100 protein-coding genes and 1 tRNA gene (1 of these 101 cut by a window edge) are annotated in these 112,609 nt (G+C 62.6%); 45 read left to right on the top strand and 56 right to left on the bottom strand.

Features of this window, described 5'->3' with window-relative positions; translation table 11 throughout:
* The 5 genes from atpA to AC07UR_RS14170 all read left to right on the top strand — a co-directional run.
* Positions 1-1,222, top strand: partial view of a F0F1 ATP synthase subunit alpha gene (gene atpA / locus AC07UR_RS14190; protein WP_057255020.1) — the 3' portion only. 308 nt of this gene lie to the left of the window's left edge; the window shows 1,222 of its 1,530 coding nt (coding positions 309-1,530); its start codon lies off the left edge, out of view; it ends in the stop codon at positions 1,220-1,222.
* 27 nt (positions 1,223-1,249) lie between these two features.
* Positions 1,250-2,131 carry a F0F1 ATP synthase subunit gamma gene (locus AC07UR_RS14185; RefSeq protein WP_173418248.1) on the top strand — a complete coding sequence of 294 codons (882 nt, stop codon included), beginning with the start codon at positions 1,250-1,252 and terminating at the stop codon, positions 2,129-2,131.
* A gap of 24 nt (positions 2,132-2,155) precedes the next feature.
* Complete coding sequence (atpD, locus tag AC07UR_RS14180; protein WP_173418247.1) at positions 2,156-3,670, top strand: F0F1 ATP synthase subunit beta; 1,515 nt, start codon at positions 2,156-2,158, stop codon at positions 3,668-3,670.
* Positions 3,671-3,796: 126 nt separating this feature from the next.
* Complete coding sequence (locus AC07UR_RS14175; protein WP_173418246.1) at positions 3,797-4,201, top strand: F0F1 ATP synthase subunit epsilon; 405 nt, start codon at positions 3,797-3,799, stop codon at positions 4,199-4,201.
* 269 nt (positions 4,202-4,470) lie between these two features.
* A complete protein-coding gene (locus AC07UR_RS14170; RefSeq protein ID WP_209790476.1) occupies positions 4,471-5,898 on the top strand; it encodes a mannose-1-phosphate guanylyltransferase/mannose-6-phosphate isomerase in 1,428 nt (475 codons plus the stop codon).
* A gap of 166 nt (positions 5,899-6,064) precedes the next feature.
* Here the strand turns inward: AC07UR_RS14170 and AC07UR_RS14165 are convergent, their stop codons facing one another.
* Complete coding sequence (locus AC07UR_RS14165) at positions 6,065-7,168, bottom strand: saccharopine dehydrogenase family protein (protein WP_209790477.1); 1,104 nt, start codon at positions 7,166-7,168, stop codon at positions 6,065-6,067.
* Positions 7,169-7,294: 126 nt separating this feature from the next.
* Between AC07UR_RS14165 and AC07UR_RS14160 the strand changes: the two genes are divergently transcribed.
* A complete protein-coding gene (locus AC07UR_RS14160) occupies positions 7,295-7,726 on the top strand; it encodes an Lrp/AsnC family transcriptional regulator (RefSeq protein ID WP_209790478.1) in 432 nt (143 codons plus the stop codon).
* Positions 7,727-7,733: 7 nt separating this feature from the next.
* Here AC07UR_RS14160 and AC07UR_RS14155 read toward each other — a convergent pair whose 3' ends face one another.
* Entirely contained in the window at positions 7,734-8,666 is a 933-nt protein-coding gene (locus AC07UR_RS14155; RefSeq protein WP_234941822.1) for a DUF6030 family protein, read from the bottom strand.
* Positions 8,663-9,574 (bottom strand): LysR substrate-binding domain-containing protein, encoded by a 912-nt coding sequence (locus AC07UR_RS14150; protein WP_234941823.1) that lies wholly within the window; start codon positions 9,572-9,574, stop codon positions 8,663-8,665. Before AC07UR_RS14150 ends, AC07UR_RS14155 begins: the two co-directional genes overlap by 4 nt.
* A gap of 100 nt (positions 9,575-9,674) precedes the next feature.
* On the opposite strand from AC07UR_RS14150, the gene AC07UR_RS14145 reads away from it, so the two are divergent.
* The 5 genes from AC07UR_RS14145 to AC07UR_RS14125 all read left to right on the top strand — a co-directional run bounded on the left by AC07UR_RS14145 (position 9,675) and on the right by AC07UR_RS14125 (position 15,588).
* The gene (locus AC07UR_RS14145; RefSeq protein ID WP_209790479.1) at positions 9,675-10,817 is read left to right on the top strand and encodes an iron-containing alcohol dehydrogenase; all 1,143 of its coding nucleotides are present in this window, start codon (positions 9,675-9,677) and stop codon (positions 10,815-10,817) included.
* Positions 10,818-10,834: 17 nt separating this feature from the next.
* Positions 10,835-12,334 carry an aldehyde dehydrogenase gene (locus AC07UR_RS14140; protein ID WP_209790480.1) on the top strand — a complete coding sequence of 500 codons (1,500 nt, stop codon included), beginning with the start codon at positions 10,835-10,837 and terminating at the stop codon, positions 12,332-12,334.
* 18 nt (positions 12,335-12,352) lie between these two features.
* Positions 12,353-13,477 (top strand): mandelate racemase/muconate lactonizing enzyme family protein, encoded by a 1,125-nt coding sequence (locus AC07UR_RS14135; protein WP_209790481.1) that lies wholly within the window; start codon positions 12,353-12,355, stop codon positions 13,475-13,477.
* A 91-nt stretch (positions 13,478-13,568) separates the two neighbouring features.
* The gene (locus tag AC07UR_RS14130) at positions 13,569-14,474 is read left to right on the top strand and encodes an aminoglycoside phosphotransferase family protein (RefSeq protein ID WP_209790482.1); all 906 of its coding nucleotides are present in this window, start codon (positions 13,569-13,571) and stop codon (positions 14,472-14,474) included.
* Positions 14,475-14,838: 364 nt separating this feature from the next.
* The gene (locus AC07UR_RS14125; protein WP_209790483.1) at positions 14,839-15,588 is read left to right on the top strand and encodes a F0F1 ATP synthase subunit A; all 750 of its coding nucleotides are present in this window, start codon (positions 14,839-14,841) and stop codon (positions 15,586-15,588) included.
* Positions 15,589-15,633: 45 nt separating this feature from the next.
* On the opposite strand, the gene AC07UR_RS14120 is transcribed toward AC07UR_RS14125, so the two are convergent.
* Genes AC07UR_RS14120 through AC07UR_RS14105 form a run of 4 tightly spaced genes read right to left on the bottom strand, consistent with a single transcriptional unit; the run spans position 15,634 to position 19,176 of the window.
* On the bottom strand, positions 15,634-16,485 hold the full coding sequence (locus tag AC07UR_RS14120) for a metal ABC transporter permease (RefSeq protein ID WP_209790484.1): 852 nt from the start codon (positions 16,483-16,485) through the stop codon (positions 15,634-15,636).
* The gene (locus tag AC07UR_RS14115; RefSeq protein ID WP_209790485.1) at positions 16,482-17,342 is read right to left on the bottom strand and encodes a metal ABC transporter permease; all 861 of its coding nucleotides are present in this window, start codon (positions 17,340-17,342) and stop codon (positions 16,482-16,484) included. The genes AC07UR_RS14120 and AC07UR_RS14115 overlap by 4 nt, the downstream gene beginning before the upstream one ends.
* Positions 17,339-18,274 carry a manganese/iron ABC transporter ATP-binding protein gene (locus AC07UR_RS14110; RefSeq protein WP_210264327.1) on the bottom strand — a complete coding sequence of 312 codons (936 nt, stop codon included), beginning with the start codon at positions 18,272-18,274 and terminating at the stop codon, positions 17,339-17,341. The genes AC07UR_RS14115 and AC07UR_RS14110 overlap by 4 nt, the downstream gene beginning before the upstream one ends.
* Positions 18,271-19,176, bottom strand: a complete 906-nt coding sequence (locus AC07UR_RS14105; RefSeq protein WP_173418235.1) for a metal ABC transporter substrate-binding protein — start codon at positions 19,174-19,176, stop codon at positions 18,271-18,273. The genes AC07UR_RS14110 and AC07UR_RS14105 overlap by 4 nt, the downstream gene beginning before the upstream one ends.
* A gap of 121 nt (positions 19,177-19,297) precedes the next feature.
* Here AC07UR_RS14105 and AC07UR_RS14100 point away from each other — a divergent pair, with 121 nt between their 5' ends.
* Positions 19,298-19,726: a Fur family transcriptional regulator gene (locus tag AC07UR_RS14100; RefSeq protein ID WP_173418234.1), complete on the top strand. Its 429-nt coding sequence runs from the start codon at positions 19,298-19,300 to the stop codon at positions 19,724-19,726.
* Positions 19,727-19,802: 76 nt separating this feature from the next.
* Here the strand turns inward: AC07UR_RS14100 and AC07UR_RS14095 are convergent, their stop codons facing one another.
* Complete coding sequence (locus tag AC07UR_RS14095; protein ID WP_209790598.1) at positions 19,803-20,714, bottom strand: DMT family transporter; 912 nt, start codon at positions 20,712-20,714, stop codon at positions 19,803-19,805.
* Positions 20,715-20,872: 158 nt separating this feature from the next.
* Positions 20,873-22,357, bottom strand: coding sequence for a nucleobase:cation symporter-2 family protein (locus AC07UR_RS14090; RefSeq protein WP_209790486.1), 1,485 nt, complete (start codon positions 22,355-22,357; stop codon positions 20,873-20,875).
* A gap of 205 nt (positions 22,358-22,562) precedes the next feature.
* Between AC07UR_RS14090 and AC07UR_RS14085 the strand changes: the two genes are divergently transcribed.
* A complete protein-coding gene (locus tag AC07UR_RS14085; protein ID WP_173418232.1) occupies positions 22,563-23,111 on the top strand; it encodes a hypothetical protein in 549 nt (182 codons plus the stop codon).
* 13 nt (positions 23,112-23,124) lie between these two features.
* Here AC07UR_RS14085 and AC07UR_RS14080 read toward each other — a convergent pair whose 3' ends face one another.
* Positions 23,125-24,036: a LysR family transcriptional regulator gene (locus AC07UR_RS14080; RefSeq protein WP_209790487.1), complete on the bottom strand. Its 912-nt coding sequence runs from the start codon at positions 24,034-24,036 to the stop codon at positions 23,125-23,127.
* Between the two features lie 159 nt (positions 24,037-24,195).
* Here AC07UR_RS14080 and AC07UR_RS14075 point away from each other — a divergent pair, with 159 nt between their 5' ends.
* Complete coding sequence (locus tag AC07UR_RS14075) at positions 24,196-24,561, top strand: antibiotic biosynthesis monooxygenase (protein WP_209790488.1); 366 nt, start codon at positions 24,196-24,198, stop codon at positions 24,559-24,561.
* A 104-nt stretch (positions 24,562-24,665) separates the two neighbouring features.
* A complete protein-coding gene (locus tag AC07UR_RS14070; protein ID WP_209790489.1) occupies positions 24,666-25,880 on the top strand; it encodes an MFS transporter in 1,215 nt (404 codons plus the stop codon).
* A gap of 104 nt (positions 25,881-25,984) precedes the next feature.
* On the opposite strand, the gene AC07UR_RS14065 is transcribed toward AC07UR_RS14070, so the two are convergent.
* From AC07UR_RS14065 to AC07UR_RS14030, 8 genes are all read right to left on the bottom strand, one after another.
* Positions 25,985-27,706, bottom strand: coding sequence for an ABC transporter substrate-binding protein (locus tag AC07UR_RS14065; protein WP_209790490.1), 1,722 nt, complete (start codon positions 27,704-27,706; stop codon positions 25,985-25,987).
* Between the two features lie 77 nt (positions 27,707-27,783).
* Entirely contained in the window at positions 27,784-28,065 is a 282-nt protein-coding gene (locus AC07UR_RS14060; protein ID WP_112805408.1) for a DUF2160 domain-containing protein, read from the bottom strand.
* A 12-nt stretch (positions 28,066-28,077) separates the two neighbouring features.
* On the bottom strand, positions 28,078-28,902 hold the full coding sequence (locus tag AC07UR_RS14055) for a carbohydrate ABC transporter permease (protein ID WP_173418227.1): 825 nt from the start codon (positions 28,900-28,902) through the stop codon (positions 28,078-28,080).
* 21 nt (positions 28,903-28,923) lie between these two features.
* Positions 28,924-29,790 carry a carbohydrate ABC transporter permease gene (locus AC07UR_RS14050; RefSeq protein ID WP_065780770.1) on the bottom strand — a complete coding sequence of 289 codons (867 nt, stop codon included), beginning with the start codon at positions 29,788-29,790 and terminating at the stop codon, positions 28,924-28,926.
* A 2-nt stretch (positions 29,791-29,792) separates the two neighbouring features.
* Positions 29,793-30,863 (bottom strand): ABC transporter ATP-binding protein, encoded by a 1,071-nt coding sequence (locus AC07UR_RS14045; RefSeq protein WP_173418226.1) that lies wholly within the window; start codon positions 30,861-30,863, stop codon positions 29,793-29,795.
* A gap of 22 nt (positions 30,864-30,885) precedes the next feature.
* Positions 30,886-31,956, bottom strand: a complete 1,071-nt coding sequence (locus tag AC07UR_RS14040; RefSeq protein ID WP_209790491.1) for an ABC transporter ATP-binding protein — start codon at positions 31,954-31,956, stop codon at positions 30,886-30,888.
* Positions 31,957-32,008: 52 nt separating this feature from the next.
* Positions 32,009-33,526 carry a glycerol-3-phosphate dehydrogenase gene (gene glpD / locus AC07UR_RS14035; protein ID WP_209790492.1) on the bottom strand — a complete coding sequence of 506 codons (1,518 nt, stop codon included), beginning with the start codon at positions 33,524-33,526 and terminating at the stop codon, positions 32,009-32,011.
* Between the two features lie 131 nt (positions 33,527-33,657).
* Positions 33,658-34,422, bottom strand: coding sequence for a DeoR/GlpR family DNA-binding transcription regulator (locus tag AC07UR_RS14030; protein WP_173418223.1), 765 nt, complete (start codon positions 34,420-34,422; stop codon positions 33,658-33,660).
* Positions 34,423-34,595: 173 nt separating this feature from the next.
* Between AC07UR_RS14030 and AC07UR_RS14025 the strand changes: the two genes are divergently transcribed.
* From AC07UR_RS14025 to AC07UR_RS13995, 7 genes are all read left to right on the top strand, one after another.
* Positions 34,596-35,363, top strand: a complete 768-nt coding sequence (locus AC07UR_RS14025) for an SDR family NAD(P)-dependent oxidoreductase (protein ID WP_209790493.1) — start codon at positions 34,596-34,598, stop codon at positions 35,361-35,363.
* A 256-nt stretch (positions 35,364-35,619) separates the two neighbouring features.
* Positions 35,620-36,516, top strand: a complete 897-nt coding sequence (locus AC07UR_RS14020; RefSeq protein WP_209790494.1) for a LysR family transcriptional regulator — start codon at positions 35,620-35,622, stop codon at positions 36,514-36,516.
* 173 nt (positions 36,517-36,689) lie between these two features.
* Positions 36,690-37,169, top strand: coding sequence for a formate dehydrogenase subunit gamma (locus AC07UR_RS14015; RefSeq protein ID WP_173418220.1), 480 nt, complete (start codon positions 36,690-36,692; stop codon positions 37,167-37,169).
* Positions 37,166-38,722: a formate dehydrogenase beta subunit gene (locus AC07UR_RS14010; RefSeq protein ID WP_209790495.1), complete on the top strand. Its 1,557-nt coding sequence runs from the start codon at positions 37,166-37,168 to the stop codon at positions 38,720-38,722. The genes AC07UR_RS14015 and AC07UR_RS14010 overlap by 4 nt, the downstream gene beginning before the upstream one ends.
* An 11-nt stretch (positions 38,723-38,733) precedes the next feature.
* The gene (gene fdhF, locus AC07UR_RS14005) at positions 38,734-41,613 is read left to right on the top strand and encodes a formate dehydrogenase subunit alpha (RefSeq protein ID WP_173418218.1); all 2,880 of its coding nucleotides are present in this window, start codon (positions 38,734-38,736) and stop codon (positions 41,611-41,613) included.
* A gap of 5 nt (positions 41,614-41,618) precedes the next feature.
* Complete coding sequence (gene fdhD, locus AC07UR_RS14000) at positions 41,619-42,473, top strand: formate dehydrogenase accessory sulfurtransferase FdhD (RefSeq protein WP_234902747.1); 855 nt, start codon at positions 41,619-41,621, stop codon at positions 42,471-42,473.
* Positions 42,463-42,693, top strand: coding sequence for a formate dehydrogenase subunit delta (locus tag AC07UR_RS13995; RefSeq protein ID WP_112805380.1), 231 nt, complete (start codon positions 42,463-42,465; stop codon positions 42,691-42,693). The genes fdhD and AC07UR_RS13995 overlap by 11 nt, the downstream gene beginning before the upstream one ends.
* A gap of 111 nt (positions 42,694-42,804) precedes the next feature.
* Here the strand turns inward: AC07UR_RS13995 and AC07UR_RS13990 are convergent, their stop codons facing one another.
* From AC07UR_RS13990 to rocF, 4 genes are all read right to left on the bottom strand, one after another.
* Complete coding sequence (locus tag AC07UR_RS13990; RefSeq protein ID WP_209790496.1) at positions 42,805-44,583, bottom strand: methyl-accepting chemotaxis protein; 1,779 nt, start codon at positions 44,581-44,583, stop codon at positions 42,805-42,807.
* A 446-nt stretch (positions 44,584-45,029) separates the two neighbouring features.
* Positions 45,030-45,509: a chemotaxis protein CheW gene (locus AC07UR_RS13985; RefSeq protein ID WP_025425030.1), complete on the bottom strand. Its 480-nt coding sequence runs from the start codon at positions 45,507-45,509 to the stop codon at positions 45,030-45,032.
* Positions 45,510-45,806: 297 nt separating this feature from the next.
* Positions 45,807-47,012 (bottom strand): ornithine--oxo-acid transaminase, encoded by a 1,206-nt coding sequence (gene rocD, locus AC07UR_RS13980; protein ID WP_209790497.1) that lies wholly within the window; start codon positions 47,010-47,012, stop codon positions 45,807-45,809.
* A gap of 128 nt (positions 47,013-47,140) precedes the next feature.
* Positions 47,141-48,064, bottom strand: coding sequence for an arginase (gene rocF / locus AC07UR_RS13975; RefSeq protein ID WP_173418215.1), 924 nt, complete (start codon positions 48,062-48,064; stop codon positions 47,141-47,143).
* 139 nt (positions 48,065-48,203) lie between these two features.
* Here rocF and AC07UR_RS13970 point away from each other — a divergent pair, with 139 nt between their 5' ends.
* Together AC07UR_RS13970 and AC07UR_RS13965 are read left to right on the top strand one after the other, a co-directional pair.
* Positions 48,204-48,638 (top strand): Lrp/AsnC family transcriptional regulator, encoded by a 435-nt coding sequence (locus AC07UR_RS13970; protein WP_065780784.1) that lies wholly within the window; start codon positions 48,204-48,206, stop codon positions 48,636-48,638.
* A gap of 112 nt (positions 48,639-48,750) precedes the next feature.
* On the top strand, positions 48,751-49,248 hold the full coding sequence (locus AC07UR_RS13965) for a VOC family protein (protein ID WP_173418214.1): 498 nt from the start codon (positions 48,751-48,753) through the stop codon (positions 49,246-49,248).
* A 36-nt stretch (positions 49,249-49,284) separates the two neighbouring features.
* On the opposite strand, the gene AC07UR_RS13960 is transcribed toward AC07UR_RS13965, so the two are convergent.
* Positions 49,285-50,076, bottom strand: a complete 792-nt coding sequence (locus AC07UR_RS13960) for an APH(3') family aminoglycoside O-phosphotransferase (protein ID WP_173418213.1) — start codon at positions 50,074-50,076, stop codon at positions 49,285-49,287.
* A 305-nt stretch (positions 50,077-50,381) separates the two neighbouring features.
* On the opposite strand from AC07UR_RS13960, the gene AC07UR_RS13955 reads away from it, so the two are divergent.
* Positions 50,382-51,467, top strand: coding sequence for a MerR family transcriptional regulator (locus tag AC07UR_RS13955; protein WP_209790498.1), 1,086 nt, complete (start codon positions 50,382-50,384; stop codon positions 51,465-51,467).
* 140 nt (positions 51,468-51,607) lie between these two features.
* Here AC07UR_RS13955 and AC07UR_RS13950 read toward each other — a convergent pair whose 3' ends face one another.
* The 4 genes from AC07UR_RS13950 to AC07UR_RS13935 form a co-directional block, all read right to left on the bottom strand.
* Entirely contained in the window at positions 51,608-55,783 is a 4,176-nt protein-coding gene (locus tag AC07UR_RS13950) for a translocation/assembly module TamB domain-containing protein (RefSeq protein ID WP_209790499.1), read from the bottom strand.
* 112 nt (positions 55,784-55,895) lie between these two features.
* Positions 55,896-57,809 (bottom strand): autotransporter assembly complex protein TamA, encoded by a 1,914-nt coding sequence (locus tag AC07UR_RS13945; RefSeq protein ID WP_209790500.1) that lies wholly within the window; start codon positions 57,807-57,809, stop codon positions 55,896-55,898.
* A gap of 279 nt (positions 57,810-58,088) precedes the next feature.
* Positions 58,089-59,318 (bottom strand): MFS transporter, encoded by a 1,230-nt coding sequence (locus AC07UR_RS13940; protein ID WP_209790501.1) that lies wholly within the window; start codon positions 59,316-59,318, stop codon positions 58,089-58,091.
* Between the two features lie 240 nt (positions 59,319-59,558).
* Positions 59,559-59,816 (bottom strand): YMGG-like glycine zipper-containing protein, encoded by a 258-nt coding sequence (locus AC07UR_RS13935; RefSeq protein ID WP_065780791.1) that lies wholly within the window; start codon positions 59,814-59,816, stop codon positions 59,559-59,561.
* 429 nt (positions 59,817-60,245) lie between these two features.
* Between AC07UR_RS13935 and AC07UR_RS13930 the strand changes: the two genes are divergently transcribed.
* The 4 genes from AC07UR_RS13930 to hemA all read left to right on the top strand — a co-directional run bounded on the left by AC07UR_RS13930 (position 60,246) and on the right by hemA (position 65,419).
* Positions 60,246-60,734 (top strand): (2Fe-2S)-binding protein, encoded by a 489-nt coding sequence (locus AC07UR_RS13930; RefSeq protein WP_209790502.1) that lies wholly within the window; start codon positions 60,246-60,248, stop codon positions 60,732-60,734.
* 83 nt (positions 60,735-60,817) lie between these two features.
* The gene (locus tag AC07UR_RS13925) at positions 60,818-63,166 is read left to right on the top strand and encodes a xanthine dehydrogenase family protein molybdopterin-binding subunit (RefSeq protein WP_209790503.1); all 2,349 of its coding nucleotides are present in this window, start codon (positions 60,818-60,820) and stop codon (positions 63,164-63,166) included.
* A gap of 15 nt (positions 63,167-63,181) precedes the next feature.
* Positions 63,182-63,979 carry an FAD binding domain-containing protein gene (locus AC07UR_RS13920; RefSeq protein ID WP_209790504.1) on the top strand — a complete coding sequence of 266 codons (798 nt, stop codon included), beginning with the start codon at positions 63,182-63,184 and terminating at the stop codon, positions 63,977-63,979.
* Positions 63,980-64,204: 225 nt separating this feature from the next.
* Positions 64,205-65,419, top strand: a complete 1,215-nt coding sequence (hemA, locus tag AC07UR_RS13915; RefSeq protein WP_173418205.1) for a 5-aminolevulinate synthase — start codon at positions 64,205-64,207, stop codon at positions 65,417-65,419.
* A gap of 280 nt (positions 65,420-65,699) precedes the next feature.
* Here the strand turns inward: hemA and dxr are convergent, their stop codons facing one another.
* The gene (gene dxr, locus AC07UR_RS13910; RefSeq protein ID WP_209790505.1) at positions 65,700-66,884 is read right to left on the bottom strand and encodes a 1-deoxy-D-xylulose-5-phosphate reductoisomerase; all 1,185 of its coding nucleotides are present in this window, start codon (positions 66,882-66,884) and stop codon (positions 65,700-65,702) included.
* A gap of 248 nt (positions 66,885-67,132) precedes the next feature.
* Here dxr and AC07UR_RS13905 point away from each other — a divergent pair, with 248 nt between their 5' ends.
* From AC07UR_RS13905 to AC07UR_RS13895, 3 genes are all read left to right on the top strand, one after another.
* Positions 67,133-67,858 (top strand): META domain-containing protein, encoded by a 726-nt coding sequence (locus tag AC07UR_RS13905; RefSeq protein WP_173418203.1) that lies wholly within the window; start codon positions 67,133-67,135, stop codon positions 67,856-67,858.
* 234 nt (positions 67,859-68,092) lie between these two features.
* Entirely contained in the window at positions 68,093-68,254 is a 162-nt protein-coding gene (locus AC07UR_RS13900; protein WP_112805350.1) for a Thivi_2564 family membrane protein, read from the top strand.
* A gap of 158 nt (positions 68,255-68,412) precedes the next feature.
* Positions 68,413-68,781 carry a VOC family protein gene (locus AC07UR_RS13895; protein WP_209790506.1) on the top strand — a complete coding sequence of 123 codons (369 nt, stop codon included), beginning with the start codon at positions 68,413-68,415 and terminating at the stop codon, positions 68,779-68,781.
* Between the two features lie 21 nt (positions 68,782-68,802).
* Here the strand turns inward: AC07UR_RS13895 and AC07UR_RS13890 are convergent, their stop codons facing one another.
* Both AC07UR_RS13890 and AC07UR_RS13885 read right to left on the bottom strand, forming a co-directional pair.
* The gene (locus tag AC07UR_RS13890; RefSeq protein WP_209790507.1) at positions 68,803-70,635 is read right to left on the bottom strand and encodes an ABC transporter ATP-binding protein; all 1,833 of its coding nucleotides are present in this window, start codon (positions 70,633-70,635) and stop codon (positions 68,803-68,805) included.
* Positions 70,636-70,679: 44 nt separating this feature from the next.
* Positions 70,680-71,879 carry an aminotransferase class V-fold PLP-dependent enzyme gene (locus AC07UR_RS13885; RefSeq protein ID WP_209790508.1) on the bottom strand — a complete coding sequence of 400 codons (1,200 nt, stop codon included), beginning with the start codon at positions 71,877-71,879 and terminating at the stop codon, positions 70,680-70,682.
* A 229-nt stretch (positions 71,880-72,108) separates the two neighbouring features.
* On the opposite strand from AC07UR_RS13885, the gene AC07UR_RS13880 reads away from it, so the two are divergent.
* Complete coding sequence (locus AC07UR_RS13880) at positions 72,109-72,888, top strand: IclR family transcriptional regulator (RefSeq protein WP_173420906.1); 780 nt, start codon at positions 72,109-72,111, stop codon at positions 72,886-72,888.
* Positions 72,889-72,907: 19 nt separating this feature from the next.
* Here the strand turns inward: AC07UR_RS13880 and AC07UR_RS13875 are convergent, their stop codons facing one another.
* From AC07UR_RS13875 to AC07UR_RS13860, 4 genes are read right to left on the bottom strand one after another with little or no spacing between them, the layout of a single operon-like run.
* Positions 72,908-73,399, bottom strand: a complete 492-nt coding sequence (locus AC07UR_RS13875) for a RidA family protein (protein WP_234902830.1) — start codon at positions 73,397-73,399, stop codon at positions 72,908-72,910.
* A 44-nt stretch (positions 73,400-73,443) separates the two neighbouring features.
* Positions 73,444-74,655 (bottom strand): amidohydrolase/deacetylase family metallohydrolase, encoded by a 1,212-nt coding sequence (locus AC07UR_RS13870; protein WP_209790509.1) that lies wholly within the window; start codon positions 74,653-74,655, stop codon positions 73,444-73,446.
* Positions 74,656-74,658: 3 nt separating this feature from the next.
* Entirely contained in the window at positions 74,659-75,528 is an 870-nt protein-coding gene (locus tag AC07UR_RS13865; RefSeq protein ID WP_412728363.1) for an ABC transporter permease, read from the bottom strand.
* Positions 75,528-76,469: an ABC transporter permease gene (locus AC07UR_RS13860; RefSeq protein ID WP_209790510.1), complete on the bottom strand. Its 942-nt coding sequence runs from the start codon at positions 76,467-76,469 to the stop codon at positions 75,528-75,530. Before AC07UR_RS13860 ends, AC07UR_RS13865 begins: the two co-directional genes overlap by 1 nt.
* On the opposite strand from AC07UR_RS13860, the gene AC07UR_RS13855 reads away from it, so the two are divergent.
* Entirely contained in the window at positions 76,468-76,614 is a 147-nt protein-coding gene (locus AC07UR_RS13855; protein WP_494700481.1) for a hypothetical protein, read from the top strand. The two genes, AC07UR_RS13860 and AC07UR_RS13855, sit on opposite strands and share 2 nt — an antisense overlap.
* Here AC07UR_RS13855 and AC07UR_RS13850 read toward each other — a convergent pair.
* From AC07UR_RS13850 to AC07UR_RS13835, 4 genes are all read right to left on the bottom strand, one after another.
* Entirely contained in the window at positions 76,584-78,113 is a 1,530-nt protein-coding gene (locus AC07UR_RS13850) for an ABC transporter substrate-binding protein (RefSeq protein ID WP_209790511.1), read from the bottom strand. The genes AC07UR_RS13855 and AC07UR_RS13850 overlap by 31 nt on opposite strands.
* A 329-nt stretch (positions 78,114-78,442) precedes the next feature.
* Positions 78,443-78,862, bottom strand: coding sequence for a BA14K family protein (locus AC07UR_RS13845; RefSeq protein WP_173418195.1), 420 nt, complete (start codon positions 78,860-78,862; stop codon positions 78,443-78,445).
* A gap of 102 nt (positions 78,863-78,964) precedes the next feature.
* Positions 78,965-79,465, bottom strand: coding sequence for a GNAT family N-acetyltransferase (locus AC07UR_RS13840; protein ID WP_209790512.1), 501 nt, complete (start codon positions 79,463-79,465; stop codon positions 78,965-78,967).
* 80 nt (positions 79,466-79,545) lie between these two features.
* Positions 79,546-79,622 (bottom strand) — tRNA-Arg (locus AC07UR_RS13835).
* 263 nt (positions 79,623-79,885) lie between these two features.
* On the opposite strand from AC07UR_RS13835, the gene AC07UR_RS13830 reads away from it, so the two are divergent.
* From AC07UR_RS13830 to AC07UR_RS13795, 8 genes are all read left to right on the top strand, one after another.
* Positions 79,886-80,782, top strand: a complete 897-nt coding sequence (locus AC07UR_RS13830) for an ROK family protein (protein ID WP_209790571.1) — start codon at positions 79,886-79,888, stop codon at positions 80,780-80,782.
* Positions 80,783-80,793: 11 nt separating this feature from the next.
* Positions 80,794-81,288 carry a heme-degrading domain-containing protein gene (locus tag AC07UR_RS13825; protein WP_173418192.1) on the top strand — a complete coding sequence of 165 codons (495 nt, stop codon included), beginning with the start codon at positions 80,794-80,796 and terminating at the stop codon, positions 81,286-81,288.
* A 4-nt stretch (positions 81,289-81,292) separates the two neighbouring features.
* Positions 81,293-82,456 carry an AGE family epimerase/isomerase gene (locus AC07UR_RS13820; protein WP_209790572.1) on the top strand — a complete coding sequence of 388 codons (1,164 nt, stop codon included), beginning with the start codon at positions 81,293-81,295 and terminating at the stop codon, positions 82,454-82,456.
* A 248-nt stretch (positions 82,457-82,704) separates the two neighbouring features.
* Positions 82,705-86,478: a methionine synthase gene (gene metH, locus AC07UR_RS13815; protein ID WP_209790573.1), complete on the top strand. Its 3,774-nt coding sequence runs from the start codon at positions 82,705-82,707 to the stop codon at positions 86,476-86,478.
* Positions 86,479-86,994: 516 nt separating this feature from the next.
* Entirely contained in the window at positions 86,995-87,204 is a 210-nt protein-coding gene (locus tag AC07UR_RS13810) for a cold-shock protein (RefSeq protein WP_025424998.1), read from the top strand.
* A gap of 123 nt (positions 87,205-87,327) precedes the next feature.
* Positions 87,328-87,612, top strand: a complete 285-nt coding sequence (locus tag AC07UR_RS13805; protein ID WP_025424997.1) for a hypothetical protein — start codon at positions 87,328-87,330, stop codon at positions 87,610-87,612.
* A 57-nt stretch (positions 87,613-87,669) separates the two neighbouring features.
* The gene (gene rpsU / locus AC07UR_RS13800) at positions 87,670-87,906 is read left to right on the top strand and encodes a 30S ribosomal protein S21 (RefSeq protein ID WP_025424996.1); all 237 of its coding nucleotides are present in this window, start codon (positions 87,670-87,672) and stop codon (positions 87,904-87,906) included.
* A 57-nt stretch (positions 87,907-87,963) separates the two neighbouring features.
* Positions 87,964-88,188 carry a hypothetical protein gene (locus AC07UR_RS13795; RefSeq protein ID WP_173418189.1) on the top strand — a complete coding sequence of 75 codons (225 nt, stop codon included), beginning with the start codon at positions 87,964-87,966 and terminating at the stop codon, positions 88,186-88,188.
* 251 nt (positions 88,189-88,439) lie between these two features.
* Here the strand turns inward: AC07UR_RS13795 and AC07UR_RS13790 are convergent, their stop codons facing one another.
* Together AC07UR_RS13790 and AC07UR_RS13785 are read right to left on the bottom strand one after the other, a co-directional pair.
* On the bottom strand, positions 88,440-89,465 hold the full coding sequence (locus AC07UR_RS13790; RefSeq protein ID WP_209790574.1) for a DUF1254 domain-containing protein: 1,026 nt from the start codon (positions 89,463-89,465) through the stop codon (positions 88,440-88,442).
* Between the two features lie 17 nt (positions 89,466-89,482).
* The gene (locus tag AC07UR_RS13785) at positions 89,483-90,901 is read right to left on the bottom strand and encodes a DUF1254 domain-containing protein (RefSeq protein ID WP_209790575.1); all 1,419 of its coding nucleotides are present in this window, start codon (positions 90,899-90,901) and stop codon (positions 89,483-89,485) included.
* Between the two features lie 218 nt (positions 90,902-91,119).
* Between AC07UR_RS13785 and AC07UR_RS13780 the strand changes: the two genes are divergently transcribed.
* Complete coding sequence (locus tag AC07UR_RS13780; protein WP_209790576.1) at positions 91,120-93,336, top strand: adenylate/guanylate cyclase domain-containing protein; 2,217 nt, start codon at positions 91,120-91,122, stop codon at positions 93,334-93,336.
* Positions 93,337-93,358: 22 nt separating this feature from the next.
* Here the strand turns inward: AC07UR_RS13780 and AC07UR_RS13775 are convergent, their stop codons facing one another.
* From AC07UR_RS13775 to AC07UR_RS13735, 9 genes are all read right to left on the bottom strand, one after another.
* Entirely contained in the window at positions 93,359-93,862 is a 504-nt protein-coding gene (locus AC07UR_RS13775) for a YHS domain-containing (seleno)protein (protein ID WP_412728366.1), read from the bottom strand.
* Positions 93,863-93,906: 44 nt separating this feature from the next.
* Positions 93,907-94,497, bottom strand: coding sequence for an ankyrin repeat domain-containing protein (locus tag AC07UR_RS13770; RefSeq protein ID WP_173418185.1), 591 nt, complete (start codon positions 94,495-94,497; stop codon positions 93,907-93,909).
* Positions 94,498-94,662: 165 nt separating this feature from the next.
* Positions 94,663-95,322: an aspartate/glutamate racemase family protein gene (locus AC07UR_RS13765; protein ID WP_209790577.1), complete on the bottom strand. Its 660-nt coding sequence runs from the start codon at positions 95,320-95,322 to the stop codon at positions 94,663-94,665.
* Complete coding sequence (locus tag AC07UR_RS13760) at positions 95,319-96,782, bottom strand: MFS transporter (protein WP_209790578.1); 1,464 nt, start codon at positions 96,780-96,782, stop codon at positions 95,319-95,321. The genes AC07UR_RS13765 and AC07UR_RS13760 overlap by 4 nt, the downstream gene beginning before the upstream one ends.
* Before the next feature lie 327 nt (positions 96,783-97,109).
* Positions 97,110-97,952 carry a MurR/RpiR family transcriptional regulator gene (locus tag AC07UR_RS13755; protein ID WP_173418182.1) on the bottom strand — a complete coding sequence of 281 codons (843 nt, stop codon included), beginning with the start codon at positions 97,950-97,952 and terminating at the stop codon, positions 97,110-97,112.
* 112 nt (positions 97,953-98,064) lie between these two features.
* A complete protein-coding gene (gene ppk2 / locus AC07UR_RS13750; RefSeq protein WP_053249327.1) occupies positions 98,065-98,985 on the bottom strand; it encodes a polyphosphate kinase 2 in 921 nt (306 codons plus the stop codon).
* A gap of 136 nt (positions 98,986-99,121) precedes the next feature.
* Positions 99,122-100,600 carry an aldehyde dehydrogenase family protein gene (locus AC07UR_RS13745; protein ID WP_209790579.1) on the bottom strand — a complete coding sequence of 493 codons (1,479 nt, stop codon included), beginning with the start codon at positions 100,598-100,600 and terminating at the stop codon, positions 99,122-99,124.
* A gap of 36 nt (positions 100,601-100,636) precedes the next feature.
* A complete protein-coding gene (locus AC07UR_RS13740) occupies positions 100,637-101,923 on the bottom strand; it encodes an MFS transporter (RefSeq protein WP_209790580.1) in 1,287 nt (428 codons plus the stop codon).
* 258 nt (positions 101,924-102,181) lie between these two features.
* The gene (locus AC07UR_RS13735) at positions 102,182-102,670 is read right to left on the bottom strand and encodes a DMT family transporter (RefSeq protein WP_209790581.1); all 489 of its coding nucleotides are present in this window, start codon (positions 102,668-102,670) and stop codon (positions 102,182-102,184) included.
* Positions 102,671-102,759: 89 nt separating this feature from the next.
* Between AC07UR_RS13735 and AC07UR_RS13730 the strand changes: the two genes are divergently transcribed.
* Positions 102,760-103,680, top strand: a complete 921-nt coding sequence (locus tag AC07UR_RS13730; RefSeq protein WP_209790582.1) for a LysR family transcriptional regulator — start codon at positions 102,760-102,762, stop codon at positions 103,678-103,680.
* 139 nt (positions 103,681-103,819) lie between these two features.
* On the opposite strand, the gene AC07UR_RS13725 is transcribed toward AC07UR_RS13730, so the two are convergent.
* The 7 genes from AC07UR_RS13725 to AC07UR_RS13695 form a co-directional block, all read right to left on the bottom strand.
* Positions 103,820-104,848, bottom strand: coding sequence for a Tim44 domain-containing protein (locus tag AC07UR_RS13725; protein ID WP_412728367.1), 1,029 nt, complete (start codon positions 104,846-104,848; stop codon positions 103,820-103,822).
* Between the two features lie 140 nt (positions 104,849-104,988).
* A complete protein-coding gene (locus tag AC07UR_RS13720) occupies positions 104,989-106,584 on the bottom strand; it encodes a GMC family oxidoreductase (protein WP_209790583.1) in 1,596 nt (531 codons plus the stop codon).
* Positions 106,585-106,662: 78 nt separating this feature from the next.
* Positions 106,663-107,658: a branched-chain amino acid ABC transporter permease gene (locus AC07UR_RS13715; RefSeq protein WP_209790584.1), complete on the bottom strand. Its 996-nt coding sequence runs from the start codon at positions 107,656-107,658 to the stop codon at positions 106,663-106,665.
* The gene (locus tag AC07UR_RS13710; RefSeq protein ID WP_209790585.1) at positions 107,651-108,538 is read right to left on the bottom strand and encodes a branched-chain amino acid ABC transporter permease; all 888 of its coding nucleotides are present in this window, start codon (positions 108,536-108,538) and stop codon (positions 107,651-107,653) included. The genes AC07UR_RS13715 and AC07UR_RS13710 overlap by 8 nt, the downstream gene beginning before the upstream one ends.
* A gap of 3 nt (positions 108,539-108,541) precedes the next feature.
* Entirely contained in the window at positions 108,542-109,243 is a 702-nt protein-coding gene (locus tag AC07UR_RS13705) for an ABC transporter ATP-binding protein (protein ID WP_209790586.1), read from the bottom strand.
* 1 nt (position 109,244) lies between these two features.
* Positions 109,245-110,027, bottom strand: a complete 783-nt coding sequence (locus AC07UR_RS13700) for an ABC transporter ATP-binding protein (RefSeq protein ID WP_209790607.1) — start codon at positions 110,025-110,027, stop codon at positions 109,245-109,247.
* 14 nt (positions 110,028-110,041) lie between these two features.
* Positions 110,042-111,247: an ABC transporter substrate-binding protein gene (locus tag AC07UR_RS13695; RefSeq protein WP_173418171.1), complete on the bottom strand. Its 1,206-nt coding sequence runs from the start codon at positions 111,245-111,247 to the stop codon at positions 110,042-110,044.
* A gap of 237 nt (positions 111,248-111,484) precedes the next feature.
* On the opposite strand from AC07UR_RS13695, the gene AC07UR_RS13690 reads away from it, so the two are divergent.
* On the top strand, positions 111,485-112,432 hold the full coding sequence (locus AC07UR_RS13690; RefSeq protein ID WP_173418170.1) for a LysR family transcriptional regulator: 948 nt from the start codon (positions 111,485-111,487) through the stop codon (positions 112,430-112,432).
* The last annotated feature ends 177 nt before the right edge of the window (positions 112,433-112,609 follow it).

The raw sequence follows: 112,609 nt of genomic DNA, 5'->3' as shown, positions 1-112,609 counted from the left end.
GCTCGGCCGCGTCGTCGACGCGCTCGGCAACCCGATCGACGGCAAGGGCCCGATCAACGCCAAGCAGCGCTCGCGCGTTGACGTCAAGGCTCCTGGTATCATTCCGCGCAAGTCGGTTCATGAGCCGATGTCGACCGGCCTCAAGGCCATCGATGCCCTCATCCCGGTTGGCCGTGGCCAGCGCGAACTCGTCATCGGCGACCGCCAGACCGGCAAGACCGCGATCATCCTCGACACGATCCTCAACCAGAAGGCCATTCACGACAATGGTCCGGAAGGTGACAAGCTGTATTGCGTCTACGTCGCAATCGGCCAGAAGCGTTCGACGGTTGCCCAGTTCGTGAAGGTTCTGGAAGAGCGTGGCGCTCTGCAGTACTCGATCATCGTTGCTGCCACCGCATCCGACCCGGCTCCGATGCAGTACCTCGCACCGTTCGCCGGTTGCGCGATGGGCGAATACTTCCGTGACAACGGCAAGCATGCCCTCATCGGCTACGACGACCTGTCGAAGCAGGCTGTTTCCTACCGTCAGATGTCGCTCCTGCTGCGCCGCCCGCCGGGCCGCGAAGCTTACCCGGGCGACGTTTTCTACCTGCACTCCCGCCTGCTCGAGCGCGCTGCAAAGCTCTCGGACGACAATGGCGCCGGTTCGCTGACGGCTCTGCCGGTCATCGAAACGCAGGGCAACGACGTTTCCGCGTTCATTCCGACCAACGTGATCTCGATCACCGACGGCCAGATCTTCCTTGAAACCGACCTGTTCTACCAGGGCATCCGTCCGGCCGTTAACGTCGGTCTGTCGGTTTCGCGCGTCGGTTCCGCTGCGCAGATCAAGGCGATGAAGCAGGTTGCCGGCTCGATCAAGGGTGAACTCGCTCAGTACCGCGAAATGGCGGCCTTTGCGCAGTTCGGCTCGGACCTCGATGCCGCTACCCAGCGTCTGTTGAACCGCGGTGCACGCCTGACCGAACTCCTGAAGCAGCCGCAGTTCTCGCCGCTGAAGACGGAAGAGCAGGTCGCTGTGATCTTCGCTGGCGTCAACGGTTACCTCGACAAGCTGCCGGTCAACCAGGTTGGCAAGTTCGAGCAGGGCCTGCTTTCGTACATGCGTTCGGAAGGCAAGGACATCCTGGAAACCATCCGCAAGGACAAGGCGATCTCCGACGACGTCAAGGGCAAGCTGAAGGCTGCAATCGACAGCTTCGCCAAGTCTTTCGCCTGAGCGGATTTCATTTAGGACGGATAACGGATGCCTTCACTTAAGGATCTGAAGAACCGGATCGCCTCCGTCAAGGCGACGCAGAAGATTACCAAGGCGATGAAAATGGTCGCCGCGGCGAAGCTTCGGCGTGCGCAGGAGGCGGCCGAGGCCGCCCGGCCTTACTCGCAGCGCATGGCTGCCGTTCTCGCCAACATCGCTCAGGCGGTTGGCGCGGACGACGGTGCACCTGCTCTTATGACGGGCACCGGCAAGGACGACACGCACCTGCTGGTCGTCTGCACGGCTGAACGCGGCCTTTGCGGCGGCTTCAACTCGCAGATCGCCCGCCACGCTCGCGACCACGTTCGCAAGCTGCTTGCCGCTGGCAAGACGGTGAAGATCATCTGCGTCGGCAAGAAGGGCTTCGATATTCTGCGTCGCGAATACGCGTCGCTGATCATCGACCGTGTCGACCTGCGTGAGGTCAAGAAGATCGGCTTCCAGAACGCCGACCAGATTGGCCACAAGGTCATCGCGCTCTTTGAAAAGGGCGAGTTCGATGTCTGCACGCTGTTCTATTCTGAGTTCAAGTCCGTTATCGCCCAGATTCCGACGGCACAGCAGCTGATACCCGCTTCGGCCGGCCCGGTCGCAGTGGAAGCATCGGATGCTTCGGCCGTCTACGAATATGAGCCGGACGCGGGCGCGATCCTGAGCGATCTCATTCCGCGCAACATTTCCGTGCAGATCTTCCGGGCCCTGCTCGAGAACGTCGCCGGCGAAATGGGCGCAAAGATGAGCGCGATGGACAATGCAACGCGCAATGCTGGTGACATGATCAACAAGCTGACGCTGAGCTACAACCGTCAGCGCCAGGCTCAGATCACCAAGGAACTCATTGAAATCATCTCGGGCGCGGAAGCGCTCTAAGGTTACGAGAAGAGGGTAAGGATTATGGCTAAGGCAGCTACCCCGAAAGAAACCGCAGCGGCGAAGAAGCCGGCTGCACCGAGGAAGGCAGCTTCCGCCAAGACCGCAGTTGCGGCAGCTGGCGCTGTCGGTCGCGTAACGCAGGTCATCGGCGCCGTCGTCGACGTTGCGTTCGAAGAAGGCCAGCTTCCGCTGATCCTGAACGCACTGGAAACCGACAACAACGGTAACCGCCTCGTTCTCGAAGTCGCGCAGCACCTCGGCGAAAACTCCGTCCGCACGATCGCCATGGACTCGACCGAAGGTCTCGTCCGCGGTCAGCCGGTCACCGACACCGGTGCACCGATCACGGTTCCGGTTGGCGACGAAACGCTCGGCCGCATCATGAACGTCATCGGCGAGCCGGTCGACGAAGCTGGCCCGCTGGTTACGTCGGGCAAGCGCGCCATCCACCAGGACGCGCCGTCCTACGTCGAGCAGTCGACGGAAGCGCAGATCCTCGTCACCGGCATCAAGGTCGTCGACCTGCTCGCGCCTTACGCAAAGGGCGGCAAGATCGGCCTGTTCGGCGGCGCAGGCGTCGGCAAGACCGTTCTCATCATGGAACTGATCAACAACGTCGCCAAGGCGCACGGTGGTTACTCGGTCTTCGCAGGCGTGGGTGAACGTACCCGCGAAGGCAACGACCTCTACCACGAAATGATCGAGTCCGGCGTTAACAAGCATGGCGGCGGCGAAGGCTCCAAGGCTGCGCTGGTATACGGCCAGATGAACGAACCGCCGGGCGCCCGCGCTCGCGTCGCTCTGACCGGCCTGACGATCGCTGAAGACTTCCGCGACAAGGGCCAGGACGTTCTGTTCTTCGTCGACAACATCTTCCGCTTCACCCAGGCAGGTTCCGAAGTGTCGGCTCTGCTCGGCCGTATTCCTTCGGCCGTGGGTTACCAGCCGACGCTGGCGACCGACATGGGTCAGATGCAGGAACGCATCACCACGACGACCAAGGGTTCGATCACCTCGGTTCAGGCCATCTACGTTCCGGCCGACGACTTGACCGACCCGGCGCCGGCTACCTCGTTCGCCCACCTGGACGCAACGACGGTTCTGTCGCGCTCGATCGCCGAAAAGGGCATCTACCCGGCCGTTGACCCGCTCGACTCCACGTCGCGCATGCTGGACCCGATGATCGTCGGCGAAGAGCACTACGAGATTTCGCGTAAGGTCCAGACGACCCTGCAGCGTTACAAGGCTCTCCAGGACATCATCGCCATCCTCGGCATGGACGAACTGTCGGAAGAGGACAAGCTGGCGGTTGCCCGCGCTCGTAAGATCGAACGCTTCCTGTCGCAGCCGTTCTTCGTGGCCGAAGTCTTCACCGGTTCGCCGGGCAAGCTGGTCGCTCTCGAAGACACGATCAAGGGCTTCAAGGGCCTCGTCAACGGCGACTACGACCATCTTCCGGAAGCCGCCTTCTACATGGTCGGCTCGATCGAAGAAGCGGTCGAAAAGGCCAAGAAGCTGGCTGCTGAAGCCGCTTGATAGCACTGTTAAGCCTCGGCGCAGCGATGCGCCGAGGCTTTCATCCTGCGTTCCGCCCGGTGCGGAGCAGGGAAGACATGCACAGCCTGCCACCTCAGGTGGCGCGCCCACGAGAAGTGAATGGTCATGGCCAACAGTTTCAATTTTGAGCTTGTTTCCCCCGAGCGCCTGCTCCTCTCCGAGCAGGTGACGGAAGTCGTCATTCCGGCGACCGAGGGCGAGATGACCGTGATGGCCAATCATGCCCCGACAATGACGACGATCAAGCCTGGCATCGTTACCGTGAAGACGGCCGACGGTAAGGCCGATCGCTTTGTCGTGTTCGGTGGCTTCGCCGATATCCTGCCGACCGGCTGCACGCTGCTGGCTGAATCCGCCGTGCACGTCGACGAACTCGACCGCACTGCGCTTGAAAAGCGCATCGATGCTGCCCGTGCGGAGCTCGACGGTGCCGGCGACGAGAAGAAGACGCGCGTCGATCAGTTCATCGCTGAACTGACGAAGCTCGGGGAAATCGTGATCCCGGCCTGAAAGGGACATCCCGACGGGATAAACCAATGAAAAAGCCCCGCCTTCGAGCGGGGTTTTTTGTGATCGGTCGTCGGCTGCCACAAGGCTGCTCGATCTTTGTGACAGCGCGAATTGATACGACGTAAAGGTGGCGGGGCCGGCTCAGCCTTATCCTAAGTGTGGGGCATACCTCGCCTTTGGTGCGGTTTGTTTGGATCGCCGGCTTCAGGCATTCTTTAGCATCGGTCCTGTATGGATGGACTATCGCTTGATGCACGCAGAGGCTTGGCATGACGTCTAAGATCGTCCCCGTAATCATGGCGGGTGGAAAGGGTACGCGCCTCTGGCCGCTGTCGCGCTCTGGTGCGCCGAAGCAATTCCTGCAGATCCTCTCCGATCGGTCGCTGTTCCAGCAGACGCTGGAGCGCGTCAGCGACAACAGGCTTTACGAGCCGGCGATCATCGTCACCAACAGTGACTTCCGTTTCATCGTCGCCGAACAGGCGCGCGCCGTCCATGCCCCGCTCAGCGATATCCTGCTCGAGCCCGTTGCCCGCAACACGGCGCCCGCATTGGCGGCCGCGGCCTTCGTTGTCCTCGCCAGGTTCGGTGAGACGGCGATCATGCAGGTGCTGGCCTCCGATCACGAGATCGATGCCGGAGCGGTCTACATCGATTGCATGCTGCGCGCGCAGCAGGCCGCCGAGGCCGGTGAACTGGTCACCTTCGGCATCACGCCGACGGAACCGGCGACCGGCTATGGCTACATCGAGCTCGGCGAGGCGCTTGCGGCAGGGGCAAACAGGGTCGCCCGCTTCGTCGAAAAGCCGGATCGCGCCAAGGCGGAAGCGATGCTTTCGACCGAGCGTTACCTCTGGAACTCCGGCATGTTCATGCTGCCGGTCAAGGCGTTCCTCGACGAAATGCAGCTTTATGCGCCCGAGGTTCATGCCCGCACGAAAGCGGCCGTCGAGGGTGCCAGCAAGGATCTCGATTTCAGCCGGCTGGAGGCGAAGGCCTTTGCCGCAGCACCTGACATTTCTGTCGACTACGCCGTTTTCGAAAAGACGGCGCGGGCCGCCGTCGTCCCCTCCTCCTTTGCCTGGTCGGATCTTGGCAGCTGGGATGCCGTGTGGAAGACCGGCCGCAAGGATGCCGACGGCAATGTCGTCACCGACAGGGCGACGGTGTCGAATACCCGCAACTCGCTGGTGCTCTCGCGCGATATCCACCTTGCGGTGCAGGGCCTTGACGATATCGCGGTGATTGCCAGCGAAGACGCCGTCTATGTCGGGCGTCTGGAAGATAGCCAGAGCGTCGGCAACATCGTCAAGCTCCTCGCCCGCGCGCCGGCAACGGCGGAGCTGACGAAGGAGCACCCGACGTCCTACCGGCCCTGGGGAGCCGTTTCCTCGGTTTCCAGTGGCGAGCGCTACGAGGTGAAGCGGCTGAAGGTCAGCCCCGGCAAAAAGATCTCGCTGCAGAAGCATCATCACCGCGCCGAGCACTGGATCGTGGTGCGGGGCACGGCCGAGATCACCATGGCCGGCGAAACCCGGCTGCTGCATGAAAACGAGTCCGTCTATATCCCGCAAGGAACGGTCCACCGGCTGCACAATCCCGGCAAGATCCCGCTGGAACTGATCGAGGTGCAGACCGGGTCCTATCTCGGCGAAGACGACATCATCCGCATCGAGGATGAGTTCGGCCGGACATAGCTCCCCATAATCGATTTCTGTGAGGCGGAGCGCTCAAGGGGTTATCGTACCCTCTCGCCGGGGTTGCGACGCGTGCCGCGGCCGATTCAGAATATCCTGCAGCCAGCATAAAAAAATGCCCGGGAAAACCCGGGCATTAAAGTCAGCGCAATCGAGCCGAGTGGTCTCAGCCGGCGACGCGCTCTGCCTCGCCCTTCTGGGCGTAGTAGTGGCCAAAGCGGTTTGCGAGGAAGGTATCGAGAGAGATGTCTTCCTGGCGAACGAAGCCCTTGGATGCGATCTTGCCATTGGCCAGCAGATCGAGCACGGCGCAGATGCTGCCGGCGGTGGTGATCTGGATGCCGCTCTGCATGCGACCGGCGACGACGCCGCTATAGACCTTGTTGGCGTAGGTTTCCTGGATCAGGCGACCTTCGCGGAAGCCCGAAACCGTCACGAAGATGACGACGACGTCCTGGGTGGTGGTCGGCAACGCGTTTTCGAAGATGTCCTTCAGGACCTCGCGGCGGTGACGCAGGCCGAGGTCGTTGAGGAGCGCCTTCATGATCGCGGCGTGGCCGGGGTAGCGGATCGTCTTGTAGTTCAGGGTGCGGACCTTGCCCTTCAGCGACTCGCAGAGCGTGCCGAGGCCGCCCGAGGTGTTGAAGGCTTCGTAGGTGACGCCGTCCAGCGAGAATTCTTCGCGCTCTTCCATCGCGGGAACTTCGATCAGGCTGCCTTCGACGATCGCTTCGCAGGGCTCGATGTATTCGTTGATGACGCCGTCCGTGCTCCAGGTGAGGTTGTAGTTGAGAGCATTTGACGGGTACTGCGGCAGGGCGCCAACGCGCATGCGCACGTTTTCGAGCGTCTCGAAGCGGCTTGCGAGATCATTGGCGACGATCGAGATGAAACCCGGCGCAAGGCCGCATTGGGGAATGAAGGCGGTGTTGGCCTTGGCGGCGATCGCCTTGACCTGGCGGGTGGATTCGACGTCTTCGGTGAGGTCGAGGTAGTGGATGCCGGCTTCTGCGGCGGCTTCAGCGATGGCGACCGTCAGGTGGAACGGTGCGGCGCTGAGAACGGCGAACTTGCCCGAGAGTAGGGCGACCAGCGCCTTGTTGTCACCGATGTCGACGGCGGCCGTGGTGATGGCGTCGTGCTTCTCGATCTGGCTCAACTGTTCGGCGCTGCGGTCGGCAACGCAGACGCTGTAGTCACCGGTGTGCGCGAGCATGCGCGCAATGGTGGAGCCGATCTTGCCTGCTCCGATGACGACGATGTTTTTCATGAGTTTCCCCCAGGGTATGAAATTCGTTTCGGTCCTTATTGTCAGGTGGGAAGTTGTTGATTTGAAGCGCTGATATGACTAAATCGCCTGTAGATATTCGGCAGATTGCCTAGATGGACCGACGAAATGCAGATCACCGACAAGGATCGCGAACTTCTCGCCGTGCTCAGCGAAAACGCCCGCATGCCGACGGCGACGATTGCCCGCAGACTCGGCCTGTCGCGAACGACCGTGCAGGCGCGGATCGAGCGGCTTGAGCGCGAGGGGGTCATCGCTGGCTACGGTGTCCGTCTGTCGGAGAGCTATGAAAAGGGTCTCGTCAGGGCGCATGTGCTGATCACCATCGCGCCGCGGGCGCTCAGCCGCGTGACGCCGGAGCTTGCCGCCATCCGCGAGATCCGCATGCTCCACTCCGTCAGCGGCAGCTTCGACCTGATCGCGGTCGTTGCTGCGGCCTCAATCAACGAACTCGACCTGCTGATCGATCGCATCGGCGAAATCGACGGCGTCGACCGGACGCTGTCGTCGATCATTCTCTCGACGCGGATCGATCGCTGAGCTCAGGTCAGGGTTTTGTGTTGAGGTCGGTCTTTTCCGGCCCGGCATTCTCGGCCGAGCCCGTTTCCGTTTCGCCGCTCGCCGGCACCTTGGCCGGCCCGTTCCACGCCGTCGGACCGAGAACGAAGCTGCGGGCTTCGTCCGTGCCATAGGGGAGCCACTTCTCCCGGTCGAAGTAGACTTCGGCAATGGTCTTCGGGCGGGCACGCGCCGGCTGGTTGGCGAGGAAATTGTAGCGTGCCGTCGCCTCGTCCGTTTCGCGCTTGAACTGCACGCGGCTGCCGAAGCGCTTGACGTCGAACTCCTTCAGCGCCTGGATCTGCAGCGCGATACCGCCGCCATCGGCCCAGCGGACATGATCGAGGAAGACCGATGCCGCACGTGCGGCACTTGTTGTCACCACCTGCGCATCCTCCGGACGCTCGATGTTGAGCTTGACGCGAAACGAGGTGATCTCTTCCTCGCCGCTGCCCTTGATGAAAATGAAGATCGACGAGGTCTTGTCGACCCCTGGTCGCGGGAAGGACACCAGCGACGAGCATTCCCATTGGCCCCGTTCGCCGGCACTCGACTTCCATTCGAGTTCGCGGAACCCTGCCTCGCGCAGTTCGTCGCAGAGCGCGCGCGGATCGCTGCGCAGCACGCGCAGAAACTGCTGCTCCGGCGTGTGCAGATCCTGGAAGGTCCAGACCGGCAAGGCGATGCGTGGTGGCTTTCGCTTGACTTGTGCCGGCGGCTCCGGGCGCTTCGCCTTTTCGAGAAATGTGGTTGGAAGGTCGAGCGCCCTGAGCAACCGTTTCAGGTTTCGCTGTTCGTTGGCAAGCAGGACCGTCGCCGCTATTGCCGTGACGATCACCGCCAAGGCAAAGAGGAAGAAGGCCACGCCGGTGCGGCTTGGCTGTTTCGGCGGTGGCATCGCCTTGGCGCGTCCGCTGCTCATGTCGACTTTGCGAGTGCGGCGTGTAGGCGCAGCACCTCGTCCCTCGATGGCCGATTGCGGGGCAGGCCGAGATAGTAGCCATAGCCGGTGGCGAGCGTCTTGCCGCCGAGAACGATGAGCCTGCCGTCGTCGATATGTTCGCTGAGCAGCCCAAGGCTGCCGAGCGCGACGCCATCGCCGCGAAGGGCGGCATCGACGGCCATGACATAAGTCGAGAACGTGTATCGGGGCCGCAGCCTGTATCCGCGCGTGCCCGCACCGGTGCGCTCGAACCATTGCTGGAAGGAGATCCAGTTGGCGTTGAAGCGGTCATAGTCGATGAGATCGAGCGCAGCGAGCGCCTGCGGCGTCAGCATCGCCGCATCGAGCCCGCGCGAGGCGAGGTAATCAGGCGATGCGACCGGCGCCAGTTCTTCCGCCATCAGCGGCGTCAGGTGCCAGCGGGGATGATCGCCGGTCGAATAGAGGATGACGAGGTCGTTGTTTTCGGATGCCAGCTCCGAGGGACTGTCGGAGGTCAGCAGCCGGATGGAAATGCCGGGGTTCTCCTTGCCGAATTCGCGCAGCCTGGTGCCGAGCCAGAGGTGGGAGACCGAGCCGCTGGCCGCAATCGAGATCGCCTGGCCGGTCGCGCCACGGAAGGGTTCCAGGCTTTCCTCGAGATAGTCGAGCGAGGCCCGCACGCGCTGGGACAGCCGTTCGCCCTGTGGCGTCAGTTCCAGGTTCTTGCCGCGACGGCTGAAAAGCGGGCTGCCGAGATGATCCTCGAGCGTCTTGATGCGCCGGCTGACGGCGGCCTGGGTGATGTTGAGCTCGCGACCGGCACGGGAAAAATTCATATGCCGGCTGGCGGCGTCGAACACGCGAAAAGCCTCCAGCGGGATACGGTCGAGCAGCCGGTGTTCCATGATCTCAGGTTATCAAAAAGGCCGAAAATTGCATGGATTTGAAAATATCAGATTGTGATGCAGGGTAAAGCGATCATCCCGCGGCGACAGGAAGACGACCTTGTCCTTCTCCACTTCCTTCATTCCCGAAATCCGCCTGGCAGACAATATCCATACGACCATCGGCACGGCCGCAAAAGCGCAGGGCGCTGCCGCGGCAACGATCGTCATCGACGGTTTCCTCGCCCAGTCCGGTCTTGCCGGCCGCATCGTCGACAGCCTCGACCATGAGGGTGTTGCAACGCGGGTGTTTTCCGATTTTGCCGGCGAGCCGAAACTCGCGCATGTGCGCGCAGCCACGAAATCCGCCGTCGGCTCAGACCTCGTGATCGGCATCGGCGGCGGTTCGGCGCTGGATATCGCCAAGATCGCCGCCTGCTGCGCTGCCTCCGGCGAAGATCCGATGTTTTATGCGCTTGCCGCCAATGCGCTGCCGAAGACACCCCTGAAGAAGATCATGGTGCCGACGACGGCCGGAACCGGCTCCGAGACGTCGGCGACTAACATCTTTGCCGGGCCCGAGGGCAAGAAGCTCTGGATCTGGGGGGCGGAAACCAAGGCCGATCTGGTGCTGCTCGATCCGGTGCTGACGACGACGCTGCCGGCACATCTGACCGCCTGGTGCGGCCTCGACGCCTTCATCCATGCCTTCGAGGCGGCGACGAACCGCAACACGCACCGCGGCGCGCAGTTCTATGCACATGAGGCCCTGCGCCTGCTGACGGCATCGCTGGAGACGGCGGTGCGCGAGCCCGGCAATCTGCAAGCCCGCGCCGACGTTTTGCTCGGCTCCTGTTATGCCGGCATCGCCATCGACAATTGCGGCACTGCCGTCGCCCACAATATCAGCCATGCGCTCGCGGGATTGGCGCCAGTTCACCATGGCCTTGCGACAGCGCTCGGTTTCGAGGCGACGCTCGATTGGCTTGTCGATGCCGACACAGTCGAGCTTGAGGCCGCTGCGAGAGCTTGCGGCTTTTCCCGTGCCAGCGACCTTCCGGACTTCGTTTCGCGCCTCATGGACCGCTGCGGCCTTGTGAGGGCGCTTCCTGCTACCTTCGAAACCTTCGGAGCCGGCGATCTGGCCGCAGAAATGAAAGCGCCGGAAAACCAGCCGATGCGGCGATCGACGATCCGCCCGATCGACGACGCGGATATCGATCGGTTTGCGGCGACAATCATGGCTCTGCCAAAGACGATGTAAGCGAAGGACGACACGAAATGAGCAAGGTCTTTACGCGCGACTATTGGCAAGACGTTCTTTCGGCGTTGAAGCCGGAGGGTCGGCATTTCATCGACGGCGAACATCGTGCCAGCGCGTCGGGCGAAACGTTCATCCGCGCCCGGCCGATGGACGGCAAGCCGGGGCCGGCAATCGCGCGGGGCAATGCGGCCGATATCGATACGGCGGTGACGAGCGCGCGGACCGCCTTCGAGAGTGGCATCTGGCGACGGAAGGAGCCGCTTGAGAAAAAGAAGATCATGCTCAAATGGGCCGATCTCATCCGGACCCATGGCGAGGAACTCGCCATGCTCGAAACGCTCGATGTGGGCAAGCCGATCATGGCGTCGCTCAATGTCGACGTCCGGCTCTGCGCCGACGGCATCCAGTTCTACGGCGAGATGATCGACAAGCTCTATGATGAGATCGCGCCGACCGGCCCGAACGCCCGGGCGCTGGTGCGCAAGGTGCCGCTCGGCGTCATCGGTGTGATCACGCCCTGGAACTACCCGATGATCATCGACGCCTGGAAGCTAGGGCCGGCGATCGCGGCCGGCAATTCCGTCGTGCTCAAACCGGCCGAGCAGTCGTCGCTCACCGCCATTCGCCTTGCGAGCCTAGCCGTAGAAGCCGGGCTGCCAGCCGGCGTGTTCAACGTCGTGGCCGGCTATGGCGAAGAGACCGGCAAGCCGCTGGCTTTGCATATGGACGTCGACATGATCGCCTTTACCGGCTCGACCGAGGTCGGCAAGCTGATCATGGGCTATGCGGCGCAATCGAACGTCAAGCGGGTGGCCCTCGAACTCGGCGGCAAGTCGCCGCTGGTGGTCTTCGAAGATGCCGATCTCGATGCAGCGGCTTCGGCTGTTGCCTGGGGCTGCTTCTACAATTCCGGCGAGACATGCCATGCCTCGACCCGGCTGATCGTGCAGCGCTCGGTTCAGGACGCGCTGATCGCAAAGATCGAGGCGGTGACGAAGAGCGACATTGCGCTTAGGCATCCGCTCGACCCGACAGCCCAGATCGGTGCGCTGATCGAAGAGGCGCACCTTGAAAAGGTGCTGTCGCTGGTGGCAGTCGGCGAGAAGGAGGGCGCACGCCGCGCCTTTGGCGCCGAGCGGGTGATGACCGAGACTGGCGGTTACTACGTCTCGCCCGGCGTCTTCGTCGACATGACCAACGACATGAGCTTGGCGCGCCAGGAGATCTTCGGCCCGGTGCTAGCCGCCATCGCCTTCGATACGGAGGAGGAGGCACTGCGGATCGCCAACGATACGATCTACGGGCTGGCGGGTGCCGTCTTCACGAAAGACATGGATCGGGCGCATCGGTTTTCCGAGGCGATCCATGCCGGCACGGTCTGGATCAACACCTATGACATGTCTAACTTTGCGACCCCCTTCGGCGGCTTCAAGCAGTCGGGCTTCGGCCGCGACCGCTCCGTGCATGCGATCGACAAATATTGCGACTACAAGACCATCTGGCAGCAGTTCGGCTGAGCCTTCGGGGGAGAGACCATGAGCAAGATCGCATCCATCGAGATCAGCCACCATCGCCTGCCGCTCGATCCGCCGTTCAAGGCGAGCTGGGACGGGCGGCCGCGCCGACAGTTCGACGCCACCATCGTGCGCGTCCGGGACGACGAGGGCCGCGAGGGTATCGGCTCCGGCGACCTGATGAAGGGGTTCGAGGGGCACGAGGACCTGTTCATCGGTGAGGATCCGCGCCAGCTCGAGCGCCACTACGAGGTGCTCTCGCACATCAATTTCCACTATGGCCGTTGCTGGCCGATGGATCTGGCGTTGTGGGACCTCTCCGGCAAGATCACCGGCGAGCCGGCCTGGCGACTGCTCGGTGGCCGGTCGGATCGGGTTCGCCTCTATGCCTCCTCGGGCGTTCTGCGCGATCCCGGCGCCATGGCCGCGCAGGCGGAAAGCTATGTCGACGAAGGCTTTCCGGCAATGAAGGTGCGCTTCTCGTCATCGTCCGGCGGTCGCGGCACCTGGCGCGACGACGTGCGCGCGCTCGAAGCGATCCGTGCCCGTGTCGGCGATCGTCTCGACCTGATGGTCGACTGCAACCAGGGTTGGCGCATGCCCTGGGATACGACGCTCTCCTGGACCTTCAAGGATGCGCTGATGGTGGCGCGCGAGCTGGAGCGTCTTGGTATCTACTGGATGGAGGAGCCGCTGCACCGCTCGGACCGCAAGGGCATGCGGCGGCTTTCGGATGCGACGTCGCTGCGCATCGCCGGCGGCGAGATGACCCGCGAGCTCTACGAGTTTCGCGATATCATCGAGGACCGTGCCTTCGACGTGATCCAGCCTGATGTGGCGCTCGTCGGCGGCATCACCGGTTGCCGGCGTCTCGCCTTCCAGGCGCGCGAGGCCGGCGTGATGATGACGCCGCATTCCTGGACCAACGGCATCGGCGTGCTTGCCAACGCCCACCTGACGGCCGGTGTCGGCGACGCGCCGTTCCTCGAATATCCCTATGACAATCCCGAATGGAGCGAGATGCGCCGCGATTTTCCGATGAAGGCGCCGCTGCGTCATGCGGGCGGCTGGCTCGACCTCGGCGAAGCTCCGGGGCTCGGCGTCGTGCTCGATGAAGACAGGCTGAAGGCGATGCGGATCGGCTAAGGCGGCTGGTGTCGCTCGGGCGGCGACGTTGCGATCAGATGGCGATCGGCTAAAACAGGCGTCCTGACTCTGGCGAGGCGCTTGTTTCGATATGTCCGACCAATCGACGATCATCCCCACCATTGATGCGGCGCTGGTTCGGCGCCTGATCGCCGCGCAGTTTCCGCAATGGACGGGACTCGATGTCAGGCCCTTGCTGCCAGGCGGCTGGGACAACAGAACCTTTCATCTCGGTGAGGACATGACCGTGCGGCTGCCGAGCGCTGCGTCCTATGCGCTACAGGTGGAAAAGGAGCAGGTCTTTCTGCCGAAGCTCGCCCCGCATCTGCCGTTGCCGATCCCGGTGCCGGTTGCAAAGGGCGTGCCCGGCGAGGGCTACCCATGGCCATGGTCGGTCTATCGCTGGCTACCGGGAGAGACGGCAGCGGACGAGCGCATCGGTGATCTCAAGGGTTTTGCCGAGGATCTTGCTCGGTTTCTCGTCGCCCTGAGGCACGTGGATCCAAGTGGCGGGCCGCTGCCGGGGCCGCACAATTTCTTTCGCGGTGGGCCGCCCGGCCACTATGACGCGGAGACCCGTGATGCGCTCGCAGCGCTTGACAGACGCATCGACAAGGACACCGCGCACGACGTCTGGGAGGCCGCTCTTTCGGCACGTTGGGAGGGCGAACCGGTCTGGTTTCACGGCGATATCAGTTGGGGCAATCTGCTGGTCGAAGGTGGTCGCTTGAGCGCGGTGATCGATTTCGGCACCTCGGGCATCGGCGATCCCGCCTGCGATCTCGCCATCGCCTGGACGCTGTTTCGTGGGGCAAGCCGGGAGGCGTTTCGCGCCGGCATGGGGCTCGATGCCGGAACCTGGGCGCGCGGGCGCGGCTGGACCCTTTGGAAGGCGTTGATCGTCTATGCCGGTTTTTCCGGCACGAACCCGGCCGAGGCTGAAAAAAGCCGGCTCGTGATCGAAGCGGTGCTGGCCGACCACCGGGATTTCGGCTGAGGCTCGGTCGGCTGACCATCTTACGCCGATGCCACCGACCTATCTCAGGGTGCGCATCGGCTTGACCTCGCCGACATTTGTCTCTAGGTCAGGCGCACGCGGGACGACCCGCGTCGATGCTTCGCCTGGGGACGGCCCCACTATCTCGATACTCGAGATAATGGAGTCGATCGCATCATGCAGCATTCTGGCCTGCGGCACGCCCGCGTGAGCTTTTCCTTCCTGACAGAGCCGACCGTTTGCTTCGGGCGCCAACGCGCCCCGTCGCGAGATCGGCTTACGCCCGTTTTCTCCACAAATTGATGCGCCCGCGGCCGCCGCCGGCGCGCCGTGGTTGCTTCCTTGCCAACGCACGAGGTTCATGATGGCCGGACCCATCGAACAATTCGAGATCAAGTCGCTCTTCCATATCGCCGAGGTCGGCGGACACGACATCAGCTTTACCAATTCGTCCGTCTTCATGATCGTGACGGTGGCGATTGCCAGCCTTTTCCTGATTCTGTCGACGCGGCGGCGCGGCCTGGTGCCGAACCGGGCGCAGTCGGCGGCCGAAATCCTCTACGAGTTCGTGTCGAAGACATTGCGGGAGAATGCCGGCGAGCACGGCACGCGCTTCTTCCCACTGGTGTTCTCGCTGTTCATGTTCATCCTGGTCGCCAACCTGATCGGCATGTTTCCCTATGCCTTCACGGTGACGAGCCATATCTCCGTGACCTTTGCGCTGGCGGCTCTGGTGTTCCTGACCGTGACGATCTACGGCCTGATCAAGCACGGCTTCGGCTTTCTCCGGCTGTTCATGCCCTCGGGCGTTCCGCTGGTGCTGGCGCCGATCATCATCCCGATCGAGGTCGTTTCCTACATCTCGCGCCCGGTCAGCCACTCGGTCCGTCTTTTCGCGGTCATGCTTGCCGGCCACATCACCTTGAAGGTTTTCGCCGGCTTCGTCGTCAGCCTCAGCGGCTTCGGTGCGCTCGGCATGCTCGGCGCGGTCATGCCGCTGATGATGACCGTGGCGCTGACGGGTCTGGAACTGCTGATGTCGGTCATCCAGGCCTACATCTTCACCATGCTGACCTGCATGTATCTCAACGACGCGCTCCATCCGAGCCATTGAGACGACAGTGTCGAAGCTCCCTTCCCGCGGAAGGGAGCTTCGTCCTTATTCAACCGTCGTCCGCTGTGCCTCGATGCGGGCCGTCCGCCAGGACGACCACAGGAAGGCGGCGAGGAAGATCACCGTCATCAAGAGCACGATGGTCGGTGCCGGGGCGCTGTCGATGAAGAACGAGAGATAGACGCCCGTAAACGAGGCGACGGTCGCGACCAGCACGGCAACGATGAGCATGCTGCCCATGGTGCGGGTGATCAGGAACGCGATGGCGCCGGGGGCAATCAGCATGGCGATGGCGAGGATCAGGCCGACGGCCTTGAGAGCACCGACGATCGTCAGCGACAGGATTGCCAATAGCCCGTAGTGCAGCCAGTTGACGCGCAGGCCGACGGCTTTGGCCTGGGCCGGGTCGAAGGCATGCAGCAGGAAATCCCGCCATTTGACCGCCAGGATAGCCGTTGCCACCAGCGCGATCAGGCCGGTCTCGATGATATCGGGCCAGCCGATGCCGAGCATGTCGCCGAAGAGGATGTGGTCGAGATGCACGTCGCTCTGGATCTTGGTGTAGAGCACCAGGCCGAAGCCGAACATGCCGGAGAACACCACGCCCATGACGGTGTCCTGTTTGATGCGGCTGTTTTCCTTGAGGTAGCCGGTCAGGAGCGCGCAGGACATGCCGGCGGCAAAGGCGCCGACCGCAAGAGGCAGGCCGACGATGTAGGAGATGACGACGCCGGGGAAGACTGCATGCGATATGGCGTCGCCCATCAGCGACCAGCCCTTGAGGACGAGGAAGCAGGAGAGCAGCGCCGTCGGGATCGCCACCAGAACCGAGATCAGCAGCGCGTTGCGCATGAACTCGAATTCGAAGACCGCAAGCAGAAGATCGAGCGAGATCATGGCGCGGCCTCCAGGGCTTCGGCGCTGCGCCGGCGGGCGGCCAGCAATCCGTGCTTCGGCGCAAAGATGAAGGCAAAGAGGAAGATCAGCGTCTGCAGCACGATGATGATGCCGCCGGTGGCGCCGTCGAGGAAGTAGCTGAAATAGGCGCCGAAGAAGCTGGTGAGCGCGCCGATTGCGACGCTGATGACGATCAGCCGCGGGAAACGGTCGGTGAGCAGATAGGCCGTGGCGCCTGGCGTCACCACCATGGCGATCACCAGGAAGGCGCCGACTGTCTGCAGCGCTGCGACCGTGCAGGCCGACAGCAGCGTGAAGAACAACACCTTGAGGAAGGTCGTCGGGATGCCGATCGAGCGTGCATGGCTCTCATCGAAGAAGGTGACCATCAGGTCCTTCCACTTCGCCGTCAGGATGAGAAGCGAGATGATGCCGATCAGCGCGAGCTGCAGCGTGTCGGCAGGCGTGATGGCGAGGATGTTGCCGAGAACGATCGTCTGGATGTTGACCGATGTCGGCGACAACGACACCATGAACAGGCCGAGGCCGAAGAACGAGGTGAAGATCAGCCCGATGATGGTGTCTTCCTTGAGCCGGGTGCGCTGGTTGAGAAACAGCATCGCACCGGCCGCAAGCCCGCCGGAAAAGAACGCGCCGAGCGAGAAGGGCAGGCCGAGCATATAGGCGCCGGCGACGCCCGGGACGATCGAGTGCGAGAGCGCGTCGCCGATCAGCGACCAGCCTTTCAGCATCAGATAGGACGACAGGAAGGCGCAGACGGCGCCGACCAGGGCGCTCACCCACATGGCATTGACCATGTAATTGTAGGTGAAGGGCTCGAGGAGCGTGGCGATCATTTGCCTGCTGCCTCCGGGTCGGTCTCGGGCTTGGCCGGCTGCGACACCATCTGCCCCTTGGCGCCGTACATCACCAGCGGCCGCTCGTCGTCGGTGATGACAGACAATTGCCGCGGATCGGCGTCGTCATGCAGGCTGTCGCCGCCGAGCACAAAATGCCGGAGCACGCCGCCGAAGGCGAGCTCGAGGTTTTCGCGGGTAAAGGTCGTTTCCGTCGGGCCGTAGGCGAGCACGGTGTTCTTCAGGAGAACGGTGCGGTCGCAGAATTCCGGTACGCTGCCGAGATTGTGGGTCGAGACCAGCATGACGCGACCTTCGTCGCGCAAGCCCATCAGCAGCCGGATGATGGCGTCTTCCGTCTTGACGTCGACGCCGGTGAAGGGCTCGTCGAGCAGGATGACGCGGCCATCCTGGGCGAGGGCGCGGGCAAGAAACACGCGCTTCTTCTGGCCGCCGGAAAGCTCGCCGATCTGGCGCTTGCGGAAGTCGCTCATGCCGACACGGGCAAGGGCTGCCGACACCGCCTCATGGTCGGCCTTTTTCGGGATGCGCAGCATGTTCATGTGGCCGTAGCGGCCCATCATCACCACGTCCTCGACCAGAACAGGAAAATTCCAGTCGACTTCTTCTGCCTGTGGGACATAGGCGACGAGGTTCTTCTTCAGAGCCTCGGGCACCGACAATCCGAGGATAGAGATCTCGCCCTTGGCCAGCCGGGCAAAACCCATGATCGCCTTGAAGAGGGTCGACTTGCCGCTGCCGTTGACGCCGACAAGGGCGGTGATCGTGCCGGTCGGGATCTCGAAGGAGGCATCGCGCAGGGCACGGTGGCCGTTGCGATAGGTCACCGTCGCGCCGGAGACGCGGATGCCGCTGCCAATATCTCCGGTGCCGGCCGTCGGGCGGGCACCGGTCTTCACCTGAAGGTTCATTGCGAAAGGCCTTTCGCGATGGTTTCGGACGTGACGCGCAGCAGGTCGATATAGGTCGGCACCGGACCGTCCGCCTCGCTCAGCGAATCAACATAGAGCACGCCGCCGTATTTGGCGCCGGTTTCCCGCGCCACCTGCTGCGCCGGGTCGGGCGAAATCGTACTTTCGGAGAAGACGACGGGGATGTTGTGCGCCCGCACGGCGTCTATGACCTTGCGCACCTGCTGTGGCGTGCCCTGCTGGTCGGCATTGATCGGCCAGAGGTAAAGCTCCTTCAGGCCGAAGTCGCGGGTGAGGTAGCTGAAGGCGCCTTCGCTCGAAACCAGCCAGCGCTTGTCCTCCGGGATCTTGCCGATCTCGGTCCGGATCGGGGCAATCGCCGCCTCGATCTTCTGCTTGTAGGCTTCGGCGTTGGCCTTGTAGGTCTCGGCGTTATCAGGGTCGTACTTCACGAATGCGTCGCGGATGTTGTCGACATAGATCAGTGCTGCCGAAGGCGACATCCAGGCATGTGGGTTCGGCTTGCCGCTATAGGGACCTTCGGCGATGCCCATCGGCTCGACACCTTCAGAGACGACCACGCCTGGAACTTCGTCGAAGTTCTGGAAGAACTTTTCGAACCAGAGTTCGAGATTGAGGCCGTTCCAGAGGATCAGCTTGGCATCGTGTGCCTTCAGGATGTCGCGGGGCGTCGGCTGGTAGTTGTGGATTTCCGCACCGGGCTTGGTGATGGATTCGACGATGGCCGCGTCGCCCGCGACGTTCTTGGCCATGTCGGCAATCACCGTGAACGTCGTAACGGCCTTGAACTTTTCCTGCGCCAGAGCGGTGCCCGGAACGAGCGCGAAGGCTGCCAATGCGGTTGCTGCAACCAGGATCGCGCGTCTCGTCTGATCGATCATTCTATACTCCCCGATGTTGTCTTGCACAGGAGTAGGGGAATGATTTGCATAAGTCAATGCAAATGAGAAGCATTCGCAACTGGCTATTTTCAAACTAACCGGGCTTGGCTAGTGTAGCGCCATGAAACAGAACAAGAATCGCGTTGAAGAGCTGGAAGGCGTGCTTCGGGACGGCGGCGTGCGCGTAACGCGGCAACGCGCGGCAATCCTGAAGATACTCGCGACAGCCGAAGACCACCCGGATGCGAGCGAATTGCACCGCCGCGCCAAGGAAATCGATGCCACCGTTTCGCTGTCGACCGTCTACCGGACGCTGTCGGCCCTAGAGCAACAGGGCGTCGTGCAGCGCCACGCCTTCGAAAGCGCAACCGCCCGTTTCGAGACGGCCGACGCGCCTCACCACGACCACCTGATCGACATCGACACCGGGGCCGTGATCGAGTTCCGCTCCGACAAGATCGAGCAGCTGCAGGCGGAGATCGCTGCCGAACTCGGTTACGATCTGGTTCGCCACCGGCTCGAGCTTTATTGCCGCAAGCGCAAGGACTGAGCGACATTGCTTCGTAACGTCGAAAAGGCGCAGCGGGCGATCGCTGCGTCTTTTCTGTTTTGCCGCTGATGTTGCCTTAGCTCCGCTCAATGATGACAGCGCTCGTCCGGCGCGCCGGGATGGTCATGGCGGCAACGCCGATGACGACACAGGCAAGGCCGATCCAGATCGTGTCCGACAGGCGTTCGCCGAGGAAGAGAACGCCGATGCCGACGCCAACGGGCACGCGCAGATAGGCCTGCGCCGTCGCGCCGACCGAGCCGAGCGTCTGGATCAGCCGGAAATAGATGGCGAAGGCCAGCGCTGTCGAAAATACGGAAAGGCAGACGAGCGCCATCACCGACGGGGCGGAAGGGGCAAGCGTCCACGGCTGGTCGATCACCAGGCTTGCAGGGATGAGAAGCACGGCGCCGGAAAGAAGCGAGCCCGCGGCAGGTACCATCGGGTCGAGGCCCCTGAAATTCTTTCCGAAGATAGCAGCGCCAGCATAGCATACGGTGGCAAAAACCACGGCAAACTGCGGCAGCAGCTGGTCGCCGATACCGCCAAAAGCCTCGACGCCGATGATCAGGCTGATGCCGGCCATGCCTGCGATCACGCCGATCAGCTTTCTTGGCGTTGCCGCCTCATGGCGGGTGATCAGCGCCGTCAGCAGGAAAGCAAAGATCGGGGTGGCGGCATTGAGGATCGAGGCGACGCCGGCATCGATCGTCTGTTCCGCCCAGGCAATGAGCGTGAAGGGGAAAACGCTGTTGAGGCAGGCCTGGAACAGGAAGCGTTTCCATGTGGCCGCGTCGCGCGGCAGCCTGACGCCGCGCATGCGCAGGACCACGAGCAGGATAGTGCCGGCGATCAGCGTACGGGCTGCGATCAGCGTCACCGGCGGGATGGTTTCGACGCCGATCTTGATGAAGGTGTAAGACGCACCCCACAGCGTTGCGAGCAAGGCGAGCAGCAGAAGCTCGAGGGTGAGATTGGTCTTGGCCATGATGGTCGGATCCTTCGGGGCGTTTTCGTTGCCTCGTTCTACCGTGTCGGCGCGGGCAGATGCTTCGCCCGTGATCGAAGTGTCGAGGTTATTCTGGCGCTGGAACGACAAAGCCCCGGCCTCCTTGCGAAGGCCGGGGCTGATGGTCTTGAACCGGCTCAGTGGCTGTCGGCGAGTCTTGCCGCATTGATCGAGGCGGAGCGTTCGACGCGCAGGCCGTTGAAGAAGGCGTTGAGCACGACTGCCGAGATCGAGGCGAGCACGATGCCCGATTCGATGATCGGGTGGATCGCATGCGGCATCCACATCAGGAAGTTCGGTGCGATCAGCGGGATCAGGCCGAAGCCGACAGAGACGGCAACGACGAACAGGTTGTTGCGCGACGATTTGAAGTCGACGGTCGACAGGATGCGCACGCCGGTGGCGGCCACCATGCCGAACATGACAAGGCCGGCACCGCCGAGCACGAAGGTCGGCACCGCCTCGACCAAGGCACCCATCTTCGGGATCAACCCGAGCACGATCATGATCGCACCACCCATGACGCAGACATAGCGGCTCTTCACGCCGGTGACGCCGACAAGGCCGACATTCTGCGAGAAGCTGGTATAGGGGAAGGTGTTGAACAGGCCGCCGATCATTGTGCCGATGCCGTCGACGCGAAGGCCGGCGGTCAGCTGCTGTTGCGAGACTTCCCTGTTGGTGATCTCGCCGAGCGCCAGGAACATGCCTGTCGATTCGATCATCACAACGATCATCACCAGCGACATGGTGGCGATCAGCACCGGATCGAAGATTGGCATGCCGAAACGCAAGGGGGTGACGACGGCAAACCAGCCGGCATCCGCCACCCGGTCGAAATGCATCATGCCGAGGCCGGCGGCAAAGACGCAGCCGATGACGATGCCGGTCAGGACCGCAATGTTGCTGATCAGCCCACGGCCGTAGCGCGCAATGACGAGGATGGAGATCAGCACGAGGGCGGCGAGCCCGACATGGCTCGGCTCGGCATAGATGGGGTTCGGGACGGTGGCGCCCAACACGACACCATCAGGAACGGCTGGGCCGCCGGTGCTGGCGAGTTTTTTCAGTTCGGCCAGCCATTCGGCGTGGGTCGGATCGACCAGCTTCGGTGCCGTCGGTCCGAAGGGGTTGCCGAAGATCCAGTTGACGCCGACGCGCATCAGGGTCACGCCGATGACAAGAATGATGGTGCCGGTGACAATGGGCGGGAAGAAGCGCAACAACCGCCCCATGATCGGGGCGAGCAGCAGCGCGACAAGGCCTGCGCCGATGATGGCCCCGAAGATCAGTCGTGCGCCTTCGTGGCCGGGCGTCATCGTCGCCATCGACACCATCGGCCCGACGGAGGCGAAGGTCACGCCCATCATCACGGGAAGGCGGATGCCGACGCTGCGGGTGATGCCGAGCGACTGAATGATGGTGACGAGGCCGCAGACGAAAAGATCGGCCGAAATCAGGAAGGCGACATCCTGAGGGCTGAGCTGCAAAGCCCGGCCGACGATCAGCGGAACCGCGACGGCGCCGCCATACATGACGAGAACATGCTGGATCCCAAGGGTCGCTAGCTTGCCGACAGGCAGCTTCTCGTCCACCGGGTGTATGCTGGATGCGTCGCTCATGGTTACTCCTCCCATCACGTCGACCAGTCCGCTCCCCCGTCCTCCAACAGGGGCCCCGTCTTTCAACAGGGGAAAGGCATCTTTGGTGCCGGGACAGAATGCCGCAAGGACAACCCAGGAGTAAACACTTTCGGGAATTCGGGGGAAATGGGCATCAACAATGGGAACTGCCGGACCGCAACACTGGCGGAAAACGGCGGAACAGATGCAACGTTACCGCAATGAAGCGCAGGCAATCTCGACCGGTATCAAGGCGAACGCTCGCCTCCGGGTTTCCATGGGATTGCAGCATATGAAATCTTCGTCGCCTGCTGGCACGTTTCACCGATTGGTCGGCGTCCTGATCGCCATTGTCGTGGTGTTGTGGCCGTTTGCCGCCAACGCCGAGACCGCGGATTTCCCTGGGCAGTGGCGGCAAATGGTGTCGAACGCCGGCACCTGCGACACCTGTTGGCTGGCGATCAAGCAGCACGGGCCGATCCTGAAAGTGTCTTCCAGCAGCGGCTGGTTCGCATTTGCCCATGCGGACCTGAAGACGCGCACCGGGACCGCGAACGGCATCGGCCGCTGGAGCGAGAAGGCCAGCGGCCATTATGGCGGCAAACCGTTCGACGTCCGCTTTGTTATCGTCGACAGGCAACTCTATCTGGACATGGTCGTGCTGATGGATGACGGCACGAAGCAGGCGATCCGGGCGATTTTCGACAAGGACCGGCCGGGCAAGACCGCACGCCGGGTGCTGGCGAAATCGTAGACCCGGTTTCCTGTCAAAGCGGGCTCGACGAGCCGCCATTTGCCGGGAAGAGATTGGCGGCCATGAAGTCGACGAAGACGCGCAGTTTCGGCGCGAGATGCCGGCTCGAGGGCCAGAGGATACGGTAGGTGCCGCAACGGCGCAGCCGGTTTTCGAGAACCGGTACAAGTGTTCCCTCGCGCAACTGCCGCCCGACGGTGAAATCCGGAAGGCAGGCGATGCCGAGCCCCTCCTCGGCCATGTGGATCAGCGGTTCCAGCGCGTTGGAGACGGCTGTTATCGGCAGGTCGACAGTGAGTGCAACGCCATCCTGCACCAGCGGCCAGGGCTCTAGCTTGCCTGTCGAGGGAAAGCGGTGATGCAGGCAATGATGGTGTTCAAGGTCCGCAGGCGTCTCCGGCACGCCATGGTGCTCGAAATAGGCGGGTGAAGCGACCAGGTAGGGGTGGAACGTGCCGAGCTGGCGCATCATCAGTCGGGAATCGCCGAGCTCGCCGCTGCGGATCACGGCATCAAAACCTTCCTCGATGACGTCGACCATGCGGTCGGAGAAATCGAGATCGATCTCGACCTCCGGATAGGTGCGCATGAAGGCGGCAAGCGTCGGCATCAGCAGCATGCCGGCCATTGGCAGGCTGACGCGCAGCTTGCCGCGCGGGGCTTCCTGGCTCTGTACCAACTCGGCTTCCGCCGCTTCGATCTCGCAAAAGATCCGCCGGCAGCGTTCGAGAAAAAGCGTGCCTTCGGGTGTCAGCGTGACGCTGCGGGTGCTGCGATGAAAGAGGCGAACGCTTAATCGCTCCTCCAGGCGGGCAATCGCCTTGCCAACGGCGGAGGGGGAAACGCCGAGCTGGGCTGCGGCCTCGGTAAAGCTGCGGGCGTCTGCCGCCTGCACGAATGCATTGAGTGCCCCAAGGTTGTCCATTTTTCGTCCTCGTCCGTTCTTCGGGATTGTAGATATTCTTGTCCGATATCTTCGGAGCTGTAGCGTATTTTTCCCTGATTGGAAGCTCGCCATAGTCCGCCTGGCCGACACAGCGCGTTCGCTGCGCAACAACAGCGTCGGCAAAAGAATGGAGAACACATGCAAGAGACACTTGTGGCCGGTTTCCGCGGAAGCCCCGAACCCACCGTCTTCATCGTCAATGTCATCCACGCCCACGAGGGCAAGCAGGAAGAGGCGTTTCGCCTGATCCAGGACGTGGTCCACTATGTGGCCGAGCGCAAGGAAGGCTTTCTCTGGAGCAACCTCTCAAAGAGCACCGACGGCAAGACCGTGGTCAACATCGAGGCGATAGCCGGCGAAGGAAATGTCGAGGAGTTCTTCAGCGACTCGGTTTTCCTCGAGAAATTCAGGGCGCTGGATACGGTCTCGACCAGCGAGTTCCACACCTATCGCGTCGATGATCTGGTGCTGCCCAGGCGTGCAGCACGCGCAGCATCGGCATAGCAGAAGGAGCCGCCCGCCTCGGCTGGCGGCGATCCTGCGCCACGCGTCCCGGCCACGACGGTGACGACATGTTTCATCGACGGCGATCCTGAAAGACAATTTCCATGCAATCCACTGACTGCGCGCTTCCTGTCCCGCAGGACGCAAACTCGACGACGGCCGCTACCGGCAGGCTGCCGCTTTCGGCATTGCTGGCACTTGCGACCGCCGGCTTCATCACCATCCTCACCGAGGCGCTGCCGGCGGGGTTGCTCCTGCAGATCGGTACCGATCTCGAGGTCTCGCAGTCGCTGGTCGGGCAGATGGTGACGATCTATGCGATCGGTTCGCTTCTCGCCGCCATCCCGCTCGTGGCGCTGACGAGGACCTGGCGCCGGCGGCCGCTGCTGGTCGTGGCGATCTCCGGCTTTGCCGTGGTCAACACGGTCACCGCAATCTCGAACGACTATGCCCTGATCATGGTGGCTCGCTTTCTTGCCGGCGTCTTTGCCGGGCTGCTGTGGGCGCTTGCAGCCGGATACGCCAGCCGCATGGTGGCGCCGCATCAGCAGGGGCGGGCGATTGCCATCGCCATGCTCGGGGCACCGGTGGCGCTGTCGATCGGTATTCCGGCGGGAACGCTGCTCGGTACCGTGACGGGATGGCGCCTGACCTTCGGTCTTCTCAGCATCATGGCAATCCTGCTCGTCGGCTGGGCCCTGCGGGCGCTTCCCGACTTTCCGGGACAGCGCACCGAGCGACGCCTGGCGCTTTCATCGGTGTTCCGGCTGCCCGGGATCCGGCCGGTGCTGTTTGTGATGTTTGCCGTCGTTCTCGCTCACAATATTCTCTACACCTACATCGTGCCGTTCCTGCAGCCGTCGGGCCTCGATGGCGAAGCTGACAGGGTCCTGCTTGTCTTCGGCATCGCATCGCTCGTGGTCATTCCGATCATCGGGGCGCTGGTCGACAGGCATTTGCGCCGGCTGGTTCTGGCGAGCATGATCCTGTTTGCGGCAGCATCGCTAGTGCTCGCCTTCTGGTCCGATCTGTCGGTCGCGATTTACACCGGGGTTATCACCTGGGGGCTCGCTTTCGGTGGCGCAGCGACGCTGTTTCAGACCGCTTCGGCAAAGGCAGCCGGCGTGGAAGCGGATGCGGCGCAGTCGATGGTCGTCACGACCTGGAATGCGGCAATGGCAGGTGGCGGATTGGTTGGCGGTCTGCTGCTGGACAGTGTCGGTGCGGGTGTTTTTCCAGTTGCGTTGCTGGTTATCCTGCTTCCGGCCCTGGTGGTGGCGTGGCTCGGGCGGCAGGGATTTCCGAGCTACTCCCAGTGATCTGCTTTCAGGCAACGAAAAACCGGGGCCGTTGCCGACCCTGGTGCCGCATCTCCTGATCTTCGGCCGCCCGTTTTCAAGGGGCGGCCGTCGTCTTGGGGATGTTACTTCTGCCAGCTCTTGACCAGTTCGTCGTAGTTGACGGTCTGGGGCTTTTCCTTCTCGTTCTCGACCTTCAGCTGCGGAGCGAGGTTGCCCTTGGAAACGGCATCCTTGTTCCAGTATTCGAGGTCGTGTTCCTCGGCGAGCTTCGGACCGATATCGCCCTGGATGCCGGCGCGTTCCAGGCGCTGCATCACCTTTTCCTGTTCGGCGCAAAGCGAATCCATGGCTTCCTGGGCGGTTTTCGCGCCGGAGGAAGCATCGCCGATCGCCTGCCACCAAAGCTGTGCGAGCTTCGGATAGTCAGGAACGTTCGTGCCGGTCGGCGACCATTGCAGGCGGGCCGGCGAACGGTAGAACTCGATCAGACCGCCGAGCTTCGGCGCACGGTCGGTGAAGCTCTTGTGGTCCAGCGTCGACTGGCGGATGAAGGTCAGGCCGACATGGCTCTTCTTCACGTCGACGGTCTTCGAGGTCACGAACTGCGCGTAGAGCCATGCAGCCTTGGCGCGATCGTCAGGGGTGGACTTCAGCAGCGTCCAGGAACCGGCGTCCTGGTAGCCGAGCTTCATGCCATCCTTCCAGTAGACGCCGTGCGGGCTCGGGGCGAAACGCCACTTCGGCGTGCCGTCCTCGTTGACGACGGGCAGGCCCGGCTTGACGAAGTCGGCGGTAAACGCCGTGTAGGTGAACATCTGCTGGGCGATTTCGCCCTGCGACGGCACCGGTCCTGATTCCGAGAAGGTCATGCCCTGGGCAGCAGCCGGTGCATAGGCCTTCATCCAGTCGAGGTACTTCTGGATGGAGTAGACGGCGGCCGGGCCGTTGGTGTCGCCGCCGCGGGCAACGCACGAGCCGACAGGGCGCGAATTCTCGTCGACCTTTATGCCCCACTCGTCGACCGGCTTGCCGTTCGGGATGCCCTTGTCGCCGTTGCCGGCCATCGACAGCCAGGCGTCGGTGAAGCGCCAGCCGAGCGACGGGTCCTTCTTGCCGTAGTCCATGTGACCATAGACTTTCTTGCCGTCGACTTCGCGGCCGGTGAAGAACTCGGCGATATCCTCATAGGCCGACCAGTTCACGGGAACGCCGAGGTCGTAGCCGTACTTCGCCTTGAAGTCCGCCTTGTTCTTCTCGTCGTTGAACCAGTCGTAGCGGAACCAGTAGAGGTTCGCGAACTGCTGGTCGGGCAGCTGGTAAAGCTTGCCATCAGGTGCTGTCGTGAAGGACTTGCCGATGAAGTCGTCGATGTCGAGGTTCGGGTTGGTGACGTCCTTGCCTTCGTTGGTCATCCAGTCCGTCAGGTTGCGGGCCTGCTGGTAGCGCCAATGGGTGCCGATGAGGTCGCTATCGTTGATGTAGGCGTCATAGACGTTTTCGCCCGACTGCATCTGCGTCTGGAGCTTTTCGACGACGTCGCCTTCGCCGATCAGGTCGTGAGTGATCTTGATGCCGGTGATGTCGGTGAAGGCCTTGGCCAGCGTCTTCGATTCGTATTCATGGGTGGTGATCGTTTCGGAAACGACCTTGATGTCCATGCCGGCAAAAGGCTTTGCCGCATCGACGAACCACTGCATTTCCGCTTCCTGGGCGGCGCGGTCGAGAGCGGACATGTCGCCGATCTCGCTGTCGAGGAACTTCTTTGCCTCGTCCATGCCGGCAAAGGCCGAGCCGGTGAAAGCCAGCAGCATGACTGCCGTCGTTGTCAAAAGGTGCCGTCGCATAATTTCCTCCCTTTGGGTTTTGCGATTGCGTCCATTGCAGTTTCGAGGGGCCCTTCCCGCCCCCCAGTCCGTTCACCTCACACGTAGCGGAAGACGCCGATGGCGTAGACCACCGAGAGGGCGAGAGCCCACCAGAGGTTCGGTCCGCCAAGGCCGAGCCACGCGAGGTGAATGAAGGCGCTGCCGAGCAGCGATACGAAAAGCCTGTCGCCGCGCGTCGTCTCGAAGCGCAGGATGCCGACGCGCGGGTTGCCGCCCGGCGAGACATATTCCCACACGGCCATGCCGACGAGCAGCAGCGCGATGGTGATGAAGAACAGCGCCGTCGGCAGCGTCCATGCCATCCATGAGAAATTCATGACGAAGCTCCTTTAGACGCGGCCCAGGGCAAAGCCCTTGGCGATGTAGTTGCGTACGAAGTAGATCACCAGCGCGCCGGGGATGATGGTGAGCACGCCGGCTGCCGCCAGCACGCCCCAGTCGAGGCCGGAGGCCGAGACCGTGCGGGTCATGATCGCGGCGATCGGCTTGGCGGCGGTGGTCGTCAGCGTGCGGGCCAGCAGCAGTTCGACCCAGGAGAACATGAAGCAGAAGAAGGCCGCGACGCCGATGCCCGAGGCAATCAGCGGCGTGAAGATCTTCACGAAGAACCGCGGGAACGAGTAGCCGTCGATATAGGCGGTCTCGTCGATCTCCTTCGGCACACCGGACATGAAACCTTCCAGGATCCAGACCGCCAGCGGCACGTTGAACAGGCAGTGAGCCAGCGCGACCGCGATGTGGGTGTCGATCAGGCCGAAGGCCGAATAGAGCTGGAAAAACGGCAGCGCGAAAACGGCCGGCGGCGCCATGCGGTTGGTCAGCAGCCAGAAGAACAGGTGCTTGTCGCCGAGGAAGCGGTAGCGCGAGAAGGCGTAGGCCGCCGGAAGCGCCACCGAAACCGAGATCACCGTGTTCATGACGACGTAGATGATCGAGTTGATATAGCCCTTGTACCAGGACGGGTCGGTGAAGATCACCATGTAGTTGCGCAGCGTCGGGTTCTGCGGCCACAGCGAAAACGTGCTGAGGATCTCGCTCGTTTCCTTGAAGCTCATGTTGACGAGCCAGTAGATCGGCAACAACAGGAAGACGATGTAGATCGTCGGAACCAGCCAGGACAGGCGTTGCGAAAGCGGTGCTTTGGTCGTGTTCATTGGTCTCTCCTCCCTCCCGGTTCAGCTCTGCGCGTCGCTCGTGGTCATCACGGTGTAGAAGATCCACGAGAGCAGCAGGATGATGAGGAAGTAGATGATCGATAGGGCTGCCGCCGGACCGAGGTCGAACTGGCCGATGGCCATTTTTACGAGGTCGATCGACAGGAAGGTGGTGGAGTTGCCCGGGCCGCCGCCGGTGACGACGAAGGGTTCGGTGTAGATCATGAATGAGTCCATGAAGCGCAGCAGGAAGGCGATCAGCAGCACGCGCTTCATCTTCGGCAGCTGGATGTAGCGGAACACGGACCAGCGCGACGCGCCATCGATCTTGGCGGCCTGATAGTAGGCGTCCGGGATCGAGACGAGACCGGCATAGCAGAGCAGCACCACAAGGCTCGTCCAGTGCCAGACGTCCATGACGATCAGCGTGACCCAGGCGTCGATCGGGTTCTGCACGTAGTTGTAGTTGATCCCCAGCGCTTCCAGCGTGTGGCCGAGCAGGCCGATGTCGACGCGTCCGAAGACCTGCCAGATGGTGCCGACGACGTTCCACGGGATCAGGAGCGGCAGCGCCATCAGGACGAGGCAGACCGGCACGCCCAGGCCCTTCTTCGGCATGTTGAGCGCGATGATGATGCCGAGCGGGATTTCGATCGCAAGGATGATCGCCGAAAAGATCAGGTTGCGGGTGAGCGCGTCCCAGAAGCGGTCGGAGGTCAGGACGTCGACATACCAGTCGGTCCCGGCCCAGAAGAACTCGTTGTTGCCGAAGGTGTCCTGAACCGAATAGTTGACCACGGTCATCAGCGGGATCACCGCCGAGAAGGCGACGAGCACCAGCACCGGCAGAACCATGAACCAGGCTTTGTTGTTCCAGGTCTTTTCCATGATCAGGCCTCCCCGCCGACGCGCCAGGAATCGGCGTAGATGTTGATGGCCTTCTGGTCGAAGGCGATGCGTGGATCGGCAGGGATCTCGCCATCCTCGTCGAGGATGATCGAGATCGGCTGGTCGGCAAAGCGGGCGCGCACGATCTTGTGACGGCCGATATCCTCGACCTTCGTGATCGCAACCGGCATGCCCTCGCGGCCGATCGACACGAACTCCGGGCGGATGCCGAGTTCGGTCTTGGCGCCGGACTTGATCTCTGGCCGGAAGTTGAGCGCAATGCTCTCGCCGCCGACCTGGGCGGTGCTGCCGTCGATTTTTGCCGGCAGAACGTTCATGCCCGGCGAACCGATGAAATAGCCGACGAACGTGTGGCGCGGCCGTTCGAACAGTTCGGCGGGCGTGCCGATCTGCACGATCTGGCCGTCATACATGACGACGACCTTGTCGGCGAAGGTGAGCGCTTCGGTCTGGTCATGGGTGACGTAGACCATGGTGAAGCCGAACTGCTTGTGCAGCCGCTTGATCTGCGAACGCAGCACCCATTTCATTTCCGGATCGATGACGGTCAGAGGCTCGTCGAACAGGATGGCGCTGACGTCGGAGCGCACGAGGCCGCGGCCAAGCGAGATCTTCTGCTTCTGGTCGGCCGTCAGGCCTTGCGCCTTCTTGCCCGCCCAGCCGCCAAGGCCGATCATCTCGATGATCTCCTTGACGCGGCGGTCAACCTCGGTCTCCGGCACATGCCGGTTGCGAAGCGGGAAGGCGAGATTGTCGTAGACGGTCATCGTGTCGTAGATCACCGGGAACTGGAACACCTGGGCGATGTTGCGGTCCTGGGTGGACAGATGCGTGACGTCCTTGCCGTCGAAGAGGATGCGTCCTTCCGACGGATTGATGAGGCCCGAAATGATGTTGAGCAGCGTGGTCTTGCCACAGCCGGACGGTCCGAGCAGCGCATAGGCGCCGCCGTCGTTCCACTCGTGGTGCACTTCCTTGAGCGCGTAGTCGTTTTCCGACTTCGGCTTGGCGCCATAGGCGTGGCGGATATGTTCGAGATCGATGCGTGCCATTGTCTTTCCTCCCAGCGCCCCCTCAGGCCGTCTTGCCGATCGCGCGCCCATCCGGCCCGAAGGCCATCAGGTGGCGGATGTCGACGAAAACCTCGAGGGTTGCGTCCGGTTCGATGTCGTGGATGCCCGGCGCCAGCATGACCCAGCGCGCACCGGAAAAGCCGACGTGGATGAAGCTTTCGGAGCCTGCGATTTCAGAGATTGCCGTCTTGACCGTCAGCGGTGTCGCGCCGTCGAAAGGACGGTCGAACGACAGGTGGTGCGGCTGGAAGGCGACCGTGCAGGGGCCGTCCGGCAGCGCCGAAAGGTGGACGGGAACAGACAGAACGTGCTTGCCGTCGAACGTGAAGATCGCGCCCGACTTGATGAGTTCGATCGTGTTCAGCGGCGGATCGGCGAAGGTTCGTGCCGTCACCAGGTCGACCGGGCGACGGAAGACGTCGATGGTCTTGCCGAACTGGGTGATGCGGCCCTGGCTAAGCGTAGCGGTATTGCCGCCGAGAAGCAGGGCTTCGGAAGGTTCGGTGGTCGCATAGACGAAGATCGCGCCCGATGCCGCGAAGAGCTTCGGCAGTTCCTCGCGCAATTCTTCGCGCAGCTTGTAGTCGAGGTTGGCGAGCGGTTCGTCGAGAAGCACGAGATCGGCGTTCTTGACGATGGCGCGCGCCAGCGCCGTGCGCTGCTGCTGGCCGCCGGACAGGCTGAGCGGCGTGCGATCGAGATAGGGCGTGAGCTTCAGCAGTTCGGCGGCCTTGCGCACCTCGCGGTCGATCGTGGCGGCGTCCGAACCCCTGATGCGCATCGGCGAGGCGACGTTGTCGTAGACGGTCATCGACGGGTAGTTGATGAACTGCTGGTAGACCATGGCCACGGAACGTTTCTGGACCGGCAGGCCGGTGACGTCGGTGCCGTCGAAGATCAGCGAACCGGAGGCAGGCTTGTCAAGGCCGGCCATCAGCCGCATCAACGACGTCTTGCCGGAAAGGGTTGGGCCGAGCAGCACATTGAGCGTCCCCCTCTGCAGCACAAGATCGGTCGGGTAGATATGCGTCTCCCCACCCACGACCTTGGATATCTTCTTCATTTCAAGCATTGAATTCTCCGGTGTTCCACCCAGCCATCGGCATTCCAGTATGCGGGGATCCTCAGGCGGCGGCGTTCGCCGCGCCCCGCATGTATTCCTCCAGTGCTGCCGCCTCGCCGGGCGTCAGCTTCAATCCCAGTTTGGTGCGCCGCCACAACACGTCCTCGGCGTGCCGGGCCCACTCCTCCTTGATCAGCCACTTCACTTCCGCCTCGTAGAGGTCGGCGCCGAAATGGCGGCCAAGGCCAGCCTCGTTCGATGCCGATCCGAGCAGCGCTGAGGCGCGCGTGCCGTAGAGGCGGACCAGCCGGCGCACATGGCCTGCGGCAAGGAAGGGATATTTCTTGTGAAGCTTGGCGACCTCGTCAGCATAGCCCGTGGCCGGGAAATCCCCGCCCGGCAGGTTCGAGCCAGCCGTCCACTTGGCGCCCTTGACGCCAATGGCCTCGCCGATCTTTTCGAGCGCGGATTCGCTCAGGCGACGATAGGTCGTCAGCTTGCCGCCGAAGACATTGAGCAGCGGTGCCGTCGTCCTGTCGCCCTCGACCCGAAGAACGTAATCGCGGGTCGCCTCCTGCGCCTTGCTGGCGCCATCGTCAAACAGCGGGCGGACGGCGGAATAGGTCCAGACGATGTCGTCCTTCTCCACCGGCTCGAGGAAATACTCGCTCGCTGCCTTGCAGAGGTAGTCGACCTCCGCATCGCTGATGCGCACGTCTGCCGGGTTGTCGGTGTAGTCGCGATCGGTGGTCCCGATCAGCGTGAAATCGTCCTCGTAGGGAATGGCGAACATGATCCGGCCATCCGGATTCTGGAAGAAGTAAGCACGAGGATCGTTGAACTTCTTGCGCACGACGATGTGGCTGCCCTGGACCAGGCGCACGTTGTGAACATCGTTCTTGCCGAGCGCACTTGCGAGCACCGCATCGACCCACGGGCCTGCCGCATTGACCAGCATGCGCGCCCGCGTCTGCCGGCGCTCGCCGGTTGCGGTGTCCTCGGTTTCGATCGTCCAAGTGCCGTTGTCGCGTTTTGCCGAGATCACCCGGGTGCGCGCCATGATCCTGGCGCCGCGGTTGGCCGCGTCGCGGGCGTTGAGCACAACCAGACGCGCGTCGTTGACCCAGCCGTCGGAGTATTCGAATGCCTTGGTGAACAGCCGCTTCAACGGCTTTCCGGCCGGGTCGCGCGTCATGTCGAGCGTTGCTGTCGCCGGCAGGAGCTTGCGGCCGCCGATATGATCGTAAAGGAACAGGCCGAGGCGGATGAGCCAGGCCGGGCGCGGGCCACCCTTGTGGTAGGGCAGAACGAAGCGCATCGGCCAGATCACGTGTGGCGCCATCGCCCAGAGCACTTCGCGCTCCATCAGCGCTTCGCGCACCAGGCGAAATTCGTAATGTTCGAGATAGCGCAGGCCGCCATGGATGAGTTTGGTCGAGCCGGACGACGTGCCGGAGGCAAAGTCGTTCATCTCGGCAAGGGCAACCGAATATCCCCGACCGACCGCATCACGCGCGATGCCGCATCCGTTGATGCCGCCGCCGATAACGAAGACGTCGAAGATTGCCTGCTCTGCCACTGCTTTTCCCCTCCCACATTTCGCAATGCACAAATTGGTGCAATCGCGAAAGTGAAATCAGTTAAAGCGAAAATATATCGAATGTCAAACGAATGTTGGGCGAATCTCAGGATCGTCTAAAAAAGCGCTTTTCAGGCCTCGGTTTCGATCAGGCGAACGTCCTGTTCGGCGCAGATTTTCCGCACGTTATCAACGAGACAGCGATCGGTGATGAAGGTCTGGACCTGGGAGATATGACCGATGCGAACGGGGGCCGTTCTTTCGAATTTGGTCGAGTCGGAAACGAGGATGACGTGGCGGGCATTGGCGATGATCGCCTGGGCGACTTTCACTTCGCGAAAATCGAAATCGAGCAGTGCGCCGTCATGGTCGATGGCCGAGGCGCCGATGACGGCGAAGTCCACCTTGAACTGCTTGATGAAGTCGACCGCCGCCTCGCCGACAATGCCGCCGTCGGAGCCGCGAACCACCCCGCCGGTGATGACCACCTCGATCGACGGGAAGACGCGCAAGTGGTTGGCGACGTTGATGTTGTTGGTGATGACCATCAATTCCTTGTGGTCTAGCAGCGCCTCGCCCACGGCCTCCGTCGTCGTGCCGATATTGATGAACAGCGAGGCGTTGTCGGGGATGAGGGCAGCGGCAGCCCTGCCGATCGCCTGCTTCTCCGGTGCGGCGATCTGGCGGCGGGCATCGTATTTGACGTTTTCCTTGCCGCTCGGGAAGATCGCGCCGCCGTGAATCCGGTTGAGGATCTTGGCGTCGCAGAGGTCGTTGAGGTCCTTGCGAATGGTCTGCGGCGTCACCGAAAAGCGCTGCGCCAGCTCCTCGACCAGCACGCGTCCTTCGTTCTTCGCCAGTTCCAGGATTTCCGCCTGCCGCCCTGTCAGATACATTCCGAAACCTCCCCGTTTTCGTTTTTTTTCATAATATGCAAAAACGAAAGCTGTGCAATTTCAGAAATCGTCGTTTGTCGCGATTCTGCTTTCGTCGGCGGCATGTGAATTGCGCGCGTTGCAATCACCCCGGCGATAGGCGACTTTGGCAATGACGGGAAGAGGGAAAAGACATGTTTCATCCGGCCTTGTTCAAAGGCATGACTGTGGTGGTGACCGGCGGTGGACGCGGCATCGGACTTGAAGTGGCGCGCCAGTTTCTCGATTGCGGCGCGCATGTGTTCGTCCATGCCGGGCGGACGATTGGCGATCTTCCGGATTTCCTGGAGACGGCTGCGACCGAGGGGCGGGCGCATGTGGCGGCAGCCGATTTCCTGGCAGAGGGTGGCGTCGAGGTACTGGCGGACGCGGTCCGCAGCCGCTTCGACAGCGTCGACATCCTCGTCAACAATGCCGGCACCATGGTTGGCCGCTTTCCGGCAGCCGAGCTGACCGACGAGCAGTATCGCACTGTCGTCCAGCTCAACCAGACCTCCGTGGTCGAGATGACGCGGGCACTGTTGCCACTTTTGCGCAAGGGCACCCATCCGGCAATCGTCAACACCGTGTCGATTTCGGCGCTGACCGGCGGCAGTGCCGGCTCGTCGATCTATTCGGCGACCAAGGCCTTCGTGTCTACCTACTCTAAGGCGCTGGCGCGCGAACTGGCGCCCGAGGGCATCAGGGTCAACTGCGTCTCGCCCGGCACCATCACCACCGAGTTTCACGAGCGCTACTCGTCGCCGGAAAAGCTGGAGGCGACGCGCAAGACGATCCCGATCGGCAGGCTTGGCACGGCCGAGGACTGCGCGCCGGCCTATCTCTTCCTCGCCTCCCATGCGCTGTCCGGCTACATCACCGGCCAGGTGCTGGAGGTCAATGGCGGCCAGCTCATCACGTGAGTACAGCAGGTGTAGATGGCCGTGGCGGTCAAGCCCCTCATCCGCCTGCCGGCACCTTCTCCCTGCGAGCGGGGCGAAGGGACATGCGGCGCGCTCCGATGCCTTCTCCACGCCCGCGGAGCGTAAGATCTTGCGGCGGCCCTGACATTCTTTCGCCGGCATCACCCTTCGGCAGGGATCGGGGCACGTCCCCTCGCCCCGCGTGCGGGGAGAGGGTTAGGGTGAGGGGTAAAGCCAAGGACTCCGAAGGTTCGGGATGATCGACAAGCTGGAAATGTTTCTGGTGCTGGCCCGCGAAAAACACTTCGGCCGGGCAGCGCTTGAATGCGGGGTGACGCAGCCGACGCTATCGGCGGCAATTCGCCAGCTCGAAGGCCAGCTCGGCGTCATGCTCGTCAGTCGCGGCTCGCGCTTTCAGGGGCTGACGCCGGAAGGGCAACGGGTGCTCGAATGGGCGCGCCGCATCGTCGGCGATGCCCGCACCATGCGCGAGGAGATGCGCACGGCGCGCAAAGGCCTCTCCGGGCATATCCGGCTGGCGGCGATCCCGACGACGCTGGCCATGGTGCCGATGATCACCGCGCCCTTTCAGGAGAAGCATCCCGACGTGACTTTCTCGGTGCTGTCGACCACGTCGCTGCAGATCCTGGCGCTGCTCGAAAACCTCGAGATCGATGCCGGTCTCACTTATCTGGAGAACGAACCGCTCGGGCGCGTCACCAGCGTCCCGCTGCAGATCGAGCGCTACCACCTCGTAACGGCTGCGGGAACGCCGCTTTCCGATCGCGAAAGCGTGACGTGGAAGGAGGTTAGCGATATTCGGCTTTGTCTATTGACCGCCGATATGCAGAACCGGCGGATCATCAACCAGCATTTCTCCGAGGCTGGCGTCGTTGCCGCTCCGACGCTCGAATCGAATTCGATGATCGTGCTTTTCTCCCATGTGCGCACCGGTCGTTGGGCCAGCATCATGCCCTTCAACGTCGCGAAATCATTTGGTTTTCACGAAGACATCAAGATGATCCCGATCATCGAGCCGGATGCCCACCACACCGTTGGCCTGGTTGCGACGCATCGTGAACCATTCACGCCGCTGGTGTCGGCGCTTTTGCACGAAGCGCGCATTCTCGGCGAGAGAAATCAGGTTCAATAGATTTTTTCTATCAACCAACGGAACAGCCTTATTGACCCTTCCGCCCAGAAGCGCGAAGCTTTTCGTTCATGGGAATGGACGTGGAGGAAGCGGCCTTCCCAGGCGATGCCAATTCGAGCTGGGCGTGGTCCGCAAAAGGGCCGCTACAGCCGCGAGCCGGGAGGGCTCCCCGAGTGAATATTCACCAGCCGCGTGGAGATGTATCCGGGCGCACGCTTGCGATCGTCGAGGAACTGAAGGGGCTCGAAGGGCCGCTGCTGCCGATCTTTCACGAGATCCAGCACGAATTCGGTTACGTGCCGCAGGACTGTCTGCCCGTCATCGCGCGTGAACTCAACCTGTCGCGCGCCGAGGTCTACGGCGTCTTTTCGTTCTATCATGACTTTCGCGAACATCCGGCCGGCCGCCATGTGCTGAAGCTCTGTCGTGCCGAGGCGTGCCAGTCGATGGGTGGCGATGAACTGGCCGAGCGCGCGAAGCGCCTGCTCGGCATCGACTTCCACGAAACGACACCCGACGGCGCGGTGACACTGGAGCCGGTCTACTGTCTCGGGCTCTGTTCCTGCGCACCCTCCGCGATGTTCGACGGAGAGGTGCATGCCCGGGTCGATGCCGACGATCTCGACGCCCTCGTTTCGGAGGCGCGCCGATGACCACGAAGATCTACATTCCCCGCGATGCCGCGGCCCTGGCGCTCGGCGCCGACAAGGTGGCGAAGGCGATTGAAGACCTGATCGCCGCACGCGGCCTCGATGTCACCATCGTGCGCAACGGCTCACGCGGCCTGCACTGGCTGGAACCGCTGGTGGAGGTGGAAACGTCGGAGGGGCGCGTCGCCTATGGGCCGGTCAAGGCGCGCGATGTCGCGTCTCTCATCGATGCCGGCCTTGTTGATGGCGGCAACCATGCGCTCTGTCTCGGGAAGACCGAGGAGATCCCATTCCTGAAGCAGCAGACGCGGCTGACCTTCGCGCGCTGCGGCGTCATCGACCCGCTGTCGCTCGACGATTACCGCGCGCATGGCGGTCTTCGCGGACTGGAGAACGCCATCTCCATGGAGCCGATGGCTATCGTCACGCAGGTGACGGAGAGCGGTCTTCGCGGCCGCGGCGGCGCCGGTTTCCCGACCGGCATCAAATGGAAGACGGTTCTGGAAGCAGCGGGCGAGCGGAAGTACATCGTCTGTAACGCCGATGAGGGCGACAGCGGTACCTTTGCCGACCGGATGATCATGGAGGGCGATCCCTTCGTGTTGATCGAGGGCATGGCGGTGGCAGGCCTTGCGACCGGCGCGACCAAGGGCTTCATCTATACGCGTTCGGAGTATCCGCATGCGATCGCCACCATGGCGCAAGCGATCGAGATCGCGCGCCGAGCCGGCGTGCTCGGGCAATCGGTGCTCGGCTCGGGACGTGCCTTCGACATGGAAGTGCGCACCGGCGCCGGCGCCTATGTCTGCGGCGAGGAAACAGCGTTGCTCAACAGCCTCGAGGGCAAGCGCGGCATCGTGCGCGCGAAGCCGCCGCTCCCCGCCCACAAGGGCCTGTTCGACTGTCCGACCGTCATCAACAACGTGATCTCGCTCGCTTCCGTTCCTGTCATCATGGACAAAGGGGCCTCCTTCTACCGAGACTTCGGCATGGGCCGCTCGCGCGGGACGATCCCGATCCAGATCGCCGGCAACGTCAAGCACTCGGGCCTGTTCGAAACTGCCTTTGGCCTCGCGCTCGGCGAGATCATCGATCATATCGCTGGCGGAACGGCAACTGGCCGGCCGGTCAAGGCGGTGCAGGTTGGCGGTCCGCTCGGAGCCTATTTTCCGCGTGCGCTGTTCGACACGCCGTTCGACTATGAAGCCTTTGCCGCCCGGGACGGCTTGATCGGCCATGCCGGCATCGTTGTCTTCGACGATACCGCCGACATGCTGAAGCAGGCACGTTTCGCCATGGAGTTCTGCGCGATCGAAAGCTGCGGCAAATGCACGCCCTGTCGCATCGGCTCGACCCGTGGCGTCGAAGTGGCCGACAAGATCGCCGCAGGCATCGAGCCGGAGAAGAACCGCGAACTGCTCGCCGATCTCTGCAACACCATGAAGTTCGGTTCGCTCTGCGCGCTCGGCGGGTTCACGCCCTATCCCGTCGTCAGCGCGATGACGCATTTTCCGGATGATTTCAAACCGGCTCCGCTTGTCGAAGCGGCGGAGTGAGGAGGAAGACCATGTCTCTCATTCATGAAATCGACTATGGCACGCCTGCCTCCCGCTCCGAAACCATGGTGACGCTGACCATCGACGGGCGCGAAGTGACCGTTCCCGAGGGCACATCGATCATGCGCGCGGCGATGGATGCGGGCATCGAGGTGCCGAAGCTCTGTGCCTCCGACATGATGGACGCCTTCGGCTCCTGCCGGCTCTGTCTCGTCGAGATCAAGGGGCGGGGCGGTATGCCCGCCTCCTGCACCACGCCGGTGGCGCCGGGGCTCGAAGTGTCGACCCAGACGCCGCGCCTGAAGGACGTTCGCCGCGGGGTGATGGAGCTCTATATCTCCGACCATCCGCTCGACTGTCTGACCTGTGCGGCCAATGGCGATTGCGAGCTGCAGGACATGGCCGGAGCCGTGGGCCTGCGCGATGTGCGGTACGGCTATGAGGGTGAGAACCACGTCAAGGCGCGCAACAATGGCGACATCAACGCCAAATGGCTGCCGAAGGACGAGTCCAATCCATACTTCACCTACGACCCGGCGAAGTGCATCGTCTGCTCGCGCTGCGTGCGTGCCTGCGAGGAAGTGCAGGGCACCTTCGCGCTGACGATCGGCGGCCGTGGTTTCGACAGCCGCGTTTCCGCCGGCATGGCCGAAGACTTCATGTCGTCTGAATGCGTGTCCTGCGGCGCCTGCGTCCAGGCCTGCCCGACGGCGACGCTCACCGAAAAATCCGTGATCGAGATCGGTCAGCCGGAGCATTCCGTCGTCACCACCTGCGCCTATTGCGGTGTCGGCTGCTCCTTTAAGGCGGAAATGCGCGGCGAAGAACTGGTGCGCATGGTGCCGTGGAAGGATGGGCAGGCGAACCGCGGCCATTCCTGCGTCAAGGGTCGGTTTGCCTATGGTTATTCGACCCATAAGGACCGCATCCTCAACCCGATGATCCGCGAGAAGATCTCTGATCCCTGGCGCGAAGTGACCTGGGAGGAGGCCTATGCGCATGTGGCCGCCGAATTCCGGCGGATCCAGTACCAGTATGGCCGTGATTCCGTCGGCGGCATCACCTCGTCGCGCTGCACCAACGAAGAAACCTATCTGGTCCAGAAGCTGGTGCGCGCCGGCTTCGGCAACAACAATGTCGACACCTGCGCCCGTGTCTGCCACTCGCCGACCGGCTACGGTCTCGGCCAGGCCTTCGGCACGTCCGCCGGCACGCAGAATTTCGATTCGGTCGAGTTCACCGACGTCGCCGTCATCATCGGCGCCAACCCGACCGATGGCCATCCGGTCTTCGGCTCGCGTCTGAAGAAGCGGCTGCGCGAAGGCGCCAAGCTGATCGTCATCGATCCGCGCCGCACAGACATCGTGCGTTCACCGCATGTGGAAGCGTCCTATCACCTGCCGTTGAAGCCGGGCACCAATGTCGCGATCCTGACCTCGATCGCGCATGTGATCGTCACCGAAGGGCTCGCCAACGAGGCCTTCATCCGCGAGCGTTGCGACTGGTCTGAATACGAGGACTGGGCGAGTTTCGTTGCCGAGCCCTATCACAGCCCGGAGGCGACCGAAGCCTATACCGGCGTTCCCGCCGATCTCGTTCGCGGTGCCGCACGGCTCTTTGCCACCGGCGGCAACGGCGCGATCTATTACGGCCTCGGGGTTACCGAGCACAGCCAGGGCTCGACCACGGTCATGGCGATTGCCAACCTTGCCATGGTCACCGGCAATATCGGCCGGCCTGGTGTCGGCGTGAACCCGCTGCGCGGCCAGAACAACGTCCAGGGCTCCTGCGACATGGGCTCGTTCCCGCACGAACTTCCGGGTTACCGCCATGTCTCCGACGATGCGACGCGCGAGACCTTCGAAAAACTCTGGGGTGTCGAGATATCCAGCGAGCCGGGCTTGCGCATACCGAACATGCTCGATGCCGCCGTCGACGGCACCTTCAAGGGCATCTACATCCAGGGCGAGGACATCCTGCAGTCGGATCCCGACACCAAGCACGTGGCCGCCGGCCTTGCGGCGATGGAGTGCGTCGTGGTGCACGACCTCTTCCTCAACGAGACGGCCAACTATGCCCACGTGTTCCTTCCGGGCTCGACCTTCCTGGAAAAGGACGGCACCTTCACCAATGCCGAACGCCGCATCAACCGCGTGCGCAAGGTGATGACGCCGAAGAACGGCTATGCCGACTGGGAAGTCACCCAGAAGTTGGCGCAGGCCATGGGGATGAACTGGAACTATCGCCATCCTTCCGAAATCATGGACGAGATCGCCGCGACGACACCGAGCTTCGCGCTCGTTTCCTACGACTATCTGGAGAAGATGGGCTCCGTGCAGTGGCCCTGCAACGAGAAGCATCCCGAGGGCTCGCCGATCATGCATGTCGACGGCTTCGTGCGCGGCAAGGGCAAGTTCATCCGTACCGAATATGTCGCGACCGACGAGCGAACCGGCCCGCGTTTCCCGCTGTTGCTCACCACCGGCCGCATTCTCAGCCAGTACAATGTCGGCGCCCAGACGCGGCGCACCGACAACGTCGTCTGGCATGCGGAGGACCGGCTGGAAATCCACCCGCATGACGCCGAACAGCGCGGCATCCGCGATGGCGACTGGATCAGGCTCGCCAGCCGCGCCGGCGAGACGACGCTTCGCTCTCTGATCACCGATCGGGTGGCGCCGGGTGTCGTCTACACCACCTTCCACCATCCGACGACGCAGGCAAACGTCATCACCACCGACTTCTCCGACTGGGCGACCAATTGCCCTGAGTACAAGGTGACGGCGGTTCAGGTGATGCCGTCTAACGGACCATCGGACTGGCAGCAGGATTACGATGAGCAGGCGCGGCAATCGCGCCGGATTGCCGGCAAGCTGGAGGCTGCGGAGTAGTCGCGATGCCCGGGCCATCCATGCCGAAATTCCAGGTGTCGAAGACCGTGCCGGAGACCGCCCTGCGCGCAGGAATCTTGAGGGACGGCGCTCGTGCTGTCCCGGAAGAGACGCCTGTCGCATTCACCTTCGGGGGCTCGACCCACGCGGTGATGATGGCGACGCCAGGCGATCTCGAGGATTTCGCCGTCGGCTTCAGCCTGACCGAGAGCATCATCGCTGAGCCCGGCCAGATCGAAGCGGTCGAGGCGATCGCCGACGAAGTGGCGGGCAATCTCGGCATCGATCTGCAGATCACGCTGAAGGACGAGCAGAACGACATGCTGCGCCTGCGCCGCCGCCATATGGCGGGGCCTGTCGGCTGCGGCCTCTGTGGCATCGAATCGATCGAGCAGGCGGTGCGGCCGACACCGGATGTTTCTGCGTCACCTCTTCGTCTGTCGGAGGAAGACGTGGTCAAGGCGGTCGCGCTTTTAAACGGCCAGCAGCCGCTGCATTTCGAAACCCGCGCCGTGCACGGTGCCGCGTTCTACGTGCCGGGCAGGGGATTGATCGCGGTGCGAGAGGACGTCGGCCGCCACAACGCGCTGGACAAGCTTGTCGGAGCGGCGGCCCGTGCCGGGTTCCGCGGAAGTGACGGCGCCGTCGTCGTCACCAGCCGCGTTTCCGTCGAGATGGTGCAGAAGACAGCTGTTGTCGGCAGCCCCGTCATTATCGCCATCTCGGCGCCGACAGCACTAGCGATCCGCACGGCAGAAGCCGCGGGCATGACGCTGATCGCCCTTGTGCGCGGCGACGAATTCGAGATCTTCACCCATGCCGAACGCATCAAGTCCGGAGCCATCGCCGATGTCGCATGACACCAATGCCAAGCTGATCTACATGGCGAACCAGATCGCCACCTTCTTCAAGAGCCAGCCGCAGGACGAAGCCGCCCAGGGCGTTGCGACGCATATCAACAAATATTGGGAGCCGCGCATGCGGCGGCAGCTGTTCCAGCATATCGATGGCGGTGGCGAGGGCCTGAGCCCGCTGGTGCTCGAAGCCGCTTCGAAGATCAAGCGCCCGCAGGCGGCTTGAGGACTGCGTCGATCGACGCGGCATGATCGGATCTTTTCGGAAGATATGCGGGAAGGCGGCGACCGGTCGCCGCCTTCCCCTATTCCTGAGCGCGGGGTGCAGGGATTGCGCTCAGAAATTCTGCCATCCGTCGTTCGACGGGGCGGCGGCAAGGGCTTGTCGTTGTCCGCCGCGCATGCCGCGGGCGGTGGCGTGCAGGCGGGTTGCCTGCTGGCGCTCGTCGGCGTGTCTTTCAACCGGCACCGTCTCCTGGCCGATCTGGAATTGCCTGAGCAGGGCATGGAGGGCCTCGGCTTCCCGCGACATGTTGTGGCTCGCGGCGGTGCTTTCCTCGACCATGGCGGCATTCTGCTGGGTCGCCTGATCCATGGAGTTGACCGCCTGGTTGATTTCCTTCAGCCCCGTCGCCTGCTCGCGGGCTGCCTCGACGATGGCCGAGACGTTGATGTTGATCTCCTGAACCTGGACCAGGATTTCTTCCAGCGCTGCCCCCGTCTGCCCGACAAGCGATACGCCGTTCTTGACGTGGTCGCTGGAGGTGGTGATCAGCGCCTTGATCTCCTTGGCGGCCTGGGCCGAGCGCTGGGCGAGCTCGCGGACCTCCTGGGCGACGACGGCAAAACCCTTGCCGGCCTCGCCGGCCCGCGCCGCTTCGACGCCGGCATTCAGTGCCAGGAGGTTGGTCTGGAAGGCAATGTCGTCGATGACACCGATGATGTTGGAGATCTCGCGTGAGGATTGCTCGATCTGGTCCATCGCACCGATGGCGCTTTTGACGACGCTGCCGGAGCGTTCGGCTCCCGCCTTGGTCTTGGCGACCAGCCCGCCGGCCTCCTCGGCGCGGCGGCTGGAGTCGGCGACTGTCGTGGTGATCTCATCGAGGGCGGCTGCGGTTTCTTCCACCGAGGCGGCCTGCTGTTCCGTGCGTTTGGAGAGATCGTCTGCGGCCGAGCGGATTTCGCGCGCTCCGGACGCGATGGCGTTGGCGTTGTCGCCGACGGTCTGCATCGCCCGACAGAGCCGATCGATTGCGTCGTTGAAATCGGTGCGCACCGCTTCCATGCTGGGAACGAAGGGCGTCGGCAGGCTGTGGGTGAGATCACCTTCGGCAAGTGCCTGAAGGCCGACGCCGAGCGCCTTGATCGCGCCCATGCGCTCGCTGACGTCGGTTGCGAACTTGACGACCTTGTAGACCTTGCCGTTCGTGTCGCGGATCGGATTGTAGGCCGCCTGGATCCAGATCTCCTTGCCGCCCCTGCCGTAGCGCACGAATTCGTTGGAGATGAACTCGCCGGCGGCCAGTTTCTTCCAGAACTCGGCATATTCACTGCCTTGCACGTAGGTCGGGTCGCAGAACATGCTGTGATGCCTGCCTTGAATTTCCTTCAGACTGTAGCCGAGTGCGTTGCAGAAGTTCTCGTTGGCCGTGACGATCTCACCTGAGGGGGTGAATTCGATCACTGCCTGCGATTTCGAGATGGCATCGAGCTTGCCGCCATCCTCATTCGCCTTGATCTTGGCGGCGGTGATGTCACTTGCAAATTTCACGACCTTGTAGGGTTTGCCGTTGTGAAAGACGGGGTTGTAGGTCGCCTGGATCCAGATTTCGCGGCCACCCTTGGCAAAGCGCCTGTAGGCATTGGCGTCGTACTCACCCCGTCCGAGCCGGGTCCAGAAATCACGATACTCTTGCGTCTGCACATAATCGGGTGCGCAGAACATGCGGTGGTGCTGGCCAACGATCTCTTGCAGGGTGTAGCCGAGTGCCTGGCAGAAGTTTTCGTTGGCCGTCAGAATTTTTCCCGTGAGATCGAACTGGATCATGGCCTGCGACTTTGACAGCGCGGCGACGATCTGGCGTGAATCCAGGCTCTGTCCGAAAGAGAACATGATTACCCTCTGATTTGGTTCTTGTTGTTTCAAGCGGAAAGCCGGGACTCGTTGCTTGCGGTGTCGACAGGGCATGCGGGGCCGAAAGCGGCGCAGGCTCCGGGGACAAGGACAAATGCCGGCATGCCGAAAATTGTCTGGTCCGTCGTCCGCCGGCCCAATCGGGGTCAGCGTTTTCTTGCTGCGAGGGGAGTTCGAACTCGTGGGCGTTCATGCCCATGACGTCTTGCTGATACAATCTACGTTAGTATTATGGTTATTAAGTAGATGTTAAAATAGCAATTATCAGTTTTTAGTTGTGAAAATTCGCATACTATTTCTGGGTTGAATTAGCAACTTGTCGTTTACGAATCTCCCGCGGCGACTTTGAAGTCGGACCAAGCGGACAAAAAAAGCCGCCTTGCCCAGCGGCAAAGCGGCTCCGATACGGTGACCTGCCCTGTTGTTTAGGCGGCCATTTCCTCGACTTCGCGTTCCTTGAACATGCGGGCGAGGTTGAGGAAGCAGATCATGCCGTTTTCGTTGGCGATGATACCCTCGGCAAAGCTCTTGTCGAAGGAGGCGGTAACTTCGGGAACCGGTTGCACCTGGTTGCCCTGGACGGTGAGGATGTCGGAAACGCGGTCGACCACCAGGCCGATCACCATGTTGTGGACTTCCGCAACGACGATGGCGCTGCGCTCATTGGCCGTGGTCGATTTCATGCCGAGCTTGTGGGCAAGGTCGATGATCGGGATCACGGTGCCGCGCAGGTTCATCACGCCGATGACCTCAGGCGGCGAATGCGGGATCGGGGTCGAGGGGGCCCAGCCACGGATCTCGCGGATCGTGGTGGTCTTGACGCAGAATTCCTGATCGTGGAGGCGGAACGCGATGATTTCCAGCGTTTCGCCGTCGAAACCAGCCGTCCTGAGTGTGCTTGTCATCGAAGGTCCTTCCAGCTTTCCGGTCGACGCCTTAAGGCGCGACACCGCCAAACTCGTTACATCTCCGTGCGGTGCGGTCGCGGCTGGCGCGGCCATTGAGCCGATGGGGAGCGTTTTCAAAAGTCCGCCGACGACATCCGGCGGGGCGCAGCTGCATCATGCGCGGAGGAACCGCTTTGCGCTTTGGGAAGGGACTATAGGCCGGGATTCGTTAAGACTTGCTTTTGCAAGTGCTTAAAGACATTGCGCCCCGGTCGATGCCGGGGCGCAAGGAAAAGCGAATTCGATATGAAGGGATCAGGCCGAGGCGAGGACCGTTGCGAACTGTTCGATGGCCCAATCGACCTGCTCGGCGGTGATCACCAGCGGCGGCGCGATACGGATCGTGTCGCCATGGGTGTCCTTGGCAAGGATGCCGAGTTGCTTCAGCGCTTCGCAGTACTTGCGGGCGCCACCGGCTTCCGGCACCAGCTCGACCGCCAGCATCAGGCCGCGGCCGCGCACTTCCTTGATGATGTTCGACCGGATGTCGGTCAGACCCTTCTGGAAGCGGTCGCCCATGCGCGCCGAGTTCTCGATCATGCCTTCCTCGGTGAGCGCCTTGAGCGCCGCGCGGGCAATGGCGCAGGCGAGCGGATTGCCGCCGAAAGTCGAGCCATGCTGGCCGGGCTTCAAGACGCCGAGCACTTCCGAGTTTGAAAGCACGGCCGAGACCGGATAGAAGCCGCCCGAAAGCGCCTTGCCGATCAGCGTCACGTCGGCCTCGATGCCCTCATGTTCTTCGGCAAGCAGCTTGCCGGTGCGGCCGAGGCCGGTCTGGATCTCGTCGAGGATCAGCGTGATGCCATGCCTGGTGCAGAGCTCGCGTACCGCCGGGAAGTAGCCGGGCGTCGGGACGAGCACGCCGGCTTCGCCCTGGATCGGCTCGACCAGGAAGGCGACGGTGTTCTCGGTGATTGCCGCGCGGAAGGCGTCGATGTCCCCGAAGGGCACGACCTTGAAGCCGGGCGCGAACGGGCCGAAGCCGGTGCGCGCGTCCGGGTCGGTCGAAAACCCGACGATACCCATGGTGCGGCCATGGAAATTGTTGGAGCAGACGATGATCTCGGCCTTGTTTTCGGCCACACCCTTGACCTCGTAGCCCCACTTGCGCACGGCCTTGACGGCGGTCTCGACGGCTTCGGCGCCCGAGTTCATCGGCAGCACCTTGTGCGAGCCGGTGAGCGCTGCGATCTCTTCATAGAAATGCGCGAGCTGATCGTTGCGGAAGGCGCGCGAGGTCAGCGTCAGCTTCTGCGCCTGCTCCATCATCGCCTGGAAGATTTTTGGATGGCAGTGGCCTTGGTTGACGGCGGAGTAGGCCGAGAGGCAGTCGAGGTAGCGATTGCCTTCCATGTCCCAGACATAGACGCCTTCGCCGCGCGAAAGCACGACGTCGAGCGGCTTGTAGTTGTGTGCGCCGAGCCGGTACTCGGTTTCGATCAGGTCTGCCGTGGTGTTCATCCGTCGTCCTCCGTTATTTTTCTACAGCGCCGCGCGTCTGATCGGACGCGCAAAGGTCGCCGTAGCACTTTGATTTTCTGCATGATTTTTCCTTGAAACCATTTCGTTTCAAGGAATTCTGCAGGGGCTCAGGCGCTGCGGGTCGGGCGGTCAAGGACGCGGCGGCCGAAAAGGCTCGCGGTCAGTTCGACCAGGACACGCGCGCTCTTGCCGCGATCGTCGAGGAAGGGGTTGAGTTCGACGACGTCGAGGGAGGAGACGAGATCGCTTTCCCAGAGCATTTCCATGATCAGGTGGGCTTCGCGGAAGGTGGCGCCGCCGGGAACGGTAGTGCCAACACCCGGTGCAAGCTCGGGATCCATGAAGTCTACGTCGAGGCTGACATGCAGGAGGCCGTTGGCCGAGCGGACTTCGTCGAGGATATGACGCATGATGTGTGCCATGCCGAGTTCGTCGACCGCGCGCATGTCGTAGACGCGCACGCCGTGTTCGGCGATCTCTTCGCGTTCGCGATCATCGACCGAGCGGATGCCGACCTGGAAGACCTTGGTCGGATCGACCATAGGCCTGTCCGCCGGCAGGATCGGGGTGAATTCTGCTTGGCCGCAGAAGAAGGCGACCGGCATGCCGTGCATGTTACCGGACGGCGACGTTGCCGGAGAGTTGAAGTCGGCATGGGCATCGAGCCAAAGCACGAACAGCGGGCGGCCGACTTCGGCGGCGTAACGCGCCATGCCGGAAACGCTGCCCATCGAAAGCGCGTGGTCGCCACCCAGGATGATCGGGAAATGGCCCTTGCGAACGGTGTCGTGGACGGAATCGTGCAGAGCGCGGGCGAAGGCGGCGACGATCTGCAGGTTGTTGGCGCCTGCATGATTGGCGAGGTCGCGCGCCGGCAGCGGCTTGACGTCGCCCTCGTCGTAGACCGTGTGACCGAGGTCGCGCAGAACGGTGTCGATACCGGCAATGCGAAGCGCCGTTGGGCCCATGGCCGCGCCGCGTCGTCCAGAACCTTCTTCGATGGGTGCGCCGATCAGCGTGATGGTGGTCATATCAGCCCGTTCCTTCCTGGTGATTCCCGTGAGTTGCGCGGATTATCGTCAAAATGCGTGACAGCAAAAAGATGGAAAACTGTCGAATAGAAGGATAAGATTGGCATATTGCCAAGTCCGATTTTACAAAGTGAGAGCTATGGACGACCTCGATCAGGCGCTGATCAGCGCCTTGCGACAGAATGCGCGCTTGCCGGTTTCGACCCTTTCGGCGCGCACCGGCGTGTCGCGCGCGACCGTTGCAGCCCGCATCGACCGGCTGGTTGCCAATGGAACGATCGCTGCCTTCACCATCCGCACCGGATCCGAAATCCCGGCGTCCGGGGTGCGCGCCGTGGTGATGATCGAGGTCCACGGCAAGATGGCCGACCGGGTCGCCGAGCAGTTGCGCGGCCTGCCGCAGGTCAGAGCGCTGCACAGCACCAACGGCCGCTGGGACTTCATCGCCGAACTCGAGGATCGGGACCTGGTGTCGTTCGACGAGACCTTGAGACGGATCCGGCTGATCGACGGCATCACCGTGACGGAAACCAACATCCTGTTGAAAACGAGCAAGCTGACGGGTGCATTCTAGCCGTTTTGGGCACGCCAGGCGGCATGCGAAAAGCATCGCCGCGAGTCAATTGTTCTTGCTTTGTTCTCATGTTTGTATATGATGTGCGCCTCACCCGAGATTGGAGGATGTCATGGTCATCAATGGCGGCAGGCTGGCCGATCGGCAGATCTGTGTGAAGCTTTTTGTCAGGCATGGCGATGAGGACCGCGCCATTGCCTTTTATCGCGATGTGCTGGGCGCCGAACTGATACAGCGCCACGAGTGGCCGAGCGGCATCCTGACCAGTGCCGATCTTAGGATCGGCGAATCCGTCTTCCGGATTGCCGGTGCCAATCCGCGCCGTGACGCCGAGCCGAAGCTTGGCGGGCCAAGGTCGCCGCACGCGCTTGGGACCACGGCAGTCATTCTCGAACTGCATGTGAAGGACGTCGACCGAGTCATCGGGCGGGCGATCGGGGCGGGGGCTGCACTCAGGAACCCGGCCGAGACGCTGTCGACCGGCGATCGCGTCGGCGCTTTCATCGATCCGTTCGGCCATATCTGGGCGCTGTTCAACGCCCTTGAGGACGTCGACCTCGCAGATGCCGATATCGTCGACCTGAACGTTGAGGCCCGCGACGCCGCATAGGCGGCGCGGGCCATGCCGCGTTTGTTTTCGGTGCGTTCAGAAGAACTCGTCGAGAAGGCAATAGAAGTCGAGTTTCTCTGGATCGGCGCGACGGACGCCGTAAAGATCGAGAAACGGCTGGACCCATTCTTCCCCGAGATTATGAGCAATGCTGCGGCAGGTGAGCGCAAGATCCTGATAGGGATCGGCAACGCCCAGACGACTGCAGTCGATGAAGCCGGCGAAGCGACCGTCCCGGGCGATGACGTTTGGCAGGCAGGCGTCGCCATGGGTGACGACGAGTTTTCCTTCCTGCGGGATTTTGGCCTGAAGCTCGACGAACAATTCTTCAGCGGTCTTGCCAAGCCGCGCCTCATCGAAATCGGTCACATCGACCAGGTCCGCCTCGGCGCGCAGCCTGGCGATCGCGATGCGTGCGCCGACCCGGTGATCGAAGGGGCACGCTTCGGCGTCAAGCGCATGCATGCGACGCACAGCTTCGGCAAGCAGGACGACCTGTTCTGACGCAGCAAGGGTGCTCGAGGCGAGGTCGACGCCGTCGACCGCCTCCATCAGCAGCCAGTTCCGGTCTGCGTACACCTCGCGGGCGATGACGCGCGGACAAGGCATGCCCTGCTTGCCCAGCCATTCGAGCCGCGAAGCCTCGTCGACGAGCTCGTCGAAGGGACTGGACTGCTCGACCTTCAGAACCAGAGGAGGGCGAGCTTCGGCGTCGAACAGGAAGACGCTCGATGCCGACTGGCCAAGGCTGTCCATTCGCCAGGAATAGCCGTTGAGCAGCGGTGCGAAACCTGGCGGAAGATCGATATCGGGAAGCTGAAAAGACAAGAAACACCTGAAATCATGCGTTGTGCTGAAAATACAGAGGAGAGCTCTGCGCGTCCTCTCGGACGTACGGAGGTCTTCGTAGCATCGTGAAACTGCGCATGTTTTCAACGCTAAACCCGATTGGGCTCAAGGCATGAAAACATGCAACGGTGGCGGGAGGGCATGTAGGGACGGGATTGTGCAAAATCCATGTCGGCCGGGTCGGAATGGGTTCATTCTTGCCGCACTCTCGATGCAACCCGCACAAAATACCGCTTGAGCCGAACCTAAGGTCATACCTTAGAAGACGATTGCAGGAGGCTTTCATGAGCGACAAGCGAAACCGTGACCACCTTTTGACCGCTGCCGAATGCGCCGAACGTCTCGGCCTGACGGTCAGGGCGCTGCGCGTCTATGAAGACCGCGGTCTGATCGCGCCGCGCCGGACGGAAAAGAACTGGCGGCTCTATGGCGGTGCGGAGATTGCACGGTTGACCGAGATCCTCGCCCTGAAGCGTCTCGGCCTCAGCCTGACCCGGATCACCATTCTGCTTGCCGGCACCACGCCGGATCTCGGACAGACGCTGACGATCCAGCAATCCGCGCTCGTCGATCTGCGTGACCGGGTCGAGCACAGCCTGTCGCTGGTCGGCGCTGCGCTCAAGAAGATATCGAGCGGCCAGGCGGTCTCGATCAGCGAACTCATCACGCTTGCCAAGGAGACCAGGATGACCGACCTATCGCCCGACACCGTCGCATGGCGGCGCTACGAGCAGGCACGGCCGCGGACGGAAGTTCGCTTCGAGCCCGAAAAACACGGCTCTGTTGTCGGCGACTTTCAGTTCGAGACCGGCGACGTGCTTAGCATCACCCGGTGCGACGGCGGGCTGTTGGCTCAACTGACCGGACAGAGCGCGATCGAGATCTATCCCGAAGCGGACGACCTGTTTTTCTACCGGGTCGTCCAGGCGCAACTTTCCTTCACCCGTGACGAGCGGGGGGAGTTGGAAGGGGTAGTCCTGCATCAGGGCGGCTACGAGCAGACGGCGAAGCGCATCGACGAGAGAAGGGCGCGCGCTGTTGCCGACGACCTGGAGAAAAGGGTGAAGGATAAGATCCCGTTTCCCAACAGCGAGGCATTGCTTCGCCGCGTCATTGCCGAGCATCAGCGCGGCGAGCCTGACTATGACGCAATGTTGCCGGCACTTGCGGCAGCGGCGCGTGAACAGGCACCGATCGTCAAGGCAGAACTCGCCCGCCTGGGGGCGTTGCGGAGCGTCGCGTTCAAGGGTGTGCTGCAGGAGGGGTCCGACGTCTATGATGTGCGGTTCGAAAAAGGAACGCTCGAATGCGGCCTGACCCTCGCCCCCGATGGCAAGCTCAGCGGTATCTACTTTCGCCCCGGGCTCTGACGCTCGATCGACAGCATCGCCTTCCGATGACGAAAGGCACCAATGAACAAACCCGCGGATCGATAGCGAACCGCGGGTTTGTTCATTGATGGTGAAAGTAGGCGCAGCTACAGCCGAGGCGGCGTCGGTCACGTGCCGCCTCAGTATTCCTTTTCGAAGAAGATACCGCCTGATGCCGAGCCGTCGCCGGCGGCGGAGCCCTTGAGCTTGACGCCCTTGCCAACATCGAGATTGATCACAGCCTTGCTGGAGCCTGAGTCCGAACCCTGCTGCAGTTCAATGTAGGTGCGGTCGTTGAGATATTTGCCGGCCCTGACCGAGGCGCCGCCGTTCTCGTCAGTAGTGACGTCAAGATCGTCGACGCCGAGCTTGTTGCGCAGACCGTCGAGCAAGGAGGTCGAACCGCCACCTGCCAGCTGGCTGACGGCGGAGGCAAGCTGAGCGATCTGGAAGGCCGAGAGATTGGACAGCGAGCGGTTGAAGATCAGCTGCGCCAATATTTCATCCTGGGGCAGGGCGGGTGAGGACGAGAAGGTGATCTGCGGGTTGTTGGCAAGACCGGCGACATTGACGGTGATGGTCGTCGCGCCGGAGGTCGAGGTCGCCTTGAGATCGAGCGTCGGAATCAGGTCGCCACCAAAGCCGATGGTGCCGTCGGTAAAGGTCAGCCGCTTGCCGAGAATTTCGAGGCGGCCGCGGCGCATCTCGAAACCGCCAGATATCGTCGGCTGCACGGCTGTCCCGCGGATGGTCAGATCGCCTCCGAGTTCGGCATCGATGCCGCGGCCGCGCACGAAGACCTGGTTGGCGGTGACGCCAAGGTTGAAGGCAATGACGCCGCTGGCATTGGCGCCTGCCGGCCGCTCGTCCCTGCGCAGGTCCCTTGCCATCTGCTTCACCTTGGGCGGAGCATTCCTGTGCTTGATGTCGATGGCCGAGAGCGAGGTCGGCAGTTTCTCCGGAATGGTGATCGCCGCCCTGCGGATCGTTACCCTGCCGCCGAGCGTCGGCGTGGCGACCAGTGGACCCGTCAAGGTCATCTCGCCGGCGAGCTGGGCGTTGAACAGCGTGCCGTCGACATAACTGGCGTTGTTGAGCCGGATCGTCAGGTTGGCCGGGAAGCCGGAGCCGGCAACGGTACCGACTGTACCGGTGACCTCGACCGAACCGCCGCTTGCAAGGTTGGCGGAAAGCCTTGATATCGTCGCCTGCCTGCCGTCGAGCGCCACGTTGGCCGTCAGGTTGTTGAGTGCAAGGTTGCGCCGGACGTCGACGAGGCGTCCGCCCGACGTGGCGATCGTGCCGGCTATCTGCGGCGCCCTGGCCGAACCTGATATCGTGAGATCGACGGTGGCCTGGCCGGTCAGCGTGAAGCCCTGTTCGGCCATCAGGTTGGCAATGAGCGCGAAGGGTACGTTGCCGTTGAACCTCATTGACATCGGCATGTTGCCGCCGATGTCGACATTGCCGCCGCCCCTGAAGGAGAGACCGCCGGCGCCTGACAGCGTGGTGTCGAGCGTCACGCGATTGTTGACGAACCTGCCGTCGGCCGAAATATCGAAGGCGCCGACGCCTGCGCTGCGTGCCGCGGCCAGCGAAGCGCCTGACCATTTCAGGTTATAGGCGACGACCGGCGATGCTGCCGTTCCGTCGACGTCGACGGTGCCGGCGATCGTGCCTTCTGCGCCGAGATTTGGGGCAAAGGCGTTGACGAGGGCCGCCGGCAGCGCGTTGAGCTTCGCCGTGATATCGAGCTTTTCGCCGGCGGTGCCGCTGACCGCGATCGTGCCCCTCGATGCCTGGACCGTTAGAGCATTCAGGCGCACGGTACCCTTCTCGATCGCAATCACGGTCGGTGCCGCGAGCTTCAGGGCAATCTGCCTCGGCGTTGCGCCGAAGGAGGAAAGACGGATTTCCGTGCGGCCGTTCGAACTCGTCAGATCGCCCTTGGCCGTCAGCGGTCCGCCGTCATATCTGCCGTCGATGGCAAAGCCGGTCTTGCCCGCTTCTTGAGTGAAATTGAGGCTCAAGTCGGAAACCCGGTTGGGCCCTTGCGCAATCGTCTCCGCCCGCACACTACCTCTGATCGCCAGCGCCGAGAGATCGGCAATGGTGATGTCGGCCGTCGGCTTGGCGATCGTCAGATCGTTGCGCTTGATGCCGCTGCCGCCGGCCTTGAGCACGATGGAGGTGATGCCGTTGGTCGTCTTGATCGCGGCCGATCCGGAGAGATCGCCGGACGCCTTCTGGCCCGCCATGGCGGCAAGCAATCCGAGATCCGGAAGCTTGAACTCGACGGTGCCATCCGGCTTGAAATCGGGCGTGAAGCTGATGGCGCCGTTGAGCGTGTTCTCACCGATCCTGGCTTCGAGCACCGGGATCGATGTGCGACCGTCCTTCGATACAACGTCGGCGCGTACGTTGATCGGCTGGCCGTCGAGCGCACCGGTTGCGGTCAGCTTGGCCTGCGGGCTGCTCTGGTTCGCGGTGGCGTCGGCCTTGATCGTCAGGTCGCTCAGCGTGCGACCGGCGAGTGTCGCGCCGCTCGAGGTCAGTTCCGCCTTGATGCCGAGTTCGGAAAGCGGTCCGGTTACGGCGGCGGTGAAGTCGGCCTTGCCTTTGGCATCGGCGAGCAGCTTGCCGAGATCCGGCAGGGCGCCCTTGAGGTCCGCGGTCAGGTTGCCACCGGCGAGCGCCACGGAGCCGGCAGCTTCGATGGTCCCGGATTTCAGGTCAATGTTTTCGACCGTGACGCTGCCGTCGGCACCGGTCGTGAGACTGCCCGCAAGTGCGATCGTGCCGTCGAACTTCGCCGCGGCTGCCGGCGGCAGGGCGCTTGGCACCGTGAAGAGCTTGAAGGTGGCAGCGACCGTGTTGGTTTCACGGGAGAAGGCGCCCTCGACCGTGCCGCCGATGCCGGGGCTTTCGATCGTCACCGGATTGAAGGCGATGCTGTCCGTGGCAACAGCGATGTCGCCGACGATCTTCATCGGCGCCTGGACCAGTCGTGCGAGATCGGCATTGTCGAAGCCCGCCTGGCCGACCTCGACGGTCGTCTTGATCGGGCCCGTCTGGGTCGCGAGGTTGAAGCCGTCGCTTTGAGCAGAAAGCTTGACCGCGCCGAGCGCCACCTCCGGCAGTGCGACGGAGGCGACATCGGCGGCGATGTCAAGGATTGCCGACTGCGCGTCGCCGATCAGGGACAGGTTGACGGTGTTGATCAGGGCGCGGGCTTCGCCCTTTTCCAGCGGCCAGCGGAAATCGATCGCGCCGTTGGTGCCGGCAAGGTTGGCCTGCAGATTGTTGTCGCCCTTGCTGTTGAACGTGCCCGACGCGCTGAGCGCGAGCGAGCCGGTCGAGATGGTGCCCTTGTCGACGCGCACCATGCCCTTGCCGTCGAAGGCGGTGGCAAGGTCGATGCTGGTGCTGCCCTCGAACATTGGCCGAAGCGCCGGCGGCATCAGCGAACCGAAGCCGCCGCCACCGGCGAGCGTCAGCGTGTGCATGCCGTCCGTCGTCTGGACGTGGCGACCATCGAGCTTGAGGATCTCGGTGCCGTCGAGCGCCGCCGTTCCAGTCCCGGCCCAGTCCGAAAGGGGGCCTTCGCCTGTGACCGTTATGTTGACGGCGGGTTCGTTCGGCAGACGCAGGAGCTTGGCCAGAACGCCGTTGGCGGGCTCGTTGACCGTTGCTTCCAGTTTCAGCTCGTTGCCGGCCGGATTGAAGACGATGTCGGCCACGGCGCGGGCGTCCGGCCGATCGCGCTGCGCCGCGGTTATCGCGAGTGCGATGCTCTCGTTGGTGGCATTCACCTTGCCGCTGGCCGTCAGGAACTGGTCCTCGCCGGCGATTGCCTTGCCGATGACGATTTCCTTGAGCTCGATCGCGTCGATCTTGACGTCGACCGGCAGCGCGAAGGTCGAGCGCACTTCCTTGGTTTCCGTCGAAGGCACAGGCAGGCGCTCGACGCGGATGGAACCGGCCGAGAGCGCCGCGGCGTCGAAGCGGAAGGAGAGAAGGGCCGCGGGCGACCAGTTGAGCGAGAGGTCTCGAACCTCCGCGTAAATGCCCTCGCCGTCGAACAGCGTCACGCTGCCGGCGGTGAACTTCCCTGTCAACAGCGGGCTCGGGTCGGAAATCCGCACGATCTGGTCGGGAGTGGCCGCATACTTTTCGATCGCCCAGGCGACAAGGCGGGCGCCGGGTGTCGTGAAGCCGACGAAGGCGACGAGGAGAAGGGCTGCGACCGCGAGAGCGCCAAGCACGTAAAGGCCATAGCGCAGCGTCGCGCGAAGAAAGCGGACGACCTGATTCATGAACTACCCATAACGCAACTTGCGTCGCTGCGGAATCTTTGCCGGCGGAAACTCCGGGCGATCGGGCTAAATTTACCGCCCACGGATAGAAATCGGTCGAAACCGCCTGGATTCAGAAGGACTGACCGATACCGGCATAGATGCCGTAGGTCGTGCCGCCAGGATATTTGTTGAGCGGCATGGCCACATCGAGACGGATCGGCCCGAACGGCGTCTGGTAACGAAGGCCGATGCCGGCGCCGGCGCGAATGTCGGAGAAGTCGGGCGTGGTGCTCGCCGATACCGTACCGGCATCGATGAAGGGAACGATGCCGATCGTGTCGGTGATGGCGATGCGTGCCTCCACCGAAGCGTTGACATAGGAGCGTCCGCCGGTCAGGTCGTTGCTGGCATTGCGCGGGCTGATCTCCTGATAGGAATAGCCACGCACAGAGCCGCCGCCGCCGAGATAGAAGCGGCGGTTGGCGGGAATGTCGGCCAGGCCGTCGCCGCCGACCAGAACGCCCGCGCCGATCTTGCCGGCGAGAACGAACCGCTTCTCGTCACCGAGAGCGTGATAGCCCGAAGCGGTTGCCTCGAAGGATGAGAAGAAGGTCTGGCCCTTGATCTCGTAGCTCGGCTTGGCGTTGATCAGCGCACGGTAGCCTTCGGTCGCGTTCAGCTTGTCGTCGCGGGTGTCGCGCACGTATTCGAGCGGAACGGCGGCCGTCAGGTAGGAGTTGGAGCCGAAGGCGTCGTCGACATCCGCCCAGCTGAGCTCACCGCCACCAGAAACCGTATCGGTCGGCGACAGTTCGAATGTTGCCCCGGCCGCACCGGTCAGGATCTTGGCGCGATAGGCATCCGGATCCTGAATGTTGGCCTTGAGGCTGGCGGTGAAGGTCGAGGTCGGACCGAAGGCGCCGGGCTTGGCAAAAAGGATGCCGGCGGAATAGTCGAGTTTGTCGAGCTCCTGGGTCTCGCCGATACGGTCGATCGAGCCCTCGATACGCAACGATTCGGCTCGGCCGAACAGATTGCGGTGTCCCCAATAACCGGAAAGTCCGAGGCCGTCCGTTGTCGAGACCTGGGCGCCGAAGCCGAAAAAACGGTGCTTGCCCTCCGACACCTCGATCTTCATCGGGATCGAGCCATCGGGCGAAAGGGTGCCCGCTTCTTTGATGGTAACGCTCGAGAACACGCCGAGCTGGCGCAGCCGCTCGGAGGCTCTGCGGATGTCCTCGGGCGAATAGGGCCGACCTTCGTTGAGCCGCGAAAAATCGCGCACGAAGCCTGGATCGACGGTCTTGGTTCCGGAAACGCTGACTTCGCCGACCGGTGCGACCGGCCCACCTTCCGCTGATATCACCACGTCGACGGTCGAATCTGCATGGTCGGCAACGACGCTGCGCTCGGTCAGCTTGGCAAACGGCCGCCCCTGTTCGCGCAGGTCGTTGACGACTTTTTCACCGGCCCTAATGATCAGCGTCGAATCTGCGCGTGCGCCAGGTACGAGATCGTAGTCGGCGGGATTGAGGCCGGCGGCATCACCATCGAACTTGACCGAACCGAGCGTAAACACCGGGCCCGGCTTAACGGTCACAGTGACGGGTACGGGCTGGCCGTTGGGGAAGGAGGGATCGGGCGGCAGGCTGTCAAGGTTCTGGCCGTTGATCTGGATCGCCACGGTGCCGCCGTAGCGCGCCTTCTCGTAGAGTGCCGCCAGCAGGCGGTCGCGGTCGTCGCGGGCGCGGATCGCAAGGCCAAGGTCGCCGGAAACCGGTTTTTCCTGGCCCTGAACCAGCTGCGAGCTGTTCTCCAGCGCCTCTTTCAGTTCCTTGTCATCGGTGCCTGGGTCGAAGGTGAGGGTGTAATTAACGGGGTCGATGACCTGCGCCTCGTCCTCGTCGCCCTCGAAAAATTTCATGCCGAAAATCTTGAACGCGTAGGCTTTGCTCGCGGACATGGGGCCAAGCGCGCACGAGGCGGCAACTGCGAGTGCAGTCGCTGCCTTCCAGTACGCAATACTCGACCGTGGTGGGGACATTCGCTTCCGCATCCCGTCTTAAGGCGACCCAATACAAACTGCCTTCTATGCGGCGGGGTCACTATTGCATGCCTAAGGTTTTCCATCTGTTAACGATGACGGCGCTCGGCATCCACCCCTGAGGCCCAGATTCCGGGTCGATTTCGCTGAAAAAGACCCGGAATGTTGTCAGCGCAGCACAAAAACCAGGTGCAGTAGCCGAGATGGCGGTTGCCGTGGACGTCTGTCGGGCGATGCTTGCCGGGCATCGGACGGTCGCATCGAGGCAACATGACAGGGTCAAGCCGGTTCAGGCAGCGCCCGTAACCTCGGAACCTGCGAGGCGATGATGACAAGAAACTGGATGAAGAAACCCACTGTTGCGACCGCCAGGCAAGCCTCGACGCCATAGTGGGTGGCGACGATGGCGCCGAGCGCTGCGCCAACGGGTCTTGCGCCGAATGTGGCCGTGGTGATGAAGGCTGAAACTCGACCCAGCATCGCGTTCGGGGTGATGGCCTGCCGGAGCGTCAACGTGGCGATCGACCAGAGAACCGGTCCCGCACCGAACAGAAAGAAGCTCAATCCCGCAAGCGCGCCATGGGGGAACCAGATCGTCAGCAGCATGACGACGGCTGCGAGCAGACCGCCAAGCGGACCGAGCGCGATCATGACGCCGAACGGAATGCGGCGCGCAATGGCCGGGGCGGCATAGGCGCCGATCATCATGCCGGCTCCATAGATGCCGAGCGTCACGCCGACACCGGTTGCCGTCAATCCGAGTGTGCGGACGGCATAGGCGACATAGACTGCCTGCAGCACGAACCAGGATGTGTTGAAGACGATTGCGGTCACGAGGATTGGTCGCAGCAGCGTATGGCCGGCAAGGAAACGCGCGCCTTCAACAAGGTCATGAAGCAGATCGCGCCGTGATCGCGCCGACTGCTCCTGTTCGCTGAGGCCGGCAAGCAGGACGACGGCGAGAAGGGAAAGCGTGGTCGCCGCGACATAGGCAAGCGACGCGCCGGTCCAGGCGACGATCGCCCCGCCGATCGCCGGCCCGCCGGAATAGGCGAGGCTGCGGGCAAGCTCCAGCCAGCGATTGGCATCGGCAAGCTGCGCGCGTGGGACGATCGCCGGGATCAGTGCCGGTGCGGCGACATTGTAGCAAACCGTTCCGATCGCCCCGACGAAACCCATGATCGCCAGAAGCGGCAGCGTGAGCAGGCCGCTCGCCATCAAAACCAGGGTGGCGACCAGCGACAGGGCGCGCAGCATTTCCGAAAGCACCATGAGCGTTCGCCGCGAGGCGCGATCGACGAGCAGGCCGGCCGGAATGGACAGCAGCAGAAACGGCAACGTTTGGGCCATCTGCAGCCAGCCGGTTTCGGCAGGGCCGGCCGAAAGCAGAAGGACGGCGGCAAGCGGCGCTGCCGCCAAGGCGATTTGCTCGGAGAATTGGGCAAAAAGGTTGGACCAACCGATGCGTTTGAACGCGGAGGGTAGGGCGGCGGCAGGCGGTTTGGGCATGGAGAGGTCCTCGAACATGATGTTTCGAGGCACCTGACAGAATTGCGTTGCTGCCGGCCACCCGGTTCCTGCGCCACCACGTTCGATGGGGTTGCCGGGCGAGAAAATGGTCTGCAGTTCGACGATAGGGGCAGAAACGAAAAAACCCTCATGGCGGGAACCATGAGGGGTGATGATGTTACGCCCTGACGGTCATTCGACGTAGGGCATCTTGTCGATGCGATCGACCGTCCGTGCGGCTTAGCGCGGGCAGGAGTCGATGTAGCGGCGGCCGTAACGGTCGCGGTAGTAGCACTGGCCCGGCTGTTCGGTGACATTGCCGATGACCGCGCCGGAGACGCCGCCGATGGCAGCGCCGACAGCTGCACCACGGACGTCGCCGGTGATCGCGCCGCCGATGATCGCACCCGAGACGGCGCCGATGCCGGCACCCTTTTCAGTCTGGGTGCAGCTCGCAACCGACAAGGCAACCAGCACAAGTGCGATGGCTTTCTTCATTGTTCTCTCCGATCTCTACGGATCTCAGCCTGTCGCCTCGTCCGTCCCTTGAGTGATTGGCAAAAAGACGGCTGTCTTTCTCCACCTGAACTTGCAATTGCAGAAAATAAACCGGCCGCTGTGAAAGTCTACAGAAGGTCCGGCGGATTCTCTTCGCCGCCAACATAATGATATCGTTCCTGAACGGGACATGAAGGCCTCATTCCGGCAAGCGCAACCATCACGGAAATTTTTTATCGTGGCCGGCCCTCGGGCGGTTGCGACATTCCAAAAAAAGACAATGATACAGACAAGCCACGGGAACGCGGAGGAGCGGGCCACGAGGCGAAGGGCATCGATAGCAGTTGGCGCGTTTCCAGAAGTCGCGTGAACAGATCATCACCCGGCTTCCCGCGCTCGTGTTGGCATTGACCCACCCGGAGGAGCGAAATGGCGAAAATTACAATGACGGTCAACGGCCGTCAGGTGAGCGGTCAGTGCGATGACCGAACGCTGCTGGTGCATTTCATTCGCGAGAACCTTGGACTGACCGGCACCCATGTCGGCTGCGACACGTCGCAATGCGGCGCCTGTGTCGTCCACATGGATGGAAAGTCGGTCAAGAGCTGTTCCACCCTCGCCGCGCAGGCGGCGGGCTCGCAGATCACCACAATCGAAGGCCTGGCTGCAAACGGCGAGCTGCATCCGGTGCAGGCGGCCTTCAAGGCCAATCACGGCCTGCAATGCGGCTTCTGCACTCCGGGCATGGTGATGACGGCCGTCGACATGATCCGCCGGCATGGCGGGCAGCTCGACGAGGCGACCGTTCGCGCCGAGCTCGAAGGCAATATCTGTCGGTGCACCGGCTACCACAACATCGTCAAGTCGATCCTGGCGGCTGCCGCCGAAATGGGCGGTGCCCGCGTCGCTGCCGAATGACATCCGGCCCGCGGCGATGACATGTCGCCGCGATCACATTTCACCGCAGGAGTTTCGCTGGATATCTCGGGAGGAGATCGGCAATGGGCGTTGAAGGTATTGGCGCGCGGGTGGCGCGCAAGGAAGACAAGAGGTTCCTGACCGGCAAGGGACGCTACACGGACGACATGTCGGTGCCCGGCATGAAATATGCGATCTTTGTGCGCAGCCCTTATGCGCATGCGAAAATCAGGTCTATCGACGCGACTGCGGCCAAGGCCATGCCCGGGGTGATCGGCGTGCTCGACGGCAAGCAGCTGCTCGCCGACGGCATTGGCAATCTCATCTGCGGCTGGATGATCCATTCCAAGGACGGATCGCCGATGAAGATGGGCGCCTGGCGGCCGCTTGCCCATGAGACGGTGCGTTATGTCGGCGATGCGGTCGCCATCGTCGTCGCCGACAGCGTCACCGAGGCGAAGGATGCGGCGGAAGCCGTCGTCGTCGACTACCAGGAACTGCCCGTCGTCACCGATGCGACGAAGGCGCTGGAACAGGGCCAGCCGCAGCTGCATCCGGAGGCGCCAAACAATCTGATCTTCGACTGGCAGATCGGCGATCCCGCCGCCACCGACAAGGCGATTGCTTCTGCGGCCCATGTGACCGAGATCACCATCCACAACAACCGCCTGTCGCCGAACCCGATGGAGCCGCGGGCCACGCTCGGGATCTATGACGGCGGCGACGACCACTACACCTGCTACACGACCAGCCAGAACCCGCATGTGGCGCGGCTGGTGATGAGCGCGTTCTACAATGTCGCGCCTGAAAACAAGCTGCGCGTCATCGCGCCTGATGTCGGCGGCGGCTTCGGCTCGAAGATCTACATCTATCCCGAAGAGATCGTCTGTCTCTGGGCCTCCAAACGCACCGGCGTGCCGGTGAAATGGACGTCCGACCGGACGGAAGCGTTCCTGACCGACGCCCATGGCCGCGATCACCTCTCGAAGGTGAAGATGGCGTTCGACGCCAACAACCGGATCATTGGGCTGAAGGTCGACACGGTCGCCAATCTCGGCGCCTACATGTCGCTGTTCTCCTCGGCGGTGCCGACCTATCTCTATGCGACGCTGCTCTCAGGCCAGTACGACATCCCGGCGATCCACGCCAATGTGCGCACGGTCTACACCAACACCGCCCCGGTCGATGCCTATCGCGGCGCCGGTCGGCCGGAAGCGACCTATCTCCTGGAACGCACCATGGAGACGGCGGCGCGCGAACTCGGGGTCTCGCCGGCGGAACTGCGGCGGATCAATTTCATCCGCTCCTTCCCGCACCAGACACCCGTGATCATGAACTACGACGCCGGCGACTACGATGCCTCGCTCGATGCGGCGATGAAGGCCGCCGACTGGAACGGCTTTACTGCCCGCAAGGCGGAAGCAGCCGGACGCGGCATGAAGCGCGGCATCGGCATGAGCTGCTATATCGAGGCCTGCGGCATCGCGCCGTCGGCGGCTGTCGGCTCGCTCGGCGCCGGCGTCGGCTTGTGGGAATCGGCCGAGGTCCGGGTCAATGCCGTCGGCACGATCGAGGTGTTGACCGGCTCGCACAGCCACGGGCAGGGGCATGAAACCACCTTCGCCCAGCTGGTCGCTGATCGTTTCGGCGTGCCGATCGACAGCGTCAACATCGTGCACGGAGACACCGACAAGGTGCAGATGGGCATGGGCACTTACGGCTCGCGCTCGGGTGCCGTCGGCATGTCGGCAGTCGTCAAGGCGCTCGACAAGGTCGAGGCCAAGGCGAAGAAGATCGCCGCCCACCTGATGGAGGCGGACGAAAGCGACATCGTCATCGAGAACGGTGAACTGAAGGTCGCTGGTACCGACAAGACGGTGCCGTGGTTCCAGATGGCGCTCGCCGCCTATACCGCCCACAACCTGCCGCCGGGCATGGAGCCGGGGCTGAAGGAGGGCGCCTTCTATGATCCGGCCAACTTTACCTTCCCGGCCGGCTGCTACATCTGCGAAGTCGAGGTTGATCCGGAAACCGGCGTGACGAAGATCATCCAGTTCGTTGCGGCCGATGATTTCGGCAACATCATCAACCCGATGATCGTCGAGGGGCAGGTGCATGGCGGGCTGGCGCAGGGTATCGGCCAGGCGCTGCTCGAGAACGTTCACTACGACCCGGAAAACGGCCAACTGCTGACGGCGAGCTACATGGACTACGCCATGCCGCGCGCCGACGATCTGCCGTCGTTCAAGGTCTCGACCTCGAACACGCCCTGCCCGAACAATCCGCTCGGGATCAAGGGCTGTGGCGAGGCCGGCGCCATCGGCTCGCCGCCGGCGCTGATCAACGCCATCACCGATGCCATCGGCAACAACCGGCTGACGATGCCGGCGACGCCGCAGAAGGTGTGGGCCGCCGCCCACGCCGCCAACTGAACGGGAGGACGCGTCATGTACGAGACCCAATATCACCGGGCGTCTTCCATCCAGGATGCCGTCAAGCTCCGGCAGGCCGCAGGCGAGGGCAAATATCTCTCCGGCGGGATGACGCTGATACCGACGATGAAGCAGCGGCTTGCCGCACCGACCGACCTCGTCGATGTCCGGCAAATCTCTGAAATGAAGGGCATAACGGTGTCCGGGAGAACCGTCAGGATCGGAGCGGCGACGACGCATTTCGAGGTGGCGTCCTCGGCCGAGCTTGCGGCCGTCTGTCCGGCGATCGCAGGGCTTGCCAGCCACATCGGCGACCCGCATGTGCGCCACATGGGCACGATCGGCGGCTCGATCGCCAACAACGATCCGGCAGCGGACTACCCCTCGGCGATGCTGGCGCTCGATGCGACCATTGTCACCGACCGGCGGGAGATCGCCGCCGGCGATTTCTTCACCGGTCTTTTCGAGACGGCACTCGAAGACGGCGAGTTGGTGACGGCGGTCACTTTCGAAGCGCCGGCAAAGGCCGGTTACCAGAAGTTCGCCAACCCGGCCTCGCGCTACGCCATGACCGGTGTCTTCGTGGCTAGGCGGGACAATGGCGACGTCCGCGTCGCGGTGACTGGGGCCGGGTCGAACGGTGTCTTTCGGCACAAGGGCATGGAGGCAGCACTTTCGGCCAACTGGTCGCCGGATGCGCTTGCCGGCGTGACGGTGGATCCGTCCGATCTGCTGTCCGATATCCATGCGGATGCCAGCTATCGCGCCAATCTGGTGAAGGTGATGGCAAAACGCGCGGTCGCGGCGGCATGAGCGGATTGAACCCGTTCTGATGCGACAAAAAGGGCGGTTTCGGCCGCCCTTTTTTCGTCCAAGCTTGACTTCGATCAAGCTTGGAGGGATTTACATGCGCTAAGGCTTTCTTTGGAACGGTTCAAAACTAGAGGCCTTTTGCCGCAGGCGGCGGGCGCATCGCATTGCGGGGTTGACCCCCGATCGCTTTGAATCAAAAAAAGCGACCGGGCACTGGAGAAGATGATGGATTTCGAGAATTTCTTTAAAACCGAGCTGGATGGGCTGCATCAGGAAGGTCGCTACCGGGTTTTCGCCGACATCGCTCGCCATCGCGGCAACTTCCCGAAGGCCGCGCGCCACACGGCTGAAGGCATCCAGGAAGTCACCGTCTGGTGTTCCAACGACTATCTCGGCATGGGCCAGCATTCCATCGTCACTGAGGCGATGAAGCGTGCCATCGACGAATGCGGCGCCGGTGCCGGCGGTACCCGCAACATTTCCGGCACCAACCACTACCATGTGCTGCTCGAGCGCGAGCTCGCAGATCTGCATGGCAAGGAATCGGCGCTTCTGTTCACCTCGGGTTACGTGTCCAACTGGGCAGCGCTCGGAACGCTCTGTTCGAAGATTCCCGGTGTCATCGTCTTTTCGGACGCCGGGAATCACGCTTCGATGATCGAGGGGATCCGTCATTCCAAGTGCGAACGCGTCATCTTCAAGCACAATTCGGTAGCAGACCTCGAAGCCAAGCTGGCTGCAGCCGATCCGCGCGCGCCAAAAATCATCGCGTTTGAATCCGTCTATTCGATGGATGGCGACATTGCCCCGATCAAGGAATTCTGCGATCTCGCAGACAAATACGGCGCGATGACCTATCTCGACGAAGTGCACGCCGTCGGCATGTACGGCCCGCGCGGCGGCGGCATTGCCGAGCGCGAAGGTTTGATGCATCGCCTGACTGTCATCGAAGGCACGCTGGGCAAGGCTTTCGGCGTCATGGGTGGCTATATCACCGGTTCGACGGCGCTTTGCGATTTCATCCGCTCGTTTGCATCAGGCTTCATCTTCACCACGGCGCTGCCGCCGACGCTTGCGGCCGGTGCGCTTGCCTCCATCCGTCACTTGAAGGAAAGCCAGGTCGAACGTTTCGCCCATCAGGAGCGCGTGCGCCGGTTGCGCTCGATGCTCGATCAGCGCGGCATTCCGCATATGCCGAATCCGAGCCACATCGTGCCGGTCATGGTTGGCGACGCCGCCAAGTGCAAGTGGATCTCCGACCTGCTGCTCGACCATTTCGGCGTCTATGTGCAGCCGATCAACTATCCGACGGTGCCGAAGAAGACCGAGCGCCTGCGCATCACCCCGACGCCGCTGCATTCGGATGCCGACATCGACCATCTGGTCGGCGCGCTGCATTCGCTGTGGTCGCGCTGTGCGCTGGCACGGGCTGTCGCGTAACGTTCGGCTTATATTTTCAGAACGCTGCCCCTCTCCTCGGGTTAAACCCGAGGACTAACCCTCTCCCCGCTTGCGGGGCGAGGGGGCGAGGACGACGGCGGAGGTTCCGCGTCTGTCGGACGCAGAAGCACTGTCTCGGCCTGATATTGGGGAGCCAAGGCCGAGAACGTCAGCGATTGATCGGAGCGGGTGCAGCAACGTCCCTTCGCCCCGCCTGCGGGGAGAAGGTGCCGACAGGCGGATGAGGGGCAGACCCTCCACGCGATGGCGAAGTACCCAATCAAGCCAATTGCTGCAGCAGCCCGGCCGCCAGTTGCCGGGCTTTTTCGTCGGCGGCAAAAACATCGTCCATGGTGACGGCCGCAGGCAGGTCCGACAGTCTGTCCATCACCTGTTCGACGATCTCGGCCATGGCAAGGAACCCGGTGTTCCCGGCGATGAAGGCCTCCAGCGCCGTCTCCTTGGCGCCGTTGAGCACAGCACCCTGTACCCCGCCCTCTTCCATGGCGCGGCGCGCCAGGCGGATCGCCGGGAAACGCACTTCATCGGGCGCTTCGAAATCCAGCCGCGACAGCTTGGCGAAATCGAGCCGTTCGATCGGCAGGTCGCAGCGGCTGGGATAGGAAAGCGCATAGCCGATGGCGGTGCGCATATCAGGGCAGCCGAGCTGCGCCAGCACCGAACCATCGGTGTAGCCGACCATCGAGTGGATGACCGACTGCGGGTGCACGATCACCTCGATCTGCTCCGGCTTCAGCCCGAACAGATGCTTCGCCTCGATCATCTCCAGCGCCTTGTTGAACATCGAGGCACTGTCGATCGAGATTTTCAGGCCCATCGACCAGTTGGGATGGGCGCGGGCGACATCGGCGGTCACGTGCCGCATCTCGTCCAGCGACTTGGTGCGGAACGGCCCGCCGGAGGCTGTCAGGATGATGCGTTCGACGGCGTGACGCTGATGCTCTTCCAGCACCTGAAAGATGGCGTTGTGTTCGCTGTCGACCGGCAGCAGCCGGCCGCCGCCCTTTTTCACCGCTTCAATGAACAGGCTGCCGGCTGAGACCAGGCATTCCTTGTTGGCAAGGGCAATATCGGCCCCACGGCTCGCGGCGGCGAGCGTCGGGGCGAGGCCGGCATTGCCGACGATGGCCGCCATCACCCAATCAGCGTCGCGTTCTGCTGCCTCGATCAGGCCGCTGCGGCCGGAGGCGGCCGCGATGCCGGTGCCGGCAAGCGCTGCCTTGAGGCTGGCGTACTGGCTGTCATCGGCGGTGACGGCAAGCTCGGCGCCGTGAGCGATCGCTTGGCGCGCCAGAAGCGGGATGTTGCCGTTGCCGGTGAGTGCGACGATCTCGAAGGCGTCGCGACCGCCCAGCCGCTCGACAACATCCAGAGTGTTGGTGCCGATGGAGCCGGTCGAGCCCAGGATCGTCAGTCGGCGCTTCGCGTTTTCGCGGGGTGCCATGCCAATTCCCATATTCTTGTTCGCTCTTCCAGCGTTCCAGCGGGGGCGCAAGCGCCCGGTGGGGCGTGCCACGCTCGCTCCGACGGAGAGAAGCCGCGTTTTGGTTTTGCCGAAAACCGATGCCGATGTTTCGGGGTATGCGCTAGGCTCTACAGGCGAAATCGATGTGCAACAAGGGCGCGGTCTTCAATCCGACGTGTGATCGGGCTAAGAATCGGGTCACGAGTCGAAGCGCCAAGGAGTTCCCGATGCTGAAAGTCGCCACAGCCCTTTCCTGCGCCTGCGTGCTGATCGAAATGGCCTCGATGCAGACGGTCGCTGCCGAAAACGTGCCGCAGGCGCTGGTCGGCACCTGGCTTGCCGAGGATATCGCCGGCCGCGGGGTCATCGACAATCTTCAGTCGACATTGGAGATACGCGACGACGGCACCTATGGCGGCATGGCCGGTTGCAACCACTTTACCGGAACCTTCAGCCTTTCCGGCGCCAAGATCACCTTCGGACCGGCCGCCTCGACCCGCAAGATGTGTGTGCCGGCGGTGATGGATCAGGAACGCAAGTTCCTCGACGCGCTGCGCACCGAGCTCACCTGGACCGTCGAAGGCTCTAAATTGATGCTGGGCAAGTCGGCCGGTACGCCCGCGCTGACGCTTGCGTCCATGGCTGCAGGCGGTTCCAACAGCGTCGATATCGCGATTTCGGTGCCGGGTGCCGAAACGGTCGATCGTCAGCAGGTGCGGTATGACTGCGGTGGCCAGACGGTAGACGCCGAATACATCAATGCCGGCCCAGTCTCCCTAGTGACGTTTACCATCGACGGCAACTTCACCGTCGCTTCCAACGTGATTGCCGCATCGGGTGCAAAGTATGTCGGCGGCCAGTACATCTGGTGGACGAAGGGCGACGAGGTGACGTTCTACGATGCGACGAAGGGCGACAACGACGCCGGGATCGTCTGCAAGGTGGCGAGCTGAGATCTCGTGCCTCGTCGCAGAGGGCTGCACGGGATAATCGGCGCCTGAAGACGACGGCTGTCGCCGCCGACCGGGCTCTGGTTTCAGCGCAGGCCAACGCCATATCTTCCGGCCGCCAAGCCCGTCGAACAGGGCCTCGATCTAAATAAGTGTTTGCCGATACTGGAACTTTTCGGCTCGCCTCATAGTTACAACTCTGACGACTTCGCGTCGCCTTACAAAGGGAGTTTGTCTATGGGGCTTCTCATCAGCATTCTGATCACGTTCCTGGTTATCGTGCTCGTGCTTTATCTGGTCCAGCGCCTGCCGATAGACGGCCGCGCAAAGCAGATCGTCCAGGCGATCGTGCTCATCATCGGCATCATTTCGCTGTTGAAGTACCTGGCCGTCTTCTGACGCAGCCTCTTGTACCAAACGGCTACAACGATCTGACAAGGCCGCCGGCTCCGTAAACGGAGCGGCGGCTTTTTCGCGCTGGCTTCATTTCGATGCTGACAGAAACTGACAGTGGCATCCGATAGCTTGCGATCATCTGATAATGGAGATGATCGACGATGCTGAGCCCAAACCTCATCCTGCTTTACGTGGAAGATCCTCAAGAGAGCGCCGCTTTCTACACGCGGCTGCTTCGCTGTGAGCCGGTTGCGGCCTTTCCGAACTATGTCGCCTACGCGTTTGAAGGCGGACTTACCTTCAGTCTCTGGTCTACGAGCGCTGCCAACTTCTTATCATCCGGCACCGGCCATCGGATGGAGGTTGCCTTCATGGTCAAGGACGATGCCGAGGTCGAGCGGCTCCACGCGGAATGGCGCGAGGCCGGTGTGTCGATCGAGCAGGACCTGATGACCGCCGTCTTCGGCCGCACTTTCGTCGCACTCGATCCCGATGGCCATCGCCTGCGCGTCTGCACGCCGGACAAGTGACGGCGCAAATCCGCGCTGGTTTTAAACCTGCACGAAGTGCTGTGCCGAAATTTGGCGAAATTCCCGTGCCGCAACGACATAATCGGGTGCTCGCATAGGGCTCTTGATTTCGTCGCTTGAGACATTGCGCCTAGTGTGCCGCCGGGTCGGGTCGGCGATCGGAACGGCGGCCATCAGCTTGCGGGTATAGGGATGTTGCGGGTTCTCGAAGATGTCGGCGCGCGGGCCGATCTCGACGATCTCGCCGAGATACATCACCGCGACGCGGTGGCTGACACGCTCGACCACCGCCATGTCGTGCGAGATGAACAGATAGGCAAGGCCGAGGCTCGCCTGCAGGTCGAGCAGCAGGTTGATGACCTGCGCCTTGATCGAGACGTCGAGCGCCGAAACAGACTCGTCGGCGACGATGACCTTCGGATCGAGTGCCAGAGCCCGGGCAATGCAGACGCGCTGGCGCTGGCCGCCGGAGAATTCGTGCGGATAACGCGCCGCCATGTCGGCCTGCAGGCCGACGCGCTCCAAGAGGTCGGCGACCTTTTCGCGGGCCTGGTTCGGCGTGCCGAGCTTGTGTTCAAGATAGGGCTCGGCAATCGCAGCGCCTACGGTCATGCGCGGATTGAGGCTGGCGAAGGGATCCTGGAAGATCATCTGCATGGTGCGGCGCATTTCGCGCAGCGCCTTGCGGTCCATGGCGAGCACATCCTGGCCATTCAGAACGACCGATCCGCTCTGCGGCTCGATCAGACGCATGATGGCGCGGCCGGTGGTCGACTTGCCGCACCCGGATTCGCCGACCAGCGACAAGGTCTCGCCGGGCTGCAGGCTGAAGGAGACGTTTTCGATGGCGTGCACGCGGCCCTGCAACCTGCCGAGCAGGCCGGCGTGGATGTCGAAGCGCTTGACGAGGTTCTTGACCTCGAGGATCGGACGGGTCTCGGCGACCGTGCTTGCGCCTTCGACCGGCGTATCCGGCAGGCCGGTGGTGCTGTCGATGATGGGAAAACGCAGCGGTTGCGGCACGCCCTTCATCGAGCCGAGCATCGGCACGGCCGAGAGCAGCGCGCGGGTATAGGGATGTTTTGCCCGCAGGAAGATGTCTTCCGTCTGGCCGGTTTCGACCGCCTCGCCGCGGAACATCACCACGGTGCGGTCGGCGATCTCCGCGACCACGCCCATGTCGTGGGTGATGAACAGGACCGAGGTTCCTTCTTCCTCCTGCAGCACCTTGATCAGGTCGAGGATCTGCCCCTGGATCGTGACGTCGAGCGCGGTCGTCGGCTCGTCGGCGATCAGCAGCTTCGGGCGGCTGGCAAGCGCCATGGCGATCATCACGCGCTGGCGCATGCCGCCGGAGAAGCGGTGCGGGTATTCGTCGAAACGGGAGGCCGCCGAGGGGATGCGGACCTTGTCGAGCAGACGGATCGTTTCGGTCCTTGCCTCCGCCTTGCTCATCGGCCGGTGGCAAAGCAGTGCCTCGGAAATCTGGTCGCCGATGGTGAACAGCGGATTGAGGCTGGTCATCGGTTCCTGGAAGATCATTGCCACGTCGTTGCCGCGCACGCGGCGCATGTCGCTTTCCGGCAGGTTGAGAACATTGCGGCCGCCGAGCATGACCCGGCCCTCGGTGCGGCTCATGTCCTTTTGCAGGAGGCGCATGATCGACAGAGAGGTCACGCTCTTGCCCGAACCGGATTCGCCGACGATCGCCACCGTCTCGCCCGGCATGACCGAGAAGGAAATGTCCCGCACCACCGGCTTCCAGGCGCCGTCGACCAGAAACGAGGTCGTCAGGTTCTCGACCGAAAGCACGGGGTCTTTCGATGGATTGGTGGCAGCGGCGGTGCGGGTCATGTCGTCCATTCCTTGTCGTTCGGCACGGGGGCTAAGGGTCTGTCTCAGTCGGGCCAGCGCAACAGGCCGGCGAAGCGGCGGGTGTTGCGCTCGTGGAGCGGCGTCGCGATGATCTCGTTGGAGCTGCGCGCCTTCGTCAGTTCCTCGGCAAGGCGGGTGGCCACGACGGTTTCCTGGCCGGGATGCAGGTTGCAGGGGTCGAGATAGAAGTAATTGTGCTCGACCTCATGATCGCGCACGATGATCGGCGGCGTGCCGCGCGCCAGCGCATCGGCGAGATCCCAGGCGGTGATATGGGCTTCCTGCGGATCGATGCTGACGCGCAGGCGGTCGAGCGGGTTGCCGGTCGGATCGGCCTCGATCACCGGCTTGATGCCGGGACGGCCATCGAGTGTGTCGCGCCACAGGTTCAGATAGCCGGCCTCGCGGTCGCGGATGCCCTGGTGGTCGCGGGTTTCCCAGGCGATGAGCGCGGCCATGACACCGAGCATGCTTTCCTTGCCGACCTTCATGCCGCGGCCGATGCCGAGGTTCTGCAGGAAGGCGTTACGCACCAGCGTCTTTTCGCCGGCGACGATGCCCGAGGTCGGACCGCCCAGGAACTTGTGGCCGGAATAGAGAACGATGTCGGCACCCTGCTCGAGGAAGATCTTCAGGTCGTATTCGGACGCGGCATCGACGATGACGGGCACGCCCTTGGCGTGGCACGCCTCGGCGAATTCCCTCAAGCCGACCAGGCCATACTGCACCACGTGATGGGAGACGACATAGACGGCGGCCGCCGTGCGCTCATTGATGGCGCCTTCGATGTGATAGCGGTAGGCCGACGTTGCCTGGCCGACCAGCACCGGCTTGCCGCCGGCAATGCGGATCGCCTGGTCAACCGGCGCGCCGTAGCTGACGACATGGCCCATCTGGATGATGACTTCGTTCTTCAGCCCTGTGGCGTCGGGCAGGCGCTCGATCGCGGCAAGATCGTTGCCGGTCATGGTGCCGGCGACGGCAAGGCTGATGCCGGCCGAGCAGGACGCGGTGACGAAGCCGGCCTCGGCGCCGGTCAGCCGGGCAATCACCGGGCTGATCTTGCGCTGCAGGTCGTTGATCTCGACGAATTGCGGCAGTATGCCTGTCATCGCGTCGATCGCTTCCGGGACCACGATCGACGCGCCGAGGCCCGTCATCGTGCCGGATACGTTGATAACGGGACGAAGTCCGAGAGCTTCGCGGATGTCGCGGTCAGGCATGGTGGTCTCCATATGATTTTCTGGCAGTCGAAACCGGCAGGCTATTCCGTTTTCGCGGAATATCTACCATAGTAATGAGATATGAGCCGGCTGTTTCGGATCGGCGAACTGGCCGTTGTGGTGGGTGAGGCGGATAGCCGTTGCTCACCGCCCAACTGTTGCGAATTTCGAATTGCACGGGAGCAGACCCTTGGACAAGACGACGATTGCCGCCGAGCCCGGCGAAGACATGGAGCCGGCCGGCAAGACCCGCCGCTCGCGCGTGAGCGGCATGGACCGTGCACTGCAGGTGCTCGACTTCCTCTACGAAACCGGCTCGCCGAGCGGCGTCTACGCGATTGCCAAGGCGGTCGGAGCGCCGCTGTCGACCGCCTATGTCATCGTCGACGACATGGTCGAAAAGAACCTGCTCAGCCGCGATGCCGATGGCCAGGTCTGGCTCGGCGACCGGCTCTACCACTACGGCCTTGCTTACGCGCGCTCGCTCGATTTCCTCGGCGTTGCCACGCGGGAGATGCACGATCTCGGCCGCGAAGTGGCCGAAACCATCCAGCTCTGCGGTCGTGATGGCGACTACATGCAGGTGCTCGCCATGGCCGACGGCCCCGGCCATTTCCAGGTGACATCCAGGGTCGGCACCCGTGTGCCGCTCAACTGGACGGCTTCCGGACGTCTGCTGGTCGGCCACCTGCCCTCCGACGAGCGGCTGGAACTGTTCCGCCGCTGCGCCCGCACGTCGCCGACCGGTCGTGCCGATATCGATCCGGCCGCTCTGTCGGCCCAGGCGGAGGCGGCGCTTAATGCCAAACTTTCGATCCAGGCCGGCGAGTCCGACTATGCGGTTGCCTGCGTCGCCGCCCCGATTCTCGACGACAAGGGCGGCTGTGTCGCGACCATCTCCATCGTTCTGCCCGAGCAGAAGATCCTCGACGATCGCAACTTCTATGCCGATCACGTCAGGGTTTCCGCCGAGCGGATCGAGAAGATGATGGGCTGGCGCAGCCATTGATCCGACCTTCCTCTGACCGTCAGTCGTGAAGCGAGACGATCGCTTCGATCTCGACGGTGATGTTGCCGGGAAGCGAACCGAAGCCGACGGCCGAGCGGGCATGTTGTCCCGCTTCGCCGAAGACGTCGATCATCAGGTCCGAGCAGCCGTTGATCACCTGCGGGTGATCGGCGAAATCCGGTACGGCGTTGACCATGCCAAGCAGCTTGACGACGCGCTTGACGCGACCGAGATCGCCGAGCGCATCATGCATGACAGCCAGCAGATTGATGCCCGTTAATCGCGCGTGCTCATAGGCGCTTTCGACGTCGACATCGGCGCCGACCTTGCCGGCGTGCAGTTGGCCGTCGACCTCGCGCGGGCCCTGTCCTGAGAGGTACAGAATGTTGCCCTCCAGCACGTGGGTTACGAAATTGGCGATCGGCGGCGGTGCCGGCGGCAGGTCGATGCCGAGCGCGGCGAGCCTCTGGTAGGGCGAAGCCGGCGCACGGCCCTTGGTCTTATGGTCCAAACTGTTCACGCGATATCCTGCCAGTTTCTGTGTTCTGTGATGGTTCAGCGGTAGCTGTAGCCGTGGCTGTGGTCGGGGCATTCCACATGTGGCGGCTGGTATCGGTTTGCCGCCACGACGTCGGTGCCCATGACCGCGTAACGCGGCTCGAAAAGTCGGTTGAGATGCGCTTCGGCGCCGAGCGAATCGAAGACGCGGAGCTCGGAATCGACCAGATCGAAGAGGGTGAATTCCGCGCGTGCACCGACGCCAAGCAGATTGTCCATCGGCAGGCGAATGACCGAGGCAGGTGCCTGGGTCACGGCTTCGACGACCTTGTCGAAGGGCATGCCGACGCTCAAGAGCTTCGACATGGTGGTGCCGAGATCCCAGACCGACTGGTTCATGCTGCGCAGATGCACGTCGGTCGAAATCGAGAACGGCAACAGGCCGCGGGCAATGGCGACTTCGGCAACCCGGAACGAGAACGAGGCGCCGCCATGGCCGATGTCGAGGCGGATGCCTTCGCCGGCGCAGCGTTCGGCCAGCTCGAACAGGTCCTCGTCCTCGATGATGCTCGATCCGGCCTTACCGTTGAAGCAATGGGTGACGATGTCGCCGGGGCCGAGGATTTCGAGCACCTCGTCATAGAGCGCCGGCGGCTCGCCGACATGCACCATCATCGGGATCTTCAGGATCTTGGCAATTTTCTTGCCGAGCTTGACCGGGGTGACGCCCCAGGAACCGGTGATCACATGGCTGGCGCGCACCTTCAGGCCGACGATATGCTCGCGGTTTTCCTGGTAGCAGGCGATGATGCGGTCGATGTCGATCGAGCGGATGTCGCTGAGTTCGCTGACGCGGTTGCAGGCGACGAGACCGATGGAGCCGAGATTGAGGAAGGCCTTGATGCGTTCGCGCGCCGGCTCGATGATGTATTCGCGGAAGCCGTGGAAATTGGCCTCACCGGCCGAGCCGGCGTCGACGATGGTGGTGACGCCGCGCTCCATGCCGCAGAGCTGCGGCCGAACGGAGATATCCGTGCCGCCGTGCCAGACATGGGCGTGCAGGTCGATCCAGCCGGGCGAGATCCAGCCACCCTTGCCGTCGATACGCTCAGCACCTTCAGGCGCTGCCAGGCCATTGCCGATGGCGGCAATGGTGCCGTCGCTGCCGATGAGGATATCGACCGTTTCGGAGGATGCCGCCATGCCGAAGGCGACGGGTTTCACGTTGCTGATCAGCACGGGGCTGGTGCTACGGGTTGCGGTGGGCATGGATCACAGGTCCTTTCTGAGGCGGGGATCGAGCATGTCGCGCAATCCGTCGCCAACCATCTGCAGGGACAGGACCGAAAGTACGATGGCGATGCCGGGAAACAGCGTCACCCAATCGGCCTGTCCGATATATTGCCGGCCCGAGGCGATCATCGTGCCCCAGGTCGGGATTTCAGGGCTGACGCCGACGCCGAGGAAAGAGAGCCCGGCTTCGGCGAGCATCGCATGGGCAAACAGGAACGTGCCCTGCACCAGGATCGGTGAGAGCAGGTTGCGCAGCACATGACGGGTCATGATGTGCGGTGTCGAGATACCGAGCGCGCGGGCTGCCTCCACATAGGGCAGTTCGCGGATGACGAGCGTGGAGGCGCGCACCACGCGCGCCAGCCTTGGTGCATAGACGACACTGAGCGCGATGATGACCGTCGTTAGCGAAGGCCCAAGGGCGGCGACGAGGGCGATTGCCAGCAGGATATCGGGAAAGGCCATCATCGCGTCGATCAGCCGGGCGATCGGCGCGTCGAGCTTCGGGAAGTACCCGGCAAGCAGCCCCATGACGACGCCGACGATGGTCGCGAGCGTGACGACGGCAGCTCCGACCAAGAGCGACAGCCGACCGGCGTAGAGCGTGCGCGAAAACACGTCACGGCCGAATTCGTCGGTGCCGAAGAACCATTGCAGGCTCGGCGGCGACAGCCGGTTGACGATCGACAGCTTGCCAGGCGCATAGGGCGCGATCAGCGGCGCGAACACCGCAAGCAGCACGAAGGTCACGAGAATGAACAGACCGAAGGCAACGGTCTTGCGTTTCAAGAGGCGGCGCAGGAACTTGGCGCGCTCGCTGACGACGGGGGGTGATACGGCGACGGTCATCAGTAGCGAACCCTTGGATCAACGAGGAGATAGAGCATGTCGATCGCGAAATTGATCAGCACGTAGAGCGCGGCGATCACGAGAAGCGCGCCCTGGATCACCGGGTAATCGCGACGGAGCACGGCCGAGACGACGAGGTTGCCGACACCGGGCAGGCCGAAGACGGTTTCGGTGACGACGGCGCCGGAGATCAACACGGCGGCGGTCAGGCCGACGATCGTCAGGATCGGAATGAGGGCATTCTTCAGGGCGTGTTTCATCACCACGCGGCGTTCGCCCAGGCCCTTGGCGCGGGCGGTGCGGATGAAGTCGTCGCCGAGCACGTCGAGCATCGACGCGCGGGTGAAGCGCAGGATCAGGGCCGAGGAGACGACCCCGAGCGCAATCGCCGGCAGGGCCAGATGGTACATGCGCTCCATAAAGGAGGAGCCCGGTCCGCCGTAGCCGGAAACCGGAAACCAGCCGAGGCGCACGGCGAGGAACTGAATGAGGATCAGGCCGAGCCAGAAGCTCGGAATGCTGGCGGCAAGCATGGCCAGTGTGGTGGCAGCCTGGTCGACGAAGGAGCCGCGCCGGTAGGCCGCGTAGATGCCGATCGGCAGCGCAATGCCGCTGGCGATCAGGATCGAAAACAGGGTGAGGAAGAAGGTCGGCTCGGCACGCTCCGCAAGCGCCGACGTGACCGGCTGGTTGAGGAAGATCGACTGGCCGAGATCGCCCTGAAGCAACTGCCCGATGTAATAGACATATTGCAGCCCCAGCGACTGGTCGAGGCCGAGTTTGGTGCGCAGTTCGGCGATGTCTTGCTGGGTCGCCTCGGGTCCGAGCATGACGGCGGCGGGATCACCCGGCGTCACGCGCACGATGACGAAGACAATGGTGACGACGAGCGCCATGACCACGATCATGCCGAACAGGCGCTGGAGGATATAGCGTATCATGGATGCCTCGAACTTCTTCCGCACGGGCGCCGGAAGGGGGGGCGCCGGGCTATTCGGCGGGCAGCGATCCCTGAAAGGGATGCCGCCCGCCGAAGGCTTCAAGTGGGTGAAGACTTACTTCTTGATCGAAGCGTTCCAGAAGTAGGGCCACGGAGCGGGTGAGACGCCGTCAAGCGTCTTGGCCTTGGCCGACAGGGCGTTGAAATCGCCGATCTTGATGAACGGCACTTCCTCGTAGATCACCTTCTGCACGTCGGCCCAGAGCGTGACGCGCTTGCCGGCGTCCGATTCGGCGTTGAAGGCATCGATCGCCTTGGCGCGGGCCGGCGTATCCCAGTTGCCCGGTGCCTTGGTCGACATCATGCCGATCAGGGCTGGCTCCGGCAGGAACGGGCTGTGGGTGATATAGATATCCCAGAGCGTCGGGTCGGCGCGGCGCTGGGTGAGCGTCGCCCAATCCACCACCTGCAGGTCGACGGTGAAGCCGGCGAGCTTCAGATATTCGGCCGCGACCTGGGCCATCTTGTAATGGAATTCGTACTGGCGGCTCGTCAGGATGCGCAGCGGCTCGCCCTTGTAGCCAGCGGCCTTCAACAGTTCGCCCGCCTTTTCCGGATCGGCGACATTGTAGCCACCTTCCGTGCCGGCTTCGGTGCGCCAGACATATTGCGCCGGATAGAGAGCGGCATCGAGCGCGTAGAAGTCGGTGCTGCCGAAGGCGGCCGCCATCATGTCTTCCATGCTGAGCGCCGTGCGGATCGCCTTGCGCAGCTCCAGGTTCTTGGTCATGCCGTTGCCGGAGTTCAGGACGAAGACCGGCCAGCCGAAGGGCTGCAGCATGACAGGTTCGGAGGCCGAAGAGCCCTTGACCCGCTCGAAGGATTCCACCGGAATGGAATCGACGTAGTCGTACTGGCCGGAGACGGCGGCCTCGACGCGGGTGTTCGGATCGGGAACCGGCACGAAACGGATTTCGTCGGCATACTGGTGGCGCGCGCCGCCGTAGCCGTTGCTTTCGCCTTCGGGCGAGACGTAGCCGTCATAGCGCTCGAGCTGGATGTACTGGTCGGCCTTGCGCTCCTTGAGCTTGTAGGGGCCGGTGCCGACGAAATCGACCATCGGCTCGGCCTGCTTTTCCGAAGGCAGCACGATTGCGGCGGAGTTGTTGAAGGCGAGCAGCGAGACCAGCGGCGCGTAGGGCGTGTTGAGCGAAATCTTCACGGTGGTCGCGTCGACGGCCTCGATGCCGGCGATCGTCGTTGCCGTCTGCTTGCCGCGCGAAGCCGTCTTCGTCCAGCGCTCGAGCGAGGCGACGACATCGGTCGCGTCCATGTCGGTGCCGTCATGGAACTTGACGCCGGAGCGCAGCTTGATCGTGTAGGTTTTGCCGTCGGCGCTGATTTCGGGCATGGCTGCCGCCAGAAGCGGGGTCGGCTTCCAGTCCTTGTCGAAGGTGTAGAGCGTCTCGAACATGTGCTGCGAGACGATGCCGACGAGGTCGGCGGTTGAGGCCATCGGGTCGAGTGTCGGCGGCTCGCCGACCGTGGCGACGTTGATGACGCCGCCCTTTTCCTGCGCGAAGGCAAATGATGCGGAGGCGACCAGCGCCGTTCCCAGAAGCAGTGCAATCCTTGCTGATTTCATCTTATGTTCCTCTCTTTTTTGTTATTTCATAATTATGTACTACGCTACTTTATATTGGAATGATAAGATCAGGCTTACGGAGATGTCAAGCCGCCGTCACACGCCAGGATGGAAATGGCGGCGGCGAAGGGAAAACGGCTCGTGGAGGGTAAGGAAAGAGGAGGGGAGTGAGGGTTGCCCGGAGCAGGCGCGCGGTGATCAAGCGCAGCCCTATGTTTGGGGCTGATCGCAGAGGAACTCATGTTCAATATCTGGAAAAATTGTTTTCTTACAATCGCTTGAGATTGGAAGCCCGCCGCATCGAGGCGGCGGGGTTTTATAAACAAATGTTAGCGATAGGGCGAGTAACAGACCCGGCGCGCACCGTAATAGGGCTGGAAGGTATTGTCCCATGCCCGATACGAGCGGTAGCGACTTTGGCACCAGCTCGCATGGGAGCCGCCGCCGTAATACCGTCTCGGCTGGGCATTCATCAATCCGCCGATGATGGCGCCGGCGGCAAGTCCGCCGATGATGGCACCGACGCGGTCGTCATGATCGTCATCCCAGTCCCGGTGACGATAATATCGCCGGTCGCCACGCCATCTGTAGTCATCACCGCCGCGATACCAGCGGCGATTGTAGTATTGTACGGTTTCGACGTCCGAGATGCTTGCCTTCATGGGTATGACCGACGGGAATGCCTGTGCCGGGGCTACGCTGGAGAAGGCCGATGCCAGCGAAAGCGCGACAATTGCCAGCTTTTTCATTGGCTTCACCATTTCCTTTCATTGGGGAAATGGATGAACGCGCGTTTTGTGCCGTGATCGCGGTCGCAGCTCACGGCAACGTGAACGCGATTCATGCAGTTTCTACTCGCTGACCTCTTCGTGCTTCCGGTCGAAGACGAAGAAGCCGGCGCGGCGGTAGGTCTCCTGCGCCTTGGCGTGATCCCACTCGTCCGTGTGCAGCCAGACGCGATCAGGCGCCCGATCCCAGACGGCGCGCAGCGCGCCATTCAAAAAATACGGCCCAAGCCTTTTTCCCTGCATCTCAGGGATCAGGCCGAAATGGGTGAGCTCGATATCGGCAGTATCAACGCGATCGAATTCGCAAAGCCCGACGGCAAGACCGTCGACCCGCAGGACATAAACAGCAGTCGATGGGCTGCGCAAAAAGGTATCGAGCGCGTCTGCGGGCATGCGCAGCCGCTGATCCCAGCGTAAGGGCTCGCCGACGGCGCGGTAGAGCGGTAGGAATTGCTCTGCCGTCAGCCGCTCAAGCGCAAACGCGGCGCTCTCGACGGGCACGGGCAGCGGTTCGCCGGTCGGCCGACCGCGCATTTCCATATAGGTGACGAGGAGTTGAACCATGATCGTTTGCACCGCTGTCGGGAAGTGGCTCCACACCCGGAGGGCCGGAACGCTCTGCATTGATCTGCTGACGAGGAAGATGGTGATCCCGACGCGATTCGAACGCGTGACCCCCAGATTAGGAATCTGGTGCTCTATCCTGCTGAGCTACGGGACCACTTGGATAGCACCCATACAAAAGCAAGGCCTGTTCGCCAAGTGTTTTTGCGGGGTGGGCTCGCAAAATAGGGCGTGGCACTGCGTAGCGATCAATGAGGAGGGGGCGGATGTTGCCGGCCGGACACGGCGCCATCCCCTACCGAGGCGTGCCGAAATCGGGGGCTGGCGTTTTCAGTCTTTCGAATGCTAAGCAGTCATTAGCGCCGGCTTGAGGAGGCTTGCGCTCCTTCATTCGACCTTCACCCAGAGACCTGATCCAGCATGTTCATCGGAATTGATTGGGGCGGCACGAAAATGGAAGTCATCGCGCTCGATCGCGATGGCGAAACGCGCGCCCGCCATCGCGTCGCCACCCCGACCAGCGGTTATGACGATTGCATCCGCGCCGTTCTCGACCTCGTTGCCGCCGCAGAACAGACGGCCGGCGAAGAGGGCTCCATCGGCATCGGCATTCCCGGTAGTCCCAATCCGCGCACCGGTATCGTGCGCAACTCCAACGCCGTGCTGATCAACGGCAAGCCGCTCGGGCGCGACCTCGAGCAGGCGCTCGGCCGCAGGGTGCGCCTTGCCAACGACGCCAATTGCCTGGCGGTGTCGGAGGCGGTCGACGGTGCCGGCAAGGATGCGCAGACCGTGTTCGGCGTGATCGTCGGCACCGGCCATGGCGGCGGGCTTGCGATCGGCAAGAAGGTGCATGCCGGCTACCAGGGTGTCGCCGCTGAAATCGGGCACTATCCGCTGCCCTGGATGACGAAGGACGAATACCCCGGCCACAAATGCTGGTGCGGCAAGCACGGCTGTCTCGACATGTATGCCTGCGGTACGGGCGTCGAGCTCGACTATCGCCTGACGACGGGCGTCGAAAAGCGCGGCCGCGATATCATCGAGGCGAAGCGGGCCGGCGATCCGGTGGCGACCGGCGTCTATGATCGCTTCGTCGACCGGCTGGCGCGCAGTCTTGCGCTTCTGACCAACATCGTCGACCCCGACGTCTTCGTGCTTGGCGGCGGCATGTCGAATGTCGACGAGATCTATGAGGACGTGCCGCCGCTGGTGGTCGACTATCTCTTTGGCGACAGTTTCGAAACGCCGGTTCGCAAGGCGCTGCACGGAGATAGCTCCGGCGTGCGCGGTGCGGCCTGGCTCTGGAAGGATTGAGCGGAGGCTTCATGAACATCGACAAGGATCTCAAGCGCATCGGCGAGCAGGAGCGTGAACTGCAATTCGACAGTTTCGATCTGGAAGCCGCATGGCAACTGGGCTCGACGCTGCGGCGCATGGCGGCTGAGCGCAAGCTCGGCGTCGTCATCGACATCACGCTGTTCTCAATGCAGGTGTTCTATGCCGCGCTTGAAGGTGCAACGCCTGACAATCCGAACTGGGTGCGCCGCAAGCGTAACACCGTCTTCCGCCTGTTCAAGAGCAGCTATTCGACCGGCCTCGGGCTGTTGAAGCAGCAGACCAATCTGCAGGCAAAGCTCGGCCTTCCCGATGCCGACTATGCCGCCCATGGCGGCAGCTTCCCGATCGTGGTCAAGGGTACCGGCTGCATCGGCGCGGTGACCGTATCCGGCCTGCCGCAGCGCGAGGACCACAATATGGTGGTCGAGGCGCTGGCCGAGTTGCTCGGCAAGAACCATGATGACCTGAAGCTTGAGGGCTGAACCGTTGCCGCAGGATATTTTTTCGCAATCCGCGACGCTGTCGGCATGGCTGGCTGAAAAGGCTCTGCCGCTCTGGCGCCAGAAGGGCGTCGATGCTGAGGGCGGCGGTTTCGTCGAGACCATCGACATGACTGGCGAGCCGACGCGCGCCAATCGCCGGGCGCGGGTGCAGCCGCGCCAGGTCTATTGTTTCGCCGAGGCCGGCAGGCGCGGCTGGAGCTGCGACTGGCAGAGTGCTGCCGAGGGCGGGCTTGCCTATTTCGATCGTGTCTTTCTGCAGCCGACAGGCTTTTACGGCGCGCTTGCGGATGCCGACGGTACGCTGATCGATGTCTCCTTCGATCTCTATAATCAGGCTTTTGCGCTTTTAGCCTTTGCATACCTGGCCGAAGTCTTCCCGCATCGAAAGCCGGAGATGATCGAGCGCAGCAACGGCCTGCGTCAGCGTCTTGAAGCCCATTGCAAGCATCCGCTCATGGGCTTTGAGGAGGACGATCCGTCGCGGCTGCCGCTCTGCTCCAATCCGCACATGCATCTGTTCGAAGCGTGCCTTGCCAGCGAAGAGGTAGAGGGCTTCGATCAGGTTGCCTGGTCCAACCTTGCCGACGAGATCGCTCATCTGGCGATGGATCACTTCATCGATGGCGATACCGGCGCGCTGCGGGAGTTCTTCGATCACGACTGGGCGCCGTTCCCCGGCGACAAGGGGCGTATCGTCGAACCCGGCCATCTGTTCGAGTGGGCCTGGCTGCTTCTGCGCTGGGCCGAGCGGCGCGGCAATGCCGAGGCCATCGTCAAGGCCCGCCGGCTGTTTGCGATCGGCGAGGCGCATGGCATTTGCGCCACCCGCAATGTCGCGGTCATGACCCTGCTTGACGATTTCTCGGTCGCCGACCCGATTGCCCGGTTGTGGCCGCAGACGGAATGGCTGAAGGCTTCGGTCCGGTTCGCGGCGCTGACCGACGGGGCGGAGCGTGAGCGTTATCTCGGTTCGGCGGCGCGGGCGGCGGCGGCACTCGGCTTCTTCCTGGAGACGCCGGTGGCCGGCCTGTGGCACGACAAGCAAATGGCCGACGGCTCTTTCGTCGAAGAACCGGCACCGGCGAGCAGCTTCTATCATATCCTTTGCGCCATCTATGAAACCGAGGACTGCCTCGCTCGCCTCTGAGTTTTTTGCTCTGACGGCATGCCCATGGCTCGTCGCACGCGCGGCGGGCCATTTTTGTTTGTGCTCCCTTTTCATCCGAAAAGCCGAATCGTCTTTCTGATGCGCCTGTGCGCAGACTGAAACGGTGCGCGCAGGCGCTGAAGCCAGTCTCATCGAGGCAAATTAAGTCCTTTCATATGTTGACATAAAGATATCTTTATGTGATTGACTTGGCTATTGTTTGTCGTTTTCAGAACGGGAGATTTCCCATGTCCGCCATCGACGCCCTTTTCGGCGACCTTTCCTCCAAGCCGGATGGCTCCGAAGTCATGCGGGCGCTGAAGCAGGCGGCCAGCGAGCGCATCCTGATCATGGACGGCGCCATGGGCACCGAGATCCAGCAATTGGGTTTCGTCGAGGATCATTTTCGTGGCGATCGCTTCGGCGGCTGTGCCTGTCACCAGCAGGGCAACAACGACCTTTTGACGCTGACGCAGCCGAAGGCGATCGAGGATATCCACTATTCCTACGCCATCGCCGGCGCCGACATCCTGGAAACGAACACGTTCTCCTCGACCCGCATCGCCCAGGCGGACTACGGCATGGAAGACATGGTCTACGACCTCAACCGCGACGGCGCCCGGCTGGCGCGTCGGGCGGCAAAACGTGCCGAAGCGCATGACGGCCGTCGCCGCTTCGTTGCCGGCGCGCTTGGCCCGACGAACAGGACCGCTTCGATTTCGCCCGACGTCAACAATCCTGGTTATCGGGCGGTCAGCTTCGACGATCTCCGGATCGCCTATGCCGAACAGATCCGTGGCCTGATCGACGGCGGCGCCGATATCATCCTCATCGAAACCATCTTCGACACGCTCAACGCCAAGGCGGCGATCTTCGCCACCAAGGAAGTGTTTGCCGAGAAGGGCATCGAACTGCCGGTGATGATCTCCGGCACGATCACCGATCTTTCCGGCCGCACACTCTCCGGCCAGACACCGACGGCGTTCTGGTATTCGGTGCGTCATGCCGAGCCCTTCACCATCGGTCTCAACTGCGCGCTCGGCGCCAACGCCATGCGCGCGCATATCGACGAGCTTTCCGGTGTCGCCGATGCCTTCATCTGCGCCTATCCGAATGCCGGTCTGCCGAACGAGTTCGGGCAGTATGACGAGACGCCGGAGCAGATGGCGGCCCAGGTCGAAGCCTTTGCCCGCGACGGCCTTCTCAACGTCGTCGGCGGCTGCTGCGGCTCGACGCCGGCCCATATCAGGGCGATTGCCGAGGCCGTTGCCAAGCATCCGCCGCGCCGGATCCCCGATGTCGCGCCGCTGATGCGGCTTTCGGGCCTCGAGCCCTTCACGCTGACCTCGGACATTCCCTTCGTCAATGTCGGCGAGCGCACCAACGTCACCGGCTCGGCCAAGTTCCGCAAGCTGATCACCGCCGGCGACTATTCGGCAGCGCTCGATGTCGCTCGCGACCAGGTCGCCAACGGCGCGCAGATCATCGACATCAACATGGACGAGGGCCTGATCGATTCGAAGCAGGCGATGATCGAGTTCCTCAATCTCATCGCCTCCGAACCTGATATCGCCCGCGTGCCTGTCATGATCGACTCCTCGAAGTGGGAGGTGATCGAGGCTGGCCTGAAATGCGTCCAGGGCAAGCCGCTGGTCAACTCGATCTCGATGAAGGAAGGCGAGGAGGCGTTTCTGCATCACGCCAGGCTTTGCCGCGCCTACGGCGCCGCCGTCGTCATCATGGCCTTCGACGAAGTCGGGCAGGCCGATACCAAGGCGCGCAAGGTCGAGATCTGCACCCGCGCCTACAAGCTGCTGACGGAACAGGCGGGCTTCCCGCCCGAAGACATCATCTTCGACCCGAACATCTTCGCGGTGGCCACGGGGATCGAGGAACACAACAACTACGGCGTCGACTTCATCGAGGCGACCCGCGAAATCATCGCGACGCTGCCGCACGTCCATATCTCCGGCGGCGTCTCTAACCTTTCGTTCTCCTTCCGCGGCAACGAACCGGTGCGTGAGGCGATGCACGCGGTGTTCCTCTACCACGCCATCCAGGTCGGCATGGACATGGGCATCGTCAATGCCGGTCAGCTTGCCGTCTATGACGCGATCGATGCCGAGCTGCGTGAGGCCTGCGAAGACGTGGTGCTGAACCGCCGCGCCGATTCGACAGAGCGCATGCTTGAAATCGCCGAGCGCTATCGCGGCCAGGGCGGCGCCCAGGCCAAGGAGAAGGATCTCTCCTGGCGCGAATGGCCGGTGGAAAAGCGGCTTGAACATGCGCTGGTCAACGGCATCACCGAATACATCGAGGCCGATACCGAAGAGGCGCGGCTTTCGAGCGTCCGTCCGTTGCATGTCATCGAAGGTCCGCTGATGGCCGGCATGAATGTCGTCGGCGACCTCTTCGGTTCCGGCAAGATGTTCCTGCCGCAGGTGGTGAAGTCGGCGCGTGTGATGAAGCAGGCGGTTGCCGTTCTGCTACCGCACATGGAAGCCGAGCGGCTTGCCGCCGGCGGCGAAGGCGAGCGCCAGAGCGCCGGCAAGATCCTGATGGCGACGGTCAAGGGCGATGTGCATGACATCGGCAAGAACATCGTCGGCGTCGTGCTCGCCTGCAACAATTACGAGATCATCGACCTCGGCGTCATGGTGCCTTCGGCCAAGATCCTTCAGGTGGCCAAGGAGCAGAACGTCGATATCATCGGTCTTTCCGGCCTGATCACGCCGTCGCTCGACGAGATGGTGCATGTCGCCTCCGAACTTGAGCGCGAAGGGTTCGACATTCCCCTCCTGATCGGTGGCGCGACCACCAGCCGGGTGCATACGGCGGTCAAGATCAATCCGCGCTACGATCGCGGCCAGACGGTCTACGTCACCGATGCGAGCCGCGCGGTCGGCGTTGTCTCCAGCCTGCTGTCGCCGGAGGCGAAGGATTCCTATGTCGCGACAGTCCAGGCGGAATACCGCAAGGTCGCCGACGCCCATGCCCGCAACGAGGCGGAAAAGCGCCGCCTGCCGTTGTCGCAGGCGCGCGCCAATGCCCACAAGGTGGATTGGAGCGGCTACCAGGCGAAAGCGCCCTCGTTCCTTGGAACACGAGTGTTTCAAGGCTGGGAGCTGGAGGAGCTCGCGCAATACATCGACTGGACGCCGTTCTTCCAGACCTGGGAACTGAAGGGTGTCTACCCCAAGATCCTCGACGATGAGAAACAGGGACAGGCTGCCCGCCAGCTGTTCGACGACGCGCAGGCGATGCTTGCCAAGATCATCGACGAGAAATGGTTCGCGCCGAAGGCGGTCGTCGGCTTCTGGCCGGCGGGAACCGTCGGCGACGACATCCGGCTGTTTGCCGATGAAGCGCGCAATGGTGAGCTTGCCACCTTCTTCACGCTGCGCCAGCAACTGAGCAAACGTGACGGAAGGCCGAACGTGGCGCTGTCGGATTTCGTCGCGCCTGTCGACAGCGGCAGCAGAGACTATCTCGGCGGCTTCGTCGTGACTGCCGGTATCGAGGAAGTGGCGATTGCCGAACGCTTCGAGCGCGCCAACGACGACTATTCGTCAATCATGGTCAAGGCGCTCGCAGACCGCTTTGCCGAGGCTTTTGCCGAGCGCATGCACGAATATGTGCGCAAGGAACTCTGGGGCTATGCCGCCGACGAGACCTTCTCACCGCAGGATCTGGTCGGCGAACCCTATGCGGGTATCCGCCCGGCGCCGGGCTATCCGGCCCAGCCCGACCACACGGAAAAGGAAACCCTGTTCCGGTTGCTCGATGCCGAACAGACCATCGGCGTGACCTTGACCGAGAGTTTTGCCATGTGGCCGGGCTCGTCCGTCTCCGGCCTCTATATCGGCCATCCCGAGGCCTATTACTTCGGTGTCGCCAAGGTCGAGCGCGATCAGGTCGAGGATTACGCGTCGCGCAAGCGCATGCCGGTGCGCGAGGTCGAGCGCTGGCTGTCGCCGATCCTCAACTATGTGCCGATGCCCGAAGCAGAGGCAGCCGAGTAATCTCGGCAATCCAACAATAGCACTGGCGGGCGATCAAGCCCGCCAGTGTCGCTCTCGACGCGAGGTTGTCTGCAGGGCCGGTCCCGCGGCGAAACCGTCTTTCCCACTTGCTTCAATACAGGATGAAACTGGGTCGGGTGGTTCGGGATACCGTCACTTGCCGTTTTGGCGCCCTCTATGCTTCGCTCAACTGGGCTATAGTTCTGCATTCGTGGTTTATCGTCGAAGGCGAAGATATATTTCTTGGCGCGTCCAAAAATAACAGGATGGAAATTCCGAAAGGATTCCAATCGAAACACGCTTGAACCAACGTTGTTTTTCGGTGGCGCCGTTGCATTTCGAGCGGTTTTCCAAATGAAACATTGAAAATCTCGAAAAAAGAATTATATGGGTGCAATCGAATATTGCTTGCGACCTTTGTCAAAGCGCTGAAAAGCGTAGTCAGATTTCCTCTCAACATCGACACGGCCCGGCGAATACCCGTCGAGCGAAATCAACGATTGAAAGGAGATCGTTATGAATTCAGGCACAGTCAAGTGGTTCAATGGCACCAAGGGTTTTGGCTTCATCCAGCCGGATGACGGCACGACTGACGTGTTTGTTCATGTTTCCGCTGTAGAGCGTGCAGGCATGGGCTCGCTGGCGGAAGGCCAGAAGGTCACCTACGACATCGTCCGCGACCGCAAGACCGGCAAGAACTCTGCCGACAATCTGCGGGCGGAATGAATCGTCATCTGCCTCCCCCGACCACGGATGTACTGGCTGGGGACGTTTGATTGACGGGAAGAGGTCGGGTGAAGCCCGGCCTTTTTGCGTCCGGACCCTGCACCGCCGGGGAAGGAAACTATCATGACCCGCAGAATTTGTGCCGTTGGCGACACGGTGACCGTAAGGGCCGATTTCACCAAGCTGGCACCCGCCGTCAGGACGTGCCGGATCATCGGTGTTCTGCCCGCCGACCACGGCGAGACACAATATCGCGTCCGTTTCGACGGCGAGAATTTCGAACGTCGCATCGTTGCAAGCGACGTCGAGACCACTGAGGCGGCCTCTCCCATCGAAGAGGGACCGTCGCGCATCATTGCCAAGGGGGAACCCTGGCTGAAACCGTCGCGCATCCGGATCGGAAGATAGCTTTAGGCAATTTCGGTCCGCCGGTGTGCGGCCACGAACCAAAGGGAAGGATATACCTTGCAGGTACTCGTTAGAGATAACAACGTCGACCAGGCACTTCGCATTCTCAAGAAGAAGATGCAGCGCGAGGGACTGTTCCGCGAATTCAAGGCGCGCAGCGCCTACGAAAAGCCGTCGGAAAAGCGCGTTCGCGAAAAGGCCGAAGCCGTTCGTCGCCAGCGCAAGCTTGCGCGCAAGAAGCTGCAGCGCGAAGGCCTGCTGCCGGCGCCGAAGAAGGCCGTCCGCACCCGCTAAATCTGAGGCACCGATGCCGATTTCGGCATCGGTCCACGCCCGAGCGAGGAGGTACGCATGACGTCGACGAAGAAAGATCTTTTCAAGCCCGAGCGCTTGTCGGCAGCCGACAAGGCTGCGGCGACCGACCATACGGCTCGCGGTATCGTTGCTGCTGAAAAGCTGGCGCGCGAGAAGAAGACCGAAAAGCTCAAGGCTCAACGGCTCCTGCAGGAGGCTGACGCCGAACCTGTGGTCCCAGCGCCGAAGCGCCAGCCGGCGCGCAAGCGTACCCCCGCCTGATTTCCCTCATCATTGCACGACCTGGAGCGTTTCCGGTCTAAACCGGCTTGCGGAAGCGCTCTCCATCTCTTTTCTTCCGTCTCTCCTGGCGGAAGGCCGTCTCGCGTTTCTGCCGGAAACGTCTTGCGCGTTGGAATGCCGTGCGGCCAGGCAAGCGCCAATGCCGTGCGGCCAGGCAAGCGCCGATGATAGCTCGCGCTCGTTATGCCCGCCGCACCTCAACCCGATGCCTGGTCAGCCATTGCTCCCGGCTAGTTGACGGGGCTCGGCTCCGGAAACTGCCACTTTCCATCCAGTATTTCCTGCCTTGGACGATAGAGGCGTACGGTGTAATTCCAGCCCTTCGTGGTCGGCAGGCAATTTTCTATCTTGCCGTCACAGCCACCGAACTGGATGGCGATCGTGCCATCAGCGCCTTTCTTCGCGGTGATGTCGTTGAGTGCGTAGGCGTCGTACGGGTTCTTCTCGTAATAGCCCGCCGCATCGTAGACGCTTACCGACCAGAAGGCATCGACCGGAACATCCTTCACATCGAGCTTGTAGACCGTTGCACCATCATTTTTGGCCGGTGTGATGTTGAGATAGACAGCATCCTTGTCCGGATTGCCGCCCCATCCGGTAGCTGTGCCGATCAGGTGGCGGACGGGGTCGACTTCGTCCTTGGTGCCGAAGGCCTTCTTGAAGTCCGGCATGGTCGAGCCGAGCACGAGCAGGGCTTCGCGCACCGTCTTCTGGCTCGCCGGGTCCCAAGCGGGGATCTCGAATGTGCCAATGCTCTTCTGACTGACCTTGATCGCGTCCTGCAAAGCATGGACGTCCTCGACGTCCTTGGGATCGGCTGGATCCACCAGTGTGCGGACGCCGACAACGACATAGCGCGTCCCGACACCCTCCCTTGTCAGCGTGTGCTCGCCGGCATCATAGGTCACCTGCGGCACGTAGTGGTCCTCATTGACCACTTGCATCGACATGAACCGCTTTCCGGCATCGGGCATCGTTATCGTGACCGGCCCGGCATCGAGGTCGAAGACCGCCGAGGAATAAAGCGTGTCGCGATTGAGGCGAATGACGGTCTGATTGTCGATCGAAGCCGGCTCGCGGCGATGCAGGAACTTGCCCAGGCCCGCGTCCTTGACCATCGAGCTGATGTACATGTCGCTCTCGGCCCGGACGAAATTGTCGACACCGACGATGACAGGGTCTGCTGCTACCGCCGGCAACGGGCTGAACCCGGCGAGAGCCGCTGCCATAGCGAAGGTGATACGAGATAGGGTCATGTCACGATCCTCAATGTTCAGTTGACGTGTTGCAGGGGTGGGGCTTTCCATTTGCCGTCGAGCGCATCGGGCTTGGGCCAATAGAGCCGCATGACTACGAAGAATGGTCCCTTCGGTGCGGGCAGCCAATTGCTTTCCCGATCAGCGCCCGGGTTCTCGTTCTGGACATGAAGGGTCATGCCGCCGTCGGCGTCTTGCTTGAGGCTCGGGAGCATCGACGAATTGATGAGATAGCGATCGAGCGGGTTGGCGTAGAGCAGGCTTTCCGGCAGCTGGTAGAGCGTCAGCGACCAGAAGGCGTTGACAGGTGGCAGTTGGCCGGGCTCGAAACGCAGGGCGTACCTGCTTGCGCCGGAGAGCGGCTTTTGCTGGTCGTCGGTAAAATAGGCGGGGTAAAGGGCTTCGTCTTTCGAGTTGCCGTAGATGCCTAGCACTGCGCCCGACATGCGCTGCATGTAATCATTCTTCAGGAATTCGCGGGTGCCGAATGCATCGGCGCTCGACGCCTTGCCGGTGTCGATCATCGTCTCCTTGTGTTCCTTGAACGCGGCCCAGGCATCCGCCATGCCGTCGGTGATCGCTTTCTGGACATCCGGCGGGAAGGCATCGAGGTCGAATGTCTTGCCTCCGCCGATATTCAAGTCAGCGAAACGCTGCATCAGCGCCGTCTCGGACGGGTGCGTGGGGCAGAACCGCAGGATGAAGTCGAGCACCTTGAAGAAATCGGGCGATGCCTTTTCGTCGGCCGCGCTCAAGGGCGCGATGAAGTCGATGACAGGGACCGGGGCCGGTGCCGGCTGGCCGAGAAATTTCGACAGCGGCTCGACCCGATAGCCGGCCTGGATCTTCTTGACGTTTTCGAGGTCACCGGGGTTGAAGAGCTGCGTGCGGTAAAGCACGAAGGCGAATTCCGTTTCCGAGCGGATAACGGCCTTGATGCCGGGCGGCGTTTCGCCTTTCCAATTCGGCCCCGCAAGCAGGTAACTGCCTGCCTCGTTGCCCGTGGCGCGGCTGCCGATATAGGCGAAGTTGAAGGTGTAGAGGTCGATGAACTGCAGCGAGTAGTAACGCTTCTTCTCGATCGCCGGCACGGTGAACACCAGGGGCTCGGCTCTCAGATCAGCGCCGACATAGGAGTAGGGCGTATCGGAGTTCGGGGTCTGGATCGCCTTGTCGTCCGGCGTATAGACCCGTGCATTGTTGACGAGTTCGTTCCAGGGGGCCTTGAACTCCGGTCCTCCGGTGTCGACGAAATAGGAATGCTGGACGCGGTAATTGTCGACCAGCGGAAAACCGTAGATCGTCGCTTCCTTGGCGATTGCCCGTGCTTCGTCTGGTTTGAGCGCCACATCGGCGGCAACGGCACGCAGGGCCGTCAACGGGGGCAGCGTGGCAGCAAGCGCGCCATAGATCAGAAGGGTTCGTCGTCCGAGCATGCGAAGTCCTCCAGATGAATGCGTGTGGCGCAGGCAGTCGACGGCACCCGCAAAACCGTGCGGAACCAAGACGATCTCGATGCTGAGCGACCGGCGGAAAACCGCAAGTACGTAACAGTTACGACGGCGCCACCATCATGGCTGTCGACTCGATGGCGGCGCCTGACGACCTGCGGTAACATCGCCCGTGGAATACATCGTAGGTAAAGAGACCGTCGATGGAGCGCCGCCTCGCAGCCGTCCTGATCGCCGACGTCGCCGGATACACTCGCCTGAGCCGGCTCGACGAGGAGGGAACGCGCGCCCGATTCCAGAGCGACCTGCACGACATTCTGGAGCCGCAGTTTGCCGAACACCACGGACGACTGGTCAAGACGATGGGCGACGGCCTGCTGGTGGAGTTTCGCAGTGTGGTCGATGCGCTTCGCTCCGCGGTGGAAATCCAGCAACGCAAGGCCGAGCAGGCCGACAAGGTCGCAGCCGATCGCCGTCTCGATTTCCGCATCGGCATCAATCTCGGCGATATCATTGTCGAAGGCGACGACATTCACGGCGATGGCGTCAATACGGCCGATCGATTGCAAGGGCTCGCTGAGCCCGGCGGCATAGCCATTTCCGGCACCGCCTATGATCAGGTGCGATCGAAGATTTCCGTCGGCTTTGCCTCGCTTGGCGAGCAGACGGTGAGGGGCATTGCCGAGCCCATTCGCGTGTACCGCGTGCTTCTCGATCCTGATGATGTCGGCAAGACCATCGTCAAGGCGACGACACACCATCCCGCACGAAAAAGCATCCTCATTGCTGGTGGCCTCATGCTGATCCTCGCACTTGCTGCGGCCTGGTGGCAGCCGTGGACGCTCATTCTGCCGGAGACCTCGACGGAGCGCATTGCCTATCCCTTGCCCGACCAGCCATCCGTCGCCGTCCTGCCTTTCATCAATGTCAGCGGCGACCGGGATCATGACCATCTGGCCGAAGGACTAACCGACGACCTGATCACCGAGCTGTCGAAAGTCTCCGGACTGTTCGTGATTGCCCGCCATTCCGTCTTTGCGATGAAGGACAGCGCTTCGAAAATCCAGGACGTGGCGGCGGAACTGGGCGTTCACTACATTCTCGAAGGCACGCTGCAGCGGGCGGACCAAAGGTTGCGCATCAACGTCAAGCTGATCGATGCGATGAGCGGCCTGTCGCTTTGGGCAGAGCGCTACGACCGGCAATATGCCGATCTCTTCGCCGTGCAGGATGATGTCATCGGTAAGATCATCGCGGCGCTCGAGGTCAAGCTCAGCGAAGGAGAGCGCGACCAGCTTGCCCGCATTCCGACCGACAATCTCGAAGCCTACGACTATTACATGCGCGCCGAGCAGCAGGGGCTGATCTACAGCGATGTCGACACCTATCGTCAGACCCTGGCCTTCTATCAGAAGGCGATAGACCTCGATCCGCAATTCGCCGATGCCCATGCCGGGATCGCGCGCGTTGCCGTCGATGTCTGGCGCAACGACTACAACTCTCTCTGGTCGGCGGCCGTCGCCCGCAAGATCGCCTATGACGCTGCCGGCCAGGCCCTGAAGCTCGATGCCAACAATGCGCGCGCCCACACGGTGCTGGCATTGCTGCAGCTCGTCGACGGCCGCGAGACGGAAGCGCGGCAATCGGCAGCAAGGGCGGTCGCAGCCCAACCGAGCGATCCCGAAGCCTATGCCAATCAGGCGCTGATCCTGGCGCAGACCGGAGACCACCAGCAGGCGATCGCCGATCTGGAGCGGGCACTGCGGCTCGATCCGTCGCCATCCGCCAGTCTTCGGCTGCTGGCCGGCATCGTCTACTACACAGCGCGGGATATCGACCGGGCGATTCCGCTCATCGAGGTCGCAGGCGAGTCCCTGCCCAATGCCGAGGCTGCCCGCGAGTATCTGGCGTCCGCCTATGCGCAGCGCGGCGATCGGGCTCGCGCGGTTGCGGAAGGGGAGGCGCTGCTAAAACTCTTTCCCGACACCAATCTCACCTATTACGGCTATCTCTATGATTACTGGCGCGAGGAGGACTTGAACCGCCACCTCTATGGTCTGCGCACCGCCGGCATTCCGGAGTGGCCCTTCGGTTTCGTCGGAGCGGCCGCCGACCGGCTGGGACCTGCGCAACTCGGTGCGCTTATCAGCGACAAGACCTGGAGCGGGCAGCACAAGAACGGCACCAGTTTCATGCAGTTCTTCGACAAGGCGGGTAACACCGCCTATCGCAGTGCCAACACCAATATCACCGGCCGCATCGAGGTGAAGGGCAATCAACTCTGCGAGAGGTTCGACGGTTATTTCCTCGACCGCATGGTCTGCGGCTACGTCTACCGGAACACAGCCAAGGGCGAACGCAGTGCCGACTTCATTCACGTGACGCCGCAGGCGCTGAAGTTCTTCTCGATCGCGCAATGACGGCGTTTGGAATGGGAAGGTTTTAGCGCGCCTTCTGCCAGGTGGTGCCGAGCTTTTCCGAAACGAGCGTGTTTTCCACTTCGGACCAGTGTTTCTTGGAATCGACCAGCTTGTTCGGGTTCTTCTCAAAACCTTCCGCCGCACCCGGATCATAGCTCAGGAACAGCTTGCCCTCGATGATCCGCCAGGCCTTTGGATCGATGTTGGTGGTCACCGTTCCGAACGAGACGCCATCGGCACAGTAGCCGCCATATTGCGGGGCGTATCGGGTGGGTTCGCGGATGAACAGCTCGCGGTTTTCGGCGCTGGCAAACTGCCAGTTCGCCCCGAGCCAGCGATAGGAAATCTGCGGTGAGCCTTCCAGCGCCTTGCTTTCGGTGAAATAGGCGACCGGGTCGTAGCCCTTGATGGCGACATCACCGAAATAGCCGGTATTGACCAGATCTTCCGCCATCGTTGGCGCGGATAAGGCGAGAAACGCCGTGGTCGCGAGACCGAAGGCGCAAGCGTATCGATGGTATGACATTCCTCTTCTCCGATTTCCGGATGCGGTTGGCGCGCGCTCAGGCATCACTTCCGCTTGGTGCATTCGGTGTAGAGCCAGTCGCCGACGAGGTCGGCTTTCTGGCAGGTGGCGCCGGCTTTGAGCAGAAGCTCGGCTGCGTCCCAGTGCGAACGCCAGCCGGCCTGTGTCAGCGGCGTATAGCCGTTGCGTTCCTTCGCCTCGATCTCTGCTTTTTGTGCCAGCAGCACTGCCACGACGTCGGCGTGGCCTTCCTCGGCTGCCGCATGCAGAGGCGACATATGGTAGAAGTTCTTGCTGTCGTTGACGTCGGCACCCTTGGCGACGAGCAGTTTGACGGTGTCGAGATTACCGCCGTAGGCGGCCGCGTGCAGGGCGGTCAGCCCGCCCTTGTTGCGGATCTCGATGTCGCAGCCGCGGTCGAGCAGCAGAGCGACCACTTGCGGTCGTCCGGCAAGCGATGCGACCAGCAAAGCGGGTTCACCGGCCATATCCGGCTCGGTGATGTCGGTTCCCTGATCCAGCAACAGTGTGACGCGCCCGATGTCGCCGTCTCTTGCCGCGTCATGCAAGGGACCTGCAAATGCCGCCGAGGTGAAGAACGCCAGCCCGGCGACAGAAGCACACAGATAGTTCATTGCGCCACCTCCGCCCCAGCTTCGGTTTTGCATGTAAGGACACTCGAAAATATCACAGAGTCCTTGCCGGCAACAAGGTCAATTGCCGGTTGGGGCAGAGCCCGAGCTTTTACGAGGGGGCGTCGCTTGGAGCCGGAGCCAGATAGAGTACGCTGAAATTGCGGGTCAGGCGTTGACCCGCATCAGGTCGAGCACACGCTCCACCGCGCAGGGGATGGGTGCGATGATCGGCGTCGCAAAATGCGGCTGCAACTGTTCTGCCGCCTGGCCGAGTGGGCCGCCGCCGATGATGACGGCCTCGGCACCGTCGAGCTCGATGCATTGCCGCACCGCTTCGCCGAGCGCTTCCCGCAGTCGCTTTTCATCACCGGCAAGGGCGAGCGGGTCGCCCGGCGTGCAGCGGATGCCGGTGTACTGGCCGACAAGGCCGAGGTCGCGGGCACGATCGTCGATTGCCTCGATCAGCTCCGGCGTCGTGGTTGCGACGCCGAATTTGCGGCCGCCCCGCGCGGCCTCGATCATCGAGGCCTCGCAGATGCCGACGACCGGAATGTCGACCCCGGCTTTCAGGTCGGCGAGACCCGGGTCGCCGAAGGCGCTGACGATGATGCCGAGGCAACTGTCGTCGTGCGCCGCGCCGATCTCGATGACCTCGTCGGCCGCAGCGGTCAATTGCTGCGGCGTGACGATCATCGGCGGGTTCCGCTTGGCCGTGGCGACTGCCACGGCCAAGCGTCCGGTGACAGCCCGCTCGGCGATGGCGAGCATCATGCTGCTTGTCGCCTGCGAGCTGTTCGGGTTGATCAACAGGATATGCGCGGTCACGTTCTGACTTCCATGCCGACATTGATCTTGTTCGGTTCAGCCTTGGCGAGGTCGGCATCCGCCGGCTGGTCCAGGTCTTCCATCGACATGCCATAGGTCTCGGGGCCGAGCTGGATGCAGAAAGCGAAGACCGCATACATGCCGGCTGCCAGACCGAACACCCCGACCATGCCGTAGGTGTCGAACAGCATGCCGGAGATGGTCGGCACGAAGGAGCCAGCCGCCGATCCGGTCGCCAGGATGAGCGCGACGCCGAAGGCGCGGATGCGGGTCGGGAAAAGCTCAGGCGCGTAGATCCAGATCGAGGTGTTGAGCAAAAGCACGAAGAACTGGAAGATCGCTCCGAACATCAGGACGAGATAGATGTTGGTGCCGAGATAGGCGATCGAAATCGCTGCAAGGCAGGCAAAGACAGCACCTGTTGTCAGCACCTTCTTGCGCGGGAAGTAGTAGCCGAACATCGAGGCGGCGATGGCGCCGAGCACGCTGCCGCTCTGGATGATCATGCTGTAGAGCAGGCTGCCCTGCAGCGTGTAGCCCATCGACACGAAGATGATGGGCATCAGGGTCAGCACCGACAGCTGCGCGCCGTAGCTCATGAGGATGGCGATCGCGACGGGAATGGTCCGGCCTATGAACGGTGCGCGGAAGAGCTCCTTCCAGTCGCTCTTGGCCGGTGCTTCGTCCTGGAGATGCTCCTTGGTCAGGTACTCCTCGACCTTGAGGTTGCGCGGCCGCAGCGACCCGGAGGCGAGGATCGACAGCACCTTGTTGGCCTCGTCGATCTTGCCTTGGGAGGCGAGGAAGCGCGGCGTCTCCGGCACGAAGCGGCGATAGAAGACCACCAGCAGCGCAGGCAGGGCCAAGGCTGCGAACAACCAGCGCCAGCTGTTTTCACCCGGGAAGAGCGTGAAGATCAAAAGGCCGAAGGCCGGCGCCAGGAAATTGCCGAAGCCGCCGGCACCGACATTGACGAGGCCGGCTGCCGTGCCGCGGAATTTCGGCGAGCAGAATTCCGACAGCATCGTCACGGCGGTGGAGATCTCGCCGCCGACACCGAAGCCGACGATGGCGCGGGCAAAGCACAGCGCTGCGAAATTCGGCGCGAGCGCGCAGGCGGCCGAGCCGATGGTGAAGAGCAGGAGGTTGATCGTCAGCATCACGCGGCGGCCGTAGCGATCGCCGAGAATGCCCGACAGCAACCGGCCGAGAGCGGCGCTGCCAAAGGTGATGGTGTTGAGGAAGCCGATGTCGGTGCCGGTCAGGCCCCAATGTTCCTTCAGGATGGGACCGGCGACGCCGATGGTGTTCTGCTCGAAGCTGTCGAACAGGCAGCCGATCAGAACCAGGGCGATGATCTGCTTGTGGGCGCCGGTGACGCCGATCTTGGTGAAGGCTGATTCCAACTGTCGAATGACCGGCGAAGACTTGCCGGTAGGCACCATATTTTCCGCTGCCATGGTTTGTTCCCCTTTATGGCTTAACTGGCGTGAAAACTTAGTTTCATGATGCTACATCAAGAAATCATGGTTTCATACTGGAAATTTGCTTTGGAGCCGACGAACCGGACGTTTCACGCCTGACGAGCGCTGCTACCGTCCAGTACAATTCTTCTTCACAGCAATGCCATTGAGGAATGCAGATTTCGTGCCAGAGTAAAAGAAATCACAGTTTCTCTTTTATAATCAAATATATGAGCTTCTGTTCGCTCGCATTGCATCGATGAAACTATGATTTCACCTGATCGAAGAATGGACTGCTGTTTCAGGCAGGTGCCTAAACAACGGTCACAACTCTTCGAGCGCGTCGTTCAGCGCTTCAATGCCGCGCAGGCGGTTCCGGCCGGTGACACCGGCGGTTTCGATGCAGCGCGTTGTCAGGAGATGGCAGAGCGCCATGACGGAGACGTGGTTGAAAAGAGGGCCAGGGGCGAGCGTCTGGCAGCGGAAATGCCACTCGGCCTGGCTGAGGAAGGGCACGCCTTCGTCAGTGATGTAGAGCAGGCGTGCGCCGGACCTTTCCACTTGGCCGAGGAGCGTGTCCATCAGGGCGATGCGGCGGCGCAGGCCGAAGACGATGACCACGTCGTCGGGCGTGAAGCTGACGAGATGTTCCCCGAGCGTCTGGCCGCCGCCGGGAATGGCCGCGATGTTCTCGATCACCTGGGTCAGCTGCCATTGCAGATAGGTGGCGAAAGAATGGCTGGCGCGAAAGCCGATGACCCAGACTTTTCGCGCCTTGAGCAGCGCTGCCGACGCGGCGTTGATCTGCGTTTCGGAAATCGCCAGGAACGTCGCCTCGATGTTGGCGACGCCTTGGGCCACATGGGCGGTGACGGATTGTTCGCCGGCGGTATCGGCGCTTGTCGCCAGGAACAGCCGCGATCCCGTCTGCTTGTCGGCGCGCGCGTGGCGGCGCGCCTCCTCGTAGTTGTCATAGCCGAGCCGCTGGATGAACCGCGACACGGTTGCCTTCGACACATGCGCCAGCGCCGCCAGCTCCTGGGCGGAGTAGCTGGCGACCTCTCCAGGAAAATCGCAGAGAAAGTCTCCCAGGCGCCGCTCTGCCGGATGCAGTTCCGGCAGCACTTGGCGGACGCGGGTGAGGAAGGATCGCTCTTTGGGACTCATTACCAATTCCATGAAACCGTCGTTTCACGGACTGTCCGATTTCCGCGTCGGCTTGGCAAGTCCGCAAGGCCGGAAAGACCCGACCTTGCTTCATGGCGCACCGGCGCCGGCCTCAGTATTTTGACGGCACGTAGAGTTCCGGTGGCAGAACCTTGCGCTCGTAGTCCGGATTGAAGACACGCTCCGGCAGGGTGATTTCCTCGTGCGGCACGTCCTCATAGGGGATCTGCTGCAGCAGGTGATCCATACAGTTCAGCCGCGCCCGCTTCTTGTCGTTGCCTTCGACGATGTGCCACGGTGCCTCGGGAATGTTGGTCCTGGCGAAGGTCTCTTCCTTGGCCTTGGTATAGGCCTCCCAGCGCACGCGCGACTGGAGGTCCATCGGCGACAGCTTCCACTGTTTCAGCGGGTCGTGGATGCGCACCAGGAAGCGCATCTGCTGCTCCTCGTCGGTGATCGAGAACCAGTATTTGACCAGCCGGATGCCCGAACGTACCAGCATGCGCTCGAATTCCGGTACGTCGTTGAAGAATTGCTCGACCTGGTCTTCGCTCGCAAAGCCCATGACGCGCTCGACGCCGGAACGATTGTACCAGGAGCGGTCGAACAGCACGATCTCGCCGCCGGCCGGCAGATGCGGCACGTAGCGCTGGAAATACCACTGGGTCTTTTCACGGTCCGACGGGGCGGGCAGGGCTGCCACCCGAACGACACGCGGATTGAGCCGTTGGGTGATGCGCTTGATCACGCCGCCCTTGCCGGCCGAATCGCGCCCCTCGAAGATCACCACGACCTTCTCCTTGTGGTGCACGACCCAGTCCTGCAGCTTGATCAGCTCGGACTGAAGCGCGATCAGCGCGCGAAAATAGTCGATGCGCGGCAGCGATGGCGGATGGCTCTTGCGGTAGATCTTGCGGATCTCTTCCGAAAGCGCCGGCTCGGAAAGCTCGAGCTCGTAGTCTTCGTCGAGCGTATCGGCGAGTTCCGCCTCCAGCCAGTCCTGCCCGTCGAAGTCGCCATTTGACCTGTTCATCACATCCCTCCAGCGCACAAGCGCGCAACCCGGTCGCACCGCGGCATGATGCGACCGTCCCTGGGCTTATTCCATAGCAGCATGAAGGGAATTTGACGCCGCCCTCTGTGGCCGGCGCCGCTGCTTGCGAGGCGCGCTATGCCTTGATGTACCAGCCCCAGGGCTCATCGGCGTCGAAGCTGGTGATCTGCTTGGTCTCAAGGTAGTTGGAAAGGCCCCAGCGGCCGAGCTCGCGGCCGATGCCCGACTGTTTGTAGCCGCCCCAGGGCGCCTCGGTGAAGGTCGGTTGCGAGCAGTTGACCCAGACGATGCCGGCGCGCAACGCACGGGCGACACGTTCGCAGCGTGCCTTGTCTGCCGACATGACGGCTGCGGCAAGGCCGAAGCGACTGTCGTTGGCCATGCGCACCGCATCCGCTTCGTCTGCAAACGGCTTGACGCAGACGACCGGCCCGAAGATTTCCTCGCGCCAGACATAGCTGTCTTCGCTCATGTCGGTCAGAACCGTCGGCTCGATGAAGTAGCCGCTGTTGAAGCCGGCCGGCCGGCCGCCGCCTGCAGCGATGGTCGCGCCGTCCTGGCGGGCGCGGTCGATGGCGGTCAGGATCTTGTCATACTGCCCCTTGGAAACGATCGGCCCGAGCAGCGTGCCGTCGTCGAGGCCATTGCCGATCTTGATCTTGGCCACCTCTTCGCAGAGCCGCTTCACGACGGCCTCGTAGATCGGCTCCTCGACGAGCACGCGCGAGGTTGCCGAGCAGACCTGCCCCTGGTTCCAGAAGATACCGAACATGATCCATTCGACGGCTCTATCGATATCGCTGTCGGCAAAAACCACGAAGGGCGACTTGCCGCCGAGCTCGAGGCTGATGTTCTTGATGTCCTGGGCGCCGGCCATCATTACCTTTCGCCCTGTTGGCACCGAGCCGGTGAAGGCGAGCTTGTCGACCAGCGGATGCTCGGTCAGCGGCTGGCCGGCATCCTGGCCGGTGCCGGTGATGATGTTGAGCACACCCGGCGGAAGCTCGATCTCCTCGGCAATGGCGCCGAGTTCCAAAGCCGTCAGCGGCGTCAGTTCCGACGGCTTGAGGACGATGGTGCATCCGGCGGCAAGCGCCGGCGCCACCTTCCAGGAGACCATCAGCAACGGATAGTTCCAGGGCGTGATTGCGCCGACGATCCCGAGCGGCTCGCGAATGGCGCGAGCGGTGAAGCGGTTGTCGCCGACGGCGATCGTTTCCTCGGGGTTGGCGTCGAGTTCTTCGGCAAGGCCTGCATAGTAGCGAAAGCAGCCGGCGGCATCGTCGATATCCCAAAGCGCTTCCGGCAACGGCTTGCCGTTGTCGGTGACCTCAAGACGCGCCAGCGCATGGCGTCTTTCCTCGATCTTCTCGGCAATGGCCCGGAGATAGACGGCCCGCTCGGTGCCGGTGAGCTTCGGCCATGGGCCACTGTCGAAGGCGATGCGGGCAGCTTTGACGGCGCGGTCGATGTCGTCATAGGTGGCTGCCGGCGCGCGGTGGATGACCTCCTCGGTCGCCGGATCTATGACGTCGAGCGTCCCCCCGCGCCGCGGCTTTTCCCATTTTCCGTCGATGAACAACTTGTCCCGCATGCCAGTCCCCTCATTTCAGCCCGGCAGAGTATGGCCCTAGCGGTGGCCGTCGCGCCAGCCGCCGGCCATACTTTTTTCGGCAATCTTGCTTTCTGCGTCGGGACTTAGGTCCTCGAGCGTCGTTTTGACACGCGGCCTCCACACCAGGAACGGAAGAACGGGAAGTATGGCGCCGGCACTGGCAACGAACCAGAATTGTTGAAACGTCATCCAGCCGGCGCTGTGCAGCATTCCGGTGAGGACACCCGCCACCATGAACAGGTCCATCAACGGCAGGCTCAGCGCATAGAAGACCGCCTGGCGCTCGAGGCTCAGCCGCTGCTGGATGATCGTGAAATAGGCGGCAAAGGCTACCATTTCGGGGATGCCGCCGATGATCAGCGTCGTCGTCGCCAGTGCATGGCTTGGGGCGAAAACCAGCCCAAGTGTCGTCACCCCTTCAAGAAGACTTGCGACGAGATAGGCGGTCAGCAGCGACGGCGTACCGATCAACGTTCTCGCCAGGCAGTTCGAGACGAGCGCACCGAGAACGGCGCCGGCCCCTTGCGCTGCCAACAGCACAGTCCACATCGACGGACCAAGCCCGAACTGGTCGTGATTGAGCCAGAAGAGAAAGGGTTGCAGCGCTCCGAGGGAGATCATGTAGCCGAGAGCGGGTAGAACGAGCGCCAAGAGTATCGGGTTTTCGCGCAACGTTGCGGCCGCTACCCGGAAAAGGCCGGTTGTGTGTGCCGGATCCGGCGTGAGCCGCTTTTGCCCTGCTGCCACATTGCCCCAACCAAGGGCAATTGCCGCCAAGAGGTGGCCGATGGCAAGTGCCGGAAAAGCCAGGGCAGGGGACGCGATGGTTAGCACGAGGCCTGCGGCCGGCGGACCGAATATCTTGGCCAGCCGGTCGATCGTCTGAAACGCGGTGTTTGCTTCCATGTTGCGGCCGGCGGGCACGACGGCCGCGCGCAGCGCCAACAGGCCGGGGACAACAACAGTGTCTGCGAGGCCGATGATCAGAACCATGATCTGCAGCGTACCCGCGTGCTCGACGGCGGCGACAACGACAAGGCACAGTGCAGTGACGATGAGCCCGGTGCCAACGGCTGTGTGTGGACCGGCGCGTCGGATCAACCCGGCGGCAACCGGCGCAAACATAATGCGCGGCGCGAGCCTGAGCGCGAGGCTGCCGACAAGTTCTGCGCCGGTGCCGAACCGTTGCGCGACGAGAAGCGGCAGCGCCGCGACCAACATCCAGGAGCAGAATGAATAGAAGGCAAAAGCGAAGCCGACGCGCCGGAAGGCGCCCGATTTCCAGAGAGACGGAGAATTCATGATGAGCCCGATTGGCAGTCGATCGCCTCGTGCTCCCGACAATCGCGGCAACCGCTTTGGGCGGGCAGCGAATTCAGGAAAAAGAGATCAATCGAACAACGGAAACCAGCCCGTTGGACACGGGCGACTTTGGGCTCGCTGCAACAAGCCCCGCCTTGCGGGGCTCGTCACGCCATCAGGTGCGGTTCGCTCGACATGGGCACTGACTAGCATCATTGCGGCGACAGCGGCAAGAATTACGGTGGCAGGTGTACACGATCAACGGGTCTGGCTTGCGAGTGCCGGTAGGGCGCTTGCAAGCTGCGTGATCACCATTCCGCCGACGATCAGCGCAACGCCGATCAGACGGGCGACACTGGCAGGTTTTTCCGGGAAGCCCATCAGGCCGAAGTGGTCAATGACAATTGAGACCGCCATCTGGCCGGCAATGACGGCAACGATGAAGCTGGCGGCGCCAAGTTTCGGAGCGAGCAGCAGAGCGGCGGTGATGTAGATGACGCCGGCCGCGCCGCCGATCCAGATCCACCAGGGACCCTTCATGGTTTCGCCGAGCGTTGGCATCGGCACACGGAATGCGATCATGATGGGAATGATGAGAGCGAGGCTGACACCGAGCGAAACGACGGTGGCCCATAGGGGGTGGCCGATGAGGCGGCCGAGCATGGCGTTGGCGCCGGCCTGGAACGGCACGACCGCTCCGGCGAAGACGGCGGCGAGGATGAGGAGGAGGGACCCAGCATTTGGCATGACGATATTCCGATCTGTTTGACGGCTTGATGCTCCATCATTCGAAACAGGAATGGAAATTCTGATTTTGCACAGTGTATATTCGCAGTATGAATAATCTCGCCGGAATCGACCTGAACCTGCTCGTGGTGCTCGATGCCCTTCTGGCCGAGCGCCACGTGTCGCGTGCCGCCCTGCGCCTCAACAAGAGTCAGCCTGCGGTCAGCCACGCACTGGCGCGCCTGCGCCAACTTTTCGATGATCCCCTGCTGGTGCGGCATGGCGGACGATTGGAGCCGACCCTGCGGGCGCTCGAAATCGCGCCGCAACTCACTGACGCTATGGGCCGGATGCGGTCGTTGCTGACGCCGGCAGGTTTTGATCCGGCAACGGAGCGGCATGTGTTCCGGCTGGCGATGTCGGACTATGGCGCGGCGGTGCTGCTGCCGAAGCTGATGGCGACCTTACGGATCGAAGCGCCGCACGTCGACCTGATCGTCAGCCAGGCGAGCCGCGAGGTCATGGCCTCGCAGGTCACCGAAGGCGAGATCGATCTGGCGCTCGGCGTCTTTCCGACCCACGGTGAAGGTATCCGGTCATCGTTGCTGTTCACTGAAAGCTTTGCCTGCCTTGCAGATGCGTCGCAGCTTGCCGGATTGCCGGCCATGGACCTTGGCGACTATCTCGCCCGACCGCATGTGCTGGTGTCGTTGCGCGGTGATGTCGGCAACGAGATCGACCTTGCGCTGGCAATCACAGGAAAGTCGCGCCGCATCTGTCTTGCTATTCCCCACTGGAGTGTTGCGCCCGGCCTGGTGCGTGGGACGGATCTCGTCCTGACCGTGGCACGCCGTATCCTGCCGCAGGGGGATGGCCATGGCCTGGCCGTTTTCGAGCCACCCTTTGCCATTCCGCCGTTCGACTTCGAGCAGATCTGGCATCGGCGCCGCGATGGCGATCTGGGGCATCGCTGGTTGCGGGGGCTTGTCTCTCGCATTCTTGGTGATGTGGGGACGGCTGCCGATCATTGACGCGGATGGCGCTCTCCGCTCTTGGCTCGGGGACCGACTGATCCGCATATCCCCCGCGCCGTCGCCGGTACGTGCAGGCCAAAAAAAGACCCGGTCGGATGGGCCGGCCGGGTCTCAAAGGTTTATCGTGCTGATACTATCAGGCGTGTCCGACACCTTGGATCGCCGAGACCTGCCATTCGCCGTCGGCCTTGCGCACGAAGGTCCAAAGCTCGACAGCTTCCGTCAGATTGTCCGGATCGCCGCTGATCACCTTGCCGGTCGTACGGTCGCGCATCACGTCGATGCTCTCGTAGCGCATCGCGACCGTCGCGAAGTCGGTGCCGTTTTCCGACCAGGCTTCGGCGACATCGCCCTGCACGAGATGGACGTCGGTGACGTCGTTCTTGACGCCGCTGGTGGCGTTGTCGCTCAGTTCCTCGGCGAGGTAGGACATGGCTTCCGGTGTCGTCAGGCGACGCAGAGTGCCGTAATCCTCGGCCGCATAGGCCGCCTGGACGTCCTTCAGCATCTTCTCGAACTGTTCGAGGTCCGACTGGCCGATGCCGATTTCATCGGCCGGGCCTTCCGCTGTGGCGGCCGGTGTCGGTGCGACGTTCGGGCGGGTGTTCACCTGCGCATTTGCCTGGCCACCGCCGATGCTCGGGATCTTGAACGACGGCTGCTGGGCCGACGACCGCTCAGACGGGCCGGCATAGGCCGTCTGCTGACGGTTGCGGCCGAAGAAGCGCATCGCGAGCATGATCACGCCGCCGATCAGCAGCATCTGCACGATCAGGCCGAGGAAGCCGGCAGCACCGCCGAAGCCGCCGCCCATCAGCATGCCGATCAGGCCGCCGACCATCAGGCCGCCGAGAAGCGAGCCGCCGAAGCCGCTAAAGAAGCCGGGACGAGCGTTGGGCGTGTTGGCAGCGCCTGGACGCGTCTGGGCGGCACCCGGTGTGGCCGTCGTCGGGCCAGCGTCCTGGCGCGGCGTCATCGAGCGGTCGATCGGTGCCGCGTTTGTCGGCGCGGTGCGGGTGACGGGCGGCTGCGAAAAGGTGCGTGTTCCGCGGCTGCCGAAGCCGCCACCGGAGCGCCGTGCCTCGGCGACATCCACAACCGTGAGCCCGACCGTGAGACCGATCGCCATCATCGCCAGAGCTCGTCCAAAACGCTGCATTGCCATTCAAACCCCTTATCGTGCTTGGGCCCCATGAGGGCCGTCACTGGTCCATATAGAGGTTCCGGTCCCCAATTTTAAGGTTTGGACGTCGCATTTTGGCCAGTTTACCGTAATCCGGGCGGCCAGACGATGTGATTCGAGGGTCAGGGATTGGCCGCCAGGATCATCGCCGCCGCCTTCTCGGCAATCATGATCGTTGGCGAGTTGGTGTTGCCGGACGTGATCGTCGGCATGATCGAGGCATCGGCAATCCTCAAGCCGTGCAGCCCGCGCAGGCGCAGTTCGGGATCGACGACGCTTGCCGGGTCCGCGCCCATCCGACAGGTGCCGACCGGGTGGAAGATCGTCGTGCCGATATCACCGGCGGCGCGCCGCAGATCGTCGTCGCTTTCGTAGGTCGGCCCCGGCTTGAACTCCATGGGATCAAAACGCGCGAAGGCAGGCTGGCTGACGATACGCCGGGTCAGGCGGATGGAACGGACCGCGACATCGCGGTCGGCCTCGGCCGTGAGATATCGCGGGCGGATGTCCGGCGCCGCCGCAAAATCCGGCCCTTTCAGGTGCACCGAGCCCCGGCTCTCGGGGCGCAGGTTGCAGACGCTTGCGGTAATTGCCGGGAAGGCGTGAACCGGCTCGCCGAACTTTTCGAGCGACACCGGCTGGACGTGATATTGCAGGTCCGGCGTTTCTTTCTCCGGGCCGGACCGGGTGAAGATGCCGAGCTGGCTCGGGGCCATTGACATCGGGCCTGAGCGCCTGGCGAGATATTCAAGGCCGATCGCCGCCTTGCCGAACAATGTGCTTGCCTTCTCGTTCAGCGTCGGCACGCCGGTGACCTTGTAGGCGAGGCGAAGTTGCAGATGATCCTGCAGGTTCTCGCCGACGCCTGAAAGCGCATGCCTGACCTCGACACCGTTGTCCTGCAGCACTTCCCCGCGACCGATGCCCGAAAGCTCCAGGATCTGCGGCGAGCCGATGGCGCCGGCCGAAAGCACGGTCTCGCGGCGACAGCGCACCCGCTTGACCACGCCGTCGTGCTGGAACTCGACGCCGGCGATCCGACCTTCCTCGATCACCAGCCGGCGGACATGGGCCTTGGTGAGAACAGTGAGGTTGCGTCGGTTGCGCGCGGGTCGCAGAAACGCCTTGGCGGTGTTCCAGCGGATGCCGGAGCGCTGGTTGACGTCGAAATAGCCCGAGCCCTCATTGTTGCCGCGGTTGAAATCGGCGGTTTCCGGGATGCCGGCCTCGGTCGCCGCCTTCTGGAAAGCGTCGAGCACCGCCCAGCGCACACGCGCCTTTTCCACCCGCCATTCGCCGCCGGCGCCATGCATCTCATCGGCGCCGCGATAGTGGTCTTCCGACTTGCGGAAATGCGGCAGGATGTCGTCCCAGCCCCAGCCGGTGCAGCCCAGCTGGCGCCAGTGATCGTAGTCGTGCGCCTGGCCGCGCATGTAGATCATGCCGTTGATCGACGAACAGCCGCCGAGCACCTTGCCGCGGGGGTAGCCGAGCGACCGGCCGTTCAGCCCCTCCTCCGCGGCGGTGGTGAAGCACCAGTCGGTGCGGGGATTGTTGATGCAATAGAGGTAGCCGACAGGGATGTGGATCCAGTGATAATTGTCACTGCCGCCGGCCTCGAGCAGCAGGACGCGGCGATCCAGGTTTTCCGAAAGACGGTTTGCCAGAACGCAGCCGGCGCTGCCCGCTCCGACGACAATGTAGTCGAACGTGTCCATGGGCTCACTCTTCCTGTCGATGCCCGGTCCGGCCGAAGGCGGGGGACCGGGCCGGCTCCTATGCCGAGGCTGACTGGTCTAGTGCCGATGCTCGAAACCGAGCTTGCGGCCGAGCCTCGAATTGTAGAACTCGCCGACGATGCCGCGCCGGAACAGAAGCACGCAGACCATGAACACCAGGCCGGTGATGATGGTGACCGGGAATTCGGAGGTGGCCAGATAGTTCTGCAAGGTCACGACCAGCCCGGCGCCGAACAGCGGCCCGATCAGCGTGCCGATGCCGCCGAGCAGGGTCATCAGGATGACCTCGCCCGACATCTGCCAGCTGACGTCGGTCAGAGTCGCGAACTGGAACACCAACGCCTTGACCCCGCCGGCAAGGCCGGTCAGAGCCGCCGACATGACGAAGGCCGCGAGCTTGTAGTTGCGAACGGAATAGCCGAGCGACACGGCGCGCGTCTCGTTCTCGCGGATGGATTTCAGGATCATGCCGAAGGGCGAATGGATGATCCGCCAGATGATGGCAACGCCGATGATGAACACGCCGAGGACGAAGTAATACATGTTCGTCGACTGGCTGAGATCGATGAAGCCGAAGAGGTGGCCGCGCGGTACGGACTGGATGCCGTCCTCGCCCTTGGTAAATTCGGCCTGCAGGCAGAAGAAGTAGAACATCTGCGCCAGCGCCAGCGTGATCATGGCGAAATAGATGCCCTGTCTGCGGATCGCGAGAAAACCGATGATCGCGCCGAGGAATGCCGCACCTGCGACACCCACCAGAATGCCGAGTTCCGGCGGCAGTCCCCATTCCTTCACCGCATGGGCGGTGAAGTAGGCGGCCCCGCCGAAGAAGGCGGCATGGCCGAAGGACAGAAGCCCGGTGTAGCCGAGCAGCAGATTGAAGGCGCAGGCAAACAGCGCGAAGCACAGGAGCTTCATCAGGAAGACAGGGTAGAAGAACAGCGGCGCGAGCATCAGCAGCGCCAGACCGGCCGTAAGGATGATCGTCTGCGCGACGGCCGGCTTCTTTTCGCTTGGCTTATCGATATCGAGTGTCAGTGTCATATCAAACATCCCGGCCGAAGAGGCCTGCAGGCCGTATCAGGAGAACGATGGCCATGATCACGAAGATCACGATGTTGGAGGCTTCGGGGTAGAACACCTTCGTCAGCCCCTCGGCGACGCCGAGCAGGTAGCCGGTGACGATCGCCCCCATGATCGAGCCCATGCCGCCGACGACGACCACGGCGAAGACGACGATGATGATGTTGGTGCCCATCAGCGGCGACACCTGGTAGATCGGCGCCGCGAGCACGCCGGCAAGGGCGGCAAGGGCCGCTCCGAGGGCATAGGTCAGCGTCAAGAGGAACGGCACGTTGATGCCGAAGGACTGGACGAGGATCGGGTTTTCGGTGGCCGCCCGCAGATAGGAGCCGAGCTTGGTCTTTTCGATGATCAGCCAGGTGCCGATGCAGACGACGAGCGAGAAGGCGATCACCCAGCCGCGATAGATGGGCAGGAACATGAAGCCGAGATTGGTGCCGCCGGCAAGGGCTGCAGGCGTCGCATAGGGCTGGCCCGAGGCGCCATAGAGATAGCGGAACGTGCCTTCGATCGTCAGTGCCAGACCGAAGGTGAAGAGCAGGCCATAAAGGGGATCGAGCGTATAGAGCCGCCGCAACATCGTGCGTTCGATGATCGCGCCGACAAGGCCGACCGCAAGCGGGGCGATAACCAGCGCCGGCCAGTAACCAATGCCGAAATAGGACAAAAGCAACCAGGCGAAGAAGGCGCCGAGCATGTATTGCGCGCCGTGGGCGAAGTTGATGACGCGCAACAGGCCGAAGATGATCGCAAGGCCGAGGCTCAGGAGCGCGTAGAACGAACCGTTGATCAGGCCGATCAGCAATTGTCCGAGGAAGGCTTGCAGCGGAATTCCAAAAATCATGGTCATGGCTCAGACCCCCAGCACGTCGTGCAGCATGCCCATGCGGGCGGAGAGTTCCGAAACGGGAAACTCGCCGACCATGCGGCCATGGTCCATAAGGTAGAAACGGTCGGCGACCTTGCTGGCGAAGCGGAAGTTCTGTTCGACCAGAAGCACGGTCATGCCACGCTCCTTCAACGTCTTCAGCACGTCGCCGATGCGCTGGACGATCACGGGGGCAAGGCCCTCCGTCGGCTCGTCGAGCAGCATCATGCGCACACCGGTTCTCAAGATCCGGGCGATTGCCAGCATCTGCTGTTCGCCGCCGGAAAGTTTGGTGCCGGGGCTGTTGCGGCGCTCGTGCAGGTTGGGAAAAAGCTCGAAGATTTCGTCGACGGTCATGCCGCCCTTGGCGACCGCCGGCGGCAGCAGCAGGTTTTCGTAAACCGACAGCGTCGAGAAGATGCCGCGCTCCTCGGGAATGAAACCGAGGCCGCGATGGGCGACCCGGTGCAGCGGCACCTTGATCAGGTCCTCGCCGGCAAACTCGATCGCGCCCTTGCGGTTGCGCACGATGCCCATGATCGAGCGCAGCGTCGTGGTCTTGCCCACACCGTTGCGCCCGAGCAGGGTGACCATTTCGCCTTCGCCGACGGTCATGTCGACGCCATGCAGGATATGGCTTTCGCCATACCAGGCGTTGAGGCCGGAGACTTTCAGAAGCGGTTTCATCTCAGACCTCCTCCGTGCCCATATAGGCGGTGCGAACCCTCGGATCGGCCGACACCGTGGCATAGTCGCCCTCGGCGAGGATCTCGCCACGCTGCAGCACGGTGACATGATGGCAGAGCGTCGAGACGACGGAGAGATTGTGCTCGACCATCAGTACGGCACGTTCCAGCGCCACCTCGCGGATTATCTCGGCGACCATGCCGACATCCTCATGGCCCATGCCGGCCATCGGCTCGTCGAGCAAAAGAACCTTCGGGTCGAGCGCCAGGGTCGTGGCGATCTCAAGCACTCGCTTGCGGCCGTAGGAAAGATCTGCGGCAACAGCGTTTCGCTCCTTGTCGAGGCCGACCGAGCGGATCAGCTGATCGGCCTTGGCCGTCAGTCCGTCGAGCGCCGACATCGGCTTCCAGAACTGGGTGGCAAGGCCGTTCGGCCGCTGCAATGCGACGCGCACATTGTCGAGCACGCTCATATGCGGAAACACCGCCGAAATCTGGAACGAGCGCACCAGGCCTTTGCGCGCCACCTTGTCCGGTGCCATGCGGGTGATGTCTTCGCCCAAGAGCGTGATCGTGCCGTCGGTCGGCTGCAGGAACTTGGTCAGAAGATTGAAGACCGTCGTCTTGCCGGCGCCGTTCGGCCCGATCAGCGCATGCACCCGGGCATGGTGGACGTCGAGATTGACGTTGTTGACGGCGGTGAAGCCGCCGAAATCGCGACGGAGACCGCGGGCGGACAAAACCACCCGCGGCGCTCCATTCTGTTCCTTCAAGGCGGCGGCCATCGCGATCCGACCGCTCACGACTTCACGAGGTCGCAGCCGCTCTTGGCCGGATCGATGAAGGCTTCCGAACCGGGGATGGTGGCGAGCACCTTGAAATAGTCCCAGGGCTCCTTGCTTTCATCCGGCTTCTTCACTTCCAAGAGGTACATGTCATGGATCATCCGGCCGTTCTCGGCGACCTTGCCGTTTTCGGCAAAGACGTCGTTGACGGGCAGCGCGCGCAGTTCCTTGGAAACGGCATCGCCGTCATCGCTGCCGGCCTTCTCGATCGCCTTCAGATAGGAAAGCACGGCGGAGTAGGTACCGGCGTGAACCATGTTCGGCATCTTGCCGGTGCGCTCCATGAAGCGCTTGCCGAACTTTGCCGTTTCCTCGTTGCGGTTCCAGTAGAAGCCTTCGGTCAGCGTCAGGCCTTGCGCCGCCTCGAGGCCGAGGCCATGCACCTCGGCAAGCGTGAACAGCAGCGCCGCCAGGCGCTGCCCGCCCTGGACGATGCCGAATTCGGCCGCCTGCTTGATGGCGTTGGAAGTGTCGAGGCCGGCATTGGCAAGGCCGATCACCTTGGCGCCCGAAGACTGGGCCTGCAGCAGGAACGAGGAGAAGTCGGTGGTCGCCAGCGGATGGCGGACGGACCCGACGACGGTGCCGCCGTTTTCCTTGACGTAGTTGCCGGTGTTTTCCTCGAGCGAATAGCCGAAGGCGTAGTCGGCGGTCAGGAAGAACCAGCTGTCACCGCCCTGCTTGACCAGCGCGCCGCCGGTGCCGACCGCCAGCGCATGGGTGTCATAGGCCCAGTGGAAACCATAGGGCGAGCACTGCTTGCCGGTGAGTTCCGTGGTGGCAGCGCCGGTGTTGATGGTGATCTTCTTCTTTTCCTTCGACAGCGCCTGGACGGCGAGGCCGACAGATGAGCTTGTCAGCTCCATGATGCTGTCGACCTGCTCGGTGTCATACCATTGCCGGGCGATGTTGGAGGCGATGTCGGCCTTGTTCTGGTGGTCGGCGGTAATCACTTCCACGGGAACACCCAGAACTTTGCCGCCGAAGTCCTCGACCGCCATCAGCGCGGCCTCGTAGGAAGACTTGCCGCCGAAGTCGGCATAGACGCCGGACTGGTCGTTCAGGATGCCGATCTTGACCTTGCCGTCGGATGCGTCGGCGAATGCGGCCGTGCTGCCGGCAAGCATCATGGCGAATGCGGTGAGCAGTTTCTTCGTCATCGTGTCCTCCTCCAAGGGTCAGCAGGCAGGGACTGGCAACACGAAATGGCGTGTCGCTCCGGCAAAGCGCGTGGCATTGCCGGACCGTCAGTCCCGTTCTGTTCAAATTTGGCCAGACATGCTCCTCAGATGTCGGCTCCGGCGTTACAATCCGGAAAAAACCGCTTGGATGCAAGCGCTGTCGCCCGTAAATTGCAAACAGGGTCTGTTCATTTTCGAACAGATGGGGGCAGCGAGATGAATCCGAACTTCACCTGGGACGATCTGCAGTTCTTTCTGGCGGTCGCGCGCACCGGGCAATTGTCGACGGCGGCGCGGCGGCTCAGAACCAGCCACGCGACGGTGTCGCGGCGCATCGACCGGCTGGAATTCGCCCTCAAGGTCAAGCTGTTCGAGCGCAATCCGCGCGGCTACGTGCTGACGGCGATCGGCCAGCGCTTCGTCGAAACCGCCGAACGCATCGAGCGCGAGACCGAGCAGCTGCAGCTCGACATCAGCGACGGTCTGACGGCGCAACGCGGCGTGGTGCGGCTGAGCACGCTCGAAGGGTTCGGCAACTTCTTCCTGTCGGACCGGCTGTCGAGTTTTGCCGCGACCTATCCGAACATCTCGCTGGAACTGGTGGCGATCCAGCAGATCATGTCACTGTCGCGCAAGGAGGCGGACCTGTCGGTGGCGCTGACGGCGCCGAAGGCCGGCCCCTATCACTCGGAGGTGCTGACCCCCTATACGCTGCATGTCTATGGCTCGCGCAGCTATCTCGCCAGCCACCCGCCGATCAGGAGCCGCAACGATCTCGCCGCCCATCGCTTCGTCGGCTACATCGAAGACATGATTTTTGCGCCCGGGCTCGATTATCTCGGCGAGATCCAGCCGGGCCTCAGGGCGCATTTCCAGAGCTCGAGCATCCTCACGCAGTTGAAGGCCGTGCGCCAGGGGCTGGGTCTGTGCGTGTTGCCGCATTTCATGGCGCGCGACGAAAAGGACATCGAGATCGTGCTGCCCGACGAGGTCGAGCTGAAGCGCACCTACTGGATGATCTGCCACCGCGATCTGGTCGCCGTGCCGCGGGTGCGTGCGGTGCGTGAGTTCCTGATGCAGATCGTGCGGGAGAACTGGGGCCATTTCAGCCGCGAAAGGCCGCTCGCGGCAGCGCCGGTGGGCCAGATCCTGCAGCCGCGATAGAGCGCCCAGGCTACCCCTCATCGTTTTCTGCCGTGTTCGGTGATGTGAGCGCCGAAATCTGCAGAGGATTTGGATGTCGTTCGCCCTGTTGATAACACCTCCTCGAATTTCCTTTGTATTTTCAGTCGCTTGTCGTTTCTTGGTGATTTTTTGAAATTGTCTGTTGACGTGTTCGAG

Source organism: Ensifer sp. GW821-FHT05G01, assembly GCF_059419585.1.
This window is presented reverse-complemented; position numbering and strand designations above follow the sequence as displayed.

What these genes read in the sequence shown, in the direction of transcription:
- AC07UR_RS14185 (WP_173418248.1), top strand. Translation starts at nt 1,250, where the DNA reads ATGCCTTCACTTAAGGATCTGAAGAACCGGATCGCCTCCGTCAAGGCG.
- atpD (WP_173418247.1), top strand. Translation starts at nt 2,156, where the DNA reads ATGGCTAAGGCAGCTACCCCGAAAGAAACCGCAGCGGCGAAGAAGCCG.
- AC07UR_RS14175 (WP_173418246.1), top strand. Translation starts at nt 3,797, where the DNA reads ATGGCCAACAGTTTCAATTTTGAGCTTGTTTCCCCCGAGCGCCTGCTC.
- AC07UR_RS14170 (WP_209790476.1), top strand. Translation starts at nt 4,471, where the DNA reads ATGACGTCTAAGATCGTCCCCGTAATCATGGCGGGTGGAAAGGGTACG.
- AC07UR_RS14165 (WP_209790477.1), bottom strand. Translation starts at nt 7,168, where the DNA reads ATGAAAAACATCGTCGTCATCGGAGCAGGCAAGATCGGCTCCACCATT.
- AC07UR_RS14160 (WP_209790478.1), top strand. Translation starts at nt 7,295, where the DNA reads ATGCAGATCACCGACAAGGATCGCGAACTTCTCGCCGTGCTCAGCGAA.
- AC07UR_RS14155 (WP_234941822.1), bottom strand. Translation starts at nt 8,666, where the DNA reads ATGAGCAGCGGACGCGCCAAGGCGATGCCACCGCCGAAACAGCCAAGC.
- AC07UR_RS14150 (WP_234941823.1), bottom strand. Translation starts at nt 9,574, where the DNA reads ATGGAACACCGGCTGCTCGACCGTATCCCGCTGGAGGCTTTTCGCGTG.
- AC07UR_RS14140 (WP_209790480.1), top strand. Translation starts at nt 10,835, where the DNA reads ATGAGCAAGGTCTTTACGCGCGACTATTGGCAAGACGTTCTTTCGGCG.
- AC07UR_RS14135 (WP_209790481.1), top strand. Translation starts at nt 12,353, where the DNA reads ATGAGCAAGATCGCATCCATCGAGATCAGCCACCATCGCCTGCCGCTC.
- AC07UR_RS14130 (WP_209790482.1), top strand. Translation starts at nt 13,569, where the DNA reads ATGTCCGACCAATCGACGATCATCCCCACCATTGATGCGGCGCTGGTT.
- AC07UR_RS14125 (WP_209790483.1), top strand. Translation starts at nt 14,839, where the DNA reads ATGGCCGGACCCATCGAACAATTCGAGATCAAGTCGCTCTTCCATATC.
- AC07UR_RS14120 (WP_209790484.1), bottom strand. Translation starts at nt 16,485, where the DNA reads ATGATCTCGCTCGATCTTCTGCTTGCGGTCTTCGAATTCGAGTTCATG.
- AC07UR_RS14115 (WP_209790485.1), bottom strand. Translation starts at nt 17,342, where the DNA reads ATGATCGCCACGCTCCTCGAGCCCTTCACCTACAATTACATGGTCAAT.
- AC07UR_RS14110 (WP_210264327.1), bottom strand. Translation starts at nt 18,274, where the DNA reads ATGAACCTTCAGGTGAAGACCGGTGCCCGCCCGACGGCCGGCACCGGA.
- AC07UR_RS14105 (WP_173418235.1), bottom strand. Translation starts at nt 19,176, where the DNA reads ATGATCGATCAGACGAGACGCGCGATCCTGGTTGCAGCAACCGCATTG.
- AC07UR_RS14100 (WP_173418234.1), top strand. Translation starts at nt 19,298, where the DNA reads ATGAAACAGAACAAGAATCGCGTTGAAGAGCTGGAAGGCGTGCTTCGG.
- AC07UR_RS14095 (WP_209790598.1), bottom strand. Translation starts at nt 20,714, where the DNA reads ATGGCCAAGACCAATCTCACCCTCGAGCTTCTGCTGCTCGCCTTGCTC.
- AC07UR_RS14090 (WP_209790486.1), bottom strand. Translation starts at nt 22,357, where the DNA reads ATGAGCGACGCATCCAGCATACACCCGGTGGACGAGAAGCTGCCTGTC.
- AC07UR_RS14085 (WP_173418232.1), top strand. Translation starts at nt 22,563, where the DNA reads ATGCAACGTTACCGCAATGAAGCGCAGGCAATCTCGACCGGTATCAAG.
- AC07UR_RS14080 (WP_209790487.1), bottom strand. Translation starts at nt 24,036, where the DNA reads ATGGACAACCTTGGGGCACTCAATGCATTCGTGCAGGCGGCAGACGCC.
- AC07UR_RS14075 (WP_209790488.1), top strand. Translation starts at nt 24,196, where the DNA reads ATGCAAGAGACACTTGTGGCCGGTTTCCGCGGAAGCCCCGAACCCACC.
- AC07UR_RS14070 (WP_209790489.1), top strand. Translation starts at nt 24,666, where the DNA reads ATGCAATCCACTGACTGCGCGCTTCCTGTCCCGCAGGACGCAAACTCG.
- AC07UR_RS14065 (WP_209790490.1), bottom strand. Translation starts at nt 27,706, where the DNA reads ATGCGACGGCACCTTTTGACAACGACGGCAGTCATGCTGCTGGCTTTC.
- AC07UR_RS14060 (WP_112805408.1), bottom strand. Translation starts at nt 28,065, where the DNA reads ATGAATTTCTCATGGATGGCATGGACGCTGCCGACGGCGCTGTTCTTC.
- AC07UR_RS14055 (WP_173418227.1), bottom strand. Translation starts at nt 28,902, where the DNA reads ATGAACACGACCAAAGCACCGCTTTCGCAACGCCTGTCCTGGCTGGTT.
- AC07UR_RS14050 (WP_065780770.1), bottom strand. Translation starts at nt 29,790, where the DNA reads ATGGAAAAGACCTGGAACAACAAAGCCTGGTTCATGGTTCTGCCGGTG.
- AC07UR_RS14045 (WP_173418226.1), bottom strand. Translation starts at nt 30,863, where the DNA reads ATGGCACGCATCGATCTCGAACATATCCGCCACGCCTATGGCGCCAAG.
- AC07UR_RS14040 (WP_209790491.1), bottom strand. Translation starts at nt 31,956, where the DNA reads ATGCTTGAAATGAAGAAGATATCCAAGGTCGTGGGTGGGGAGACGCAT.
- AC07UR_RS14030 (WP_173418223.1), bottom strand. Translation starts at nt 34,422, where the DNA reads ATGTATCTGACAGGGCGGCAGGCGGAAATCCTGGAACTGGCGAAGAAC.
- AC07UR_RS14025 (WP_209790493.1), top strand. Translation starts at nt 34,596, where the DNA reads ATGTTTCATCCGGCCTTGTTCAAAGGCATGACTGTGGTGGTGACCGGC.
- AC07UR_RS14020 (WP_209790494.1), top strand. Translation starts at nt 35,620, where the DNA reads ATGATCGACAAGCTGGAAATGTTTCTGGTGCTGGCCCGCGAAAAACAC.
- AC07UR_RS14010 (WP_209790495.1), top strand. Translation starts at nt 37,166, where the DNA reads ATGACCACGAAGATCTACATTCCCCGCGATGCCGCGGCCCTGGCGCTC.
- fdhF (WP_173418218.1), top strand. Translation starts at nt 38,734, where the DNA reads ATGTCTCTCATTCATGAAATCGACTATGGCACGCCTGCCTCCCGCTCC.
- fdhD (WP_234902747.1), top strand. Translation starts at nt 41,619, where the DNA reads ATGCCCGGGCCATCCATGCCGAAATTCCAGGTGTCGAAGACCGTGCCG.
- AC07UR_RS13995 (WP_112805380.1), top strand. Translation starts at nt 42,463, where the DNA reads ATGTCGCATGACACCAATGCCAAGCTGATCTACATGGCGAACCAGATC.
- AC07UR_RS13990 (WP_209790496.1), bottom strand. Translation starts at nt 44,583, where the DNA reads ATGTTCTCTTTCGGACAGAGCCTGGATTCACGCCAGATCGTCGCCGCG.
- AC07UR_RS13985 (WP_025425030.1), bottom strand. Translation starts at nt 45,509, where the DNA reads ATGACAAGCACACTCAGGACGGCTGGTTTCGACGGCGAAACGCTGGAA.
- rocD (WP_209790497.1), bottom strand. Translation starts at nt 47,012, where the DNA reads ATGAACACCACGGCAGACCTGATCGAAACCGAGTACCGGCTCGGCGCA.
- rocF (WP_173418215.1), bottom strand. Translation starts at nt 48,064, where the DNA reads ATGACCACCATCACGCTGATCGGCGCACCCATCGAAGAAGGTTCTGGA.
- AC07UR_RS13970 (WP_065780784.1), top strand. Translation starts at nt 48,204, where the DNA reads ATGGACGACCTCGATCAGGCGCTGATCAGCGCCTTGCGACAGAATGCG.
- AC07UR_RS13965 (WP_173418214.1), top strand. Translation starts at nt 48,751, where the DNA reads ATGGTCATCAATGGCGGCAGGCTGGCCGATCGGCAGATCTGTGTGAAG.
- AC07UR_RS13955 (WP_209790498.1), top strand. Translation starts at nt 50,382, where the DNA reads ATGAGCGACAAGCGAAACCGTGACCACCTTTTGACCGCTGCCGAATGC.
- AC07UR_RS13950 (WP_209790499.1), bottom strand. Translation starts at nt 55,783, where the DNA reads ATGAATCAGGTCGTCCGCTTTCTTCGCGCGACGCTGCGCTATGGCCTT.
- AC07UR_RS13945 (WP_209790500.1), bottom strand. Translation starts at nt 57,809, where the DNA reads ATGTCCCCACCACGGTCGAGTATTGCGTACTGGAAGGCAGCGACTGCA.
- AC07UR_RS13940 (WP_209790501.1), bottom strand. Translation starts at nt 59,318, where the DNA reads ATGCCCAAACCGCCTGCCGCCGCCCTACCCTCCGCGTTCAAACGCATC.
- AC07UR_RS13935 (WP_065780791.1), bottom strand. Translation starts at nt 59,816, where the DNA reads ATGAAGAAAGCCATCGCACTTGTGCTGGTTGCCTTGTCGGTTGCGAGC.
- AC07UR_RS13930 (WP_209790502.1), top strand. Translation starts at nt 60,246, where the DNA reads ATGGCGAAAATTACAATGACGGTCAACGGCCGTCAGGTGAGCGGTCAG.
- AC07UR_RS13925 (WP_209790503.1), top strand. Translation starts at nt 60,818, where the DNA reads ATGGGCGTTGAAGGTATTGGCGCGCGGGTGGCGCGCAAGGAAGACAAG.
- AC07UR_RS13920 (WP_209790504.1), top strand. Translation starts at nt 63,182, where the DNA reads ATGTACGAGACCCAATATCACCGGGCGTCTTCCATCCAGGATGCCGTC.
- hemA (WP_173418205.1), top strand. Translation starts at nt 64,205, where the DNA reads ATGGATTTCGAGAATTTCTTTAAAACCGAGCTGGATGGGCTGCATCAG.
- dxr (WP_209790505.1), bottom strand. Translation starts at nt 66,884, where the DNA reads ATGGCACCCCGCGAAAACGCGAAGCGCCGACTGACGATCCTGGGCTCG.
- AC07UR_RS13905 (WP_173418203.1), top strand. Translation starts at nt 67,133, where the DNA reads ATGCTGAAAGTCGCCACAGCCCTTTCCTGCGCCTGCGTGCTGATCGAA.
- AC07UR_RS13900 (WP_112805350.1), top strand. Translation starts at nt 68,093, where the DNA reads ATGGGGCTTCTCATCAGCATTCTGATCACGTTCCTGGTTATCGTGCTC.
- AC07UR_RS13895 (WP_209790506.1), top strand. Translation starts at nt 68,413, where the DNA reads ATGCTGAGCCCAAACCTCATCCTGCTTTACGTGGAAGATCCTCAAGAG.
- AC07UR_RS13890 (WP_209790507.1), bottom strand. Translation starts at nt 70,635, where the DNA reads ATGACCCGCACCGCCGCTGCCACCAATCCATCGAAAGACCCCGTGCTT.
- AC07UR_RS13885 (WP_209790508.1), bottom strand. Translation starts at nt 71,879, where the DNA reads ATGCCTGACCGCGACATCCGCGAAGCTCTCGGACTTCGTCCCGTTATC.
- AC07UR_RS13880 (WP_173420906.1), top strand. Translation starts at nt 72,109, where the DNA reads ATGGAGCCGGCCGGCAAGACCCGCCGCTCGCGCGTGAGCGGCATGGAC.
- AC07UR_RS13870 (WP_209790509.1), bottom strand. Translation starts at nt 74,655, where the DNA reads ATGCCCACCGCAACCCGTAGCACCAGCCCCGTGCTGATCAGCAACGTG.
- AC07UR_RS13865 (WP_412728363.1), bottom strand. Translation starts at nt 75,528, where the DNA reads ATGACCGTCGCCGTATCACCCCCCGTCGTCAGCGAGCGCGCCAAGTTC.
- AC07UR_RS13855 (WP_494700481.1), top strand. Translation starts at nt 76,468, where the DNA reads ATGGATGCCTCGAACTTCTTCCGCACGGGCGCCGGAAGGGGGGGCGCC.
- AC07UR_RS13860 (WP_209790510.1), bottom strand. Translation starts at nt 76,469, where the DNA reads ATGATACGCTATATCCTCCAGCGCCTGTTCGGCATGATCGTGGTCATG.
- AC07UR_RS13850 (WP_209790511.1), bottom strand. Translation starts at nt 78,113, where the DNA reads ATGAAATCAGCAAGGATTGCACTGCTTCTGGGAACGGCGCTGGTCGCC.
- AC07UR_RS13845 (WP_173418195.1), bottom strand. Translation starts at nt 78,862, where the DNA reads ATGAAAAAGCTGGCAATTGTCGCGCTTTCGCTGGCATCGGCCTTCTCC.
- AC07UR_RS13840 (WP_209790512.1), bottom strand. Translation starts at nt 79,465, where the DNA reads ATGGTTCAACTCCTCGTCACCTATATGGAAATGCGCGGTCGGCCGACC.
- AC07UR_RS13830 (WP_209790571.1), top strand. Translation starts at nt 79,886, where the DNA reads ATGTTCATCGGAATTGATTGGGGCGGCACGAAAATGGAAGTCATCGCG.
- AC07UR_RS13825 (WP_173418192.1), top strand. Translation starts at nt 80,794, where the DNA reads ATGAACATCGACAAGGATCTCAAGCGCATCGGCGAGCAGGAGCGTGAA.
- metH (WP_209790573.1), top strand. Translation starts at nt 82,705, where the DNA reads ATGTCCGCCATCGACGCCCTTTTCGGCGACCTTTCCTCCAAGCCGGAT.
- AC07UR_RS13810 (WP_025424998.1), top strand. Translation starts at nt 86,995, where the DNA reads ATGAATTCAGGCACAGTCAAGTGGTTCAATGGCACCAAGGGTTTTGGC.
- AC07UR_RS13805 (WP_025424997.1), top strand. Translation starts at nt 87,328, where the DNA reads ATGACCCGCAGAATTTGTGCCGTTGGCGACACGGTGACCGTAAGGGCC.
- AC07UR_RS13795 (WP_173418189.1), top strand. Translation starts at nt 87,964, where the DNA reads ATGACGTCGACGAAGAAAGATCTTTTCAAGCCCGAGCGCTTGTCGGCA.
- AC07UR_RS13790 (WP_209790574.1), bottom strand. Translation starts at nt 89,465, where the DNA reads ATGACCCTATCTCGTATCACCTTCGCTATGGCAGCGGCTCTCGCCGGG.
- AC07UR_RS13785 (WP_209790575.1), bottom strand. Translation starts at nt 90,901, where the DNA reads ATGCTCGGACGACGAACCCTTCTGATCTATGGCGCGCTTGCTGCCACG.
- AC07UR_RS13780 (WP_209790576.1), top strand. Translation starts at nt 91,120, where the DNA reads ATGGAGCGCCGCCTCGCAGCCGTCCTGATCGCCGACGTCGCCGGATAC.
- AC07UR_RS13775 (WP_412728366.1), bottom strand. Translation starts at nt 93,862, where the DNA reads ATGTCATACCATCGATACGCTTGCGCCTTCGGTCTCGCGACCACGGCG.
- AC07UR_RS13770 (WP_173418185.1), bottom strand. Translation starts at nt 94,497, where the DNA reads ATGAACTATCTGTGTGCTTCTGTCGCCGGGCTGGCGTTCTTCACCTCG.
- AC07UR_RS13760 (WP_209790578.1), bottom strand. Translation starts at nt 96,782, where the DNA reads ATGGCAGCGGAAAATATGGTGCCTACCGGCAAGTCTTCGCCGGTCATT.
- AC07UR_RS13755 (WP_173418182.1), bottom strand. Translation starts at nt 97,952, where the DNA reads ATGAGTCCCAAAGAGCGATCCTTCCTCACCCGCGTCCGCCAAGTGCTG.
- ppk2 (WP_053249327.1), bottom strand. Translation starts at nt 98,985, where the DNA reads ATGAACAGGTCAAATGGCGACTTCGACGGGCAGGACTGGCTGGAGGCG.
- AC07UR_RS13745 (WP_209790579.1), bottom strand. Translation starts at nt 100,600, where the DNA reads ATGCGGGACAAGTTGTTCATCGACGGAAAATGGGAAAAGCCGCGGCGC.
- AC07UR_RS13740 (WP_209790580.1), bottom strand. Translation starts at nt 101,923, where the DNA reads ATGAATTCTCCGTCTCTCTGGAAATCGGGCGCCTTCCGGCGCGTCGGC.
- AC07UR_RS13735 (WP_209790581.1), bottom strand. Translation starts at nt 102,670, where the DNA reads ATGCCAAATGCTGGGTCCCTCCTCCTCATCCTCGCCGCCGTCTTCGCC.
- AC07UR_RS13730 (WP_209790582.1), top strand. Translation starts at nt 102,760, where the DNA reads ATGAATAATCTCGCCGGAATCGACCTGAACCTGCTCGTGGTGCTCGAT.
- AC07UR_RS13725 (WP_412728367.1), bottom strand. Translation starts at nt 104,848, where the DNA reads ATGGCAATGCAGCGTTTTGGACGAGCTCTGGCGATGATGGCGATCGGT.
- AC07UR_RS13720 (WP_209790583.1), bottom strand. Translation starts at nt 106,584, where the DNA reads ATGGACACGTTCGACTACATTGTCGTCGGAGCGGGCAGCGCCGGCTGC.
- AC07UR_RS13715 (WP_209790584.1), bottom strand. Translation starts at nt 107,658, where the DNA reads ATGTTTGATATGACACTGACACTCGATATCGATAAGCCAAGCGAAAAG.
- AC07UR_RS13710 (WP_209790585.1), bottom strand. Translation starts at nt 108,538, where the DNA reads ATGACCATGATTTTTGGAATTCCGCTGCAAGCCTTCCTCGGACAATTG.
- AC07UR_RS13705 (WP_209790586.1), bottom strand. Translation starts at nt 109,243, where the DNA reads ATGAAACCGCTTCTGAAAGTCTCCGGCCTCAACGCCTGGTATGGCGAA.
- AC07UR_RS13700 (WP_209790607.1), bottom strand. Translation starts at nt 110,027, where the DNA reads ATGGCCGCCGCCTTGAAGGAACAGAATGGAGCGCCGCGGGTGGTTTTG.
- AC07UR_RS13695 (WP_173418171.1), bottom strand. Translation starts at nt 111,247, where the DNA reads ATGACGAAGAAACTGCTCACCGCATTCGCCATGATGCTTGCCGGCAGC.
- AC07UR_RS13690 (WP_173418170.1), top strand. Translation starts at nt 111,485, where the DNA reads ATGAATCCGAACTTCACCTGGGACGATCTGCAGTTCTTTCTGGCGGTC.